This window comes from Streptomyces sp. NPDC052114 (genome assembly GCF_040680155.1).
Classification (GTDB): domain Bacteria; phylum Actinomycetota; class Actinomycetes; order Streptomycetales; family Streptomycetaceae; genus Streptomyces.
In genome coordinates this window covers 629,342-744,171 of the sequence record NZ_JBFAWC010000002.1, presented here as the reverse complement: position 1 = coordinate 744,171, position 114,830 = coordinate 629,342, and the positions used below count along the sequence as shown (strand labels likewise).

Here is a 114,830-nt window from a genome sequence, read left to right as displayed (position 1 = left end):
CGCGCACCTGCTCGCGCACGTACGCCGCCTGTTGACGGGCCAGGGTCACCGCGGTGACGTGTGCCTTGTACCGTTCGGCCGCGTACAGCGTGAGGGATCCCCAGCCGCAGCCGATGTCGAGCAGTCCGGCTCCGGGCGTCAGACCGAGCTTGCGGCAGATCAGTTCCAGCTTCGCGTGCTGCGCGTCGGCCGCGGTGAACTCAGGTTCGTCGCTCGCCCAGTAGCCGCACGAGTAGGCCATCGTCCCGTCGAGGAGCAACCGGTAGAAGTCGTTGGAGAGGTCGTAGTGGTGGCTGATGGCCGCCCGGTCGCGGGACTTGGTGTGCAGCGCTCCCCGCAACCGCGCCTGGGATGCGGGTGGCGCAGGGGGCGGGCCCACCGCTCCGAGCCGGGCCGCCGTGCCGACCGCCCGGGCCCGTTCGGCGAACGTGAGGCCGGGGGCGTGCAGCGTGCGTTCCCGGGCCGCCGACCACATGGCGCGCAGCCCCGCGGCGAGATCGCCGTCGACGTCGATCTCGCCGGTGACGTAGGCCTGGGCGAGGCCCAACTCACCGGGCTGCCACAGCAGTCGGCGCAGCGCGCGGCGGGACCGTACAACGACCACGGGGCCGTCGGCCGGGCCGGTCTCGGTGCCGTCCCAGGTGCGCAGGCGTACCGGGAGGGGCCCGCCGAGCGCGGTCTCGGCCAGTGCGGCGAGCCGGTGGGCGGCGCCGGTCCGGGCGGGACGGATGAGGGTCATGAGCGGGGATCCTCCTTGGTGAGCAGGTATTGCTGGACATCGAGGTACCCGGAGCGGAACCCGGCTTCGGAGTAGGCGAGGTAGAACGTCCACATACGGCGGAACGTCTCGTCGAAGCCCAGCGCGGCCACCTCGTCCGCGCGCCGGTCGAACCGCTCGCGCCACAGGCGCAGTGTCTCGGCGTAGTGGGCGCCGTATCCGTCGCGGCGGGTGATCGTGAGCCGGGTGTGGTCGCGTACGTTCTCGGCGACCGACTCGACGGAGGGCAGCAGTCCGCCGGGGAAGACGTACTTCTGGATCCATGTGTACGTGGAGCGGCTGGCCAGCATCCGGTCGTGGGGCATGGTGATGGCCTGCAACGCGGCGCGGCCGCCCGGGACCAGCCGGTCCTCCAGGGTGCGGAAGTACACGGGCCAGAACTCGGCGCCGACGGCCTCGATCATCTCGACGCTCACGACGGCGTCGTAGGTGCCGCGTGCTTCGCGGTAGTCGCACAGTTCCACCGTGACGAGGTGGCCGAGTCCGGCCGCCGCGATGCGCTCGCGGGCCAGGTCGCGCTGTTCGCGGGAGAGGGTGAGCGAGGTGACGTGGGCGCCGCGGGCGGCGGCGCGGATCGCCAGTTCGCCCCAGCCGGTGCCGATCTCCAGGACCCGGCTGCCCGGCCCGACCTCGGCGAGGTCGAGCAGGCGGTCGATCTTGCGGCGCTGGGCGTCGGCGAGGAGGCCCCACTCGGCGGGAAGTCCCCGGAAGAGGCCCGAGGAGTAGGTGAGGGTCTCGTCGAGGAAGAGGGCGAACAGGTCGTTGGACAGGTCGTAGTGGTGGCTGATGTTGGCCCGGGAGCCGCCCGGGGTGTTGCGTCGGGCGGCCGGCTGGCGCAACGCCCATAGTCCGCGCAGCCGTTGGAGGGGCTCGGGGACCAGTTCGGCGGCATGGGCGGCGAGGACGGTGAGGGCGGCCACCAGGTCGGGGGCGTCCCATTCCCCTGCCATGTAGGACTCGCCGAACCCGATCAGGCCGTGCTTGCCGATACGGCCGTGGAACGCGCGCGGCTGGTGGATGTCCAGGGCGGGTCCGCCCTTGCCCAGTACGGTCCCGTCCGAGAAGCGTGCGCGCAGCGGAAGGCGCCGCAGGGCCTGGCGGACGACGGCGGCGGCGACCGCGGTGCGGGGGCCGGACGCGGCCTCGGGCGTGGCGACGTCCGGCCAGCGGCCGGGGTCCACGGGGGTGTGGGGCGCGGTTGCCGGGGGCGCGGTGACGGAGCTGGGCTCGTCTGTTCTCATGAGGCCTTCTCCGAGGTCCTGTGGGCGGTCTGGGTGGGGCAGGGACGGACGGGGCGGGGCTGGACGGGCAGGCCCCGCAGGTAGAGGCGGATGCCGTGCAGCCGGATGGCCGCGGACACGGCGAGCGTGGACAACGGATGCCGCAGGGCCAGTCCCAGCAGGGTTCGTGCGCGGACCTCGCGCCTGGTGCCGCGTACGGTCGCGGTGAAGGGCCTGCCGCCGTCGCGCTCCAGGTGCACGGTGAGGTCGACCCGGTCCCCGGGCGCGGGCAGACGCATGCGGTAGCGGCCGTCGACGGGGAAGAACGGCGAGACGTAGAACGCCTTGTCGGTCACCGCCCGTCCCAAGTCGTCGGGGCACATCAGGTAGCAGTGGCGTCCGCCGTAGGTGTTGTGGACCTCGGCGACGACACAGCGCGGGGTGCCGTCGGGGTCGTGGCACCAGTAGAGGGTGAGCGGGTTGAACACGTGTCCCAGGACGCGTGCATGGGTGAGCATCAGGACCGGGCCGCCCTTGAGGTCCACTCCGTGGCCGGCGAGGAAGGCGTCGAGGCCCGCGCGCAGGGACGGCGGATCGCCGGTGAAGTGGTCGCGCGGATCGAACCGCGCCAGCGGCCTTAGCGGCAAGGGAAGTTCGGGAGGGTGATCGGGGTCGATGAGCCACATGTAGGTGCGGTGTCGCAGGGCGTATCGCCACGGCGCGGTGCGTACGTGGGCTATCGCGACGCGGTAGAGGGCGGGGGCGGCGTTCACCAGTGCACTCCGAGTGCCGCGGCGGCCGCGACGCCGGAACGGCAGCCGTCCTCGTGGAATCCCCAGCCGTGGTAGGCACCCGCGAACGCCACGACGTTCGTGCCGAGTTCGGGCAGTCGCCGCTGGGCCGCCACCGACTCCGGCGTGTAGACGGGGTGTTCGTAGACCATGCGGGCAAGGATCCGGGCCGGGTCGACACGGCCCTCGCCCCCGAGCGTGACCACGTAGGTGTCGGGGGCGTCCAGGCGCTGGAGACGGTTCATGTCGTAGCTGACCCGCACGCGGTCGGCACCGGCGGAGCAGGACGGCATCAGATAGTTCCACGAGGCCCTGGCGCCGCGGGCGCGCGGCAGCACACTCGTGTCGGTGTGCAGCAGCGTGCTGTTGCGGGAGTACCGGAACGCGCCGAGCACCTCCTTCTCCAGCGGTGTGGCGTCGGTCAGCAGCTTCAGCGCCTGGTCCGGGTGGGTGGCGACGACCACCGAGTCGTACGACCGCGTGGTGCCGTCGCCCTCGGTCAGGCTGACGCCGTCCGGGTGCCGCTGGACGGCCCGGACCGGAGCCGCGAGGCGGACCGCGTGCAGGTTTCGGGCCACCTGATCGACATAGGTGCGGGAGCCGCCGGTGACGGTGCGCCAGGTCGGCGATCCACCGACCGAGAGCATCCCGTGGTGCGCCAGGAACCGGAACAGGTACGCGGCCGGGTAGCGCTGCGCGGTCACGGCGTCGCAGGACCACACGGCCGACACGAGCGGCGTCATGAAGTGCGTACGGAAGTAGGCGGAGAAGCCCTCCCGGTCCAGGAACCCACCCAGCGTGAGGTCCTGCCCGGCGTCCTCCGCGAGCAAGCGCCGGGCGGCCCGGTGGAAGGCGGGAACCTGCTTGAGCAGGCGCAGATACTCCGGGCGCACGGCGTTGCGGGGGCGGGCGAACAGTCCGGCGGGGCCACGTGCCCCGGCGTACTCCAGGCCGCATCCCTCGCACCGCACCGACATGCTCATCTCCGACTCCTGCGTGGCGACGCCCAGCTCGGCGAACAGCCGCAGGAGGTTCGGATAGGTGTGACGGTTGTGCACGATGAAACCGGAGTCGACGCGATGTCTCGCTCCGTCCGAGGCGGTCAGGTCGTGGGTGTGGGCATGCCCGCCGAGCCGTTCGTCGGCCTCGTACAACGTGACGTGATGCGCGCGGGCGAGCACGTGCGCGGCGGTGAGGCCCGCCACCCCGCTCCCGATCACAGCGGTGCGCCGCCGCCCCCGCCCCCCGGAGGCCGTGTCCTCCTCGGCCTCCCGCGGCATGCCCCCTTGCGCCATCGACATCGGCTCTCCTCCCACCCGGTCGCGAACGCTGTCTCTCCGGTAATCCGGAGCCGACCAGACGGCGGATTGGAGGCAGGTGATCCGTTTCCGGACGGGGGCGGGGCCGCTGCGTCCCGTGGGGGCGCCGCCGCGTCAAGAAAGCGACCCGGTGGGCCTCATCAGGATGGAATGTATCCCCCCTGTCAGGGGTTCTTGCTGCTCACATGGGGTGATAGTGCCGTGTGGCGCGTGTCCCGCGACAGCCCGGGAGGCGTTGATGGGGATGTGAGTACTTCGACGACCACCCCGATACTGCCCGCCTCTCTGGCCTCCGCCGCCGCACACGACTCGGGCGCGGACAACGCGCCCTGCGACATAGTCGTCCGCTCCTGCACCACCCTCGGCAGGACGCTGATCCTCCATCTCGCCGGAGAGATCGACCACGCAAGCGCCGCCCCTCTCCGCGCGCTGCTGGCCTCGGCGGCGGCCGACGGCTACACCGGGCTCGTCCTGGACACCGAGCACGTCACCTTCTGCGACTCCGGCCTCCTGGCCGCGCTGCGCTGGTGGCCCCGTCAGGGACGCTGCCTCAGGCTCGTCAGCCGCTCACGAGCCGTTCAGCGGCTCCTCCGTGCGGCACGGGTCCGGCAGCCCGACGTGCTCGGCCGGCTGCGGACGGCGTCCGCGTCATGACGTTCATAGTCCTGACCTGCGGCCCCCTTCTCGCGGCCGTCCTCCTGCTGCGCTGGCAGCCGCGTGAACCACGCCGCCGCCGACTCGCCCCCACGCCGAAGCCGCGGGCGACGGCTCGTCCACCCGTCGAGCACCGCTCCCCCGCGCAGCTGATGCTGCGGGCCAGGGCGTAGACCGAGACAGGTGGTGGAGCCCGTGCGCGTCACGGGCTCCACCCCGCTCGGTCCGGCGTTACGGCTTGGATCGACTGCAACGGCCAGGCAGCCCAAGCTGGTTGGGGTCTGCGGTCCGGTCCGGGTGGGTGCGTGAGACGATCGGGAATCGGGCCACGAGGAGAGGGATTCCATGGGGGACAAGGGCCGGCTGCATGTCAGTGCGGAACTGGCGGGGGTGCTGGAGCGGATCGACGCGCTCGGCGGGATGCTCGATGAACGGGCCGATGCCGCCGAGGAGTTGGGGAGGCTGCCGGAGGAGACGGCGCGGGCACTGCTGGACACGGGGATCGTGCGGGCCGAGCTCCCGCTGAGCCTCGGCGGATACGAGTTCGCGCCACGGCAGCTGATCCGGACGGCGGAGCGGGCGAGCTACCACGACGCCGCGGCCGGGTGGACCATGTTCGCGCTGCAGATGATGACCGGGACCACCGCGGCGTACCTCTCCGAGGGCGCGGCGGCCGAGCTGTTCCCCGACGTGCCGAACGGGAAGTACGCGCTGCTCTCCGGACACGGCACGCGCCCCGGCCGGGCCGTCCCCGTGGAGGGCGGCTACCGGGTCAGCGGCCAGTGGCAGTTCGCCTCCGGGATGGCGCACGCCACCCACGTCCACAGCGCGATCCAGGTCGAGGGCACCGGCGAGCTGCGGGTCCTCGCGATGCCGAAGTCGCAGGTGACCCTGGACGGCAACTGGGACGTGCTCGGGCTGCGCGCGACACACAGCATCGACTACCACTGCACCGATGTGTACGTACCGCACGGGTACACCTACATCGCGACCACGGACGCCCCGGTCAACGGCGGCGCCGTCTACCGCCTCGGCCTGGTCAACATGTCGGCGATCGGGCACACGGGCTGGGCCCTCGGCGTCGGCCGGCGGCTCCTGGACGAGCTGAAGCGGGTCGCCGCGGCGCGGACCGGGTCGCGGGGCGCCGCGGTCGACACCTCGCAGTTCCACGCCGAGTACGCGACGGCGGAGGCCCGGTTCCGGGCCGCCCGCGCCTGGGTGGACGACGTCTGGCAGGACATCGAACAGACCCTGGACCAGGGCGAGTTGCCCACGACCGAGCAGGACACCCTGATCCGCCTCGTCCTGAACCACACGACCTCGACCGTGTACGAGGTGGGCCGCACCGTGCACCGCTGGGCGGGCTCGGCGGCGATCCGCCGCGGACCGGTCGACCGCTTCCTGCGCGACCTCGGGACGGGCACCCAGCACATCACGTCGAGCCCCGTCGTGCTCCAGAACTGCGGCAAGTGGCTGAGCGGCGCCCAGCCGGACGCCCGGTGGAGCTTCCTCGACCTGACCTGACCTGACCGTACGGGGCGGTGAGCGGAGGCGCTGTCCTCCGCCCTCCGTCAGAGGCTCCGTCCCCCGCCCTCCATCAGCGCGAGCCCCAGGTCACTGGCCCGGTAGTACACCTCACGACGGTAGCGGTGCCCGATCACCAACCCCGCCCCACGAAGCACCGCCAGATGCTGGGAGACCGCGCCGGGCGTCAGCCCCGTGAGCAGGGCGAGCCCGGTGGTCGTCGAAGGCGTACTCGTACCGCTCAACAGACGCGCCCGGCTCCGCCCGAGGAGCCGCGCGAGTCCGTCGCCCGACCCGTCACGGCACTCCCACAGGGTGCCGACGGCCCGCGAGGGATAGACCAGGCACGGCGGTACGCCGTCCCGCCCCGGCAGCAGCACGCACCGCGCCGCGAACGCGCTCGGCGCGAGCGTGATCCCGCCCCCGTCCAACGCGAACTCCCCGCCGGGCAGATGGGGCGAGACCAGCCGCCCGTCGCCCCAGCGCAGGCTCGGATGCAGACCCGCGAGCACCTCCTGGATCCCGTCCTCGGCGAGCTGCCGGGTGCGATGGGCGAGGTCGGCCTCCAGGACGGCCCGGATGCGGGGCCAGTACGGCAGCACGCCGACCCGCCACCAGTCGAGCAGGCCCTCCGCCCGCGCGAGGCCCGCCCCCGGCGCCCCCGCCTCCTCCTCGATCTCCGCGAGCGGACACCGCGGCGCGGGGACGAGCGCCTCCAGCTCTGCCACGTACGGAAGAAGGTTCGTACGCTCCGAACCCACCCTCAACGCCCCCTTGATCCACGGCAGATGAAGGGCGTAGCGCCCCGGGTCGGTCGTGGCGCGCAGCGCGGCGACCGTCTCCCAGAGCGGCGAGATCGCGAACCTGAGCTGCGCCAGATCATCGACGCCGAACCGTATCTCCCCCATGCGAGTCCTCCCCCGAGACGTTTTAGCCCAGCCTAAAACAATGGCTGCGACCAGCGGCGGGTGATGGTGTACGGCCCCATGAAGACCGCGCATGATCCCGCATCCGAATCCGCTTCCGCGCCCGCATCCATGTCCCCGTCCGTGCCCGCATCCGTGTCCTCGCCCGTGCCCGCATCCGTGTCCTCGTCCTCGTCCGCATCCGCCTCGGCGCCGCCCCCGCTCCGTCTCCTCCGCTTGCCCGACTTCCGCCGCTTCTGGATGGCCGACACCGTCAGTCAGGCGGGCACCGCCATCACGGTCCTCGCCCTCCCCCTCGTGGCGATCGGCCCCCTCCATGCGTCGCCGCTCGAGGCGGGCCTCCTGGTGATGTGCGAGTACCTGGGATTCCTGCTGGTCGGCCTGCCGGCCGGGGCCTGGGTGGACCGGATGCGGCGGCGCAGGGTGCTGATCGCGGGCGACCTGGGCAGGGCCGCGCTGCTGGCGACGCTCCCGATCGCCGCCTGCCTGGACGCGCTCACCCTCGGCCAGTTGTACGCGGTCGGCTTCGGCCTGTCCGTCTGCACCGTGTTCTTCGACGTCGCGCACCAGTCCCACCTCCCCCGCCTCGTCGACGAGGACCGCCTCGTCGGGGCGAACGTGGCCCTGGAGTCCTCGCGTACGATCACCGCCGCGGCGGGCCCCGGCGCGGCCGGCGCCCTGATCGCGGCGGTCACCGCGCCGGTCGCACTCGCCGTGGACGCCGTCAGCTACCTCGTGTCGGCGCTGTTCCTGACCCGGATACGCCGGTCCGAGCCCCGCCCCGAGGAACGGCCGCCGGGGGCACGGCTGCGCGACGAGATCGCGGAGGGCCTGCGCTTCGTCTTCCACGACCGGCTCCTGCGGGGCCTCACCCTCACCGCCGCGATCTCCAACCTCTGCGGCACGGTGGGCACGTCGATGATGCTCGTGCTGCTGGCGGGTGACCTGGGGCTCTCGCCGCTCCTGTGCGGCCTGGTCTTCACGGCGGAGGCGGCGGGCGGCTTCCTGGGCAGCCTGCTCACGACCCGGATCGCGGCGCGCCTGGGCGAGAAGCGTGCGATGTGCGCGTCGGTGCTGGTCAGCGGGGTGCTGTGGCTGGCGGCCCTGCCGTTCTTCCACGCGGACTTGCGGTACGCCGTGGCCTGCGTGCTCCAGGGGCTCGGCTGGACCGCGTTCATGACGTTCAAGATCGAGTCGGTGGCGCTGCGGCAGCGGATGACGCCGGGCCCGCTGCTCGGCCGGGTGACGGCGAGCGTCCGCTTCGTGGTGTGGGGTTGCATGCCGGTGGGCGCGCTGGCAGGGGGCGTACTGGGCCAGTACGCGGGGGCACGGACGGCTCTGTGGGTGGGAGCGTGCGTGGAGCTCCTGGCCGTGCTCCCCTTGCTCCTCGCGTCCCGCCGCCGTGCGGCCTCCCCCGAGGGCTCCGCGCCGCCGCACTCTTCTTGCGGGACGCGGACGCCACGATCGGTTGCATGAGGGCGGGCGGGAGGCCGACCCCGTACGAGGAACCAGCGCGAGGAACCAGCGCGAGGAGCCGGTGCGAGAAGCCGGTACGAGGAGCCAGGAGTAGGCGCGGGTACCGGTGGTGGACCAGCCCGGACGATGCCAGCGGTCGCCCTCAGCCGAGCGTCTCCCTGCCGCAACTGCCGTGCGCGGTGCCGAGGATCCGCGATGCCTGCTTGCCCGTGAGTGCGAGTTCCTTCTTGGTCTTCTTGGCCTGGTCGACGAGGGCCTGCCCCTGAGCCACGCAGAGGGCGTCACCATGGGCGACGAGTTCGTCATCGCTGATGTCGTCCAGGTCCGGGTAGTGCTCCCGGATCGTCCTGAGGTAGAGCTTCGCCGACAGTCCTGTCAGGCGGCGCGCTTCGGCAGGGGTCTCCGACGGGCGCACCGACGGGGCCGCCGAGGCGGACGCCTTGGGCGGTGTCGCCGCGGTGCTCTCTCCGCCGTCACCGGAGGAGCCGCACGCCGACACGCCGAAAGCGGCGAGCGCAAGACAGACGGTCAGCAGGGGCAGACGCTTGTACATGAATCTCCTGGTACATGAGTGAACTGAGGGATTCTCCCCCATACCCGGCGTGCCTCATGACCGCGGCCCCCACAAACGTGCAGCTCAACGCCGTCGCGCCCTGATCCACGTTTCCCGGGCACACATACGTGTGCCCGCCCACCTGAAGGTGGGCGGGCACCATGATCCGCCTGCCGGCCCTACGCCTGATCCGTGCAGATCCTCAGGATCCAGTCGATCACCCCACGGACCGCACCGGCGATGACGCCGCCGACGGCCGCGCTCCCCACACTGCCCGGGGTCGACTTCCGCTTTCCTCTCTTACGCTTGGGCATGAGCTTCCCTCCTTGGAAGCCGGGGCCCGCCGGATGTGCATGCGACGCCAGTCGGCGGGCCCAACTGAACCAACCCGTCACCGTGTTGGCCTGCCAACTGTCTCCCTCGGCCGCCTGGCCGGGCATCTCGCTCGAAGGTTGTTCGGTACAACCCCGCGCCAACGCACGGTAGTTTCAGCACAAACGGGGAGGGAGCCGGTGACCGGATCGGCAGACGACGAACGGCGACGGGCAGGCCGGCCCTGGGCGGAGGTCCGGGGAGCCTCCCAAGAGATCAACAACTTGGCGTTGCTCTTGCGCAAGTGGATCGACAAGGCGGAGCTGGCCGTCGTCGATCTGATCGCGAAGCTGACGCCGGACCACTTCTCGTCGGGCAAGATCCCCGGCCGGGCCAAGGTGTACGCGCTCCTCAAGGGAATCGACCTGGAGACCGAGCTCGGCCTCGAGTTCGCCGAGGCCGTGGTGGATCTCTGCGAGGCGCCGAGCGATCAGCGCGCCGAGCGACTGATCGAGGCACGCGATCACTGGAACATCGCGCAACACCCGGGCCCTGCAGGGACGGAGAGCGGCCTGCGCGAACTCGTGGTGACGCAGCGGAAACTGATCGAGAAGCAGGAACAACTCGACCGGCTCCGCCAAGCCTTCCACGACTCGCAGAACGTCCGCCGGCAGGCCCAGGCGGTCATCATGCTGCTGATGGTCATGGTCGACCGGTCCCAGCAGGCCGTCGACGCATGGCAGAGGGAATGCGACCAACTCGGCAACCTCCTGACGTCGGGCACCGCTGAACAGCTGAGGGCCGCGCAGAGTCGGCTGGTCGCGGCGAAGAGGCATGAGAGCCAGGCCCAGACCCTCCTCCCCCGCGCGCAGCAGGACAGCAGGATCGCCCGGCAGGTCGCGGACCGCGCGCTGCGGCTGATCCGTCAGATGAGCGACACGATCAACGAGTTGCAACAGCCGGCCCCCGATCCTTCCGAGTCCGGCACCACGCAGGAAGCCGTTCTCTCCACCGCGTTGGCCGTGAGCGGACCGACGGCCGGGCCCGGCGGCTTCATGGTCGACGCGGACGCCACCTTGCGCAGCATGCGCAACCTGCTCGACCGCGGCGAGGCGGTCCTGGAGGAGGCCGCCGAACAGGTCGCGCGGGCCGCCTTCCACGGTGATGTCAAGACAGCATCGGATTTGTCTCGGACAATCGAGAACAACCGACGTCACCTCCTCGCCTGGTTGTCCGCGTTCCTGCACAGGGAGGGCACCGGCACCGGGCTCGTCTCGGAGTTCGTGCTCCTGTCGGGCATCACTCCCGAGGCGCATCGCGAGCGGCTTCTGGCGACAACGGCGGCGGGCGACACGTCGCCGGCCCTGCAGTTCGCCCGGCTTCTGGAGGCCGACGGACACCAAGGAGAGGCCGAGGAGCTCTACCGTCACCTCCGGTCGGTCGGCGATACGCAGGCCTCCCTTCATCTGGCCCACCTTCTCCAGGACACCGACCGGTCCGAGGAAGTCGAGCCTCTCCACCGGGAGGCTCTGGACGACGGCCATGTGGAAGCGGCCCTGGACCTGGCCCACCTCGCCGCGCAGGAGGGCAGGTTCGACGAGGTCGAGTCGCTCGCGCGCCGGGCCTGCTTCGACGACGCACCGGACATCGCCACCGCCATCGGCGTCCTGCTCGAAGAAGCCTCAAGAATGACCGGCGCGGAGGCGATCTACCGCGGCGCCTACCACTTGGGCAGTGTGCGGGCCGGTCGTCAACTGGCCCAGTTGCTGATGAAGACGGGACGCCCCCATGAGGCCTGGCTCCTCCCCGGCGAGACCAGGGGCCAGAGCGACGCGGACGACATCGACGGCAGTCTGACCGAGATCCGCGATCTGGTGACGTCGCTCATGGCCGACGAGGACCATGCGTCCGGGTGTCTCGCGGCCTTCGAACGGCACGCCGGCATTTCCCACCAGACGCACACGTCCATCCTTCTGACGACACTTGCCCAGGGCAGTACGACGCCGGCCCTGCAACTCGCTCGGCTCCTGGAGGCCGACGCCCGCCTCGACGAGGCCGAGCGGCTCTACCGGCTCCTCTGGAAAGCCGGTGACCTCCAGGCCAGGATGTTCCTCTCCCACGCCCTTCTCGACAGCGGCCGTCATGCCGAGGCGATGGCCCTGCACCGCGATGCCCTCAAGGACGGCGACAGCACCGCGGCCCTCCACCTCGCGCTCATCACCGAGGACTACGAGGGCCACGAGGACTACGAGGAGACGGAGTAGTCGTCGCCCCTACTTCGGGTCGCGGTTGAACTGCGCCGTCGACCAGCGGTAGCCGAGCGCGGCCAGACCGACGCACCAGGCGATCGCGATCCAGCCGTTGTGGCCGATCCCGGTGCCGAGGAGCAGGCCGCGGAGGGTCTCGATCGCGGGGGTGAAGGGCTGGTACTCGGCGATCGGCCGGAACCAGCCGGGCATGGTGTCGGCCGGGATGAAGGCGCTGGAGATGAGCGGGAGCAGGATCAGCGGCATCGCCATGTTGCTGGCCGCCTCGGGGTTCGGACTGGCCAGGCCCATGCCGACCGCGATCCAGGTCAGCGCCAGGGCGAAGAGCACGATGAGCCCGAATGCCGCCAGCCACTCCAGGACGGTCGCGTCCGTGGAGCGGAATCCGATGGCCGCGCCGACGGCGCCGACGAGGACCACGCTCATGACGCACTGCAGCACGCTGCCGACGACGTGCCCGATCAGTACCGAAGGACGGTAGACCGCCATGGTGCGGAAGCGGGCGATGAGCCCCTCGGACATGTCCATGGAGGTGTACACCGCGGCCCCGATCACGGTGCTGCCGATGGTCATCAGGAGCAGGCCGGGGACGATGTACGCGATGTAGTCGGAGCGGTCGGCGTCGCCGCCGCCGATGCCCGCGCTCATCACGTCACCGAAGATGTAGACGAAGAGCAGCAGCATCATGATCGGCGTGAGCAGCAGGTTCAGGGTCGCCGACGGGTAGCGCCACGCGTGCAGCAGGTTGCGGCGCAGCATCGTGTTCGAGTCGCGTACAGCGAGGGCGAGGGAGCTCATCGGGCGTTCTCCTCGGGCTGGTCGGGGAGGCCGGCGGGACCGGTCAGGGCGAAGAACACGTCGTCGAGGTCGGGGGTGTGGACGGTCAGCTCGTCCGCCTCCACGCCGACGGAGTCGAGCCGGTCGAGGAGGGAACGCAGTTCGCGCTGGCTGCCGTCACTGGGGACGGACAGCGAGAGCGCCTCGTCGTCCCGGGCGACCTCGCGCAGGGCGTCAGCCGCGGACTGGTAGGCGGCCGGGTCGGTGAAGCGGAGCCGGACGTGTCCGCCGGGGACGAGGCGCTTGAGTTCCTCGGCGGTGCCCTCGGCGGCGATCCTGCCGTCGTTCAACACCGCGATCCGGTCGGCGAGTTCGTCGGCCTCCTCCAGGTACTGGGTGGTGAGGAAGACGGTCACGCCGTCGGATACGAGGCCGCGGATGATGCCCCACATGTTGTGGCGGGAGCGCGGGTCGAGGCCTGTCGTGGGCTCGTCGAGGAAGATGATCCGCGGGTCGCCGACCAGTGTCATCGCGAGGTCGAGGCGGCGCTTCATGCCGCCGGAGTAGGTGGAGGCGGGCTTGTGCGCGGCGTCCGTGAGGTCGAACCGCTCCAGGAGCTCGGCGGTGACCCGCCGCCCTTCCCGCTTGGACAGGTGGTGCAGGTCGGCCATCAGGAACATGTTCTCCTCGCCGGTGATCAAACCGTCGACGGCGGAGAACTGCCCGGTGACGCCGATCGCGGCCCGTACCGCCTGCGGGTCGGCGGCGACGTCGTGGCCGCCGACGTGCAACTCACCGGCGTCGGCGGTGACGAGCGTGGAGAGGATCTTGACCGCGGTGGTCTTGCCGGCGCCGTTCGGGCCGAGCAGCGCGAACACGGACCCGGCCGGGATGCGCAGATCGATGCCGTCGAGGACGAGCTTCTCGCCGTACGACTTGCGCAGCCCGACGGCGGAGACCGCGGTCGGCGCCGGGCGACGCTCACCGCTTTTGGGCATGGGCATGACAGATAAGGGCATGACGACTTCCTTCCGAAGACTGAAGGCTGAAGGCTGGAAACTGGAGAATGAAGACACAGAGAGTGCGGGAGCCGACAGGGCTGGGGCAGATGCCCTGTTCGGCTCGACCACCTCAATGGACCGCGCCGGCGGCGACGGGCGTTACTTCTCGGCGGCGCCGGATTCCCCGCCGAGGGATTCCTGGTAGACGTCCGCGTAGGTGCGCGAGTCCTTGACCAGGTCGTCGCAGAACGCGGCGACGTCCGTACCGATGAGTTCCAGGACCCCCTTGCCCGCGGCGGCGCCCTCCTCGAAGAAATCGACGATCCCGGGGAGCAGGGGCCCGTCGGGCAGGTCGATCGGTCCGACCTTGAACAGGTACTTCTGCATCTCCTTGTAGACGATCTGGTAGTCCGGCGGGAGCGCCTTGACCCGAGCCATGTGGGCCCGCCACTGCTTCTTGCCCTCGATGATGTCCTGGATGCCCACGTCAGCCTCCCAGCCGGCTCAATTTCCTGGCGACGTTCCTGTTCAACTGCTCGCGCCACCGGTCGCGATACGTCCGGGCCCCTTCCCCGCCGGCCAGCGCCGCGCAGAAGCCCTGGATGTCGTCGCCGAGCACCTCGTGGACGCTCTGTCCGTCCGCCGCCGTCTCTTCGAGCAGCGCAAGGGCGGCGTCGAGGATCGGCATCAGGTTGCGGCCGGTGAAATCCCCGTGGGGAAAGAGATGGCCCTTGATCTGTTCCCACGCCGCCCGGTATTCGTCCGGCAGGGCCGCGGCCCGGACCTCGAACGCCTTCCATTCCCGGGTGAGATCACTGCCCGTGATGGTCTCCCAGAAGTTCATCTCCCGCCCTCCTTGAGGCTGTCGATGCGTGATGAGACGTACTGCCATTTCGTCCAGAACTTCGCGAGTTCCTCGCGTCCGGCGTCGTTGAGCGCGTAGAACTTGCGCGGCGGGCCGACCCCGGACGGTCGCTTCGTCACCTGGACGAGTCCGTTCCGCTCCAGCCGCAGCAGGATGGTGTACACCGTCCCCTCGACGACGTCGGCGAAGCCGAGTTCGTTCAGCCGACGGGTGATGGCGTACCCGTAGGTCTCCTCGCTGCCGATGATTTCGAGCACGCACCCTTCGAGCGTGCCCTTCAGCATCTCCGTCAGGTCGTCCATCGCGAGTCCTCCTCGGCACGATCGGTACTGCGTAGTACCGAGTACCACTATACGGTATCACCGAGTAGTGGGAGCCGCCAGAACCTCCAACGGTCGGGAGGGAGTCGATGAATGCCAGGCAAAGACGGCCTGTTGGCCGTCAGATGCGCATCGACCACGCCGTTACCCTTGCACATGCCGCAAGGGTCACCCTTGTGCGCGTCGTCGGCTGTCAAGGGGAGAGGGGCTCGGCGTGACCAACCGTTCGGCGGGGGCAGAGGCGGAGGAGGCCCGGCGGATCGCGGGTCTGGTGGCGGCGCAGGAGAAGGCGATCGCGCTCTTCGCCGAGGTGGAGGCGCGCGGCCTGGTCGCACCCGGCTGTGGAGAGCGGGAGGTGAGCGACCGCATCCGGGACCTGGCGAACGAGATGTTCGGCACGACCAAGCACTGGCACAAGCGGATCATCCGATCCGGCCCCAACACGCTGGTCCCTTACCGGGACAACCCGCCGGACCGGATCATCGGCGAGGACGACATCGCCTTCGCCGACTTCGGCCCGATCTTCGAGGAGTACGAGGCGGACTTCGGCCGCACGTACGTCTTCGGGGACGACCCGGACAAGCACCGACTCCTCGCGGATCTGCCGCGCGTCTTCGACGCGGGACGGGCGGCGTTCGCCGCCGATCCGCACATCACGGGCAAGCAGTTGCACGCCGAGGTCGAGCGGCTCGCCGCCGAGGCGGGCTGGCGGATCGGCATCTGGCATGCCGGCCACCTCGTGGGAGAGTTCCCGCACGAGACCAACGACGGGGCGAAGTCCGAGTCCTACATCACCCCGGACAACGACAACCCTCTGCGCCGCACCGACCGCGCGGGCCGGGCCTGCCACTGGATCCTGGAACTGCACTTCGTCGACGAGCGCCGCGGATTCGGCGGCTTCTACGAGCAGTTGCTGGATCTGGCGTAGCCGCTGCCGTACGCGGGATGCCGCGCCGTCGAAGCCCTTCCCGGAGCCGCCCCGACCACCCTTCGCCCTGACCCACATCGCCCACCCGGCAGCGAACTCCGGGCACCTTGCCGCATCCTGTAGGTGTCAGCCCACCCGGCAGCCGACCGAAGACGACTGCCGCTCCACTCAAGGGAGTTGGTGCACGGTGAGCAATACATCCCAGGAGCGTCCCACCGCACGCAACGTCGTCCTCGTCCACGGCGGGTTCGTCGACGGGTCGGGGTGGAAGGGGGTGTACGACCTGCTGCGTGCCGACGGATACGAGGTGCGGATCGTGCAGAACCCCACGCTCTCCCTCGACGGCGATGTCGCCGCCACCCACCTGGTCCTGGACACGCTCGACGGGCCCACGGTGCTGGTCGGGCATTCGTATGGAGGCGCCGTCGTCACCGAGGCGGGACTGCACGACAACGTGACGGCCCTCGTCTACATCGCCGCGTTCGTGCCCGACAAGGGCGAGTCCGTGAAATCACTGCTCGCCGACCCGCCGCCGGGCGCCCCCGTCCCGCCCATCCTGCCTCCCCAGGGCGGACTCCTCCACCTCGACCGGGACAAGTTCGCCGCGTCCTTCGCCGCCGACCTGCCGCCCGAACAGGCCCGGTTCCTCGCCGACTCCCAAGTCCCCTGGGGCATTGGGGCGTTGGAGGGAGCGGTGAGTCGGCCCGCCTGGCAGAACAGGCCGAGCCACTACATGGTCACCACCGGCGACCGCATGATCCCGCCGCCCGCCCAGCGCATCATGGCCGGACGGGCCGGTGCGACCGTCGTCGAGACCGACGCCAGCCACGCCGTCTACGTGTCCAAACCCGCCGAAGTCGCGGCGCTGATCAGGCAGGCGGCAGGCTGACGCCGCGACGCGGTCAATGACTCCGGGAGGCGGTCAGCGCTTCGACCACTTGGCGGGCGCGTGTCTCCTCCGCCAGGAGAGCCTCGACCAGGGGGCCGGTGCCCGGATCGGCTGACGGTTCACCGTCGGTGCGGGAGTCCGAGCCGGACTCCCGCGTACCCGGCGGGTTTTGGCCCTTCGTCCCGTCGACGTACTGCTCGACGGGACGGGCGTCGGACGTGAGGTGTAGACGGTCACCGGTGGTCAGGGCGCCGTGGACCGAGGCGTAGTCGAGGCCCAGGCGGGCCAGGCGCTCGCCGCCCGCGTACCGGGAGCCGAGGCCGGGGGCGCTCTCCTGCGCCAGGTGCGGATACCGGAGCGCGACCTCGTGGGTGGCCAGGACCGCGAGCAGCACGTGCTCGGTGCCCACCGCGTCGCTGCCGAGGCGGCGCGCCTGCTCGTAGGTCTCCATCCTCACCCACCAGGCGGGCCTGGCCGCCCAGTTGACGCCGCTGAGCTTGAGCAGCCACCGCATCCAGAAGGGCGCCCGGCGGTAGTGGCTGGGGCCGAGGAGGACGTCACGGGTGGCGTGCAGCAGGGGGTCGAGGCTGTCGTCCTGGCTTCCGGTGCCGCCGTCGAGGCGGGCGAGTACGGCCTGCGGCGAGATGCCGCACGTACCCAGCACCTCCACAGCGCGGTTGTCCTCCGCCAGCAGTCCCCGCAGCAGATGCTCGGCGCCGAACTTTCCGGTGTCTTCTCGCCGCGCCTGTTCCATCGCGGTGTTCAACGCCCGTGCCGCGGCGCCGGTGTAGCGGGTGCGCTCTTCGCCTTCCTCTCCCAGGACATCCTTCTCGGTGACGGTCGCCCCTGCGCCGTCGTCGGTGCTCCACGCGTCGTCCCGGTCCATCCGGTCCCGCAGCACCGCCAGCAGTGCGACCTTGGTCGCCCCCTCCGCCGCGAGTGCCTCGCGGGCCGCCCCCTTGGCCGTGGTGATGCCGGCCAGCAGGTGCTCGCTGCCGAGGGGACCCCCGGCGCCCGACCGCGCGCCGCGCGCGGCCCCCAGGATTCCCACGACGTTCCAGTCGGGCGTCTTGGTCGCTTCCATGCGGCCCTTCCTCTTCTCACTGGTCCTGCGCAGCAGCCTTCCCGACCGGAGCGGAGACCGCATCGCCCCGCAGAAGGACCCCTTCCTGCACCCTGAGATAGACGGGACGCCCGGCGCATTCCATCGTCCGGGCCCACCCCTGTCCCCTTACTCCGTACGCAGAGCCGTGGCCGTCCGTGTCCGTGCCGTCCTGGCGGCGGGCAGGAGCGCGCCGAGGACGGCGATGAGCAGGCCGCCGAGGACGAACAGCGAAAGACCGGCCGGGGTGTAGACGTTCATGACCGAGGCGGGCAGGCCGATCCCCGCGCTGTCGCCCATGGCCGGCACGATCACGTGGTGCAGGGCCATGCCGAGCGGCACTCCCAGGGCGCCGCCTGCAAGACCGACGAGCACGACCGAGGTGACGATCGCGACGACCGCCTGGCGTGGGGTCATGCCGAGGGCCTTGTGGATGCCCGTTTCGCGGGCGCGTTCGCGCGTGTCGAGCAGCACTCCGTTGAGGACGCCCAGGGCGGCGACGGCGACGAGCAGCACGGTGAGCAGCGCGGTCAGGGAGTTGAGGGCGACGACCTGGTCGCCGCCGTTCCCGGGACGCGGCACATCGGCGGTGAGGTGCAGCGGTTGGAGAGCGGCGTTCAGCGCGTCGAGGTAGCCGGCCCGGTCGGTGCCGGGCCGCAGGGCGATGGAGTGGCTGGTGGGCGTCAGTTCGATGCCGGCCGCGGTGAACGTGGCGAGGTCGGTGAAGACCTCCATGCCGTCGTTGCGGGTGTCCAGGACGGTGCCGACGATGCGGACGGTGACCTGCCGCCCCTGGTGATCGAGGGTCACGGCGTCCCCGACGTCGGCGCCGGTGGTGGTCAGGAACGCGGTCGGCACCACGGCCTCGCCGGGCGCCCCGATCCAGCGGCCGGTGACCACCGCGTAGCCGCCCCAGGAGGCGTCGCCGTCGAAGGCGATGACGTCGGTGGAGCCGCTGACTCCGGTGAGGGTCACCTGGCCGGTCGACCGACCGTAGTGCGCTCGGGTGCCCGCCTGTTTCTCGATCGCCGTGCCGAGGGCCGCCGGGTCGGCCTTCGCGAGGGCGTCCGCCGCCGCGCGGGCCGCGGCCTCCGCCTCGGGATCGGGCCCCGCGGGGAGACCGGCGGGCGGGGCGTGCGGGTCGATGGTCACGTCCGCGACATCGTGTGCGCGGGCCTTGGTCACCTCGCCGAGCGACGCCCCCAGACCGACCGCGAAGGTGACAGCGGCCGTGCCGAACACGACGGCGGCCGCCATCGCGGCCGCGCGGGCGGGCCGGGCGAAGGGCCGGGCAAGCCCCAGGCCGACCGGCCTGGGCAGGCGGGCCCGCGCGGCGAGGCGAGCCGCCCACCGACCGCGCGCCGAGGCGGGTCCGCGCCCAAGGGCCAGGGCGTCGACGGTGCGCAGCCGCCCGGCCCGCCAGGCACCGGCCCACGCGGTCGCGGTGACCGTGGCGAGCGTCCCGGCGATCACCGTCACGTCCACCCGAGGCGCGATGCCCGTGGGAGTCGTGCCGTACGCCTCGGCGGCCTCCGACAGGACCGGAACCACCAGCAAGTGACCGGCCACGACGCCGAGTACGGTGCCGATCGCCGCCGGGATCAGCGCCTGCCCGACGTAGGCCCGCACGACCTGCCCGGGAGTGAAGCCGACCGCCTTGAGGATGCCGATGCGCCGCCGGCCGACCCCGACCGCGCCGGTCACCACATGACCGACGATCAGCACCGACATCACCAGGCCGAGCACCCCGAACGCGACGAGGAACGGCACGAACAGCGCGATGTCACGCTCGGCGTTCTTCCGTACGGTCAGCCAGGACTGTGCACCGGTCACCGCGCCGTCGGGCAGCCGCGCGGCCACCGCGTCGCGGCCCGCGGCCACCTGCGCGGCGGTGTCCGCGGCGGTGAAGCGGTACAGCATCTGGAAGCCGGCCTTCGCGTCCTGGGCCGTCAGCGCGGTCACCTGGGCGGGCAGCACCCAGGCGTCGGCGGTGCGGGTCGCCGACCGGGCCGCGCCGACGACCTCGAAGGCCGGGCTGCCGGGCGGACCGGCGAAGGTGAGCTTCCGGCCGAGCTCGGGGAAGAGACCGCCGTCCGAGGCCAGCACGATCTCACCGGGCCGCTCGGCCCAGCGTCCCGCGGTCAGGGTGAGTTCGTCGACCTTCCCGTCGGGGTCGCCCCGGCCGACGACCGCCAGCGGCGACAGCTCCTGGCCCTCGTCGGTCCTCGGGGTGGCGGACACCGTACGGAACGGGCCGGACGACGCCTCGACACCGGCGGCATGCGTGGTCCGCGCGAGCGACGTCCTCGTGGTGACGTCCGCGTCGAACTGTGCGGACAGATGGGCGCCGTGCTGCCGGGCGAACGCATCGGTGAAGGGGGCTCCTGAGGCCACCAGGAGGGATCCGCCCAGGATGGCCGCGGCCACCGCCATCATGGTGGCCAGCGCGATCACCAGCGTCTGCGCACGACGACGGCCCGCGCCCGACCTCACCACACGGCCGAGCGCGCCGCCCGGACGCGAGTTCCGCCGCGTGCCTGCCCGATTCTCCGTGCCTGCCTGCCTCTCCGTACCCGCCTGCCTCTCCGTGCCTCCCTGCTTCTCCGTGCCCGCCTGCTGCGCGGGCTTCGGACGCGTCCTCATCGGACCGGCTCCGGCCGGCTCCGCTCGGCGGTCCGGCCGTCCGTGATCCGTACGGTCCGGGTGGCACACGCCTGTGCCAGCGCGAGGTCGTGCGTCACCAGGACCACCGTCTGACCGTCCTTGTTGAGCTCGGTGAGCAGCCGGCCCACGTCCTCACCCGACGCGCTGTCCAGTGCCCCCGTCGGTTCGTCGGCGAGCAGCAGGGGCGGCCGGTTCATCAGGGCGCGGGCCACCGCGACGCGCTGCCGCTCGCCGCCGGAGAGCCGGCCCGGGTAGGCGTGGGAGTGCCGGTCGATCCCGAGCCGCTCCAGGAGTCCGGCGGCGCGCCGCCGGGCCTCGGCGCGCGGCAGCGCACCGGCCAACTGCGCCGGGAGCAGCACGTTGTCGAGGACCGTCAGATCGTCGAGGAGGTGGAAGAACTGGAAGACCATCCCGACCTTGGCACGCCGGTAGCGCGCCGCGGCGGCCTCGCCGAGCCGGTCCACCCGCGTTCCGTCCACCGTGACCGTGCCGCCGTCCGGCCGGTCGAGGCCCGCGAGCAGGTTCAGGAGCGTGGACTTGCCGCTTCCCGACGCACCGAGGAGCGCGACGCTCTCACCCGCCGCCACGGTCAGCGACGCGTCGTGCAGCGCCGGGGGCCCCTCGTCGTATCGGCGGCTCACACCGCGCACCTCGATCAACGGCGTCGTCATGTACGTACTCCCTGAAGTCGATCGGCTCCGGCGCGGGTGCTCTCGCTGGCGAGGCCCCAGGCCTTGGCCCAGAACCTCCGCGACCGGCCTGCCCGACGCTAGGCGCGCCCCCGCCCCGGGCACCTCGGCCGCCGGAACCCATTCCCGTACTGCTCCAGGGCCATGGCGCGCCGTGTCATCCCTGAGAAGTAGTCGAGGGGCGTACGTCGGGTGAGCGGAGGGGAGGACGCGAGGCCGATTCCCCTTCGATGACAATGGGCCGGGTGACGCACATACCGGTGTCGAGCCGCTCACGCCTACGAGTCCTGCTGTCCGGCCAGTTGGAGCGCCTGGCCGGTCCGTCGGGGGTGCCCACCGGCCCGTCGGATCTGTGGCGGCGTCTGTCGGCGACGCTCAGGCGTCCCACGGGCCCGCTCCCCCGCCCCGGCCGTCAGAGCCTGCTCTTCGACGCCGTGCTCGCGACCGGTGTCGCCGTGACCATGGCCGTGTACGCGGCGGAGGCCTCGGGCGGCACCCGCGTCGTCGAGGTCGTCGACGGCGTGGGCCGGGTGGTCGCTCCCACCGGCTCCCCTCGCTGGCTCGGCTGGGTCGCCATCGCGCTCGTCACATCCGCCGCGCTCGTACTGCGCCGCCGCTACCCCCTGGCCGTGCTCTGGACGGTGACCGCCACCGCCGGCCTCTTCGCCCAGGACGCGCCGTCCCGGCTCGCCATCTACCAGGGGATCATCGCCGCGTACAGCGCCGCCGCGTACAGCCCCTACCGGGCCGCCACCCTGACGAGCCTGGCGGTGGCCATCACGGTGTTCAGCAACACGGGGAACACCGAACTGCCCGTCATCCCGGACAAGTACGTGGCGCTGTGGGTCCTCATCCCGCTGGTGTTCGCGGCCAACGGGCTGCGCTCCTGGCGGCTGCGCGCCGACACCAGCCGCGACCGGCTCACCGCCCTCGAACGCGAACGGGCCGCCGAGCTGCGCCGCGCGGCCGAACGCGAACGCGCCCGCATCGCCGCGGAACTCCACGACGTGGTCACCCACAACGTCAGCATGATGACCATCCAGGCCGGTGCCGCCCGCAAGGTCATGGACGTCTCCCCCGACCAGGCCCGCGAGGCGCTGCTCGCCGTCGAGGCCGGCGGCCGGGCCGCCATGGCCGAACTGCGGCACGCCATGGGCCTGCTGACCATGAACGCCGAAGGCCCCGACCCGGCCACCACCGCGGACCTCGCGCCGCAGCCCGGCCTGGACCGCATCCCCCAACTGGTCGGGGGCGTACGGGACACCGGGCTCGACGTCACCCTCACCACCAGCGGACGCGCCGCCGCCGTCCCGTCCGGGATGGGCCTCACCGCCTACCGGATCGTTCAGGAAGCGCTCACCAACACCGTCAAGCACGCCTCGGGCGCCACCGCGACCGTGACCGTCGACCACACACCCGACACCCTGCGGATCGAGATCACCGACACCGGCGGCGCCCCCGACCCCACCGCGTCGGCCGGGAACGGCCACGGCCTGATCGGCCTGCGCGAACGCCTCTCCGTCTACGGTGGCACCCTGCACACCGGCCCGCGCCCCGACGGCGGCTACCGCGTCGAAGCCCTCATCCCCCTGGACCGTACGGAGAGTTCATGACCACCCCGCTCCGCGTCGTCGTCGCCGACGACCAGGCCCTGGTCCGCACCGGCTTCCGCATGATCCTCACCGCCGACGGCATCGACGTGGTCGCCGAGGCCGCCGACGGCAACCAGGCCGTCGAGGCCGTCCGCCGCACCCGCCCCGACGTCGTCCTCATGGACATCCGGATGCCGGACCTCGACGGTCTGGAGGCCACCCGCCGCATCCTCACGGGTGCTCCCGGCGAACCCCGGGTGATCATCCTGACCACCTTCGACCTCGACCACCTCGTGTACGGGGCCCTGTCCGCAGGAGCCAGCGGCTTCCTCCTCAAGGACGTCACCCCGGAACACCTCACCGCCGCCGTCCGTCTGGTCCGCACCGGCGACGCCCTGCTCGCCCCGGCCATCACCCGCCGCCTCGTCGAGCGCCACGCCCGCCGCGACCCGGAAGCCGCGACCGTCCACCGCGACCTGGCGACCCTGACCCCACGCGAACTCGACGTACTGCGCCTCCTCGCGCAGGGCCTGAGCAACGCCGAGCTCGCCGCCCGCCTCCACCTCGCCGAGACCACCGTCAAGACCCACGTCACCCGTGTCCTCGCCAAGCTCCAACTCCGCGACCGCGTCCAGGCCGTGGTCACCGCCTACGAGACCGGCCTGGTCAGCGCGGGCGACCAGCGGTGACGTCGCCTGCTCGGTCCTCTCGTCTCCGGAGCACGGCGTACCGGGCCGGCCAGTCCGTCACACCTGCCCGTCGGCCGAAGTCGGCGATCCGGTGGTCGAGCACGGTGAACCACGCGGCCACCGCGTCGAGAAACGTCTCCTCGGTGGTCCAGGACGGTCCGCTGGTCTGGTCCAGGGCGTCCTCTTCGCTGAGCGCGGCGGCCCCGACATGGACCCACAGTCCGCCGGGCCGGCACATGCGGGCCATCGCCGCGGCGAACGTCCGGCGCTCACGCCGCGTGGGGCAGGTGTGCAGGACACCGCGGTCGAGGACCACCGGGTACGGGTCCGGGGGCGCGTGTCCGGTGACGTCGAGCACCTCGTACCGCACGGTCGAACCGTCCGGTGTGCGGCGCCGGGCCTCTTTGATCGCCTGGGCCGAGAAGTCGCAGGCCGTCACGGTGTAGGAGCGGTCGGCGAGCCAGCGCGCGGTGGTGCCGAGGCCGCATCCGACGTCCAGGACGCGGGCCGGGGGCGGCGCGTGCTCGGCGAGGAGTTCGCCGAGCACCGGTGGCGGCTCCTCGTCCCATCCGGGGTTCGTGGACACGTACGTGCGGTCCCATTCGGCCGCGTTGAGGGAACGCAGCGGCGAGGCGGCTTCGCCGTCGGGCATGGACGTCGGTTCCTTTCCGTGCGGAGTTCCGGCCGTACAGAGTTCCGGTGCGCGGCCGTTGTTCTCTTCCCTCACCCCACCACCGGCCAGCGGGAGATCCGGGAGGGCAACCACCACAGCAGGGAGCCGACCCGGTGCACGAGGCCGGACTTGACGAACGCTTCTATTTCTTGTTGCCGGAAATCCGCGACCGGGGCACCGTCCAGGAGTGCCGCCAGCTTCCCCTTGTGCACTTTGCGCATGAGGACGCGCCGTTGTGTGCCGTGGCGCAGATCGGTGACTTCGACGAAGCCCTGGCCACGCCGGTAGCCGCACTTGTTCATGTGGAACGTGGTGCGCCACTGGTCGAGGACGGCGTCGCCGTCGGGTCCTGCCACCGAACGCGGGGGATACAGGTGGCTGAACAGCCGCCATCGTCCGATCTCGGCGCCGAGGTCCAGGTCCCAGTCGACGGAGAGCCCGTGTCCGGTCGCCTCCCTCACGTGGGTCAGCCCACGGACCGCCCGGCGGTCGCTTTCGGCGTCGCCGTGGCCGAGGACCACCGGCTCGGGGAGGGCGACATGCCGGGTGCCGCGCGCGACCAGGTCCGCGACGGTCCGCACGGCGGCGTCCTCGTACGGGGTCTCCCCCAGGTATATGCCCTTCCTTTCCCGCGTCTCTTCGTCGCGTTCGCGCCAGCACCGGAGCGCCGTGGCCGTGCTCATCTCCGGGATGCGGTCCGCCGGGCCGCGGAGCAGTGCGGGCACCAGGGCGGGGCTGCCGTCGCCGGTCACCCAGCGCATGAGGTCCTGGTTGGCGGCGTGCGGTACGACGTGCACGGTCTGGCCGCCGTCCTCGAAGAGCAGCCCCAGCGTGCGCCAGCGGTCGAGCAGGGCCGACACGTCCTCGGCGGCGATGTCGTGACGGCCCGCCCGGAGCTTCTTCACCAGTACGTCGCTCGTGCACGGCTGGTCCAGCAGCCGGAAGGCGGCCACTTCCCAGGGTTCGTCGATGCTCAGGGTCCGCCAGGCGAAGCCGGGCCGGGTGTTGGTGAGGACGATGGAGTCGGTCAGGTCGCACTGGGTCAGCCGCCCTTGGGGGAACTCGTGACGCCAGGTCTCGATGGCCTTCTCAAGGCGCTCCGCGTGCACGGCGGAGATGCCTTGGTGCGCGGCGTCGAAGACGTAGGCCATGTCCCGCAGTTCGGATTCCGGGAGGTCGTAGATCACCGCGTAGTGGGCGGCGGGCCGCAGGTCGCCGAATCCGAGTTCCGGGCGGTTGAAGTAGGGGCTGAAGCGCTCGATGGCGATGCGGGTGACGCCGTTCGGCGGAGCGAGATGGTGGATGGCCGGGAACTGGTCGATCACCGTGTCGTAGTCCTCTTCGGTCTCGCCCGGAAAGCCGAAGAGGTAGTTCCACACGACGCCGAGGCTCACCGACTCCGCGTCCCGCATCATGCGGACGTTCTGACAGCCCGTCACGCCTTTGTCCATCAGCTTCAGGACCCGCCCGTTGAGGCTTTCGATGCCGGGCTGAACGTAGTGGATGCCGGCGGCCACGAGGGAGGCGAGCTGTTCGCGGCGCATGTTGGACTTGATCTCATAACTGATGCGCAGGTCGCATTCGGCCTCCGCGAGCCTCGGCACCACCGAGCGCAGATACGTCATGTCGAGGATGTTGTCGGCCACGGCGACGTTGAGGACCTGGTAGCGCTCCGTCATGGCGAGCAGTTCGTCGACGAAACGGTCCGGGCTCTTGCTGCGGAATTCCATGAACGAACCGTTGAGTCCGCAGAAGGTGCAGTGATGCTTCTGTCCCCACCAGCAGCCGCGTGAGCTCTCCACCACCAGATGCGGCTCGGCCATGGCCCCGGCCCGGGAGGCCGCGTGCTGCTCGAAGTAGTCCGTGTAGTCCGGGGTGACCAGGGCGGACGCCGGCAGCGGGGCCGCGCTCATCGCGTTGGCGTGCGACGTGCCGTCCGCGTCGCGCCAGCAGAGTCCCGGGATGTCCGCGGGGTTCGACCCGTCGCGGAGACAGGTGAGGAGCCGCGTGAACGCCACCTCGCCCTCACCGCGGTTGACGTAGTCGATGAACGGGAAGCCGCGGTGGAGCGCGGCGCCCTGGGGGCCGTCACAGTTCCCGCCGCCCAGCACCACGCGCACTTCGGGCGCGAGCTTCTTGATGAGCCTGGCCGCGGCGAGCACGGCGCTGTTCTGCGCGAAGGTCGTCGACAGACCGACGACGTCGGGGCGGTCGGCGAGAATGCGGCCGACCAGCGAGGCGATGTACTCGGGGGCGAGCGCGTGCAGCTGGCGCCCCTTGTTGAGCATGTCCCCCGGCACCGCGTCCGCCACGAGGTCCGCGAACTCCTCGTTGCGCCAGTGCGGATCGTCGTACAGGGCGGAGGAGAAGATCCACTCGCTGTAGCCGGTGAAGTAGGAGTCCCAGCAGAAGTTGTACTCCTCGCGCGTGAGCCCTGCCCGCTCGGTGATCCAGTCGAGGTAGTCCAGATTGGCGTTCACGACGTCGACGCGGCTGTCCGGGAATGCGTCCGCGACGCGTTGCTTGAGGATTCCCAGGGCCAGGGAAGGGAAGTCAATCGAGGCCCAGGGCATATTGACCAGGGTGATGTGCACCGTGTGACTCCTTCAGCGTGACGGACGGTGTGCCGGTGGCGGTGCGGCGCACAGGGCGCCGACATCCGCGGCGGCGAGCTTGCCGAGCAGGGACCGGCCCCGCGCACTGGTCGCGATCAAGGGCCCACCGGACGCGGCGCTTCGGGTCACATGGTTCTTCGGCAGTGAGTACACCTGCTCCTGTACCGGATCGGCCAACAGGAAGGACCCGCCGCCGGGGCCGTTGCGGGCCAGCCGTGCCGGAGCGCACCGGATCCACGGATGCGGGCGCAGCGCACCCTGCTGCACCGAGGGCCGCGCCGCGGTGTCGGCGGGTCCGGCGGCGGCCGCGGAGACGCGGCGCATGCCGTGCTTCAGCCGCCGCAGCATGTCGGGGCGATCGGGTGCGCCGACGGTGGTGTGCCGCCTGCCCACCCTGCCGCCCAAGTAGTTTAGTTCGCGGTTGTCGGCGAACGCGTCGGAGCTGTCGAGGACCACGCCGAAGGACCGCGGGTCGGCCACGAGGCGGGTCTCCGGCTCGACCACCATGAGTTCGAACGCGTCGATGGCGAACTTCTCGCGGTTGCGTTCGAGGAAGCGGAGTGACTGCTCGGACTCCTCTTCGGTCTCGTCCAGCAGGCCGCCCATGACCGAGAGGTTGACCCGGATGTCCGCAGCGGCGAGGTTGTCGAGGATGGCCTGGAAGTCCGCGGCCCGGACACCCTTGTCCAGTCTGTCGAGCAGTCGCTGGGTGACGCCCTCGTAGCCGACGGCCATTCCCTCGCAGCCGAGTTCGGCCAGCTCCTGGCAGAAGGCCGGATCGAGCAGGATCGGCTCCAGCCGGTTGCGCGTGTTGAAACGGACCCGAAGACCGCTCTCGCGCACCAGTCGCATGGTCCGGGCAAGCAGTCGCAGGTTGGTGTTCTCGTCGACGACGGTGACGAAGTCGATTCCGGTGCTCTCCACGATCCGCCGCACCGTGTCCGCGAGTTGCCTCGGGGAGCCCTGCTGGTAGGCCCCTCGTCCGAGGGACCGGTTGCCGTAGGAACAGAAGACGCAGCGTCCCCAGTAGCAGCCCACGCAGGACACCATGGACAGGACGACGGTGTCGTTGAGATAGGAGTGCACCTTCAAGCCGTCGTAGTCGGGCGCGCCCGTGTCCTTGAAGTGGAGCGTGGGCGGACGGCCGGGGCCTGTCGCGCCTTCGGGGGTCAGCCATCGCATCCCCGGCACGTCGGAGCACGGCGCCTTTCCGGCGAGATGGGCCAGCCAGCGCTCCAAGGGCTCTTCGCCCGCCGTGACGCAGAGCGCGTCCACCGCTCCGCGCACCGAGGCCATCGCGGCCAGGTCGTCGTGGCGCAGCATGACCTGCTGTCCGCCGAGGCAGATGGGCGTGCCCGGGTGGCGCAGCCGGATCCACCGCGCGATCAACAGCGCCGGCGCCAACTGGCTGAAGAAGGCGATGGATATGCCGACCGCGCGCGGCGCGGACTCGTCGAGGGCCTCCGTCAGCAGACCGTGGAGACTCCGGGTCGCGAAGTCGAGGCTTTCGACCTGTGCCGCCGACAGCCGAAGGACGCCCTGGTCGAGTTCGTCGAAGCCGTCCCACACCTGCGACAACGCCGATTCGCGCAGCGTCAGTTGGGTGGCGTGCCGGGCCAGTCGCACCGCGCGCACGGGACCGAGGCGGGGCGCCGGGGTCTTCGTCAGGACGAAGTCGCGCATCTCGTCGAGATGGTGCAGGGAGGCGTCGGCCACCGCCGCGCGGTACCAGGTGGGCAGGTCCCGCGCCTCGTCCAGGGCCTGGGCCTGCCGCGTGAGCGCCGGGCCGTCCAGAAGTCGATGGACCAATTCGATGCCCAGGTCGACCTGGTGGGCGCTGTAGCCGGACCGGCGGACGTGACCGGCGAGATAGGGAAGACTCAGATACGGAAAGAGCGTCGCCTCCGTGAGCGGCGGAAAGAGCAGCAAGAGATCCATGCCATCCGTCCTGATCCGGACGGTGGAGCCGACCGGGTGCGCGAGGTGCTGGAAGTCGGTATCGGTCGACGCCGCGGAATCCGGGGCCGGGGGCAGGGCCGAAGGAGCTCACAAGGTCCGGCGGGCCGGCAGCACGCGGGACGCCGGAGCGCGCGGGAGATCTTGTGAGCTCCTCATGGAGCGACTCGGCAGGGCCGGTCAGCCCGCCGTGATGTCCGAGGAACGGTCCGCGTTCTTGGCGATGTAGTTGTAGGCCGTGGAAGAACCGCTGACCTGCAGTTCGTCCATTTCGAGTACCTCAAGTTCGCCGAGGTCGGCGTCCATCTCGGTGTTCATCTCGATGTCCATGGAACCTCCATACGCGAGTGGAACATGAAACTGGAGTACGTTTCTGAGCCTTTGGCCCTCGAATAGACTCGCTGTCACGTTTCACCGTGGTCAAGGATGCTATCGAGCCATGGTCATGCGACCGGTCGTCGTGATGGCCGGTGGATCAGGGACCGGAATTCGGGTTGATTTTTCGGCCACCCGAGAGGCCGCTGGTTCGGTGACTTCGGGTGACCGGGCAACGCGCGGCGCCGGTCGATCTGATGAGGTCTGCCTGACCGACGCCGCGAACTCCCGGCGACCCGCTGTGACGACGGTGGGGACATCCCGCCCCTCCGAGCGTTCCGGCTGGGCCGGAACGAGTAGTCCGTTCGTACTGATTCAACTCTTTGTCGCCCTGAAGGCGCAGGGCGAGCTCGCCACTGACCCGTCGGCCGCATGTCCGGATGCCACCGCTCGTCCCGCTCCGGGACAAGGGCGGCGTGCCGACGGGCATGTCGCCGTGATAAATGGCGCGGGCCTTCACGCTGCCCCCTCTACGCGGTGGTCGAGTCGGCCCGGTGCGGGCCGGTGAGGCGACCGCCCGCCTCCCGCTCCGCACGCTCACGCCGCTCCGGGCCCGACGGCCTCGCGCACGGCAGCGGCGACCGCGGCGAAGTCCTCCTTGAGGATCGCGCCGTGGTTGCTGGGGACCTTCGCGCTGATCTCGATGTGCGGGTTGCGGGCGGCCACCGCGGCGAGGCCCGCGCGGATCCGCTCCTGCTCGTCACCGCGGCTCCCCAGGGAGGTCCCCGAGGCGACCACGTACCGCGTCGGGACGGTGATCCCGTCGAGGACGGGGGCCAGTTCGCGCACCCGGGCGAGTCTGCCGAGCTCGATGTTGCTCTCCGCCGTCTGTGCGGCGTTCATCCGCGGGGTCAGGCCCGTGGGACGCAGCAGCGGCATGAACCAGCTCATCCGGCGGAACTGCTTGCGGATCCGCTCCTCCATGGCCTCGTCCAGCCAGTCGTACGGCTGCGCGCCGTCGACCAGGACCGCGCCCACGGCCCGCTCCGGATTCCGGGCGGCCCAGTGCGCCCCGACGAACGCTCCGTAGGACCAGCCCACCACCAGCGCCCGGTCCACGCCCCTGGCCGCGAGGACGGCTTCGACGTCACGCACGGCGGCCTCGAAGGAGTAGTCCACCGAGCGCGGCCTGACGCTCGCCGCGCTGGCCGGCGAGGGCATGTCCGCGGGCCATCTGTCCCGCCTGGAGTCCGGCGCACGCCAGCCCACCGAGCGGGTGGCCGCGCACCTGGCCGCGCAGTTGGGCATCAGCCCGGCCGAGCTCACGCAGTCCACGGCACCTCGCTCGCGCGAAGCCTGACGCCGGCCACGGGCCTCGGGCAGGACGAGGCGGGCGAAACGCTCAGCGAGGCCCTGAAGGGCTCGGAGGGCGAGGACCCGCTGGTGCGCCGGCAGGCGCTCTGGCAGGTCTCCGAGTGGCGCAAGCGGCGCCAGAAGTATGCCGAACAGCGGCCGTGCCTCGACGAACTCGTCGCCCTCGGCACGGCGACCGGACTGCCCGAGCTTCAGGCCAGGGCCCTCGCGGAACTCTCCCGCTGCGTAAGGAACATGGGCGACATCGCCCAGGCGGTCGACACCGCGACGCGGGCCCACGAACTGGCGAAGGACGGACAACTCCCCGCCCACGTAAGGGTCCAGGCCCTGATCCCCCTGGTAACGGCGCTCCTGGAGGCCGAGCGCGTCACCGACGCCGCGACCTGCACCGACGAGCTGCCGGCCGCGGAGATCTGGCGGCTCATCGCCGAATCCCTGGCGAGGCCCTGGGTGACGCCGCTGCCGCCGGGCGGCCGCTCGGCGTTCACCCCGCGTCCGGCCGGGGGCGCAGCCCGAGCAGGACGTCCGGGACGAGCTCGGCGCTGCGCCTGACCTCGTCGACGCCGAAGCCCAGGAAGTACCGGTAGTGGATCGGCGCGTAGAAGAGATCGACCATCACGTCGGTGGGCACGTCCGAGCGGAGTTGCCCGGCGGCGACGGCGGAGTCCAGGCGGGCCCGGCACTCCGCGATGCTGGGATCGAGGACCGCTTCGCGGAACGCCTTCATCAGCGTGGGGTCGTTCTGGGCCTCGCTGAGGACCCCCTTGTAGACCTCGCCGATCCTGCCGGTGATCAGATCGGTCACCGCAGTGATCTGGGTCGTGAGGTCGGCGGCGATGTCGCCGGTGTCCGGGAAGCCGACGTCGTCGCCGATCACTTCGTTCATCGCCTCCAGCACCACCGCACCCTTGGAGCGCCACCAGCGGTAGATCGTGGGCTTCCCCACGCCGGCCTGGGCGGCGATGGCCTCGATGGTCACCTTCGCGAAGCCCTTGCGGCTCACCAGGTCGAATGCCGCGTCGAGAATCGCTCGGCGGGCGCGCTCGCTGCGGCGCTCGCTGTTCGGGTCGGGGGTCATGCGATCACCCTACCTCTGGCGTGACGTTACGTTTCGTTTTGACAAGGCGTCCGGGACTGCTCTAGCTTCCGAGGCGTTACGGAACGTTTCGTAACGCAGTCGTGCGGGACCGGTCCTCCGGACCCCGCCGAGTCAGGGGAGACACATGTCCAGCAACGAGAACACCGTCGCCGAGCGGTCCGTCGAGAAGATCGCCACCACGCCGGACTGGTACGCGCCGTACCGGATATCGCAGGCCGTGCGGGCCGGTGGCTTCGTGTACGTGTCGGGCCAGGCGGGCTTCGAGGAGGACGGCACGACCGTCGAGGGCGGGTTCCTGGAGCAGGGGCGGCAGGCGTTCCGCAACGTCGCCCGGGTCCTTGAGGCGGCCGGGCTGACCTTCGCGGACGTGGTGAAGGTCGGGATCTTCGTGCGGGACATGGCGGCGAACCTGCCGCACGTGATCACGCTGCGCGGCGAGTTCCTCGCCGAGCCCTACCCCGCCGACACCCTCGTCGAGGTCGTCTCGCTGGCGCAGCCGGACTGGCAGATCGAGGTCGAGGTCATCGCACTGGACCGCGGCGCCGCATGAGTGCCGACGCCGTGACGGGACGGGTGGGGAACACGGGAATGCCGGAAGAAGAGGGCGTGGAGATGCGGGAGTTGCTGGAGCCCTATCGGGCAGGACGGCTCCAGCTGGCGAACCGGGTGGCGATGGCCCCCATGACACGGGGCCGCGCCGACGACGCCACGGGGGTGCCGGGCCCGCACACGGCCACGTACTACCGGCAGCGCGCCGGAGCCGGGCTGCTGATCACGGAGGGGGTGTACGTCAACGCGCTCGCCAAGGGCGGCCCCGGCATCCCGGGCCTGGTGACCGACGCGCAGGTGCGCGGGTGGCGCGAGGTGACGGAAGCGGTGCACGCCGAGGGCGGCACGGTCTTCGCGCAGCTGTGGCACGTGGGCCGGATGACGCACCCGGTGTCGCTGCCGGACGGCGAGCTGCCGGTGGCCCCGTCGGCCGTCGCCATCGAGGGCAAGCAGATCTTCACGCGGGACGGGCTGCTCGACCACGTCACGCCGCGCGCACTCACCACCGCCGAAGTGGCCCGGACGGTGCGGGACTTCGCGGCCGCCGCTCGCCGTGCCATCGAGGCGGGCTTCGACGGGGTGGAGATCCACGGGGCGAACGGCTACCTCATCCAGCAGTTCATCGCGGAGAACACCAACCTGCGCACCGACGAGTACGGCGGCTCCCTCACGGGCCGCCTGCGGTTCGCCGTGGAGGTGGTCGAGGCGGTCGTGTCGGAGGTCGGCGCGGACCGCGTGGGGCTGCGCGTCTCGCCGGACAACGCCGAGAACCAGCTCGCCGAGGCCGACGCGCGCACCACGTACCGCGCCCTGGTCGACGCGCTCGACCCGCTGGGCCTGGCCTACCTCCACGTCCTCGAGAACGGGGCGTACGACGCCATCGCGGACCTGCGGACGCGCTGGTCGGGCACGCTCGTCGCCAACACGAACGGCCCGGCGCCGAGCAGCCCGGAGGCGGGGGCACGGCTGGTGCGGGACGGACACGCGGACGTGGTCGCCCTCGGCCGTCTGTTCATCACGAACCCGGACCTGCCCGCCCGGCTGGCCGACGGCACGCCGCTCGCCGGGCCGCCCACGGAGCACCTGTACGGAGGCGGCGTGGAGGGCTACACCGACTACCCGGCCGCGACGGGCCCGAAGGTCGTGGCGGCCGCGGAGGTTTCGGCGGCGGCGTAGTGGTCCAGCGGGACAGGACAACGGCCAGGGGCGGTCTCGTGGAGACCGCCCCTCGGGCGTGAGGACCCCCCAGCGCTACAGATCCCGGCAGATCCCGCGGGCCTCGTCCAGGTCCTTCTTCGCCGCGGCGTCGAACTCGAAGACCCGGGCGTGGCGGTCCTGCGAGCGGCGTATCGCCTGGGCGAGCGGCTTGTACCGCGCGTCGCCCGCCGCGGCCGACGCGGCGAACGCCCCGGCCGCCGCGTACCGGTTCACGGCGATGTCGCCGGCCGACCCCTTCGCCGTGTACCGCGCCTCGTCGAACCCGTCGAGCGCCTGGCAGGCGGCACGCGCGTCGCCGGCCGCGGTCGACCCCTCCCCCGTCGTGCCGTCACCGTTCAGCGCCCACGCCGCCCCGACCGCCCCGGCCCCGACGACGAGGCCCACGACCAGCCACACGGCCGCGGCTGTCGTACGGCTGCGCTCACGCGTGGGCGCGGCGGCTGGTCGAGGAGAGGCGGTGGGGCCCTGTTGTGGCTGCATCCGACCAACATAGTGCGGCGGGTCACCGGGGTCGGCGGCGGGCTGCCCCGCTCCGCGGGAGCCGCCCGGTGGCGGCAACCCGGCCATCCGCCGGCCGGGGCGCGACAGGCGTGTCCGTTCGGTCAACTCGTCCGGGGGTGGCAGCGTCCCTATCGCTGCCGCGCACCGCCGCGCGGTCCGCGTCGAGCGAGGGGATCGGTCATGGTTTCAGCCACGAACGGACACGGTGGGACGGGGCTCAGTCGTCGCAGACTCCTCGGCGCGGCGACCGCGGGCGCCGTCGGGTCCGCGGTACTCGGCACGGCCCAGGAGGCGCAGGCACACGGAGTCGCACCGGATCCCGCGACGACGGCCGGACCGCGCGAGAAGGGCGCCCCCGGCGCCGGGCCCGTCCCGTCCTGGTTCGACGAGGTCAAGCTGGGCGTCTTCATCCACTGGAACGCCGCCGCCATCCCCGCCTTCGCCCCCGTGCACCTGCTCGGCGACGCGCGCCCCGGCCAAGGCGGCGCCGAGCCGCCCAAGTGGCAGCAGGAGCAGGTCTGGCGGACGCTGCCCTACGCGGAGATGTACCAGAACACGATGGCCGTGCCGGGCAGCGAGACCGCCCGCTTCCACAAGGAGCACTACGGCGAGCGGCCCTACGACGACTTCGTCGAGCGGTTCCGCACGGCCTCGATCCGTCGCTGGGACCCGCGGCCGTGGGCCGAGCTGTTCGAGCGGGCGGGAGCCGGATACGTCGTCCTCACCACCAAGACCGAGGACGGCTTCCTGCTGTGGCCGAGCGCACACCCCAATCCGCGCAAGAAGCGCTGGCAGGCGCCGCGCGACGTCGTCGGCGAGCTGGCCGACGCGGTCCGGGAGCGCGGGATCCGCTTCGGCACGTACTACTGCGAGGGCATGGACTGGACGTTCGGCGGCATCCCGATCACGGACGGCGAGAGCCTCGTCGCGGCCATGCCCCAGGGCAAGGAGTACGCCGCCTACACCGACGCCCACTGGCGGGAACTGATCACCCGCTACCGGCCCAGCGTCCTGTGGAACGACTACGGGTTCCTGCCCAACCCCGACGCGGACGCCCTGTTCCGCACGTACGAGGAACTGGTCCCGGACGGCGTCGTCAACGACCGGTTCGACACGGCGCGCCAGGAGGCCGGGGCCCTGCGCGCCGACTTCGTCACCCTCGAGTACGCCCGAACGAACGGGCCCGCCGACCGCAAGTGGGAGGCCTGCCGGGGCATCGGCACCTCCTTCGGTTACAACCGGCTGGAGGACGACGACAGTTACCTCGGCGCCACGGAGTTGATTCATCTCTTCATCGACATCGTCGCCTCCGGCGGCAACCTGCTGATCAACGTCGGTCCCACCGGGGCGGGCGAGATCCCGGCCGCGCAGGAACAGCGCCTCCTCGCACTCGGCAGGTGGCTGGACGCCAACCACGCGGCGATCCGCGGGACCCGCCCCTGGCACCGGTCCGCCGGGCTGACGTCGGAGGGAATGCCGATCCGCTTCACCCGGACCGCGGAAGCCGTCCACGCGATCGTGCTCGGCACGCCCCGCAATGACGCCGTCGAGATCGACGTACGCCTCGACAAGGGGGCGGACATCTCCCTGCTCGGGACGGAGGGGGCGGGCAGGCCGCCCTGGACGGCCACCCCGCACGGCACCCGGATCGAGCTGCCGGGACGGCGCACCGGCCAGGCGGCGCTGAGCCTGCGGATCACCCCCGCTGACGCGGTCCACGATCCGGCGTGACCCGGGCCGGTGCGCCACCCTCATCGGCCGGGCGGGACCCCTGTCGCCGATAGACCGCTTTGCGCCATATCGGAGATCATTCTGCTACGACAACATTGCGTTTCCTGCGGCAACATTGCGGCCTCGTGGCAGAACCGGCCAAACCCTGGTGTGGCCGCCTAGGTACGGACCAAGCTGACATTCGCCCCTTCCGTGGCGCCGTTCCGTACCCACACGCCCGTAGAAAGCTCCACCACACATGTACTCGACCTGTCTCTCCGGCGCCGTTCCGGCGCGTCCCACGTGTGTGGTGAGGGGGCGGTCCGCGCCGTGCGCTATGTGATGCGTAAAGCGGCCGGCTGGCTCCTGATGATCGTGGTCGCGACCAACGCCACGTATTTCCTGGCCAGTTGGTTTCTGGACCCGCGGTCGAACTTCAAGGAGCTGCGGCCCGTCCGTACCGATGAGCAGATCGGCCGGGCCCTCGCGCCCTACAACCTCGACCCCGGCGTGCCGGTGGTGCAGCGGTGGTGGAACTGGCTCACCTCGGTGACCCTCGACTTCGACTGGGGCAAGTCGCCCACCGGTGTCTCCGTCAACGGCGAAGTGGGCTACCGCGCCCTCGTCAGCGCCGAGTTGGTCGTCATCGCGACCGTCCTGTCCGTCGTGATCGGTGTCGCGCTCGCCGTCTACACCGCCGCGCGCCAGTACGGCCTGGCCGACCGCGTCTCGCAGGCCGTCTCCATCGCGGTGTTCAACGTCCCGACGTCCGTGGCGGCGCTCGCCGTGGTCTTCGTCGCCATCTGGCTCAACCAGCACGCCGGGATGGACTTCCTCTACGTCGCCGGGGAGAACTCCCCCAACGTCGAGGGGCTGCTCCCGACGATCGGCGACCGCCTCCTCCATCTGATCCTGCCGACGCTCACCCTGACGCTGATGGGCTACGTGGGCTACCACCTGACACAGCGTTCACTGCTGCTCGACACGATCAACGCCGACTTCGTGCGCACGGCCCAGGCCACCGGACTCACCCGCAGCCAGGCCGTCCGCAGGCACGCCCTGCGGGCCGCGCTGATCCCGACGGCGGCCTCCGTGGCGTTCAGCGTGCCCGCCATCTTCACCGGAGCCGTCATCACCGAGACGATCTTCGGCTGGAACGGCATGGGCCGCTACTTCATCCAGACCATCAGCAAGAACGACGTGCACGGAGCGGTCGCGACGGCCGCGTTCGCCGCGGTGCTCACCGCGATCGGCGCGATCCTCGCGGACATCGCCACGGTCTTCCTCGACCCGAGAGTGCGGGTGAACTGACATGGCGACAGCGACCGAACCCGTCCGGCCCCGCAGTGACCTCGGCCGCGGCCGGCTCTATCTGCGACGCTTCCTGCGCAACCGCCTCGCCGTCGCCGGCGTCGTGATCTTCGCGCTGCTCGTGCTGTTCAGCCTCTTCGGCGGCCTGTTCACGCCCTACACCCACACCGACGCCGACTTCGCCGCCCTCACCCAGCCGCCGAGCGAGGCGCACTGGTTCGGCACCAACCAGGGCGGCAACGACATCTACGCCAGTGCGGTGCACGGACTCCAGCGCTCGCTGGTGATCGCCGTGAGCGTGTCCGTCCTGACGATCGTCGTCGCCGCGGTCATCGGGTCGAGCGCCGCGTACTTCGGCGGCCGGGTGGAGCGGCTGACGCTCGCCGTCATCCACTTCCTGCTGATCGTGCCCTCCTTCCTCATCCTCGCCCTGGTCTCCAACCGGCTGGCCGGTGACTGGCGCGTCCTCATCGTCGTGCTGACCGTGTTCGGCTGGATGTCCACCGCCCGGGTCATCTGGTCCGTCTCGACCTCGCTGCGCGAGCGGGACTACGTGAAGGCGGCGGAGTTCATGGGCGTCCGCCCGCTGCGCATCATCCTGCGCCACATCATCCCCAACCTCGGCTCCCTGCTCATCGTCAACCTGACGCTCGGCGTCGTGGCGACCGTGCTCAGCGAGACCGCCCTGTCGTTCCTCGGGTTCGGCGTGCAGACCCCGGACGTCTCCCTCGGCACGATGCTCGCCGACGGGGCGACCACGGTCACCAGTGCCCCCTGGCTCTTCGCCTTTCCCGCGGGCCTCGTCGTCCTGCTCACCGTGTCGATGACCTTCATCGGCGACGGACTGCGCGACGCCCTCGACCCCACCTCTGTGACCGGCGCGGCGGGAGGCCGACGATGACACTCACCACCCCCCTGCGCGACGCGGTCTCCCCCGCCGGCGCGACCCCCGTGCTCTCCGTACGGGACCTGCGGATCTCCTTCCCCTCCGAGACCGGGCCCGTCGAGGCGGTGCGCGGCGTCAGCTTCGACCTGCTGCCGGGCCGCACCCTCGGCATCGTCGGCGAGTCGGGATCGGGCAAGTCCGCCACCGCGATGGGCATCATGGGCCTGCTGCCGCCCACGGCCGACCTGCGCGGCCAGGTCCGGCTCGGCGACCAGGACCTGGTCGGACTCGACGACCGGGCGCTGTCGCGGGTACGGGGCAAGTCCATCGGCATGGTCTTCCAGGACCCCCTGTCCGCGCTCACCCCCATCTTCTCCGTGGGCAGACTGCTGTCCGACGCGCTGCGGGTCCACCAGGACCTGAGCAAGAAGGCGGCCTGGGAGCAGGCCGTCGAACTGCTCGACCTCGTCGGCATCCCCGACCCCCGCAACCGGGCCTCGGCCTTCCCCCACGAGTTCTCCGGCGGCATGCGCCAGCGCGTGGTCATCGCCATGGCGATCGCCAACCGGCCGAGCGTGCTGGTGGCCGACGAGCCCACCACCGCGCTCGACGTCACCGTGCAGGCGCAGGTCCTCGATGTCCTGCGGCTCGCGCAGCGGGAGACGGGCGCCGGGCTCGTCCTGATCACCCATGACCTCGGTGTCGTGGCCGGCCACGCGGACGACGTCGCCGTCATGTACGCGGGCCGCTTCGTGGAGAAGACGGACGTGCACGCGCTGTTCCGCCGGCCGACGATGCCGTACACCGCGCGGCTGCTTGCGGCGGTGCCGACCGTGGACGGCGGGGTCCGTCGGCCTCTCGTCCCGATCGGCGGGGAGCCGCCCGCCCTGTCGGGCCTCCCCGACGGCTGCCCCTTCGCGAGCCGGTGCGCCGTCGCGCTCGACGCCTGCGGCTCCGAGGAACCGGAGCTGCGCGAGGTCACGGGGCACGGGGACGTGGCCTGCCTGCGCGCCGCGGAGATCGCCGCCGGGACCCTGGACCCGACCGGAGGTGCCGCGCCGGTCGACCGGGAGGCGGCCGCCGATCGCCCCGAGCGGGGCGACGTGGTGCTGCGCGTCGAGGACCTCGTCAAGACCTTCCCGGTCACCAAGGGCGCGTTCATCAAGCGCCGGGTCGGCACGCTGCACGCGGTCAACGGGGTCAGCTTCGAGCTGCGTGCCGGAGAGACCCTGGGCCTGGTGGGCGAGTCGGGCAGCGGCAAGACGACGACGCTGATGGAGATCCTGCGGCTGCGGCAGCCGGAGGGCGGCAGGATCGAGATCGCGGGGACGGAGATCGGCGCGGCGGCGGGAGGGAAGGCCGGGGCGTCACCGGCATCCGGGCCGACCGCCGCCCACGGCACCCCGGCCGGTTCCGGCGAGCGTGCGCGCACCCTGCGGCACGACGTACAGATCGTGATGCAGGACCCGCTGGGCGCCCTGGACCCGCGGCTGCCCGTGTACCAGCTGCTCGCCGAACCCCTGCGGGCCGTGGGCCGGGACCGTGACGCGATCCGGTCCCGCGTCCACGAACTGCTGGAGCTCGTCGGTCTCGACTCCTCGGTGAGCACCCGCTTCCCGGCCGCGCTCTCGGGAGGCCAGCGCCAGCGCATCGGCATCGCCCGCGCCCTGGCCACGGACCCGAAACTGCTCGCCCTCGACGAGCCGCTCTCCGCCCTGGACGTATCGGTGCAGGCCGGGGTGATCAACCTGCTGGTCCGGCTCAAGCATGAGCTGGGGCTCGCCTATCTCATGGTCGCGCACGACCTCGCCGTGGTCCGCTACGTCTGCGACCGCATCGCGGTGATGTACCTGGGGCACATCGTCGAGACCGGCGACACGGAGACGCTCTTCGCCGACCCGAAGCACCCCTACACCCGGGCACTCCTGTCGGCGATTCCCCTCCCCGACCCGGAGCGTGAACGCACCCGCGAACGGATCGTCCTGAAGGGCGAACAGCCGGGCGCCACGGCCCTGCCGAGCGGCTGCGTGTTCATCGACCGCTGCCCGTTGTACCGCCTCGCCGACGAGGACGTACGCGAGCGCTGCCGCACGGAGCGCCCCGCGCCGAGGTCGGCGCCGGGGCAGCCGGGCCACGCGTACGCCTGCCACGCGGCGTGACCGGCGCCCCGCCGTTAGGGCCTCCCACGGCCCCCCATGGACCACCCACTCCCACTCCACGTCACACCTTCGACTCAAGGACCCACTCCCATGCGCGCAAGACTGGCCCTGCCCGTCGCCCTCATAGCAGCCATCTCCGTCACCGCCACCGCGTGCCAGTCCTCGTCCGGTGACGGCGGCGCGGGCTCGGACGCGAAGAACACGCCGTCCGCCGCTTCGGGAGCCGCCGACTACAACCCGACGCCGTACGACAAGCTCAAGGACGGCGGCACGTACACGACGGTGGGTACGTTCGACGATCAGGGCAACCCGTTCAACGTCAACGCCACGCTGACGGCGTCCCGGGTGTGGGGCTGGTACAACGCGGACGCGATCACCTTCTCGCCGACCGGTGAGGTGCAGTACAACCCGGACTACTTCAGCGACGTGAAGGTGTCCGTCGAGGGCGGCGACCAGAAGGTCGTCCTGACGATCAACAAGAAGGCCGCCTTCAACGACGGAACGCCGATCGACTGGACCGCGATCAAGGCCACCTGGAAGGCCAACAACGGCTCGGACAAGGACTACGCGGCCTCCACCACGGACGGCTACGACCAGATCACCGAGGTCGCGCGGGGCAAGGACGACAAGCAGGCCGTCATCACCTTCAGGGGCGTCAACGCCTCGTGGCCGAGCCTGTTCACCACGTTCCTGCACCCGAAGGCGGCGAAGGTCGACAACTTCAACAAGGCGTACGTGAAGAAGGCGCACCCCGAATGGGGCGCGGGGCCGTACACGGTCGGCAAGTGGGACACCCACTCCGGCAACATCACCTTCGTCCGGAACCCGAAGTGGTGGGGCAAGAAGGGCAAGCTCGACAAGCGCGTCTACGTGAACCTGGAGTCGACCGCGGCGATCAACGCCTTCAAGAACGGTCAGCTCGACTACGTCTCCGCGGTCGACGCCGAGAGCCTCAAGCAGGTGAAGGGGCTCAAGGGCACCGAGATCCGCAGCGGCGGCAGCCCGTTCGGGTACGCCCTCAACTTCAACACCAAGTCGTCGCTCCTCGGGGACAAGGCGGTGCGCAAGGCGATCCAGGAGAGCATCGACCGCACCCAGATCGCGCGGATCCAGTTCCAGGGCCTGGACTACAAGGAGCCGCTGCCCGGCTCCGGTCTGCTCTACAGCTTCCAGAAGGACTACGAGGACAACGTCGCCGCCGTCCTGAAGTACGACCCCGACGAGGCGAAGAAGGGACTCGACGCGGCGGGCTGGAAGCCCGGGAGCGACGGGATCCGGGAGAAGGGCGGCAAGAAGCTCGAGATCGGCTACACGATCCTGGGCGACGACCCGCTGGACAAGGCCACGGCGGGAGCCTTCGCCGCGATGCTCAAGCCGGTCGGTATCCGCCTGAACATCAAGAAGGCCGACGAGGCGGACTTCTCCAGCATCCTCAGCGAGCGGAAGTTCGACCTGTTCCTCTCGGGCAACCGCTCCATGGATCCCTACGGGGCCCGCTACCTGTGCGAGATGTACTGCTCGGACCGTGACTCCAACCTGACGGGTGCCGGGTCCCCGGAGCTCGACAAGGAGATCCGCGCCACGGCGGACATCGCCGACCTGGACAAGCAGGCCGCGGCGGCGAACAAGGTCGAGCAGAAGGCCCTCCAGGACTACGCCCGGCTGCCGCTGTTCAGCGGCCCGTCGACGTACAGCGTGAAGAAGGGCCTGGCCAACGTGGGCGCGACCATCTTCCACAACCCCCTGCCGGAGACGGTGGGCTGGGAGAAGTAACCCCGCTGCCGCCGGGGCGGCCTCGTGCGGTCGTGGTCGCGCGAGGCCGCCCCGGCATGTCAGCGGAAGGCGGCGATGTTGCGGGCCACCCAGTCGCCGAAGGAACGCGGAGCGCGGCCGAGAACGCGTGCCACGTCCGGGCTGATCCGCAGTTCGGCCGAGTTCGGGGCGGCGATGATGTCCAGGGTGTCGTCGGCGAGTTCCGCCGGCACGAACCGGGTCATCGTGGCCCTGGCCTCGTCGCGGGTGAGTCCGTGGAACCGTACGGGCGAGCCGAGCGCGGCGGCGATCGCCTCCGCCTGCTGACGCGGCGTGATCACCTCCGGGCCGGTCAGCTCGTACACCCCGCCGGCGTGGCGGTCGTCCAGCAGGCAGGCCGCCGCTACCTCGGCGATGTCCGCCGGGTCGACGACCGGCACCCCCACGTCGCCGAAGGGCGCGGCGACCGTCCCTCGCCTACGGACGGACTCCGCCCAGGCCAAGGCGTTGGAGGCGAAGCCGCCCGGCCGCAGGACGGCCCAGTCCGGGCCGGACGCCCGGAGCGCGTCCTCCACCGCGCGCATCGCGACCCGCGACGGGCCGTGCGGCCTGGTCGCCACGCCCTGCGAGGACAGCAGGACGATCCGGCTGACCCCACGGGCCGCGGCCAGTCCGATGAGGTCGGACGGCCTGGCTCCGGGGGCGTGCAGGTCGCCGGAGAGCAGGAGGAACAGCGCCTTCGCCCCGTCCAACACGGGTGCGAGGCGCGTCGGTTCGGCCAGGTCGGCCGTCACGTGACGTACTCCGTCCGGCAGCGCCGCCGCGTGCCGCGACACCGCCGTGACCTGTTCGCCCGCCTCGGCCAGGGCCTGTGTCAAGGGTCGGCCGATGTTTCCGGTGGCCCCGGTCACCACGATCATTTCTGACTCCTAGTCCGTTGTGCGTTACGGCAGTTGACGCTAGGAGGCGGGCTTACTTTCCGTAAGGACATACCCAGAGGTAAGCTCCGGACATGGAGGAAGGTGCGCAGCTGAAGCAGGCCGAGGCGGGCCGCCGGTATGAGGTGTTTCACACCGACTGCCCCGCGCGTGACGTGGTCGACCACGTGACCAGCAGGTGGGGCATCTGGGTGCTGATCTCCTTGCGGGGCAACGACCTTCGGTTCTACGAGCTGCGCGACGGCATCCGGGGCATCAGCGAGAAGATGCTCGCGCAGACCCTGCGCGCCCTGGTCGAGGACGGCCTGGTCTGGCGGGCCGTGGAGCCGACGACGCCACCCCAGGTCACCTACGGGCTGAGCGAGTTCGGCCGGGACATCAGCGAGCCGCTGACGGACTTGTTCGACCGGATCACGCGCCAACTGCCGCCGCGCGAGCCGCAGTAGAGCGGCCCGACCGACCGGGCAGGCAGGCGGACAGGCAGCGAAGGGCGCCCTCTGGGGCAGCGGGCGCCGTCCTCGCGTACCGCGCCCCAGACGGTGAAGCGCACCGCTTCCAGCTGAAGGTTCTGCTCCATGGGACTGCCCCCGTCACCGGTGTTGCGCACCCGTAGCCGCACCGTGGCGGTGTCACCGGGGTCGACGGTCGTAGAGGCGGGTTCCAGGGAGGTCCAAAGGCTCACCCGACGACGCCAGGAGAGGGACGCGGGCCCCGTCAGGAGCCTCCCGGGCGGGCCCGCCTGTCCGAACAGGCAGCCACCGTGCCCGCCTTGAGCATGCTCCCGGGCGGTGGGGCGGGCCCGTGGCCGTGGCCGTTCACCCTGCTTCGTTTCCCTCGGCGTTCACCGGGCTTCGTTTGCCGTGGTGGTCTCCGCCGGAGTGAACGCGGCGGCGTGGTCGTGGGCGAAGTCCGTGACGTCGCGCGCCGGTCGTCCGGTCAGGTCGGGGACGGAGGTGTGCACCTCGGCGGCCTCGCCCCGGGCGTAGTGGGCGTAGTCCTCGACGAGGCCGTCGAGCTGCCACGGCGGGAGCACTCCGCTCAGCGCGGCGGCGAACCGGTCGGCGGGCACGTCGCGGAAGGCGATGTCCCGCCCGGTGGCGGCCGACAGCGCCCGGGCGATCTGGTCGTGGGTCACGGCGCGCGGTCCGGTGAGCGTGTAGGTCCGGCCGGTGTGGCCCGTGCCGGTCAGTACGGCCGCGGCGGCGTCCGCGATGTCCCTGGTGTCGATGGCGCTGACGGCGGCGTCGCCGATGGGCGCGGGGAGGAAGCCCTGCGCGATGGTGCCCGCGAGGCCCAGCAGCGCCTGGAGGTAGAGGTTGGGGCGCAGCACGGTGTGGTCGAGCCCGAGCTTCGCCAGGTGTGCCTCGACCTCGGCGTGCCAGCGCAGGAACCGCACGGGTGAGTCGGCGCGGGCGGCGTACTGCGAGAGCAGCACGAGCCGGCGCACCCCCGCGTCGCGGGCGAGGTCGGCGAACCGCGTCTGGAGCTCGGCGGCGTCGGGCGCCGACGGGCTGTTGAGGAAGGCCGCGTCGACGCCGTCCAGCGCGGCGGTGACCGAGGCGGGATCCCGCAGGTCGGCGACGACGTTCTCGACGCCGGGGACGGGGCGGCCGGCGTCCCGGATCATGGCACGGACGGTGACCCCGCGGGTCCGCAGGGCGGAGACGAGGTCAGAACCGACGGTTCCGGTCGCACCGGTCACCAGCACGGTGGGTGTGTTCATCGTTGTGTCCCTTTCTGAAGTGCGGCGTACGCCCTTTGCTGTCGGCGGCCGCCGTGGGGAGTCGGCGTACGTCCGGTGGAACCGGCGTGTGCCTTCTCGGCACCGCGTCGCCGATGCCCCGACGATCCCCCTGGACCGGCCCCGCTCGCGTCGGTGACCATCACCTAATCGCGCCGGTGCCCTGCGGTGCCGGCCGCGCCGCTAGGGTTTTGACCATGCCCATGACGTTCCCCCGCCCGCTCGTGGGCCGGCACGACGAGATCGCCCGCCTGCGCGCCCTCCTGGACGCGGCGGAACGGAGCGAGGGCGGTGTGCTCGTCCTCCGTGGCGAGCCGGGCATCGGCAAGAGCGCGCTGCTGGACCACGTCCGGCGTACGGCCGCCCCGTCGTTCCAGGTCATCCGCGCGTCCGGGGCGGAGTTCGAGGGTGAACTGCCGTTCGCGGCACTGCACCAGCTGTGCCTGCCGGTCCTTGCGCACCTCGATGCGCTCGCGGCTCCCTACCGCGACTCCCTCCTGGTCGCGTTCGGGCTGGCCGACGGCACGCCCGACACGTTCCGCGTCGGCCTCGCCGTGCTCGACCTGCTGGCGATCGCCGCGGCGGAACGCCCGCTGCTGTGCGTCGTCGACGACGCACACTGGATGGACGCCGCCTCGGCGGGAGCGCTCACGTTCCTCGCGAGGCGCGTCGCGGCCGAGCCGATCGCGATGGTGTTCGCGGCCCGCGACAGTGGCACCGCTCCCGGCCTCGACGAGCTGCCCGCGCTGGCGGTCGACGGCCTGAGCGACACCTACGCACGCGCGTTGCTGGCCGAGGAGAGGACCGTGACGCTCGACGAACGGGTACGCGACCGCCTGCTGGCCGAGGCCCGGGGAAACCCACTGGCCCTGATCGAGCTGCCGAAGGCGGGTGGCTTCGCGCTGCCGACGCCGTCGCCGGTGGCGAGCCGGATCGAGCGGAGCTTCCGCGCCAGGACGGCGCAACTGCCCCTGGACGCACGGCTTCTGCTGACTCTCGCGAGCGCCGACCCCACCGGCGACCCGGGGCTGCTGTGGTCGGCCGCGCGACTGCTGGACATCGACGTGCCGGCCGCGAGCGCCGCCGCCGAGGCGTCCGGGCTGATGCTGTTCGGCACGCGCGCCCGGTTCTGTCACCCGCTGGCCCGTTCGGCCGCCTACCATGCGGCCGAACCGGCGCGGCGCCAGGCGGCGCATCGGGCGCTGGCCGACGCCACCGACCCCGTCGCCGCCCCGGACCGGCGCGCCTGGCACCGCGCGCAGGCCACCACCGGACCGGACGAACAGGTCGCGGCGGAGCTGGAGTCGTCGGCGTCGCGCGCCCAGGCTCGTGGGGGCGTGGCGGCCACCGCCGCGTTCCTGGAACGCGCGGCGGAGCTGTCGCTCGACCCCGCCAGGCAGACCGAGCGCACGCTCGCGGCCGCGCGGGCCACCCTCGCGGCGGGCCGGGCGGACGCGGCGGCCGACCTGCTGACGTCCATAGACGTCGCGTCACTCGACGATCTCCGGCAGGCGCCCGTCGACCTGCTGCGCGGGCAGATCGCCTTCGTCCAGGGCGCGGACGGCGCCGTCCGGGGGCCGGAACTCATCCTGCGGGCGGCGCGACGGCTCGCCGCCGACGACCCCGCACGCTCGCGTGAGTGCTTCGTGGCGGCACTGGAGATGGGGCTGGTCGTGGGACGGGCCGCGGGGGTGATGGACCGGGTGCTCGACGCGGCCCGCTCGGCGCCCGCTTCGGCGGGACCGCCGGATCTCCTCGACGCGCTGGTGCTGCTGAGCACCGAGGGGCACGACGCCGGGGTACCGGCGCTGCGGCGCGCTCTCACCGACGAAAGCGCCGACGGGACGGCCGGATGGACGCGGGCGCCGGCGTTGGCCACGGTGCTCGCGGGCGAACTGTGGGACATCGACCTGCACGCGACGGTCGTCGACTGGCTGGTGGGGACCGGGCGGGACACGGGATCACCCCTGACCATCCGTCTCGGCCTGGCGCAGGTGGCCCTGTCCGCGGTGCTCACCGGCGACTTCGGGCGGGCGATGGCCGCGATCGCCGAGGAGGAGGCGATCGCCGACGCGGTCGGCGATCCGCCGCAGCTCTACCCGAGAGTGCACCTGGCGGCGATGCGCGGCCGCCGCCAAGAGGTCCTCGACGTGTTCGCCGAGGTGACGAGCAGGCCCACCGGACAGCTGACCGCGAACGCCCACTGGGCGACCGCCGTGCTGTACAACGGCCTGGCCGACTACCCGGCCGCGCTCGACGCGGCCACGCGCGCCGTGGCGGGCGGCGACCTCTTCCTCACCGGTTTCGCGCTGCCCGAACTGGTGGAGGCCGCGGTCCGGTGCGGCGAGCACACCGTCGCGCGGTCGGCGCTGGACTCCCTGGTCGAGCGCACGGAGCCCGCGGGGACCCGGTTCGCCCTGGGCGTGGCGGCGGGCGCGCGGGCTCTGGTCAGCGATCTGGAGGACGACCACCGGGAGGCGCTCGACCACCTGACGGGCAGCCGGCTGGTCCTGCACATCGCGCGGGCCCACCTGCGGTACGGGGAGTGGCTGCGCCGTGCGGGACGCCGTCGGGACGCCCGCGAACAGCTGCGTACCGCGCACGACCAGTTGTCGGGGATCGGTCTTGAGGCCTTCGCCCGGCGGGCCGCGGACGAGCTGCGCGCGACCGGGGAGGTGGCCCGCAGCCGCTCCGGACACACCCACGACCGCCTGACCATGCAGGAGATGCACATCGCGCGCCAGGTCGCGGCGGGCGCGACGACGAAAGAGGTGGCAGGGCGCCTGTTCCTCAGCCCGCGCACGGTCGACGCCCACCTGCGCAACATCTTCCGCAAGCTCTCCATCACCTCGCGCAGGCAGCTCAGGGACATCCCCGACCTCGGACAACGGCAGCAGTCGCCGGACAGCGCCTAGGTGATTCCCGCCGACGCGAACCGCGTCGAGGCCGCGCGACCGTGTCCGGTGACACACGAAACCCGCTGTTCCTGACCCGGGAGAAGGTACGCGCATGATCACCGGAATCGACGGCACGGCACCGGTCGTGGTGCGCCGTGACCTCGTCGTCGGCGCACCCCCGCGACGCGTGTGGCAGCTGCTCACCGAGGTGTCCTCGTGGCCGCACTGGCAACCCGACATCAGCGCCGCGGCGGCCGAACTGCCTCTCGGGGCGGACAGTACGTTCCGCTGGAGCACGGGCGGGCTGGACATCGAGTCCACCGTGTACGCGCTCCGGCCGCCGCGCCGGATCCTCTGGGGCGGTACGGCCCACGGGATCACCGGCATCCACCTGTGGACCCTCGACGCGGTCGGTCCCTCGACGCACGTGCGCACCGAGGAGTCGTGGGACGGGGACCCGGTGCGCGCCGACGTCGACGGCATGCGCGAGGCCCTCGGCGCGTCCCTTGAGGCGTGGCTGGGCCACCTCGGAAGGGCCGCGGAGAGCTCCTGAACGCCGGCCGTCTCAGCAGATGCGCGGGAGTTGTTCGCCGAGCGGCAGGTCGACGATCCGGCGTGCGCCGATCAGCGTGCGCAGTTCGACGCGGGCCGGAGGTGCCGCGGTGCAGTGTCCGATGCGGACGGCGCCGGCCCCCTCCGGCCGGGCGCGGAGCGCGGCGAGCGCCGTGTCGGCCACGTCCGCCGACACGAAGGCGACCAGGCAGCCTTCGTTGGCGACGACCAGGGGGTCCAGGCCCAGCAGGTCGCACGCCGCGGCGACGGCCGGGGGAATCGGCAGGGCGCCCTCGTCGATCTCGACGCCGACCCCGGCCGCGTGCGCGATCTCGTTGAGCGCGGCCGCCAGCCCGCCCCGCGTGGGGTCGCGGAGCGCGTGGACGGCGCCGCCGCAGGGCGCGAGGGCCCGCACGAGGCGGTGGAGCGGGCGGCTGTCCGAGGCGATGTCCGTCTCGAAGCCGAGCCCTTCGCGGGTGGACAGGACGGCGGTGCCGTGCAGCCCGATCGGGCCGGACAGCAGGACGGCGTCGCCGGGTCGGGCCCCGGCGGCGGAGGGCGACAAACCGGGGACGCGGCGGCCGATGCCGGTCGTGTTGAGGAAGAGCCGGTCGACGGCGCCCCTTCCCACGACCTTGGTGTCGCCGGTGACGACCGGGACGCCGGCTTCGCGTGCCGCTGTGCCCGCCGAGTCCAGCACGGAGCGCAGCTCCGCCAGCGGCAGTCCTTCTTCCGCGATCACCGCGAGGGTCAGGGCAAGGGGCAGCGCACCGCGCATGGCCAGGTCGTTGACCGTGCCGTACACGGCCAGGGAGCCGATGTCCCCGCCAGGGAAGGCCAGCGGGCTGACCACGAACGAGTCGGTGGAGACGACGAGTTCGCCGTCCCCGGGCAGCAGGGCCGCGTCTTCGAGCGGGCCCTGGTCCTGACCGCCCAGAGCGGGCAGGACGAGCGTGTCGAGGAGCTCGGAGGTGAGCCGGCCGCCCGCGCCGTGGCCCAGCTGGACCAGGTCGTGCTCACCGCGCGGGAGGGGGCAGTCGGGGTTCATGCCTGGGGGCTCCCGGTTCGGCCGGCGGCGTGGAAGGCGGCGCAGGTTCCCTCGCTGGAGACCATCGGGGCGCCGAGCGGGGTGCGGGGCGTGCACCGGGTGCCGTAGGCGCGGCAGTCGGTGGGCAGCCGGGCGCCGGTGAGGATGGCGCCCGCGATGCATTCGGGGTCCTCGGCGGGAGGTGTGGCGTCCGTCCCGAAGCGGCGGTTCGCGTCGAAGGCCGCGTACTGGGGGGCGAGTTCGAGGCCGCTGGCGTGGAGCGTGCCGATGCCGCGCCAGGCGCGGTCCGTGACCCGGAAGACGCGGGCGAGGACCTTCTGGGCCTCGGTGTTGCCCGTGCGCCGCACGGCGCGCGCGTACTGGTTCTCCACCTCGTGGCGGCCCTCTTCGAGCTGGACGACCGCCATGAGGATGCCTTCGAGCAGGTCGAGGGGTTCGAAGCCGGTGACGACGACCGGCACCCGGTGGCGCGCGGCGATGGGCTCGTACTGCGTCCAGCCCATGACGGCGCACACGTGCCCGGCGGCCAGGAACGCCTCGACCTCGCACTCCGGGTCGTCCAGGAGGGCCGTCATCGCGGGCGGTACGAGGACGTGGCTGACCAGGAGCGAGAAGTTGGGCAGTCCGTGCCGGGCGGCGTAGAGGACCGCCATGGCGTTGGCGGGCGCGGTGGTCTCGAACCCGACGGCGAGGAAGACCACTTCGCGGTCGGGGTTCGCCTCGGCGGTGCGCACGGCGTCCATCGGGGAGTACACCACGCGCACGTCCGCGCCACGCGCGCGCAGGGCGAGCAGGTCGGTGCCGGTGCCGGGGACGCGCAGCATGTCGCCGAAGCTGGTGAGGAGCACGCCGGGGCGGGACGCGATGGCCATGGCGCGGTCGAGGGTCTCCAGCGGCGTGACGCAGACCGGGCAGCCGGGGCCGTGGATCATGCGGATGCCCGCGGGGAGCAGTTCGTCGATGCCCTGGCGGACGAGGGTGTGCGTCTGTCCGCCGCACACCTCCATGATCCGCCAGGGGCGCGTCGCCGTGCGCCGCAGTCTCGCCAGCAGCTCCCGGGCCAAGGCGGGATCCCGGTACTCGTCGAGGTACTTCATCGGGGCGGGGTCCTGACGGGTTCGGCGAGGTCCATGCGGACGTCCACGACTCCTTCGACGGTCCGGGCGAGCCGCGCGGCGACCGGGACGAGGCCCCTGTCGTGGATGACCCCGCCGATCGTGACCACGCCTCCTTCGACGGCGACCGTGACGGTGCCCTCCGGGAAGAGGAAGGCCACCACGGTACGGCGGACCTCGTCGGCGAGTTCCTCGTCGGTGCGCAGGAACACCTTGAGCAGGTCGCTGCGGCTGACCACGCCCTGGAGCAGTCCATGGGCGTCGACCACCGGGAGCCTCTTGACGTGGCGCAGGGCCATGATGCGCGCGGCCTGCGGAAGCGTCGTGTCCGGGTGGACGGTGACGGCGGGGCTGCTCATCACCTCGCCCGCGGCCACGCCGCCGGCCTTCGCGAGGTCGGAGAGGCGCCGCAGCTGGTCGAAGCGGGTGGGGTCGCTGTCGCGGAACTCCTCCTTGGGCAGCAGGTCCGCCTCGGAGACGACGCCGATCACCCGGCCCTCGCCCTCCAGGACGGGCAGCGCGCTGACCTTCCACTGTTCCATCAGGGCGACGATCTCCTTGAAGGGGGCCTCGCGGCCCACGGCGACGACGGTGTGGGTCATCACGTCGCTCACGGTGCGCGGAGAGTGGAGCACGGCGTCCTCCCGGCTGGTCAGGTGCGGTCGATGGTCAGGTCGAGGAAGTGCGTGGAGCACGAGATGCACGGGTCGTGGTTGCGGATGGCCCGCTCGCACAGCCGCGTCAGTTCCTCGTCGCTCACGTCGCCTCGCGCGATCGCCGCCTGGGCGGTGCGGCGCAGGTCGTCCTCCATGGCGCCCTGGTTCTGCGCCGTGGGCGGCACCATGCGGGCGTCGGTGACGGTGCCCTCGGAGTCCAGCAGATAGCGGTGGTAGAGCAGGCCGCGCGGGGCTTCCGTCGCCCCGTGGCCGGTGCCCGCGGCGGGCGGGACGTCGGTGTAGGGGCGGCTCGGCGGCTCGTAGGTGTCGATGATCCGCAGCGCTTCGTCGACCGCGTGGACGACCTCGACGGCGCGGACCTGGATCGACCGGTAGGGGTTGCGGCAGACCACGCCCTCGTACGGATCACCGAGTCCGGCCGCGCGGGCCGCCTCGGCCGCCGGCCGCGACAGCCACCGTCCGCTGATCGCGAACCGGGCGAGCGAGCCGGTGAGATGGCGGCGCCCGTCGAGGGTGGAGTGCAGGGCGGTGGAGTGCGGCAGATGCTCCTCGTGGACCCGGTGGAGGAAGGTGTGCAGCGGAAACATGGCCAGTGTGCCGTCGGGGCGCAGCACGGCCGGGGTGCCCGTCTCGATGGCGTACGTTCCCGGGGCGGCCAGCGCGAGCAGGTCGGCGTCGGTCTCGGCGTCCGGGAAGTCGAAGCCGGACACCCAGGCGACGGTGTCCAGGGCGTCTTCCATGGCCCGCCGCAACAGCTGTGCCAGAGGCGCCAGTTCACCTGGGGCCGGGGTGCGGTGGAAGCCGCCGACGCGCACGTTGACGGGGTGGATGGCGCGACCGCCCAGGAGTTCGAGGATCGCGTTGCCCGCCTGCTTCAGGCGCAGCCCCCGTTCGACGTGCGCACGGGCCGTGCGGGCCAGTTCGATCGCTCCGTCGCAGCCGAGGAAGTCGGGGGCGTGCAGCAGGTAGATGTGCAGGGTCTGGCTCTCGATCCACTCGCCGCAGTACAGCAGCCGCCGCAGCGCGCGCACCGCAGGATCGACGACGACCCCGCAGGCGTCCTCGATCGCGGCGCAGGCGCTCATCTGGTAGGCGACCGGGCAGATCCCGCACACACGGGCGGTGATGTCCGGCGGCTCGGTGTGCGCCCGTCCGCGCAGGAAGGCCTCGAAGAACCGCGGCGGTTCGTAGATCCGCAGGCGGGCGTCGGTGACGGTCCCGTCGCGCACGCCGAGGTACAGCGCCCCCTCGCCCTCGACCCGGGAGAGCGAGCCGACGTGCAGGACCCGGCTGCCGCGGTGGGTCATCGGCCCGCCTCCTCCTCGAACGAAGCGGCGTTGAAGGTGCGCAGGAAGCGGCCGGTGTCCCGGTCGTCCATGCCGTCGCGGTGCAGCACCGGGATCAGCGCGGGCAGGTTCACCGACCCCGAGGGCCCGAAGCAGCCGTAGCAGCCGCGTCCGTACGCCGGGCAGATCGCCCCGCACCCCGCGTGGGTGACCGGGCCGAGGCAGGGGGTGCCGTGGGCGACGGTGACGCAGACGGTGCCGCGGCGCTTGCACTCGAAGCAGACGCTGTGGTCCGGCACGTCGGGCTTGCGGCCCGCCAGGAACGCGGTGATGACCTCCAGGAGCTGTCGGCGGTCGACGGGGCAGCCGCGCAGTTCGAAGTCGACGTCCACGTGGGCGGAGACGGGCGTGGAGGTGGCGAGCGTGTCGATGTAGTCGGGGCGCGCGTAGACCGTGCGGGTGAACTCCTCGACATCGGCGAAGTTCCGCAGCGCCTGGATGCCGCCGGCCGTCGCGCAGGCGCCGATGGTGACCAGGCGGCGGGCCGCCTCCCGGATCTCCCGTACGCGGCGCGCGTCGGCGGGCGTGGTGACGGATCCCTCGACGAGAACCAGGTCGTAGGGTCCGGGTGCCACCGCGCTGGACGCCTCAAGGAAGTGGGCGATCTCCATCTGTCCGGCAAGGGCGAGGAGTTCGTTCTCGCAGTCGAGCAGGGTGAGCTGGCACCCGTCGCAGGAGGCGAGCTTGAACACGGCCAGCGTCGGCGGTCCTGCCATGTCGCGCCCCTTTCCTTCCGTTTTCCTTCCGCTTTCCTTCCGTTTTGCTTCCGTGTCACAACTCTCTTATGTGGAGCAGGGGGTGGGCCCGGTCCCAGGTGACGACGGGGCCGTCCCTGCACAGCAGCAGCGGTCCGAGCTGGCAGTGCCCGCAGTGTCCGGTCGCGCAGCGCATGTTGCGCTCCAGGGAGACCCGGATGCGGTCGGCGGGCACGCCCCGGTGCGCCAGGTCGCGGGCGGTCGCCCGGATCATCGGCTCGGGACCGCAGACGAACGCCGTGGTGTCCCCCGGCGTGAAACGGGCCTCGTTCAGCAGCCCGGTGACGACGCCGACGTGGCCCGTCCAGCCGTCCTCGGGCCGGTCGACGGTCACGCCGGTGTACGCCGTCCCCCAGCGCCGCGTCTCGAACTTCGCCATCAGGTCGGCCGGGGTCCGCGCGCCGACGAGGACGTTCAGCCGCCCGTACGGCTTCGGGTCGGCCTCCGCGTGCCGGATCAGCGGGCGCAGCGGCGCGAGACCGATGCCGCCCGCGACGACCACCAGATCGCGCCCGGTGGCCTTCTCCAGCTCCCAGCCGGTACCGAAGGGGCCGCGCAGGCCGAGGACGTCGCCGACCTCCGCCGCGTACAGCCCCTCGGAGACCGCCCCCACGGCGCGGATCGTGTGCGCGAGACCACCGGTGGTGGGTATCGCGCTGGCCGAGAGCGGGATCTCGCCCCGGCCGAACGCCCACACCATCGCGAACTGTCCGGGCGCGAAGACCGGCAGGGGTTCTCCGACCGGCTCCAGGCGCAGCGTGACGGTGTCCGGGGTCTCCGCCCAGCGGGCGACGACCCGGTACGGGACGGGCATGGTGGTCATCCCCGCACACCGCCGCCACAGCCGTGGGGCGCGTGCGGAGCGGGCACGGCCGGTCCGGTACGGACGGTCCGGAACCGGCCGGCGGGCGGGGCGCCGGCCGGCGTCGAGGTACCGATCATCGTTCCGTCTCCTTCCTGCGCGCCTCGGCCTCCTCGTGCAGCGCCTGGGCCTCTTCGGTGATGTCGATGCCGACCGGGCACCAGACGACGCAGCGGCCGCAGCCCACACAGCCGGAGCTGCCGAACTGGTCGTGCCAGGTGCCGAGTTTGTGGGTGAGCCACTGCCGGTAGCGGCTGCGGCCCGAGGAGCGCACCGGTCCGCCGTGCACATGGGAGAAGTCCAGGTCGAAGCAGGAGTCCCAGCGCTGCCAGCGTTCCGCGTGGTCGCCGGTGAGGTCGGTGACCTCCTCGGTGGTGGTGCAGAAGCAGGTGGGGCAGACCATCGTGCAGTTCCCACAGGTCAGGCAGCGCGAGGCGACGTCGTCCCAGCGTTCGGCGTCCAGGCTCTCGCCCATCAGCCGCCGCAGGCTCACCGGCGGCATGGCCCGGCCCATCTTGTCCGCGGCCGCCGAGACGGCGGCGACGGCCGCGTCCCGTGTGCCGGTGTCGGCCTGGCGGTGCGGCACGTCGGCGAGCACCTCGGCGCCCTCCGCACTGCCGACGCGCACGACGAAGCGGTGGCCCGCCCCGTCGATGACCTCGGTCAACGCGAGGTCGAATCCGGCGTCGGCGCCGGGACCGCCGCCCATGGAGACGCAGAAGCACGTGGCACCCGGCTCGGTGCATTCAGCGGCTATCAGGAACGCTCCCCTCCGCCTTTCCTGATAGCCGCCGTCACGGAAGGCACCGCCGGTCAGCACCCGGTCCTGGATCGCGATGGCCCGCAGGTCACAGGGCCTGACACCGAGGAACGCGTACGAGGGCTGCCCGGCGGACCCGCTCCTGATGACCGGCGGCCCGTCACCGGCACGGTCCGCGCTCCAGAGCTTCTCGCGCTGCGGGTGCAGGAAGTTCTTCCAGGACTGGGGCCCGGCGGAGTGGGCGAAGGCCGCCCCGTCCTCGCGGCGCCGCAGCCGGTAGTGCCCGGCCTCCAGCTCCACGCCCCAGCCGTACGGGAGCCGGTCGCCCGAGTCGAGCTCGGCGAGCACGATGGCGCCGTCGCGGACGGTGGGTCCGACGACGGTACGGCCGCGGGCGGTCAGGGCGTGCACGAGGGCGTCGAGACCCCTCCGGTCGAGCACCGCCGAGGCGTCGGTCGCCGTCATGTCGGTCCTCCAGCGTCGGGACGTCTCCCCCACTCACCAGGTTCGAACAGGGGAAGGGCCGGAAGCAGGGGCCGACCGGCCCCTGTCCGGGCCGTCCGGCCCCTGTCCGGGCCGTCCGGCCCCTGTCCGGGCCGTCCGGGCCACCGCTCCCACGGTGGCCCGGACGTCAGAGCTTGCGCAGCCAGTCGTCGGCGATGCCGCGCATGCCCTGGTCGTCGGGGTGCAGATGGGAGTCGTCCACGTGGTAGGTGAGCTTGTCCACGACCGCGACGACCCCGTCGATCTCGCGCGTCATGTGCAGGGCGACGGGTATCTCGCTGCGCCGCTCCAGTCGCCCTTCGAGGGTCACCACCCCCTCCCGCACGTCGACCGCGATCGTCCGGGGCGTGAGCCACAGGGCCCGTACCAGGACCTCTTCCCGCACCTCGTGCCGGATCGCTTCGTCGGTGCGCAGGAACACCTGGAGCAGGTCGCGGCGGGTGACGATGCCGACCAGGCGGTCCTCGTCGTCGATGACGGGCAGGCGCTCCACCTTCTCCTGCGCCATGCGGCGGGCGCCCTCGGCGATGGTGTTGTCCGCGCGTACGCAGACGGGCGGCGCGGACATCAACTGCCCCGCGGTCCGCGCCATCGCCTTGGGCCGGGCCTTCCGTGCGCCGCCGGTGGTCCAGGGCAGGCCGAAGCGGCGTGGCGGCCGGGGCGCGTCGGGTCCCTCCGCCTCGCGCACGAGGAGATCCGTCTCGGAGATGACCCCGACGACCTTGTCGTCGGCGTCGATCACCGGCAGGCCGCTGATCCGGTGGTCGGCGAGGAGCCGGGCCACTTCTTTGAACGATGTGCCGTACCGGGCACTGACGACCTCGTCGGTCATCACGGAACCGATCTTGCTGTGTTTCATCTCTGTCTCCTTCCGCCGCCTCGGGCGCACGGGAGCTCCTCAGCGCAGCCGGCGCAGGTAGGGGTCGTGTGCCGTCCTGGGCAGCAACCGGACGCGGACGTCGAGCGCGGTGACACCGTCCGGCCGGGCGAGGACGGGGTTGAGGTCCGCCTCGGCGAGCTGCGGCAGATCGCAGGCCAACCGCGAGAGCCGGTGCAGCAGTTGTTCGAGCCCTGCGAGGTCGACCGGGCCGTCGCCGCCGTGCCCGAACAGCAGCGGGGCGCAGCGCGGCGCGGTGATCAGGTCATGGACGTCCAGGTCCGTGAGCGGGGCGAGGCGGGCGGCCCGGTCCGCGAGCACGTCGGTCGCCGTGCCGCCGAGGCCGAACAGGACGAGCGGCCCGAACACCTCGTCCTGGACGACGCCCGCGAACAGCTCCGTGCCGCGTCCGGCGAGCGGCTGGACCACGGCGCCGGTCATCAGGCCCTCGAACCGGGTCGCGAAGTCCCGGTAGGCGGCGTGCACTTGGGAGTCGTCCCGCAGGTCGAGCCGGACGGCGTGCTGCTCGCTCTTGTGCGCCACGCCCGGCCAGTGGGCCTTCAGGACGACGCGGCCGTCGGGCCCGCGCAGGCGTCCGGCGGCGCGGACGGCGTCGTCCTCGGTCCCGGCCCAGGCCCAGGGCAGTTGGGGAATGCCGTAGCAGGACAGCAGGTCGGCGCAGGCGGCCGGGTCGAGCGGCCCGCCCTCGGGATGCCCGGCCAGGTAGGCCTCGGCCACGGCGTGCGCGCGGGGCGTGTCGACGCCCGGCGGCTCGGGGACGGTGCCGGGCGGCCTGGCGAGCCACTCGGAGCGCCGGGCGGCGTGGGCGAGCGCACGGGCGGCCGCCTGCGGGTCGGCGTAGGAGGGAAGGGACCCCGCGCCCTCCGCCGGCAACAGCCGTACAGGCAGGTCCTGTTCGAGCCGGACGGCGGCGACGGTTCGGGCACGACGGCCGGGCGCGCGCGTGAGGGCCCGCACGAGGTCGTCGCCGGTGGCCGCGGCGACCGCGGTGGGCACGAGCACCACCAGGACGGCGTCGATGCCGGTGTGCCGCACGAGCCGGTCCACACAACTCCCCAGCTGCTGCTCGGTGACGGCCGCGGTGGCGTCGACCGGATTCACGCACGTACTGCCCTCCGGCAGGACGGCGAGCAGATCGTCGATGGCCTCGGCGCCGAGCGGCGGCAGGGCGAGACCGGCCTCGGTGCAGGCATCGGCGGCGAGCACACCCGCACCACCCGCGTTGGTCACGACGACCACCCGCTTGCCCGCGGGCAGGGGCTGGGACCGCAGGAGCGCCGCGGCGTCGAGGAGTTCGCCGATCGTGCGGGTGGCGGTGACGCCGGACTGGGTGAACAGGGCCTGCCGGGTCATCGTGCGGGTCGCGGCGGCGGCGGAGTGCGAGGAAGCGGCGCGCCTGCCCGCCTCGGTCCGCCCCGCGTCGACGGTGAGGACCGGGATGCGCCGGCTCACCCGGCGGGCGGTGCGCGAGAAGGCCCGTGGGTTCCCGAAGGACTCCAGGTGCAGCAGCGCCAGGTCCGTGACTCCGTCCGTCTCCCACCACTGGAGCAGGTCGTTGCCGCTCACGTCGTACTTGTCGCCGAGCGAGACGAAGCTGGAGATGCCGAGGCCCAGCCGGCAGAGGCCGTGGAGCAGCGCGATGCCCACTCCCCCGGACTGCACGGCCACTCCCGTCGCGCCGGGGCGGGGGTGGCGGGCGGCGAACGTCGCGTCGAGGGACAGGTCGGGGGCCGTGTGGGCGATGCCGAGGCAGTTGGGGCCCACCAGTCGCATGCCGTGGGACCGGCAGGTGGCGCGCAGGGCGGCCGCCTGTGCGGCGTCGAGTCCGGAGGTGACGACGACCAGGGCCCGTACTCCGCACTTGCCGCACTCCTCGGCGGCGGCCGCCAGGGCCGGCGCGGGCACGGCAAGGACCACCAGGTCGGGTACGTGGGGCAGCGCCGCGACCGAGGGGTGTGCGGGCACGCCCGCCACGCAGGCGGCCTTCGGGTTCACGGCGTAGAGGTGGCCGGTGTAGCCGCCGGTGCGCAGGTTGCGCAGGACCGCCCGGCCGACGGAGCCCGCCTTGCGGCCCGCCCCGACCACGGCGACCGCCGCCGGGCACAGCAGGGGCCGCAGACTGGCCACGGCGGCCGTCCGGCCCCGCGCTTCCACCGCCGTCAGATACGGCTCGTCCTGCGCCAGCCGGATGCTGCAGCGCACCTCGGGCCCCACGAAGCGGCGCGCCGTGCGCAGCCCGAGGTCGGCGAAGACCTTCAGGACCTCGTGGTTCTCCGCGAGCGCGTCGGCGGTGAACGTGCTGATGCCGTCCGCGCGGGCGGCCGAGACGAGGTGTTCGAGGAGCAGGGTGCCGATGCCCCGGTGGTGCAGGCCCTCCGCGACGGCGAGCGAGATCTCGGCGGTGGCGGGCGCGTCGGTCCGCTCGTACTCGGCCAGGCCGATGACCCGGCCCGCGGTCTCGGCCAGCAGGGCCCGGTAGCCGGGGCGGGGCGGGGCACAGGCCCGCTCGGCGGCCTGGGCGGCGGAGCGACGGCTCGCGGCGAAGAACCTCAGGCGCAGGTTGTCGGGGGACATCTCCTCGTAGAGATCGCGGAGTCGGGCGTGGTCGGCGGGCCCGGCCGCACGGATGCGGACGGTCGTCCCGTCGGCGAGCAGGCCGTGCACGGGTGGCCGGTTCCGCTCGTCGTCGGTCATCTGGGGCCTCCTGACTGCCGGTCGCCCTTCCAGGTTCGGCCGCGGCCCGGGCGCGGCCCAGGGGCCGAGCGGGGGCGCGCCGGGGCCGAGCGGGGGCGCGCCGGGGCCGAACGGCCCTCGTCGCGCGGCGGCGGTGCGGCGGCCCGGCGTTCACGGGCCGGGCAGCGGCTCGCCGAGTTCGGCCTCCACCTGGTCCGCCATCGCCCGCAGGACGCGCAGGGTGCGTTCCGCCTCCGCCTCGTCGACCTCGGTGATGGCGAATCCGACGTGCACGACGACGTATGTCCCGACGGCGGCCGTCGGCGTGTAGGCGAGGCACGCCTCGCGGCGGACCCCGCCGAAGTCGACGGTGGCCATGCGGAGGCCGTCGTCGTCCCTGATCTCCAGCACCCTGCCGGGTATGCCGAGACACATGGCGCTCCCTCCTCCACGAACTCTTCTGCCGCGGAATCTCCTTCTACGCGGCCCTCTTGGGCTCCTGCGCGAGGCGGGCGGCGGCCACCGCGGCCTGCCCGTAGCTGATGCCGCCGTCGCCCGCCGGTACGGCGCCGGGGACCAGCACCCGCACTCCTTGCGCGCGCAGGCGGCACTCGACCTCCGCGAGGAGGCGGCGGTTGAGGAAGCAGCCGCCGCCGAGGCAGACGGTGCGCGGGGCGCCGTCGTCGACGGCCCTGGCGACCAGTTCGGAGGTCACGACCGCCACCGTGACGTGGAAGGCGGCGGCGAGCGAGTCGACGCCCTCCCCGCTGTTGCGCCGGTCCAGGAGGTCGATCAGGGTGACCGCCGGGTCGTAGACCCACAGCCCCTTCACCCGCACGACGCGGTGCGCCAGCGGCGGGGCGCCGTGGTCACCGGCCCTGTCCTCCAGCGCCGCCGCGGCCTGGCCCTCGTGGCTGACGGAGTCGACGAGGCCCAGCAGGCTCGCCACCGCGTCGAAGAGGCGTCCGGCGCTCGACGCGCGCGGCGCGTTGATCCCGCGTGCCACCATGGCGCGCACGACGGCCGCTTCGGCCGGATCGAGCCGCTCGGTGAAGGGCTTGGCGAGCCAGGGGTACGGGCGGGGGCTGCCGAGGAGTTCGGTGCCGTGCAGATAGCCCAGGGCCATCCGGTAGGGGTGGCGGACCGCCGCGTCGCCGCCCGGCAGCGGCGCGGTCGCGAACCGGGCGACGCGGCGGTATCCGGTGAGGTCGGCGACGAGGATCTCGCCTCCCCACAGGGTCCCGTCGTCGCCCAGGCCCAGTCCGTCGTAGGCGACCCCGACGAAGGCGGTACGCAGCCCGTGCTCGGCCGCGCACGCGGCCACGTGGGCGTGGTGGTGCTGGACGGGTACGCGGGGCAGCCGGCGGGTCCGTGCCCACTGGGTGGAGAGGTACCCGGGGTGCAGGTCGTGGGCGACGGCCCGCGGGGTGATGCCGGTGAGGCGTACGAGGTCCTCGTACGCGCCGGTGAAGGCGTCCAGCGCGCCCGCGTCGGCCAAGTCCCCGCCGTGCGCGGAGAGATGGGCGCTGTGTCCGTCGGCCAGGGTGAAGGTGTGCTTGAGCTGTGCACCGGCCGCCACCAGCGGCTCGGGCGCGGCGACGGTCAGCGGCAGCGGACCCGGGGCCAGACCGCGGGCCCTGCGGACGGTGCGCACGCGAGGGCCGCTGAGCTGGACCACCGAGTCGTCGTAGCGCGCGCGGATCGGCCGGTCGTGGGCGAGGAGTCCGTCGGCGACGGTGGCCAGGGTGCGGCGCGCCTGCGCGTCGTCGGTGACGATCGGCTCGTCCGCGCGGTTCCCGCTGGTGACGACGAGCGGCCGGTCGAGTTCGCCGAGAAGAAGGTGGTGCAGCCCGGTGGTGGGCAGGAACAAGCCGATGCGTCGCGTGCCGGGCGCGACCGCGGGTGCGAGGCCCGTTCCCCGGGCGGTGAGCAGGACCACGGGGCGGGCCGCCGATTGCAGGACGGACCGCTCGGCCGCTGACGTGCGGGCCAACTCCCCCACGGTGCGCAGGTCCTGGACCATGACGGCGAAGGGCTTGGCCGGGCGGTTCTTGCGCCCGCGCAGTGCCCGCACCGCCGAGTCGTCGGTGGCGTCGCACACCAGCTGGTAGCCGCCGAGTCCCTTCACCGCGACGATCCCGCCGCCCTCCACGGTCTTGACCGCGGCGTCCAACGCGCTTTCCCCGCCCAGGGCTTCCCAGGAGAGGCAGGGTCCGCAGGCGGGGCACGCGAGGGGTTCCGCGTGGAAGCGGCGGTCGGTGGGGTCGCCGTACTCCGCCGCGCAGTCCGCGCAGAGCGGGAAGGTCCGCATGGTGGTGCGGACGCGGTCGTAGGGCAGGTCCTCGATGACCGTGGCACGTGGGCCGCATGCGGTGCAGTTGATGAACGGGTACCGGAACCGGCGGTCCGCGGGGTCCCTGAACTCGACCAGGCAGGCCGCGCAGATCGCGGCGTCGGGCGGGATCTCCCGAGGACCGGCCGGTGCGGCGGACCCCACGTCGCTGGGCCGGACGGTGAAACCGGAACCGGCCCGTGGGGGCTGCCCGCGCACCGCGGTCAGCCGCACGTGCCGCACCCGCGCCAGGGCGGGCGCCCCGCTGCGCAGCCGTGCCGTGAACGCGTCCACCGCGCACGGCGCCCCGGCCACCTCGCCCTCCACGTGCCCGTCGGTGTTGGCGGCCCAGCCGTCCAGGCCGAGTGCGGTGGCGAGCCGGTGCACGAAGGGCCGGAAGCCCACGCCCTGGACCGTCCCGAAGGCCTCGAAGTGGAGTGCGCCGCGCTCCGGAGTGACCACCGGATCACCCCCCGCGCGCGGCCGCGTCACGGTGGCGCGTGATCTCGCTCTCCACGTCCTCGGCCAGGGGCGCCACCACCTGGGCGACGGCCGGCGACAGGTCCGTCCCCAGCGCGTCGTCGGCGCCCTCGACCGCGTAGACGATCAGCCGTCCGGGCAGCCGGCCGAGCACCCGCGCGAGCTCCAGCGCCTCACCGAGCCCGAGACCGTGCGAACTGGTCGTCGGCGGCGGGAGGGGCCGGTCGGCGTCGAGCGACAGCCGGTGCACGTGACCGGGACGGGCGGGGTGCGCGTGGGCGGCGTCCACGACCACCGCGAGGTCCGCGCCCTCCCACAGCCCGATCAGGCGGGCGGGATCGCCGTCGCAGGTGGCGAGGACCGTACCCGGCGGCAGCGGGCGACCCGCGGCCCGGGCCCGGAGCCGCGCGATCACCGCCCGGCCCACGCCGTCGTCGCGCCGGAACTCGTTGCCGACGCCGATCACCGCGATACGTGTCCGCGCGGGCATCGCCCCTCCTTCCGCAGCACCGTGCTGTCACTGTGCGGACGCCGCGGCGCCCTCCGGTAGGGGCCGAATGTCCCTTACCGGGGCCGGTTCGCCCCTCCCCGGCGGGACCTCGCGGTGCGACCGTCCGCAGTACGGCCCCTGCCGGGGGCACGACGGAGGGCGGTGGCACCGTGGACAAACCCCTGATCGTCGGAGTCGACGGCTCCGACCCGAGCCTGCGCGCCTTGGACTGGGCGGTGGACGAGGCCGCCGCACACGGAGTCGCGCTGCACGTCGTCCATGCGCCGCGGTGGTCCCGGTACGAGGGGCACGAGCCGTCCTTCGGCGTCGAGCGGCCGTCCACGCGGGTGCTCGCGGACCACATCGCCGCGTCGGCGGTCGAGCGCGCGCTGCGCCGCACCGCGTCGGTGAAGGTGACGAGCGACGTGCTGTCCGAGGATCCGGCCGCCGCGCTGGTGCGCCTCGGTGCGGAGGCCGGTGCGGTCGTGGTCGGCAGCCGGGGACGCGGCGGGCCCGCGGGGGTACTGCTCGGCTCGGTCGGTCTGTACGTCGCCGCGCACGCCACGTCACCGGTGGTCGTCGTGCGCGGCCGCGAGGAGAGCCCCAGGGGCGGGTCCCGGGCGCTCTGCGTCGGTGTCGGCGACCCCCGTGAAGCCGCCGACGCGCTGGAGTTCGCCTTTCGCGAGGCGCTGACCCACCAGGCCGCCCTGACCGTCGTCCACGCCTGGCGCTGCCCCGCCCGCGAGGTGTCGGACGTGCCCGCCCCGACCGACGACGAGCACCGGCGGCGGGCCGAGGAACACGTCGCACAGGCGCTGAGCGAGGTGACCGAGGCCCACCCCGGCGTCGTGCCACGCCGCGAGATCGTCGAGGGCCACGCGCGCACCGCGCTCCTCGACGCCGCACGCACGGCCGACCTCCTGGTGGTCGGCGCCCGGCGCCGCAAGGGGCACGTCGGCATGCAGCTCGGCCCGGTCAACCACGCCGCACTGCACCACGCGGCCTGCCCGGTGGCCGTGGTCCCGCACCACTGAGGCTCCCGCGCCACCCCGTATGCACATCACTCCCATCACCACGGAGGTGGGCCCGTGCCCGGCCGACAGCCCGTCACCGCGGGCCTGGACGGCTCGCCCGAGAGTCTGGCCGCCGTCGACTGGGCGGCCCGCGAAGCGCTGCGCCGTGACCTGCCGCTCCACCTCGTCCACGTCTTCGACCAGCCGTCGGAGCCGAGCCGGCTGCCGGAACTCGACGCGCCGACCCTGCGGGAGAGCGGCGCCCTCGACCGGGCCGTCCTGCGGATCTCCGCCGCCCATCCCGACCTGGGGATCCTCGACGAACAGGTCGCAGGGGCCCCGGTGGAGGAGCTGCTGGCGGCGGCCGAGTTCTCCACGCTGTGCGTCCTCGGCTCACGCGGTCTCGGCGCTCTCGCGGGCGCGCTGATCGGGTCGGTGGCATCGGCCGTGGCGGCGCGGGCCGCCTGTCCGGTCGTCCTGGTCCGCGCGGGCGGACACTCCCGGCGGGCGGAGCCCGAGGACCCCGCGCCCGGCCGGGTCGTCCTGGGCCTGGACGTGGACCACCCCAGCGATGAACTGCTGGAGTTCGCCTTCGGCGCCGCGGCGCTCCGTGGCGTACCCCTGCATGCCCTGCACACCTGGACGGTTCCCCTGGTGCCCAGCGCCGACGCAGTCGACCCCGCCCTGGCGAAGTCGCGCCTGCTCTCCGCCGCGCTCGCCCCGTGGCGGCACAAGTTCCCCGACACACGGGTCACCGAGCGGCTCGTGCACGGCCTGGCCGGCCACCATCTCGTCGACGCGACCCCGGCCGCGGGGCTGCTCGTCCTCGGCCGGCGCATCGCCGCGGGCGCGCGCATCGGCGCGACCGCGCACTCGGTGATCCACCATGCCAGGAGCCCGGTCGCGATCGTCCCGCACCGCTGACGGGCACTCCTCAGCGCTCCTTGGCACTCCGCGGCACTTCTCCGGCGTACGAGACACCGGTGTCAGCCGGGCAGTGCCAGCTCACAGGACTGCCCGGGCTCCACCGAGACCGTCCGCCCCGGGAGTTCGACCTCGATCGGGGAGCGGTCGGACGCGGGAACGCTGATGTGCAGCGTCCCGGGACACATCCGCAGCCGGATGCCCCAGTGCCCCCGGTAGCGCAGCGCGAAGCCGTACTCGGAGAGTTCCGGCAGCGGTACCGGGTCGAACCACAGGGCACCGCCGCGTGTCTCCAGACCCGTCAGTCCGCGCTGCACGAGGTCGAGCGTGCCCGCCATGGCGCCGAGGTGGATGCCCTCGCCCGTGGTGCCGCCCTGGAGGTCGGCGATGTCGCCCTCCAGGGCCTCCTGGACGAACTTCCAGGCCCCCGCGCGCCGCACCCTGGCGAGCACCCAGCCGTGGACGAGACCGCTGAGCGTGGAGCCGTGGCTGGTGCGGCACAGATAGTGGTCGACGGTGCGCCGCCAGGTGTCCGCGTCCAGCGCGTACCCCAACCGGCCGAAGAGGCGGTGCAGTTCGGCGGGCGAGAAGAGGTAGCCGAGCATCAGCACATCGGCCTGCTTGGACGCCTGGTAGCGGTTGACCGTGTCGCCCTCGGCCTCCAGGATCCGGTCCAGGCGCCGGATGTCGCCGTACCGCGCCCGGTAGGCGTCCCAGTCCAGCTCCGCCAGTTCCCCGTATCCCTCGAACTGGCTGATCACGCCCGAGTGGAACGGCACGTGCAGGGTCCGCGACACGGTCTCCCACGCCTCGGTCTCCCCGCCGTCGAGGCCGATCCGTTCCACGAGTTCGCGTCGGCGCGGCTCGGGCAGCGCCCGCAGGACGTCCAGTGCGCGGGCGAGCACCCAGGCCGCCGTGACGTTCGTGTACGCGTTGTCGTCGAGGCCGGGCGCCGGGGCTCCCGGGTAGGCGTCGTGGTACTCGTCGGGCCCGACGACACCCCGGATGCGGTGCCGTCCGAGGCCTTCGTCGTACGTGGCGGAGTCCGCCCAGAAGCGGGCGATCTGCAGCAGCATCTCCGCGCCCTTGGTGTGCAGGAACTCGGCGTCGCCGCTGGCCTCGCAGTACTGCCACACGTTGTACGCCACGGCCGAGCCGACGTGGTGCTGGAGCCGCGAGTGGTCGGGGAGCCAGCGGCCCGAGCGCGGATTGAGGTGCAGCCGCTGGGTCTCCTCCCGGCCGTCGCTGCCGCTCTGCCACGGGTACATCGCGCCCGCGCGGCCGGCCTCGCGGGCCGCCGTGCACGCCTGTTCCAGGCGCCGGTGGCGGTAGGTGAGCAGCGCCCGGGAGACCTCGGGGAAGTGCAGGTCGAGATAGGGCAGCACGAAGAGCTCGTCCCAGAACACATGGCCTCGATAGGCCTCGCCGTGCAGTCCCCGGGCGGGCACTCCGACGTCGAGGTCGGCCGTGTGCGGCGAGAGCGTCTGGAGGGCGTGGAAGTGGTGCAGCCGCAGGATCCGGCCGGCCTCACCGGGCACGTCGAGTTCGGCCCGGCGCCACAGCTGCTCCCACGCCCTCAGATGCGCGTCGCGGAGGGCGTCGAAGCCGGGGGCGCGCGCGACCCGTGCGACCGCCGCTCTCAGGGGATCGCCGATCGCCGGGTCCCGGGACGTGTGCAGGGCGACCGTCTTGTCGACGGTGACGGTGCGCCCGGCCGCCAGGGCGAGCCGGAAGCGCTGGACGGCACGGGCGGACCGGCCCGTCTCCTGCCCCGGCAGGGCCTGCGCGGGACCCGCCGTGGTCCGGGCGGCCAGCGCCACACGTATGTCGGAGGTGGTGGTGCGGCAGCGCAGCCACACGGTGTCGGCCGCCCCCGCCCCGGTGTGCACATGTGTGAGGTGGCCGGAGTTCAGCTGCCGGTAGCGCGGCACACCGGCGTTGGTGACGGTGCCGTCCAGCGCGGCCTCGACCTCCAGACCCGCCGACGGTCCCTCGATGCCGAACTCGGTGCGCAGCAGGGCGAGATGGGGGTCCGCCATGTGCACGATGCGCAGCTGGCGCACGGCCAGCGCACGGCCGCCCGCACACGCGTAGCGCAGGTTCCGCTCCAGGACGCCGGACCGCAGATCCAGGGTCTGCCGGTACGCGACGCGTGCGGCGGAGTCCGGGGTGAGCCACTCCCCTGCTTCTTCCCGGCCCGTCAGCCGGTAGCGCAGGGGCAGCCAGTCGGGCAGGTTGACCATGTCCTCGTTCTCGACCGTCCGGCCCGCGACCAGCGAGGTGAGCCGGTTGTAGCAGCCCGCCGCGTACGTCCCCGGGTAGTGCACGTCGTCGGCCGGGCACTCGGGGGCAGCGCCCCGGGTGGCGAAGTAGCCGTTGCCGAGCGTGCAGAGCGACTCGCGGAGCCGCTCCTCGGCCCGGTCGTAGCCCTCGTACGACCAGATCCAGTCCCCGGTCCGGCCCGTCATGACCGCCCTCCGCCGTCGCCGAGCAGCTCTTCCAGGTCGTCCACCACGATGTCCGCCCCGCGCCGCAGCAGAGCCGACCTCATGCCCGCCGTCGCGCTCCTGTCCACACCGATGACCATGCCGAATCCCCCGCGCCGCCCGGCCTCGACCCCGGCGAGCGCGTCCTCGACGACGGCGGCGTCCACCGGGGACACGCCGAGGCGGCGCGCCGCCTCCAGGAAGAGCGCCGGGTCCGGCTTCCCCGCGAGGCCGAGCCGCGCCGCCTCGCCGCCGTCGACCACCGCGTCGAGGAGCGGCAACACCTCGGCGTGCAGCAGGAGTTCACGGGCGTGCCGGGAGGCGGAGGCGGCGGCGCACGCGATCCCCTCGTCGCGCAGGACGTGCAGCAGGCGGACCGTGCCCGGGTAGGCGTCGATCCACCCGCCGGCCAGCCGCTCGGTGAAGAGCCGCTCCTTGTCCGCGGCCACCGCCGCCACCGTCCCGGCGGGCGGACGCAGCCCGCGCGAGGCGAAGAACGCGGCGGCGCCGTCGAGGCGCGACTTCCCGTCGACGTACCGCGGATAGTCCACACGCACGTCGAACTCCCTGCACTGTTCGGGACGTTCGGCCGGGTGATCCGCCAGATAGGCGTCGAAGGCCTGCTTCCAGGCCGCGGCGTGCGCCCGCGCCGAGTCGGTGATGACGCCGTCGGTGTCGAGGACCACACCCCGCACGCCCCGCAGGGCCGCGGGGATCACAGCCGTGCGGCGATGTAGGAGGTGAGGTCCAACAGCCGCTGGCAGTAGGCCCATTCGTTGTCGTACCAGCCGAAGACCTTGACCAGGTCCCCGTGCGTCAGGGTGAGGGCGGGGTCGAAGACGCAGGAGGCCGGGTCGCCGATGACGTCGCGGGAGACGATCGGGGCGTGCGACACCCGCAGGATGCCGCGCAGGCGGCCGTCCGCCGCCGCCTCGAAGGCGGCGTTGATCTCCTCGGTGCCGGCGTCGCGCCGCAGCACCACCGTGAGATCGGTGAGCGATCCGTCCTCGACCGGCACGCGGACCGCCGACCCGTCGAGCGCGCCGTCGAGTTCGGGGACGACGAGGCCGACGGCGCGGGCGGCTCCGGTACTCGTCGGGATGATGCTGAGGGCCGCCGAACGGGCCCTGCGCGGATCGTGGTGCGGGCCGTCGAGCAGCGCCTGGTCGTTGGTGTAGCCGTGGACGGTGGTCATCAGCCCCTTGGCGATGCCGAAGCCCTCGTGCAGGACACTGACCATCGGCACGACGCAGTTGGTGGTGCAGGAGGCGGCCGAGACCACCTGGTGCCGGTCGGGTTCGTACGCCTCGTGGTTGACGCCCATCACGAGCGTCACGTCGGCCGGCCTGCCGGGCGCGGAGAGCAGCACCTTCCGCGCGCCCGCCTTGAGGTGCAGCGCGGCGGCGTCCCGGTCGCGGAAGCGCCCGGTCGACTCGATCACGATGTCGGCGCCGTGCCCGCTCCAGTCGAGCGCGGCGGGATCGCGTTCCGCGGAGACGGCGATACGGCGCCCGTCCACGGTGATCGACTTCTCGTCGTACGCGACGTCGCGGCGCAGCCTGCCGTACGTCGAGTCGAACTCCAGCAGGTGCGCCAGGGTCCCCGGCGGAGCGATGTCGTTGACGGCCACCACCTCGATGACGTCACCGCTTCCGCTCTCGCCCCTTTCCAGGGCGCCCCGCAGAAGGTTCCTGCCGATGCGGCCGAATCCATTGACGCCGACTCGGATGGCCATGAGTGACTCCTCCGCGATGTCCGCGATGCCTGCCGGTTCGCTTCTCCTCACCGCTCCTCCACCACCCCCGCTCCCGCCACGGTCCCGCCGCCTCGCCGTCCCGGGCAGATGCCGACAGGCCCCAGCCGGGGACCATTGGCCCCTTGCCCGGAAAGTCGGGGTGCGACAAGGGTGTCCGTCCGACGGAAGGCCGGTGCGTGACCGTGAAGAAGCGACCGTACGAGCGCGAGCTGTTCCGCCTGCAGACCGAGCTGGTGAAGGTGCAGGAATGGGTGAGAGCGGAAGGCACGCGGCTCGTCGTGGTGTTCGAGGGGCGGGACGCGGCGGGCAAGGGAAGCACCATCAAGCGGGTGACGGAGCGCCTCAACCCCCGCATCGCCCGGATCGTCGCGCTGCCCGCGCCCACCGAACGGGAACGCACCCAGTGGTACTTCCAGCGGTACGCGGAGCATCTCCCCGCAGCGGGAGAGATCGTCCTCTTCGACCGGAGCTGGTACAACCGGGCCGGTGTCGAGCACGTCATGGGCTTCTGCACCCAGGCGGAGTACGAGCGCTTCCTCCACCAGTGCCCCGTCTTCGAGCGTCTCTTGGTGGAGGACGGCCTGGTGCTGCGCAAGTACTGGTTCTCGGTGAGCGACGCGGTGCAGGAACAGCGCTTCCGACGGCGCCTCGACGACCCGACGCGCCGCTGGAAGCTGTCCCGCATGGACCTGGAGTCGATCACGCGCTGGGAGGCGTATTCACGGGCGAAGGACGAGATGTTCGCCCAGACGGACATCCCCGAGGCGCCGTGGCATGTCGTCGAGAGCGACGACAAGCGCAGCGCACGGCTGAACATGATCGCCCATCTGCTCTCGACGCTCCCCTACCACGCGGTCCCGCCCCCGCGCATCGACCTCCCGCCCCGCCCACCGAGCACGGGCTACCGGCGGCCGCCACGCGACCTCAAGGCCTATGTCCCGGACCACGCCGCGGGGTTGGGAAACGAGGGGCCACAAGGCGAGGAGCCGCAAGACCAGGAGCCACAGGGCGAGAAGCCCCGACCGGCTCGCCCACGTCCGTGACCGTAGAGGCGCCCCGGCCGCTCACCTCGCGGTCAGGGCGGTGACCAGTTCGTCCAGTCCGTCGTACTCCCCGTCGAAGGTGTCGGAACGCGTCGGCGGATCCCCGATCGGCCGCCGGACGTAGGCGGTCCGCATGCTCCTCGCCCTGGCTCCGCGCAGGTCCCAGGCGTGGGCGGCCACCATGAGCACGCGTTCCGGTGGACATCCGACCGTGTCGACGGCGAGTTGATAGACCTCCGGCGCCGGCTTGTAGGCGCGGACCGTCTCGCCGGACAGGACCTGATGCCAGCGCAGCCCGGCATACGTGTTGAGGCGCAGCAGGGCGGTGTGGCCGGCGTTGGAGAGGCCCAGCACGGGGAACCGCCGCGCGAGCCGTTCGAGTCCGGCGACGGAGTCGCTCCAGGGCCGCAGGCGCTGTCCCGCCGTGGCCAGCCGGGCGACGGCCGCCGGATCGGTGAGTCCGGCACGGTCGGCCACCCGCCGGGCGGCTTCCGCGTCGATGACCTCGGAGCCTGCGTACGGCCGGTCCCCTCGCGCGATGCGTCGCTGTTCGTGCTCGACATGCCGCTGCCACACGGCGAGCAGCTCGTCGCCGAACGCGCCGTCGGCCGCGGGCACGGCCTCGCGAAGGGCCACGCGAAGCCCGCCGGGTTCGTCGACCATGGTTCCGAGGACATCGAAGACGACGCCGTCGATGTCGCAGATGTCAGCCATGCGTCCGCTCTCCTGCCGACTCGGATGTCACCCTCTCAACAGGTGACGACCTTGCCCCAAGTCCCGTCACCCGTCAAGCTGGTGACGCCCGCTTCCCGCGCGCCACCGGAACTCGATCCGACACCTCGACGCCCGGCGCCCGGCACCCCTGCGCCCCGACCGTGCCGCCTAGTCGTGGAAGGCCGTCGTCGCCTCCAGCGCCGCGCGCCCGGTCGCGACCCGGTTCACCGGCGCGCTCGCATCGGCGTATCCGAAGGAGATGCCGACGAGCAGCTTTCCGCCGGTGACGTCCAGCTCGCCCCGGACGGTGTCGGCGTAGAAGCTGAGCAGCCCCTGCGGGCAACTGTCCACTCCGTACGCGGTCATCGCCAGGAGCAGGGTCTGCATGTAGGCGCCGACGTCGGCGGCCAGCCTGGCCCCGCCGTCACCGTCGACGAACAGGAACGCCACGTGCGGCGCGCCGTAGAAACGCAGGCTCTCCGCGTCATAGGCCGCACGGGCCGCATGGTCGTCGAGGCCGATGCCGAGGGCTCCGTACAGCTCGGCCCCGAAGGCGGACCGGCGCTCCTGGTGCGCCTGCGTGTACATGGTCTCGGCGTACGGGAAGTCCACCGAGGTGCGCTTTTCGGCGTGGGCCTCCCGCAGGGCGTCAGCGAGGCGCTCACGCGTCGCACCGCTCGCCACCTCCACCCGCCACGGCTGCGCATTGGAGTTCGACGGCGCGGCACCGGCCAGCGAGAAGATCGCGCGCACGGTGTCCGCGGGCACGGCGTCCGGGCGGAACGCACGCGTCGCGTGACGGCCGCGTATCAGCTTCTCCGCGCAGCCACTCAGCTCCGCGGGATGGGCGGGATGGGCGGGAGTGACGAGATCAGTGGGGTTCGCGGGGGCCGGGCTGTTCATGGAACGCTCCTCAGCTACATCTCAAGTAAACGGTTCCGTTTACTTGCGAGCCACCATAGCGGCCCGCCCTCGCCGAAGTAAACGCGTACGTATACTTGCCGCATGGCCACGACGACCACCGCACCCCAGTCACGCGGACGCGGGGGCCGGGAGCGCATCCTGGCCGCCGCCGCCCGGCTCTTCGCGGTCCAGGGGATCAACGCGACCGGCATGGAACAGGTCGCCGAGCAGGCGCCGGTGTCCAAGCGCACGCTCTACGCGCACTTCCGGACCAAGGGTGATCTGGTCATCGCCCACCTCCAGGGCCTCGCGGCATCGGGCGCCACTCTGGAGGGCGTACTGACCCGCGAGGACATCCCCCCGCGGGAGCGGATCCTCGGGCTGTTCGATCCGCCCGCGGCGGACGCGGACCCGGTGCGCGGGTGCCCGTTCATCGACGCCGCCGCGGAGTTCCCCGACCCGCAGAGCGCGGTCCACTCCTACGCACGCGAACAGAAGCTCCGCATGGTCGAGCTGGTCACCGCGCTGGTCGGGGAGCTGGGCTGCCGGGAACCCGACGCACTCGCCGAACAACTGGTCACCCTCGCGGACGGCGCGGCCAGCCGCGCCATGGTGCTGGACGAGGCGGACTACGGTCGGCACGCGCGAGCGGCGGCGGAGGTCCTCCTCGAACGCGCACTGCCGGACACCGACTGAACGAGGAGGGCGGCCGTGCCGCGACGCCCGCTCCGCCGAGGCACGGCCGCCCTCGTTCACGCCCCGCTCACGCCCGGCGCAGCACCGAGCCGCCCGCGAAGCGGGCCGTGTCGCCCAACTCCTCCTCGATCCGGATCAGTTGGTTGTACTTCGCCGTACGGTCGGAGCGGGAGAGCGAGCCCGTCTTGATCTGGCCGCAGCCCGTCGCCACCGCCAGATCCGCGATGGTCGTGTCCTCCGTCTCGCCCGAGCGATGCGACATGACGGCCGTCCAGCCCGCCTGGTGGGCCGTGGCGACCGCGGCCAGCGCCTCGGTCAGGGTCCCGATCTGGTTGACCTTGACCAGGATCGAGTTGCCGACGCCGGTGCGGATGCCCTCGCGCAGCAGCGTCTCATTGGTGCAGAACACGTCGTCGCCGGTGAGCTGGCAGCGGTCGCCGACGCGGGCGGTCAGCTCGCGCCAGCCGTCCAGGTCGTTCTCCGCCATCGGGTCCTCGATGGAGACGATGGGGTACGCGTCGATGAGCCCGGTCAGGTAGTCGGCGTTCTCGGAGGGGGTGCGGCGGACCCCCTCACCCGCGTAGTCGTACACCCCGTCGCGGAAGAACTCCGACGACGCCGGGTCCATGATCAGGCCGATGTCCGCGCCGGGGCGGTATCCGGTGCGCTCGATGGCGGACATCACGAAGTCGAGCGCCTCCTCGGCGGTGCGCAGCGCGGGCGCGAACCCGCCCTCGTCGCCGACGCCCGTGGAGTGCCCGGCCGCCAGCAGATCGCGGCGCAGGGTGTGGAAGACCTCGCTGCCCATGCGGACGGCTTCGGCGAAGGTGTCTGCACCCACGGGCGCGATCATGAACTCCTGGAAGTCCAGCGGATTGTCGGCGTGGGCACCGCCGTTGACGATGTTCATCATCGGCAGCGGCAGGAGGTGGGCGTCGGCCCCGCCGAGGTAGCGGTAGAGGGGCCGGCGGTGGGCCGCCGCGGCGGCCTTGGCGGCGGCGAGGGAGACGCCGAGGATCGCGTTGGCGCCGAGCCGGGACTTCGTGGGGGTGCCGTCCAGGGCGGCCAGCGCGGCGTCGAGCCCCGCCTGGTTCGCCGCGTCCCGGCCGCGCACGGACGCCGCGATCTCTCCGTTCACGTGTTCCACCGCGCGGTCGACGCCCTTGCCGTGCCAGCGCGCGGAGTCCCCGTCGCGCAGTTCCACGGCCTCCCGGGCGCCGGTGGAGGCACCGGAGGGGACAGCGGCGCGCCCCAGGGATCCGTCCGACAGGACGACGTCGACCTCGACCGTGGGGTTGCCGCGGCTGTCGATGATCCGGCGGGCGGTGACGGTCCGGACGGTGGCGTCGACGCTTCCGATGGGGGTGTCGACACCAGCGACTGCCGTTGCGGACATGGGAGTTCCTTCCCGTTGTCGTATGCCGTGCCCCCGGCTGCGACGACGCTGGCGCTGGGCCCGACAACGCAGAACCCTACAGCAATGCTGTTCAGTTTGGCTGTGCAGTATTGCTGCACAGCATTGCTGCACACATCAGGTGCACGGCTCTGTCGGCCGACGCACGGCCCTGCTGGTCAGCGGGGTAAAGTGCCCTATGCCCACCTCGGAAGCCGCCGCCATCGCCACCGAACTGCGCACCGCGATGGGCAAGCTCACCCGGCGCGTCAAGCACGAGGACCGCATCCCGCTGGGCCAGGCCGCCGTACTCGGCGCGCTCGACCGCAACGGCGCCATGACCACCAGCGATCTCGCCGCCGATCAGCGCGTACGCCCCCAGTCGATGGCCAGGGCGGTGGGGCTGCTCATGGAGCAGGACCTGATCACGCGCCGCGCGCACCCCACGGACGGCCGCAAGTCGCTGGTCGAGCTCTCGGACGCGGGCCGGGCCGCCCTGGAGGCGGAGCGCGGCCGCAGGGCCGGCTGGCTCGCGCAGGCCATCGACGCGGAACTCACGGACGAGGAGCAGGCGTTGCTGGCGCGGAGCGCCGCCCTGCTGGAGCGGCTCGCCACGCGGTAGTACCTCGTCCGGCGGGCGGGACGCGCCTGCGGCGCGGGTGTCGGCTGCCCCCTGAGTGATCCACCAACGGACCGGACCCGCCGCCCCGCGCCTTTCGGATCCTGACCCGGTGGAGCATGCCGCCCACCTGGTGATGCACTGACCTTCGCGCCGACGGGCCGCACGGCTCTCGCGGACCGGTAGGCGCGTTCCGAGGAGGGGCTGCGTGGCGCTCGCGGAGTGCGCCACGCACCCCCGCCCCGCGCCCCCGCAACCTCCAAATGCACCAACGCACGTGCCACACCTTTTGGCAGATGAGCCAAGCATCCAAGAACCCTCTATGAGAAACAGCCTGGCAGATGCAAGATGGGAGGCGTTGTTCGGGAAGCGGACGCCACCGCCCCGGCCCAGGTCCAGGCCCACGAGGCGAGGTCCCCATGGTCATGCGCACCCACGACGGCCCCACCGGCGGCGTCGGCCACGGCGCCATCGGCTCCACCGGCGGCGCCCACCGCCGCCCCGACGACCGCATCGCACGCGTCATCGCCCAGGCTCTCGGCGACGCCCGCAGCGTCCTCAACGTCGGCGCGGGCACCGGCTCCTACGAGACCGCCGCCCACGCGATCACCGCGGTCGAGCCCTCGCTGGCCCTGCGTGCCCAGCGCCCCGCCCGGCTCGCCACCGCCATCGACGCCGTCGCCGAGGACCTGCCCTTCCCCGACGGCCTGTTCGACGCGTCGATGACCCTCTTCAGCGTCCACCAGTGGTCCGACCCGGCCGCCGGTCTGCGCGAGATGCGCCGGGTCACACGGGGCCCCGTCGCGGTCCTGACCCACGACCCCGCGCGCGTCCGGGACTTCTGGCTCTACGAGTACGCCCCCGACGTACTGGAGGCCGAGGCCCGCCGCCACCCGCCCCTGGACCGGCTCACCGCCGCGCTCGGCGGCACCGTCACCCGTCGGCCCGTCCCCATCCCGCTGGACTGCACCGACGGGTTCAACGAGGCCTACTACGGCCGCCCCGAGATGCTCCTCGACCCCGCCGTCCGGCAGGCCTGCTCGGCCTGGAGCTTCATCGACGACACCGCCCGCCAGGACTTCGACACCTCCCTGCGCCGCGCCCTGGGCTCCGGCGCCTGGGACGAGGCCTTCGGCCACCTGCGCCACCGCCCGACCCACACCGGGTCCCTCGTCCTCCTGCGCGCCCTGCCCTGAGCCGCGGCCACGGCACATCCCTCAGAAGGAGGCCCGTGATGGATCCGCTCGCCCGCCGCAAGATGATCGCGCACGTACAGGTCGAGCGGCAGCGGCTGCTGCCGGAGCACGAGGAGGCGACACGGACCACCATCGAGATGCTCCGCACCAGCACCACCACCGCGACCGACGGGGACCCCGCGCAGGTCCCGTACCTGAACCTCGCCTATCTGCTGGGCGTCAGGAACACCCACGGCGACGACACGTTGATGGCTCTGGCCCTCTCCGTCGCGAACTGGGCCACCACCGCCATCAACGACCTCGCCCACCACACCGGCCGCACCCCGCAGCAGATCATCGACCACTACGAGACCGACATCATCGCCGACCGCGAGAACCCCGCCTGACGCCGTCCCGCGTGCCGACGGTCAGCCTCCGCGTCTCGCCCGCCACTCCATCAGAAGGCCGCCACCCCACTCGTGGAATATTCAACTACGTGGCGTCGTTCCAGGCCACGAAGGAGGCACACAGTGGAGATGACGTACTACGACCACGGAACGGCGGCGGAGCGCTGGGAGCGCGCGCGGCAGTTCTTCGACGCCAAGGAGTACGCGACGGCGGCGCGCATCCTCGACGCCCTGGCCGACGAGGTGCCCGAGCAGGTCGCCCCGCGTCTCCTGCTCGCCCGCGCCTACTACCACTCGGCCCAGCTGCTGCGCGCCGAGACCGAGTTGCGCAAGGTGATCGAGCTCGACCCGGTCGAGAGCTACGCCCGGCTCATGCTGGGCCGCACGCTGGAGCGGCAGGGCCGGTCCGACGACGCCGCGCCGCACCTGCGGATGGCCGCCGCGCTCAGCGGCGACTTCGCGGAGGCGTGAGCGCTCCCACCACGGCGTGGGCCCTGCCGGGAAGGCGGGGCCCACGCCGTTTCGTCGCGCGGGGCATGTCCTCGTAAGGGCGCGGGGCCCGTACCGACGTGGCTCACTCGCCGCCGGGCCGTTCCCCCTCCCCCACCGTGAACCCGATGACCGCTCCCCCGCCGGGCCGCCCCTGGACGAACACCGTGCCCGCATGCGCGGTCGCCACGTCCCGCACGATGGACAGGCCGAGCCCCGAGCCCGGCAGGCTGCGCGCGCCCGCGGCGCGGTAGAAACGGTCGAAGATGCGGTCCGCGTCCGTCTCGGCCACCCCGGGCCCCCGGTCGAGGACCGCGACGCGGCGGCCCGTGACGCTGATCTCGATGGAGCCGGTGCCGTCCCGGTCGAACTTCGCCGCGTTCTCGATGAGGTTGGTGACGGCGCGCTGCAGGGCGGCGGGCCTGCCGTGGAAGACGTCCGGGTCCGTCGTGCGGACCGTGACGGCCCGGCCGGTGCGGCGCCGCGCCGCAGCGGCCGCCTCCAGGGCGACCTCGGCGAGGGTGAGTTCCTCCGTACGCCCGTCGTCCGTGCCGCCCGCCGCGAGGTCGACCAACTCGTTGACCAGATCAGTCAGTTCACGCGACTCCTCGGCCAGGTCGTCGACGAGTTCCGCGCGCTGGTCGGGCGGCAGCTCGTCGATGCGGCGCAGCAGCGAGATGTTCGTGCGCAAGGACGTGAGCGGGGTGCGCAGTTCGTGCCCCGCGTCCTGGACGAGGCGGCGCTGGTCCTCCTCGGACTGGGCGAGACGGCCCAGCATGTGGTCGAAGGAGCGGCCGAGTCTGCCCACCTCGTCGCGCCCGGCGACCGGCACCTGGATGTCGACGCGCCCGGTCGCGGCGACGCCCTCCGCCGCGTACGCGAGACGCACGAGACGGCGGGTGATGCGCCGGGCCAGCCACCAGCCGACCAGACCGGCGGCGAGGACGACCAGGCACGCCAGCAGGACGGTGCGGTCCTGCAACTCCTCGAGCAGGTCCTCGGTGTCGCTGAACTGCTGCGCCACCTGCACGGCGCCCCGGCCGCCGCCGAGCGCGACGGTGGCGAGGCGGTAGTCCTCGCCGGCGATCTCGATGTCCCGCCGCGCCACCTTCCCCGCCTGCGCGTCGGCGGCGATCCCCTGCTCGGCCGGGCTCACCGGGAGCGTGCGGCTGCCCTGGTCGACGATCCGGCCGTCCCCGGCGAGGACCTGCACGTCGGCGCGGGTGGGCCGGGTCAGGCCGTCGCGCAGGCCGTCGTGGTCGAGGTCACCGGCCGCGTAGTCCTCGGCGTCGAGCTCCCGGGAGCGCACCTGGGTACGGAGGTCGCCGACGACCTCCGTGAAGACGGACTGCTGGTCCCTGCGGACGAGGTGGGCCGCGGCGTCGTAGCCGATCAGGCCGACCAGCAGCGTCACCCCGGCGGCGACCGCCGCGAACGAGACGGCGAACGTCGTGCGCAGGCTGGTGCGGGAGCGGCGTGCCCGGAACAGGAGCCGGCAGCGGGAGGGCAGGCGCATGCCGGGCTCAGGACTCCCGGAGGACGTACCCCACGCCCCGCACCGTGTGGATGAGCGGGGCGGCGCCCGCCACGTCGAGCTTGCGGCGCAGGTATCCGACGTACACCGCGAGGTTCTTGGAGCTCGGGCCGAAGTCGTATCCCCAGATCCGGTCGTAGATGGTCGGATGGTCGAGGACGATGCCGCTGTTGCGGGCGAGGAGTTCGAGCAGGTCGAACTCCGTGCGGGTCAGGTCGATCTCGGTGCTGCCCCGCCAGACGCGACGGTCCAGCGGGTCGATGCGCAGATCGGCCGCCGTGATCAGATCCCCTTCCGCCGCGCCGAGGGGGCCGTCGCCCTCCGCCGTGCCGAGGGGGCCGTCGCTCGCCCGTTCGTCCGGGGTGTCCTCCCCCGTGCCGTCGGCCGCCCGGCCGGACGCCGTGACAGCCGCGCCGCCGGAAGAGGCCGCCGCCCGCCCGAGCGTCGCCCCGTCGGCCCGGCGCAGCAGCGCCCGCAGCCGGGCGAAGACCTCCTCGATCTCGAAGGGCTTGGCCACGTAGTCGTCGGCGCCCGCGTCCAGGCCCGCGATCCGGTCGGCGGTCTCCACGCGGGCGGTCAGCATCAGGATCGGGGTGCGGTCGCCCTCGGCGCGCAGCACCTGGCAGACCTGGAGGCCGTCGATGCCGGGCATCATCACGTCCAGGACGAGGATGTCCGGCGGCTGCCGGTGCGCGGTGGCGAGCGCCTGGATGCCGTCCGCGACCGCCGTGACCTCGTACCCCTCCAGGGTCAGCGCGCGGGCGACGGCATGCCGGATGGCGCGGTCGTCCTCGGCGAGCAGCACGGTGTGGGGCATCCGTCCAGTCTGCCAAGGCGCCGGGGCGGTCCCGGCCGCCGGGTGCCGGGCGGGCCGTCTTCTTACCCTGCTCTCACCTTGGCCCGCACCGGGACCCGCCGCTTCTCACCCGGCCCTCACCCACCGCGGCCCTCCGGCTTACCCCGGGACGGGAGGGTTGCCCTCCGCCCGTCGCGCGGCCCGCGGGACGGCGCGGGCCCGCCGCGCACCACCGAGGGAATCCACCGCATGAAGCCTGAGGGAAAGCACCGCATGAAGGTCGTGTTCCTGCTGCACAACGCCTACGGCGTCGGCGGTACCATCCGCACCACCTTCAACCTCGCGGCGGCGCTGGCCGACCGGCACGACGTGCGGGTCGTGTCGCTGACGCGGCACCGCGAGGCGCCGCGCTTCGCGGTGGATCCGCGGATCGCGCTGGTGCCGCTGGTGGACACCCGGGTGGGCAGCGCGGACACGGGCGATCCGCTGCTCGCCGAGCCCGCGCGGGACTTCCCCGCGGCCGACCGGCGCCATCATCAGTACACGCGCCTGCACGACGTGCGCGCCGAGGGGTTCCTGCGCGGCTGCGACGCGGACGTCGTCATCGGCACCCGGCCCGGCCTCAACGTCTACCTCGCCCGGTTCGCTCCGCGCGGCGCCCTGCGCATCGCACAGGAGCATCTGCGGCACGACGCGCACAGCAAGCGCCTGCGCGCCGAACTGGCCCGCCACTACCGCGAGCTGGACGCCGTGGTCACGACCACGGAGGCGGACGCGGCCGTCTACCGGCGCCGGATGCCGCTGCCGGGCGTCCGGGTCCTCGCGGTGCCCAACATCGTGCCCGCCCCCGAGGGGCCGCCGTCCGACGGTTCGGCCAAGGTGGTCGCCGCCGCGGGGCGCCTGGTGCCGGGCAAGCGCTTCGACCTGCTCGTGGAGGCCTTCTCCGCCGTGGCGGCGCGGCATCCGGACTGGCGGCTGCGGATCTACGGCGGCGGTCCCGGCAGGGCGGGGCTCCAGGACATGATCGACGGGCTCGGGCTCGGCGGGCACGTGCGGCTGATGGGGGTGCGCTCGCCGATCGAGGCGGAGTTCGCGAAGGCGTCGCTGGTCGCGTCCGCCTCCGACGCCGAGTCGTTCGGCATGACGCTCGTCGAGGCGATGCGGTGCGGGGTCCCGGTGGTGAGCACCGACTGTCCGCTGGGGCCCGCGGAGATCGTCCGGGACGGCCACGACGGGCGGCTCGTGCCGCGCGGCGACGGGCACGCGCTCGCGCAGGCGCTCCTGGGACTGATCGAGGACGCCCCGCTGCGCCGCAAGATGGGCGACGCGGCACGGGAGAGCGCCCGCCGGTACGACCCGGACCCGATCGTGCGCCGCCACGAGGACCTCTTCGCCGAGCTGGCGGCGACGCGGCGCGGCCGGGCCTGGCGGCGCGCGGCCGGCCGGGCCTGGCGGTGGTGCAGGGCCCGTGCGGGTGCCGTACGGCGGCGCGGGCGGGCCGCGCTGGTGCGGCTGAGGCCGACGCGGGCCGCCGGGCAGCGGGCGCGCGTATCGTCGCGACCGTGACCCTCGGGGCGGCTACGACGATGGCGAGGACGGCACCATGCAGAAGATCATCTGGGCGATGTCCGCGTCGGTGGACGGCTTCATGGCGGGACCGGACGGCTCGCTCGACTGGCACATGGTCGACGACGAGCTGCACCGCCACTTCAACGAACAGTGCGCGGCGATGGGCGCGTTCCTGGACGGCCGCGTGTCCTGGGAGCTGATGGCCGCGTCCTGGCCGACCGCCGACGAGGACCCGGCGAACAGCGAGCCGATGCGGGAGTTCGCCGTCATCTGGCGGAACATGCCCAAGTATGTGTTCTCACGGACCCTGGAGCGGGCGGGCTGGAACACCACGATCCTGCGTGACGTGGTGCCCGAGGAGATCGAGGCGCTCAAGAAGTCGGCGGACGGGGACCTCGCCGTCGGCGGCGCCGACCTCGCCGCGTCCTTCCTGCGGCTCGGGCTGATCGACGAGATCCACATGTACGTCCATCCGGTCGTGATCGGCCGCGGAGCGCGCATGTTCCAGGCGGCGGACGTACGGACGGAGGTGCGCCTCGCCGGGACCCGGACCTTCGGCAACGGCGTCGTACTGCTCCGCTACGCGCTCGGCGGCTGACGCGCGTCGGCGCGGCGGCGTCACCCCCACAGCGCCTCGGCGCCGGCCACCCCCGCGAAGGCCGCGCCCAGTCCCAGGGCGACGCTGCCCAGGGCGTTGCCCACGGCGGAGAGCGGGGCGCCGCGCTCGGCGAGCCGCAGGGTCTCGTACGAGAAGGTCGAGTACGTGGTCAGCGCGCCGCACAGCCCGGTCCCCAGGAACAGCTGGGTGTGGGCGGACGCGGCGCCCGCCGTGACCGCGCCGGTGAGCGTGCCGAGGATCAGGCAGCCGACGACGTTGACGGTGAGGGTCCCCCACGGGAAGCCCGTGGAGTGCCGGGCCTGCACGGCGCGGTCGGTCAGATAGCGCAGCGGGGCGCCGATCATCCCTCCGGCGACGACGAACAGCCAGTTCATGAGGCCCTCCTGGCGACCACGCGGCGCGTCGTCCACGCGGCGGCCCACACGGCCGCGAGCGCGGCGAGCAGCGTCAGGAACAGATAGGCGAGGCCGGTGCGGACGTGGCCGCCGCTCACCAGGCGCTGGATGTCCACCGCGTACGTGGAGAAGGTCGTGAAGCCGCCGAGGACGCCGGCGCCGAGGAAGGGCCGTACCAGCGGGTGGGCCGTGCCCAGTTCGCTGACCAGGACCATCAGCACGCCGATCAGCGCGCACCCGACGGCGTTCACCACGAGTGTCGGCCAGGGGAAGCCGTCGGCGGCGACCGGCCAGATCAGGGAGGCCCCATAGCGGGCGCAGGCGCCGATGGCGCCGCCCACGGCGACCGCCGCCACGATCGGGCCCTGTCCGCCCGCGCACGCGAGCCGCCCGGTGGCGGGCTCGGGCGGATCGATGTCGGGGTCCGTGGGTTCTCCGACCGCTTCGGGCCGCTGGGCTCCCATGGGCACGCTCCTCCTACTCGCCCGCGCCCGTCGAGGGGCGCGCTCGTTCGCAAGTAGGGACCGTTGGCGGCATTCCCGCGCCGCGGTTCGGGTACGGCGGGCCCCACCGCCGCGCGGCGCCCCCGGGGCCGGACCCCGGCGATCGCCGCCGACACCAGGCTAACCGGCGCCGTCGGTCGGCGCGTCAGCAGGGGCGGGAGGAGCCGGGCCCCGCGGCGCGCCGCATGCGGCGCGGAGTCCGTCCCACCGGACTTCCGCGCGTGGCCTCAACACGACATCACGTGGCCTCGTTGCGGATTGTAGCCAGCATGCGCGCTGCGTAGCGTCGATGACATGACCTCAGCAACAGCCGCTTCCCCCAGCACCGATCGCCGCCGACCAGCGCTCATCATGCTGTGCCTCGTGCAGTTCATGCTCGTCCTCGACGACACCGTGGTCAACGTCGCCCTCTCCAGCGTGCGGGACGAACTGGGCTTCACCACGGCGGGCCTGGCCTGGGTCGTCAACGCGTACTTCCTCGCCTTCGGCGGCCTGTTGCTGCTGTCCGGCCGCGCGGCCGACCTGCTGGGACGGCGCCGGGTGTTCCTCGGCGGTGTGGCGGTGTTCGGCCTCGCGAGCCTCGCCTGCGGACTCGCGCAGGAACCCTGGCAGCTCGTCCTGGGACGGTTCGTCCAGGGCGGCGGCGCCGCCATGGCGAGCCCGGCCGCGCTGTCCCTGATCACGCTCATGTACACGGGCGCCGAGGAGCGTGCCAAGGCGTTCGGGATCTGGGGTGCCATCGCCGGTCTCGGCGGCACGATGGGCCTGGTGATCTCCGGTGCGCTGACCGGCTTCACGTCCTGGCGCTGGATCTTCCTGATCAACCTGCCCGTGGCCGCGGTCGCCCTCGTGCTGGTGCCGCGTCTGGTCGCCGAGAGCCGGTCCCCGCAGCGGGCCCGCCTCGACGTCCCGGGTGCGGTGCTGGGCACCGCCGCCGTCCTGTCCCTGGTCTTCGGGCTGCTCCAGGCCGGGGAGACGGGCTGGGGCGACGTGACCGTCGTCGTCCCGCTGATCCTGGCCGTCGTCCTGGCCGCCGCGTTCCTCACGGTCGAGGCGCGCACGGCCGACCCGCTGGTGCCGCTGCCGTTCATGGCCTCCCGCACCCGCGCCGTCGCCCAGGTCACGAGCCTGCTGTTCTCCGCCGCCTTCTACGCCATGGCCTTCCTGCTGATGCTGCACATGCAGTCCGTGCTCGGCTACGGCCCGCTCAAGGCCGGCTTCGCCTATCTGCCCTACGGCGCCGGCATCCTCACCGGCATGTGGCTCGCCTCGCGCGCCTCGGCCAGGTTCGGCATGCGGTGGACCCTCGTCGTGGGCTTCCTGCTCAGCGCGGCCGGTCTGCTCCTGCTGTCCGGGGCGTCGCCGGAGGACAGCTACGTGACCGGGGTGCTTCCGGGCGTGCTCGTGGCGAGCCTCGGCGGCGGTCTGAGCCTGCCCACCCTGACCGTCGCCGCGGTCACCGGGACCACCGAGGAGAACGCCGGTCTGGGTTCGGCGATCCTCACCTCCGTGCAGCAGGTCGGCGGCGCGGTGGGCCTGTCGGTCCTGGTCGCCCTGGCCGCGCTCCGCACCGACGCGGTGGCCGACTCGACCGACCCGCTGCACGCCGCGACGGAGGGCTTCTCGCTCGCGCTCGTCGTCGCCGCGGCCTTCCTCGCGGTGGGCGCGGCCGTCATCGCCGCGCTGCTCGACGGCCGGAAGGAGAAGTCCTCGGCCTGAGCGGGGCCGCGCGGGTACCGCGTGCCAAGCCACGCGCGCCACGAGGCGTACGAACCGTGTGTACGACGTCTGCCCCGGCCGGGTCCGGCCGGGGCAGACGTCGTACACGCCGCCGCACCGCATGTGCCGCGCGCGCCCCGAGTGCCGCACATGCCTCAGGCGCCCGCCGCGCCCCGTGCCCTCCCCCGGCGCCCCGCGGTGAACGCCGCGTACAGGATGCGCGGTGTCAGCACGGACGCCGGGCCCTTGGCGAGGGTGAAGACGTCCACGAAGGCCCGTGCGACCTGCGGATCGGACACCGCGGCACGCAGCACCCGGTCGGCGTACGCGTTCCCCAGCCGTGCCGCCGCCGGCAGGGGCGGGCCCACGACCGCCGGATGCCGCAAGTCGTCGTTGACCGACTGTGTCCAGGCCCCGTCGGCCGCCCGCGAGACGGCGCGCTGCACGCGCCGCGCGGCCTTCGGTCCCCCGCCCTCCCGGGCGAGCCGGTCCCGCAGGGCGACGATGCCCAGGGCGGCCACGGTCATGCCGTGCGCGTGGGCGGGGTTGAGGGTGCAGGCCGCGTCGCCCACGACCACGAGGCCCTCCGGCCACGTCGGCAGCCGGTCCAGGCGCGGGCGGCGGTTGACCATGCCGCGGAAGCCGCGGACGGGTCCCAGCGGGGTGGCCTCCGACATCAGCTCGTGCAGTGCCGGATGGGCGAGGGCCTTGGCGTACGCCATGAACTCGCCCTCCTCCACGGGGGGTTCGGTGCCGCGCATGCCCATGAGGGTGAGGCTCCAGCGGTCGCCCTCCAGCGGCAGCACCACACCGCCCATCGCGCTGCCGGTGGGGTCCCCCGCGACGCTGACGACGGGGGCGAGGGGGGCGGTCGTCTGGTCCGCCCGGAAGATGCGGGTGGCGTAGGCTGTGCCCACGTCCACCAGTTCCTCGGGTACGGGCGGCAGGCCGAGCCGTCCGAGGAGTTCGCCGGTGCGCGTCGAGCGGCCGGTGGCCACGACGACGTGATCGGCCTCGACGGTCTCCTGTTCCCCGGTGCCCCGGTCCTGGATCACCGCGCCGGTCACCCGTGAGGTGTCTCCGGTGAGGTCCACCAGCTCCGCTCCCTGGCGCACGGTGACGCGCTCGTCGCGCAGGACCTGCTCGCGTACCGCCCAGTCGACCAGGTCCCTGCTGCAGCACAGGATGAACTCGTCGTGCGCGGTGCGGGGCACCCAGCCGAACTTGGTGAACACCCCCACCTCGGACGGCATCGCCACCCGCCGGGCATCGGCGGCCAGCAGCTCGGCGAGCGTGCCGGGGATCAGGGACTCCATGGCGCGCACGCCCGTACCCAGGAAGAGGTGGGTGTGGCGCGCGTGCGGGACGCCCTTGCGCGGCCGCGGGCCCTCGGGGTAGGTGTCGCGCTCCACCACCGTGACCCGGTCCAGGCGGTCGGCGAGGACGCGCGCCGCGAGCAGTCCGGCGAGTCCGCCGCCGAGCACCAGCCCGTGCCGTCCGCTAGAGGTGGGCATACCTGGCTCCTCTCACGGCGCGCCGCACGGGGCCGCGCGCCCAGGTGATCTCTACAGTTCCGTCGTCCGCCACGCGGCCGTACCGCCCCGAGCGCCGCAGCGCGGACCCGTCGACCGGGCCGGGACCGTACGGCGTCTCGTGGATGACGCCGCACGGCAGCGCGTCGCCCGTGGCGCACAGCTCGCCGGTGCCGCCGCGCGACACGTCGAACCCCTCGGGGGTCAGGACCCGCACCTGGACGCCGGGGGCGGGGCGCCCGACGTCCAGCCACGCCCCCGGGTGCGGGCCGGGCGCCGCGGCGAACGCCTGACCGGGCGTCACCCGTCGCGTCGTCCAGGGCAGCACGCCCCCCGCGGGGGTGAACTCGCACCGCAGGCGGGTGGTCGGCAGCAGCATGAAGTGCCGCTCCACCAGCTCGGGCGGGCACGGGCCGCCCATGAGCACGACGACGCGCGGAGCCCGGACCGCCCCCGCCGCGCCGTCGAGGAACCCGGCGTACTCGGCGACACCGAACACCCCTGCGGCATCGGCCCGCCCGCCGGGAGCCGGGCACGCCTCCTCGGGGCGGAATCCCACGTGAAAGGTGCCACCGGTGGTCAGGGCCCACCACAGCGCGGACAGGCTCCGCGCCCCCATCGGCGGTTCGTGCGCCACGACCGTCGTGCCACCGGACCCGCGCGGCCGGGCGGCCAGGGCGCGCAACCACGCCCGGTGGTCGACGAGTTGGGCGTCGGGCCCGGTACCGTCCTCTCCGGTGCCGAACAGATGGGCGCCCTCCAGGGGGCCCGACCGCGGCAGCGAGTGGTCCACCCGCATCGCGCCGACCCGCTGCCACGTCTCCTCGCCGAGGACGATGACCCGGCCCAGCTCCGTCCACCCGGCGACGGCGGGCGAGCCGCACAGCGCCATCCGGGCGCCGACCAGCCGCGCCAGGCGCCGGAACTCCTCACGGGAGGCCTGCGCGGGAACCGGCACGCACACCCCGCCCGCCTTGAGGACGGCCAGCTGGGCCACGGTGGCCCTGCGGTGGTCCGGGCAGTGGACGAGCACGGGATCGCCCAACTGCACGCCGTTGCCGATGAGGACCGAGGCGAGCTGCCCCGCTCTCGTCTCGGCGTGGCCGTAGGTGAGTTCGTGGCGCCCGTCCTTGACCGCGACGGCCCGCGGCCGGTGGCGGGCCGTCGCGGCGAAGACGGCGTCGAGCGTGTCGGCCGGTGCCTGCGTGCGCCGCGGACGCGCCGGAAGGGGGCGGCGCGCCCGCGCCCCGGGCCCGGCCGCTCTCGCGTCGGTGATCACGGAGTGCCGCCCTCGGCCTGCTCCGGCCAGGTGGAGAAGCGGCGCAGCCCGTACAGGAGCGGCTTCGGCGGACACAGCGAGGTCACCGCGGAGACCTTGCCCATGATCACGGCATGGTCGCCGACGGTCTGGTCGCTGATCACCGAGCAGTCGGCGACGGAGTGCGCCGCCCCGTACAGGTGCGGCCCCGCCGTCCCCTCGCCGCCCCGCCACGCCACGCGGTCGAAGCGGTCGGGGGCGCCCGAGGCGAACAGTTCGGCGGTGGACCTCCCGTGCACGTGGAGGAGGTTGACCGCGAACGTGCCGCTGGCGCGGACCGCTTCGAGGGTGAGGCTGGCGTTGTTCAGGCAGACGAGGAGCACGGGCGGCTCCAGGGAGACACTGCACAGGGAGCTGCAGGTCATGCCCCACGGCCTGCCCTCGCCCGTCGTGGAGGTCACGATGGAGACGCCCGTGGGGAACCCCGCCATGAGGGGCCGGATGTCGGCCGCGGAGTCCCGGACGGCGGTGCTCGGATGGCGGGTTTCCCGGCGGGTCGGGGCAGGCGGCTCGACGTCACTGAGCTGTACCGACGTGGACTTTGACATCACAGCAGGTGTCTCCTGACGGTTGAGGGGCGTGTGCCGCGCGTGATCCGCCTTCACACCACGGCGCGGGGCCGCGAGGCGCGGGTGGGGGAGGTGGAGCCGACCACGTGCCGGATCTCCTCCACGAGCACGTCGCCCAGGCGGGCGAAGGCGTCGTCGAGGAAGTGGAAGTGGCCGCCGGGGAAGACGCGCCGGCGCAGTTCACCGGTCGTCTCCCTTGCCCAGGCGCCCAGTTCGGCCAGCGGCGCGAGGGGGTCGGAGGTGGCGCTCATGGCGGTCATCGGGGCGGCCAGGCGACGGCGGCCCGGTGCGGGCCGGTAGGAGACGAGGGCCCGCAGGTCGGCCCGGACGAGCCGCAGGAACCGGTCCCGGAATCCGGGCACCTCGTCGATCCGCGCGGGGATCCCGCCCATCGCCCTCAGCCCGCTCATTAGGCGGTCGTCCGGCATGGCGGGGTGCAGTTCCGCGCCGCCGCCGCGCGTGCCCGGCGCCGGCCGTCCCGAGACGCCGACCCAGACGGGCGCGGGGCCCCGCTCCTCCAGGCGACGCGCGGCCTCGGCGGCGACCAGCGCTCCCAGGCTGTGCCCGAAGAGCGCGAGCGGCGGGCCCGTCGCCCACGGCGCGACGGCGTCCGCGGTGCTCGCGGCCAGCGCCGCCATGTCCTCCAGCGGTGCCTCGGTGTGCCGTTTGCCCCGGCCCGGCAGGTCGAGCAGGAGCAGTTCCCAGTCCTTCGGCAGGTGGCGGGTCAGCGGGTGGTAGGCGGCCGCCGAGCCGCCCGCGTGGTGGACGACGACCAGGCGGACTACGGGGTCGGTGACGCGGCGGGGCCGCACGAAGACGCTCATGCGGGCCGCTCCGCTCCGGTTCCGGTGTCGCGGGGGGTGACGTTCGCGGCGAGCTTGCTGATCATCTCCGCCAGGGGCAGGTCGAGGGGCAGTTCCTCGGAGGTGAGGCCGACGTCGAAGCGTTCCTCCACCTTGGTGATGAAGAGGGTGGAGGTGAACGAGTCACCGCCCGCGTCGAGGAACGACCGTTCGACGTCGAGCTCTTCGGTCTCCTGGAGGACCTCGCGCAGCTCGGCCAGGAGGTGGGCCTCCAGCTCCTGGGGAGAGAGCGGGCCGAGAGCGGCGGTGTGGCCGCCGGCGGACACACCGGGTCGGGCCGTGCCCGTGCCGGGCGCCGAGGCGTCCGCTCCGGAGGGCGGCTCCTCGATCCAGTGGCGCTTGCGGCGGAACGGGTACGTCGGCAGATCGCTCAGCAGCCTCGCGCCCGGAGCGCGCAGCCGGTCCCAGCGCGGCTGCGCGCCCGCGGTGAACAGCGCGGCCACGGCGTCGAGCAGGAGCGCGGCGGGGTCGCGCGCGCCGTCCCCTGCCAAGGGGGCGGACGCGGTCGCGCCGTCAGGGGTCCGCCACTCCAGGGTCGCCGCGGCACGCGAGGAGTCCGCGTCCCGGCGCACGTCGACGGCGAGTCCGAGGCCGCGGACCAGGTGTGCCAGCGCCTCGGCGGAACCGCGGGACGTGTCCGGCGCGGGACCGGTGCCCTCCCCGATGAGGTCGGGGAAGGCGTCGGTCAGCGTGCTGACGGCGGCGTCGAGCAGCGCGTCGTCGGCGCCCGCGCGCAGGACGACCGTGCGCAGGGGCGGCACCGGCGCGGGCGGCGCGGCCAGCGCGGCGTCCAGCTCCCGTGTCAGCTCGGCGGCGTCCGCGCCGGTGACCGCGACGCGGTGGTCGAAGGCGGCCCGCCCGGCCCGCAGCGTGTGGCAGAGGGAGCCGATGGACGCGGCGTCCGCCGACGTCAGGCACGTCCGTGCGGCGGCGGCGAGGTCGGCGAGCGCGGCGGGGTCCTTCGCCGAGAGCACCAGCAGCTCGCCCGCCGCGCGGCTCTCCTGGCGCGGCTCGGGCGGTGCGGCCGGCTCGTAGGCCTCCAGGACGGCATGCACGTTGGTGCCGCTCATGCCGAAGGAGTTGACGCCCGCCACCCTGCGGGGCAGCTGTGCGGGCCAGGGGCCGTGCCGTCGGGGGACCGTGAAGTGCATGCGGTCCCAGGCGATGTGGGTGTTCAGTGGCCCGTCGTCGGGCGAGGCGGCGGCCGGTATCTCCCCGTGCCGCAGCATCAGCACCGTCTTGATCAGGCTCGCCACCCCGGAGGCGGCTTCGAGGTGGCCGATGCGGGACTTGACGCTGCCCAGCGCGAGCGGGACGCCCCGCTCGCGCACCGCGGGGCCGACGACCGCGTCCAGGGCGCCGATCTCGATGGGGTCGCCCAGTACGGTCCCGGTGCCGTGCGCCTCGATCCAGCCGAGGTCGGCCGGCTCGACGCCCGCGTCGGCGAGCGCGGCCGTGATGACCTCCTGCTGGGCGGGTCCGTTGGGCGCGGTCAGGCCGGACGCGGCGCCGTCGTGTCCCATGGCCGTGCCGCGCACGACGGCGAGCACGGGGCGGCCCTCGCGTTCGGCGTCGGCGAGGCGCATCAGGGCGAGCACCCCGACGCCCTCGCCCCGGCCGTAGCCGTCGGCCGAGGCGAGGAACGACTTGGAACGCCCCTCGGGCGACAGGGCGCGCGCCTGGCTCAGCGACACCATCAGGTCGGCGGAGAGCAGCAGGTTGGAGCCGCACACCAGCGCGTAGCGGCACTCGTTGCCGCGCAGGCCGCGCACGGCCAGGTGCAGGGCGGCGAGGGAGGAGGAGCACGCGGTGTCGACGCTGACGACGGGGCCGGAGAAGCCCATCACGTAGCTGATCCGTCCGGCGCCGAAGCAGAGGCCTCCGCCGGTGGTGAAGTACGGGTCGATCCGGCTCGTGTCCCTCCGGTCCTGCAGCCGTTCGTTGTACTCCGAGGCCATCATCCCCAGGTAGACGCCGACGTCGAGGCGGTCGGCGCGGTTCACGGCGATCCCGGCCCGCTCCAGGGCCTCCCAGGACGCCTCAAGGAGCAGGCGCTGCTGTGGGTCGAGCAGCTTGGCCTCGCGCTGCGAGATCCCGAAGAACTCCGCGTCGAAGTGGGCGACGTCGTCGAGGAATCCGGCGCGGTCGACGTAGGAGCGGCCCGGCCTGCCGGGCGTGGGGTCGTACACGGTCCGCAGGCCCGGCCGGTCCGCGGGCAGCCCCGAGAGGGCGTCGGCGTCGCCGCGCAGGAAGTCCCAGTACTGCTGCGGCGACGTCAGATCGGAGGGCAGGCGCAGCCCCATGCCGACCACGGCCAGCGGCGCGTGCTTCTCCTCCTCCAGCTCGCGGACGCGCTCGCGCAGGCGCCGGGACAGGCTGAGCTGGTCCTCCATCAGCTTGCGCAGGGCCGCGGGGTCCATCGTGTCGGTCATGACTTCTCCGTCTTCTCTGCTCGCACGTCGGCCTGCACGGCTCGGACGAGTTCCTCGAACGACAGACACGCCAGGTCCTCGGGCCCGGCCGGTTCCGCCGGCGCGCCGTCGGGGCGTTCGGCGTGGACCGGTCCCCTCTCGCGCCCGCGGGGTGCGGGGGCCGCCTCGGCGGGGAACACGAGGTCCGCCACGTGGCGGGCGAGGCGGGTGACGGTCGGGTGGTCGAGGGCGACCGTGGCGGCCAGGTCGACGCCCAGCGCCTGCGCGAGCCGGGAGCGCAGATCGATGACCATGATCGAGTCGAGGCCCATGTCGCCGAACCCGGACTCGTCGTCGACCGCCGAGCCGTCGCCGAGGACCGCGCCCGTCATCTCGCGCACGGTCTCCGCGAGCCGCCGTTCCCGCGCGCCGGGGTCCAGGTCGTCCAGCAACTCGCGCAGCCAGCCACGGGGTTGGGCGGGCGGTGCGGCGGCGGGCGCGGACGGCGCCGGGGCGGTGCCCCGGAACACGGCGGCCCCCGGATGGCCGGCGAGCCGCTCCTGGTAGCGCTGCCGGTCGACCGAGACGGCCACCAGGCGCGCCGTGTGTCCCGCCGTCGCCAGCGTCAGCAGCTCCGCGGCCTCGTCGTCGGTGAGGGGCCGGATGCCGACCTGTGCGACGGCCCGTGCGACGGCCTCCGAGGCCGCGAGTCCGCCCGCGCGCTCCGGGAGCCAGGGGCCCCAGTCGACGCTCGTGGCCGGTACTCCGGCGGCGCGCAGCGACGCCGCGAGACCGTCGAGGTAGCCGTTGGCCGCCGCGTAGTTGGCCTGTCCGGCCGAGCCGAGGACGCTCGACGCGGAGGAGAACAGGACGAAGGCGTCCAGGTCGTGGCCGCGCAGCGCGTCGGCGAGCTGCTCGGCGCCGTACGCCTTGGCGGCGAAGACCTCCTCGAAGTCGTCCTCCGTCAGCTGCTCGAAGGCGCGGTCGGCGGTGGTGCCCGCGAGGTGCAGGACGGTGCGCAGCGGGGCGTGTGCGCCGGCCGCGGCGACGGCGGCGCGGCAGGATTCCGGGTCGGTGACGTCGCCCTTGACCACCGTGACCCGCGTGCCGTTCCCGGTGAGTTCGGCGATCACCTCACGGGCCGCGGGGCCGGGTGCCGAGCGCCCCATGAGGGTGAGGGCCGTGGCGCCCCGGCGGGCCAGGATGCGGGCCGTGCTCAGGCCGAGCGCGCCGAGGCCACCGGTGATCAGGACCCCGTCCCGCGGGGCGGGCCCGGTGTGGTCCGCCTGCTCGCGGTGGGGGGTGAGCCGGGCCACCCGCACCGTCCCGGGGCCGATCTCCAGCCGGGTCTCGGTGATTCCGTCGGCGAGCAGGCGGACCAGCTCGCCGGCGAGGGTGCCCGCGTCGGCGTCGGCGGTGAGGTCCACCGCCAGGAGGCGCCGGTCGCGCTGTTCGGCCGACAGGGAGGCCAACAGGCCGCACAGTGCTTCGTGGAGCGGTGCCGGTGCGGATTTGTCGGCCTGGTCCCTGACGCCGAGGACCGCGTACGGCACGTGCGGCGGGGCGGCCCGCAGCGACCTGGCCAGTTCGACCACGGCGGCCAGCGCAGCCCGGGGGGCGACGGGCGCCGGGCCGTCGCAGAACCGGGCGTCGACGACGAGACCGGTGGCGCTGTCGGGCTGTTCCTGGCCGCCGGACACCGACACCTGGTGGCCGAGCGCCGCGAACGCCTCGTGCACGGCGCGCGCGGTGTCCCCCGTGCCGAGGACCGTGACGCGCCGGGGTCGTCCCGCCCCCGTGGGGGCCGCGGGCGCCGGTCGTTCGGTCCACTCCCACGCGTAGGCGTGCCGGACGCTCTCGCGCAGCGACCTCTGCAGGAGCGCGCGGGGCGCGCGGCGGAAGCGGAAGCCGGCCACGGCGAGGACGGTCGTGCCGTCGTCGTCGCACAGCCGCAGGTCGGCCGAGCGGACCTGCGAGAAGTCGGCCGGTCCCGCGGGCTCGCGGTCGGCGCGGACGTGCGCCCACAGCTCGCCGCCGGGCACGGGCCGTCCGGGGAACGACAGCCGGGCCGCGGCGAACGGGATGGCGAGCGAGGTCTCCTCCCCCACCCGGTCCGGGTCCTGGAGTCCGACCGCGAAGCCGACCGTGCTCTGCAGGCACGAGTCGAGCAGGCCGGGGTGGATCTCGTACCGGGCCGCGGGCTCGTTCATCTCCGCGGGCTCGGTGAAGCGGACCAGCGCCTCGTCGCCACGGACCCACATCTCGCGGATCCAGCGGAAGGACGGGCCGAGGTGGTATCCGAGCGAGCGCAGGTGGCGGTAGAAGTCGTCGCCCGTCAGGTGCCGTTCCGCCGCGGAGGCGAAGGCGTCGCGGGCCGCGCGGCTCCGCACGGCGTCGAGGCCGTCGTGCTCCGGCCCCGCGTCGACCGCCCTGGCCGCCAGGTGTTCCTGCCAGCGGCCCTGTTCGTCGTCGACGAGGCTGGCGACGCCCACCGTGCGGGTGCCGTGCTCCTGCTCGATGTCGGTGATCTGGAGTTCGTAGCGCTCGCCCTCGCGCAGCACCAGGGCCCGGGGGAAGTGCAGGTCCTCCAGGGTCACCGGCGCTCCGCCGGTGCCGAGCGCGGACAGGACGGTCGCGGTCTGGGAGGCACCCGGCACCGAGACCGTGCCGAACAGCCGGTGGTCGGTGAGGTGCGGCGGGAAGACCGTGCTGCGCTCCGTGCGGAAGATCCGTCCGCGCAGTGCCGGTGAGCGCAGTTCGGTGCCCCAGGCGGGGGCGGTCGCCTCGGCGGCGGCTCCCGGCACGGCGGTGCCGGTGGCTTCTCGTGGCCAGTACCGCTGCCCGCCGAAGGGGTAGCGGGGCGCGTCGGCGGCCGGGCCGTGTGCGGCGGTCCGCGCGTCCTGGGCGTGGACGCGCCGCCAGTCGAGGTCCTGGCCCCGCTCGTAGAGCGTCCGGGCGGCGGTGAGCAGGCCGGTCCGGTCGGGCCTGCCGCGCCGCAGCGAGGACGCCAAGTTCTCGGCGGGCTGTGTGCCGCCCGCCCTCAGCAGGTTGATCAGGGTCCGGTCGGGGCCGATCTCCAGGCAGACGTCGACGTCGAGCCCGGCCAGGCGCCGTGCCCCGCTGTGGAACCGGACGGGGTTGCGGGCGTGCTCGCACCAGTAGCGGGCGTCGTACGTGTCGGGTCCCGCGAGGTCCCCGGTGAGGTTGGCGACGACCGGGAGGGCCGCGGGGCGGAACTCCAACGGCTCCAGGCAGCGGGCGAAGTCGTCGGCCATCGGGTCGAGGAGACGCGAGTGGAAGGCGTGGGACACGCTCAGGGCGCGGGCCCTGACCCCCTGCTCCTTGAGCCGTTCGGCCAGGGCGCCGACGGCCTCGGGCGCCCCCGACACCACGGTGGCGTCCGGGGTGTTGACGGCGGCGATGTCCAGGCCGGTGCCGTCGATCCACTCCAGGACGCGCTCCTCGGGAGCCGTGACCGCGAGCATCGCGCCGCGCCGGGTGCCCTGCATCAGCCGGGAGCGGTCGGTGATCAGACGCATCCCCGTGGGCAGGTCCATCACCCCGGCGTGCAGGGCGGCGGCGATCTCCCCGACGCTGTGCCCCATGACGAGGGCCGGGGTGACGCCCCACGACTCCCAGAGGGCGGCGAGGGCGATCTCCAGGGCGACCAGGGCCGGTTGGGTCACCCGGGTCTCGTTGACGGCGCTCGTGTCCGTGCCGTACAGGACGAGGTCGGTGAGCGAGGCGCCGAGCGAGCCGGCCACGGCGCGGTCGCAGGCGTCGAAGACGTCACGGAACACCGGTTCGGTCTCGTACAGCTCCCGGCCCATGCCGAAGTGCTGGCTGCCCTGGCCGGAGAAGAGGAAGGCGACGCGCGGCGCCCGGGCGGCGGGGGCGGCGGGCGGGGCGCCGTCCAGCGCGCCCAGGAGCTGCTCCCCGCTGCTTCCCCACAGGGTCCTGCGGTACGGGAAGTGGGCCCGGCCCGCGCCCGCCGTGGCGGTCAGTGCGGCCAGTTCGCCGGGCTCCGCCCGGGTCAGCCGCTCCGCCCATGCCGCCGTGAGCCGCTCCAGGCCCGCCGGATCGGGGGCGGACAGGGGCAGCAGCCGCACGGATTCGGGGCGCTCGTCCGCCGGTGCGCCGGGAGCCGGGGCGGTGGCGTCGGCTGTGACGTCGTCGGAGAGCAGGACGTGGGCGTTCGTGCCGGTGAAGCCGAAGCCGGAGACTCCCGCGACGCGGGGCGTGCCGCCGGGGCGCCACGGCGTGGGGGCGTCCACCACGCGTACGTTCATGTCGGCCCAGGGCACCAGCGGGTTGGGCTCGTCGAAGTGGAGGTTGGCCGGGATCCTGCCGTGTCGCAGGGCCAGCACGGTCTTGATGACCCCTGCCATGCCGGCCGCCGACTCGCAGTGCCCGATGTTGCTCTTCACCGACCCCACGTGCAGCGGCTCGCCGGGCCGCCGGCCGGGGCCGAGGACCCGCCAGCCCGCGCCGAGTTCGATGGGGTCGCCGACGGCGGTTCCGGTGCCGTGCGCCTCCAGGTAGGAGACCTGGGAGCCCTCGACGCCCGCGTCCGCGAGCGCGTCGCGCAGCATCACCTCCTGGGCGCTGCCGCTCGGCGCGGTGAGCCCGGACGAGGCGCCGTCCTGGTTCACGGCGCTGCCGCGGATCACGGCGTGGACCCGGTCGCCGTCCCTGCGGGCGTCGGTGAGGCGCTTGAGCACGAGGACGCCGCAGCCCTCGGACCGCACGAATCCGTTCGCGCCGGCCGAGAAGGTCCGGCAGCGGCCGTCGGGAGAGAGCATGTGGGCCCGGCTGACGGCGACCCAGGACAGCGGATCGAGCAGGACGTTGACCCCGCCGGCCAGGGCCGCGTCGCTCTCGCCCGAGCGCAGGGAGCGCACCGCGAGGTGCAGCGCGACCAGCGAGGAGGAGCAGGCGGTGTCGACCGCGAGGGCGGGACCGTGCAGGCCCAGGGTGAAGGCGAGGCGGCCCGCGACGGCGTTGAGCGCGGTCCCGGTGCCGTAGTAGGCGTCGATCCCCTCGGCGCCCGCCCGTGCGAGCAGGCGCGCGTAGTCGCTGGAACTGACGCCGACGAACACGCCCGTACGCGAGTTCCTGAGCCCGCGGGGGTCGACACCGCCGTCCTCCAGGGCGTGCCAGGCCGACTCCAGCAGGAGCCGCTGCTGCGGGTCGAGGTTCTCCGCCTCGCGGGCGGGGATCCCGAAGAACGAGGCGTCGAAGCGGGCCAGGTCGCGCAGGAAGCCGCCCTGGTCGGTGGTGAGCGTGCCGCCCTCGCCTGCGTCCTCGGCGACACGGAACACGTCGGTGTCCCAGCGGCCTTCCGGCACCGGCCCGACACCGTCCCGGCCCTCGCTGAGCAGCTGCCACAGCTCGTCGACGGAGTCGGCGCCGGGGAAACGTCCTGCCATGCCGACGATGGCGATCGGCTCGGCGGACCGCCCCGTGGTGGCCTCATCTCCCGCAGTCAGTACGCCAGTTGTGAGCGAGGCCGGGCGGGGGAGCCGCTCGGGCGGCGGCGCGGCCGGGCCCTTGGGCCGCTCGGACCGCTCCGGCGGGCGCGCCGTCGTGGGCGGGCGCCGCAGCAGGTGGTCGGCCAGTTCGTCGACGGTGGGGTGGTCGAAGACGTCGGCGACGACGACATCGGTGCCGAACGCCTGCGTGAGCCGCTCGGCCAGGTCGACCGCCATGATCGAGTCCAGCCCGAGGTCCAGGAACCCGACGTCCTCGCGGAGCCGGGTGGTCTCCTGGTGGCCGAGCTGCGCGGCGAGCATGCGGGCCACATGGGCACGGGCGGCGGCCGCACGGGCCCGCTCCGGCAGCGCCGCCAACTCCTCGACGACGGAGGCCTCCGGCTCGGCCTGCTCCGCGCCGGGCGCGTCGGCCACGGTTTCGGCTGCCGCCGTGCCCCGGGCGACGCCCTGTCCGGCGTAGAGCCCGCGCGGGCGCAGCCCCGACATGATCCGGGTGAAGCGGTCCGTGTCGATCCCGCAGGACACGACGTGGCCGTCCGCGCCCGGCACCTGGGCGGTCAGCGCGGCGCAGGCCGCCGCGGAGCCCTGGGCGACGACGCCGACCCGCTCGAAGGACTCGCGCGACGCGTCGTCGGCCATGCCGGCGCCGTCCAGGTCCCAGGGGCCGTAGGCGAGGCTCACCGCGGGCAGACCGCGGGCGCGCCGGTGGGCGGCGAGGGCGTCCAGGGCGCCGTTGGCGGCCGAGTACGCCGCGCAGTGCTCGGTGCCCCACACCGCGGAGACCGAGGAGATCAGCACGAAGAAGTCCAGCGGCCACGCGCGCGAGGCGAGGTGCAGCCACCAGGCGGGGGTGTACTTCGCGCGCAGCGCCGCCGTGAAGTCCTCGGCACCCACCCGCGACACCGGAACGCGGTCCAGGGTGCCTGCAGCGTGCACGACACCCCGCACGGGAGGCATCGTGCGCAGCCGCGCGGCGATCTCCTCCCAGGCCCGCGGAGTGTCGCAGCCTCCGGCTTGATACGTGATGTCGGCACCGGACGCCGTCAGTTCGGCGAGCAGGGCGCGGGCGCGTCCGCCGAGCTCCTCCTCGGGGCGGCGGCCGACGAGCAGCAGGTGCCGGGCGCCGCGCCGCACCAGATCCGCCGTCAGCTCCCGCCCCACGGCGCCCAGTCCGCCGGTGACCAGGTAGGTGGCGTCGTCCCGCACATCCAGCCTCGGCGTGTGCGCGGGCGCCGGTACCAGTCGGGCCACGCGCACCCGGCCGCCGCGGACGACCGCCAGGTCCTCGCACCGGTCGGGCCGTGCGGCGCCCCGCGCCGTCCGCTGTGTGCCGGTGAACGCCAGCAGGGCGCGCAGGTCCGCCGCCTCCGGGGCGGTCGGCAGGTCCACCACGCCGCCCCAGGCGGAGGGGAGTTCGAGGCCGAGGACCGGCGCGAGCCCGTGCAGCGGGCCGTGGCCGACGCCGTCGGCGCGGTCGCCGTCCTCGGTGCGGCGGGCCCCGCGCGTCAGGACGAAGGCGCGGTGCCCGGCGTCGGGGGCGGCGAGCGCGGTCACCGCGGTGGCCACCGCTTCGCACACGGCGCCCGCGTCCCCCGCGAGACCCTCGCCCGCACCCGCCGTGTCGGGCAGGACCGGGACGCGCGGCGCGAGCAGGAGGGTGTGGGACTCGGTACGTCCCTGCCAGAACCGGTCCCAGTCCTGCGGGGTGCGGGGCAGGGAGCCCCGCTCCCAGCCCTCCGGCCCCGGCTCGGCGCCGGGCGTCAGGAGCGTGCCGCGCGCGCCCTGGGCCGCGGCCTCGCGGGCGGTGCGCACGGCGAGTTCGGTGTCGTCGCCCGCGACGACGAGCGCGGCCAGGGGGGCCGTCGTCCCGAACGGCGCGCTTTCCCAGTGGAGTTGGTACGAGGCGGAGGGCTCGGCGGCGCCGGACGCGGCCTTTGGGTGGTCCGGGGCGGGGTGGGCCGGTCCGTGCTCGGGCGCGTACCTGCGGCGCTGCCACGGGTGGGCGGGCAGGGCGATGACGTCGCGCGGCAGTTCCGCGCCAGGGCCCTGGGACGGGTCCTCAGGAGTGGGCGGGGAGGGGGCGACCGCCGAGGAGGGGGTGCCCGCCGCCACGGACCGCAGGGCTTCGGTGGCCGCGGTGCTGTCGGGCGCCGCGATCCGGACCCGCACGTCGTGCCGGGACCTGGCGTGGGTGGTGGTGTAGGCGAAGGCCGCGTACCGGTCCGGCGGGAGGGTCTCCAAGTGGTCGGCGTAGCGCGCCGCCAAGGAGCGCAGCGCCTCGTCGGTCGGCGCCGAGATCGCGAAGCCGTCGACGCGGACGGGCCCCTCGGCGGGGGTCCGTGCGCCCTCGCCCGTGCCCTCGGGCGGCGGGCCGAGCACGACCTGCGCGTTGGTCCCGCTCATCCCGAACGAGCTGACCGCCGCGTACCGCCCGCTCCCCCGGTCCCACTCCGTGAGCCCGGTCGGCACGGTGATGCCCGTGCCGGTCAGGTCGATGCGCGGGTTGAGGGTGCGGAAGTGGACGACCGGGGGCACCTGGGCGTGCCGCAGGCACAGCGCCGCCTTGATCACTCCCGCCACGCCCGCGGCGCTCTCCAGGTGACCGAAGTTGGTCTTCACGGCGCCCACGGGCAGCCGGGCCCCGCCGTTGCGGCGGCCGAGGGAGGTGGCCAGTGCCTCCATCTCGATCGGGTCGCCGAGCGCCGTGCCGGTGCCGTGCGCCTCCACATAGCCGATGTCCGACGGTTCGAGGCCGGCCTGGGCCAGCACGGTCTCGGTGAGGGCGACCTGGGAGAGGACGTTCGGGGCGGTGAAGCCGCCCGACCTGCCGTCCTGGTTGACGGCGGAGCCGTGCAGGACGGCGTGTACGCGGTCCTGGTCGCGCACCGCGTGGTCCAGGCGCTTGAGGACCAGGACACCGCAGCCCTCGCCCCGGGTGAAGCCGTTGGCCCGCGCGTCGAACGTCTTGCACAGGCCGTCGGGCGCCAGGGAACGGGTCTCCTGGACCAGTCGCATGGAGCGCGGGGACATGATCAGGTTGACGCCCGCGGCGAACGCGGTCTCGCACTCGCCGCGCCGCAGCGCCTGCGCCGCGAGGTGCACGGCGACCAGCGAGGAGGAGCAGGCCGTGTCCACCGAGACGGCGGGGCCGTCGAGGCCGAGGGCGTACGCGATGCGCCCGGCGGCGAAGTTGTGGCCGTTGCCCGTGGTCGCGTACGCGTCCGGCTCGCGTTCGAGCCAGTCGCGGTAGTCCTGCCACATGATGCCGAGGTAGACCCCGGCGGAGGTGCCGGCGAGCCGGCCGGCGGGCAGTCCCGCGTCCTCCATGGCCTCCCAGGCCACTTCGAGGAGCAGCCGGTGCTGCGGGTCGAGGTGCCGGGCCTCGCGCGGGCTGATGCCGAAGTGCTCGGCGTCGAAGTCGAGCACCTCGCCGAGGAATCCGCCGCGCTGCGGCAGCCCTTCCCAGGCCTCGCCGAAGGGCCCCTTGCGGGACTCCGGCATCGCGGTGACCAGGTCGCGGCCCGCGGCCAGCGCCGCCCAGTAGCCGTCGAGGTCGCCGATGCCGCCGGGCAGCCGCAGCCCCATGCCGACCACGGCGATCGGCTGCGTGCCCTCCTGCTCGGCGAGGCGGCGGCGCAGGTCCTTGATGGTGTCCATGGCGCGGGTGAGCGGGGTCTGCTTGGCGCCCTTGGCCTCGGCGCCGCCGCGTTCGGGGTTCTCGGTCATCAGTGCGCCTCCTCGGTGAGCGCCAACTGGTCGCACAGCGCGCCGGCCAGTGCCTTGGTGGTGCCGTACGCCCACAGGAGGGTCGGCGAGAGCTTCATGCCGAACGCCGCCTCCAGACGGTTCCTCAGTTCGAGACTCATCAGGGAGTCCAGGCCCAGTGCCTTGAACGGGCTGTCGGGCTCGACGCCCTGCGGATCGAGCCGCAGGACCCGTCCGGCCAGCTCCCGCACCTTGTCCCCGGCCAGCTCGACCCGCTCCTGCGGGGAGGCGTCCAGCAGGCGGGCGCGGAACGCGCCGTCGCCTCCCGGCAGCCCCTGCGAGGCGTCCTTCGCCACGGCGTGCAGGCGGCTCCAGCTCGCCAGTGCCGCGGTGTCCGGGTTCGCGTCGAACCACCGGCGCGGGTCGATCGGCACATGGCCGACGACGGGTTCGTCGCCGTCGAGGAGGCGGGCCAGCGCGGGCCAGGCCTCAGTCGTCGGGAAGCCGCCCATGCCGCGCTCGGCGAGGCGGGCGCCGCGCCGTTCGTCGTGCGCGGCGAGGCCCACGTCGGTGAACGGGCCCCACTGGACGCTCAGCGCGGGCAGGCCGCGGCGGCGCCGCAGTTCCGCGAGCGCGTCCAGGGAGGCGTTGCCCGCCGCGTAAGCCGCCTGGCCCGCGTTGCCGACGAGCGCGGCGGCGGAGGAGAACAGTACGAACAGGTCGAGCGGATCGTCGGCCGTCACCCGGTCGAGGCAGCGGGCACCCGCCGCCTTGGGCGCGAGCACATCGGCGAGCTGACGCTCGGTCAGGGTGCCGATCGTGGCGTCGTCGAGCAGACCCGCCGCGTGCACCACCCCGCGCATTGGCGGCAGTTCGGCGCGTACGCCGTCCAGCGCCGCCCGTACGCCCTGCTCGTCGGCGACGTCGCAGCGCAGGGTCTCGACGCGGACGCCGGTCGCGCGCAGCTTCGCCACGCGCTCCGCCGCGTCGGGGCGTGGCACGGAGCGGCCCAGCAGGACCAGGGCTCCGGCGCCCCGTTCGGCGAGGAACTCGGCGAGCGAGAGACCGAGCGCGCCGAGGCCGCCGCTGATCAGGTACGTCCCGTCCGCGCGGAAGCGGCCCCGCGGCAGCGGCTCCGCGGTGACGCGGCCTGCCGTGGCGGGCTCGACGAGCGCCTCGCGTCCGATGCGTTCCCTTGCGGCCGTGGCCTCCAGCGCGGCGTCGGCCTCGGCGAAGGGGCGGGTGTGCACGGGCAGCGGTTCGAGCTTCCCGGCCGCCAGCATCTCCCAGGTGAGCGCGAGGAGACGGGCGAACCTGCCGGGCCGGCGCGCGGCGAGTCCGGCCACGTCCACGGCGGACAGGCTGATGCCCCGGTGGAGGTCGGCGAGACCGATCGTGCGTCCGGCGAGGGCGTCCCGCTGCCCGGTCTCCAGGAAGCGGCCGTCCTCGGCGAGCACCCCGAGTCCGGCGCGCAGGGCCGTGCCGCCGAGCGAGTCGAGGACGACGTCCACGCCTCGCCCGCCGGTGGCGGCCCGCGCCGCGTCCGCCCAGGCCGGGCCCGTGCTGTCGTACACCTCGGTGATGCCGGTCCCGCGCAGGTGGGCGCGTTGCTGGGGTGTCGCCGCCGTGGCCAGGATCCGGGCGCCGAGCGCGCGGGCGACCTGGATCGCGGCGAGTCCCGCGGGGTCCGCGGCGTCGTGGATCAGGACGGTCTCGGACGCGTCGAGGCGCCCGACCTCCGCCAGCGCGTACCAGGCGGCCGTCATCGCCAGGGCCTGGCCGCACGCCTGGGCGTCCGTCATGCCCCCGGGGATCCGCACCGCGTGGTCGGCGCGGACGGTGACGTGGGAGGCGAGCGCGCCGTGGGCGCAGGCCGCCACACGGTCGCCCACGGCGAGGCCGGTCACCTCCTCGCCCACGGCGAGGACCCGGCCCGCGCACTCGCCGCCCGGCACGTCGCCGCCGTCGGGCGCCGCCGGGTGCCGGCCGCTCGTCTTCGGTCCGTGGCCCGGGTCGAGGGCGGCCGCGGTGACCTCGATCTCGATCTCGTGGGGTGCGGGCGTGCGCCGGGCCAGGGGCAGGAAGGTGGTGCCGGGCCCGTGTCCGGCGGGACGCGGGCCGACCCGGAAGGGCTGGTGAGGGGTGGTCGGCGCGGGCAGGGAGGGGGCCTGCGTCGCGCGGGCGCTACCCCGGGTGAGCCGTGCGGCCGACAGGCGTCCGCCGCGCAGCGCCGTCTGGTCCTCGGCGCGGTCGCCGCCGAGCAGCGCGGCGGCGCAGTCCGTCTGCCAGCCGGGCTCGGTGACGTCGACGTCCACGATCCGCGGGGTCAGTTCGTCGTGCTCGCGGCGCAGCACGCGGGCGTAGCCCCAGTAGAGGGCGGCGCCGGGGTCGGGCAGGTCGGCGCCCCTGGGTGCCTGGGCGCGGTCGGTCACGACGGTCAGCGCGGGCGGCGCGGGCGAAGCGGCGCAGGAGCGGACGAGTTCGGTGAGGCGGTAGAGGCCGCGCCGCTGGGTGCCGAGGTCCTCGCCGGCCCCGGGCGCGACGAACACCACGGCGTCGGCGGGCCGTGCGGCATCGACGGCGTCGGCGCGCGCCGCGTGGGCCCCGGCGGCCGTCAGGGCGCCGGTGAGCTCCTCGGCGGACGGCCCGTCCCCGCAGACGATCCAGCGCTCCGCGGGTGCGGCCGTGTCCGCGGCAGCGGTGATGTCGGTCCACTCGACGCGGTGCAGGCGCTCGTCGAACGGGTCCCGCTCGTCGGCGCCGGGCAGCGGCGTCAGCTCCAGACCGCGCATCACGAGGAGCGGGGTGCGCCGCTCGTCGTAGAGGTGCACGTCGCAGCGGCCGTCGGCGCGGCGCACGGCGTGCGACCACACGGACGTGACGGGTTCGGCGGGTCCCGTGTGCAGGTCGATCCGGTCGACGGCCGTCGGCACCAGGGCCACCGGGTCGTCGTACAGGCTCAGGGCGACGTGGAGGGCGCCGTCCCACAGGGCCGGGTGGAGCACGTGCGGGCGCCGGCCGACGCGCAGCCGCTCGTCGAGGACGACCTCGCCCGCGGCCTCCCGTCCCAAGGGGTGGAGGCGCAGACTCCGTACGCCCCGGAAGGCGGGCCCGTAGCCGAGGCCCCGGTCGGCGCAGTCCTGGTAGAAGGCGTCCACCGACGACGGCTCGGTGGTGTCCGGCCAGGCGGGGAACGCCGTCGTGGCGGCGTCCGCGACGGTCCGGTGGATCAGCGCGGTGGCGTTGGTCTCCCAGGCCTCGGCGCCTTCGTCGAGCGAGGAGAGGGCGAACGTTCCGGTGCCGGGGCTCTCGTCCTGCCAGCGCGCGCAGAGCCGTGCGGGGCGCTCGCCGAGCGTGACCTCCTTGAGGAAGGCCATGCGCTCGATCCGGGCGGGGGCGGCGCCGGTCGCGGCCCGTGCCGTGTGCGCGGCGAGCGCCAGCATGGCGGTGCCCGGCAGCACCGGGGTTCCGTAGACCTGGTGGTCGGCGAGCCAGGGCAGCTCCGTGACGGACGGTTCGAGGAGGCCCTGCCGGATGCCGGGCTGTCCGGGCGCGGGCTCCAGCGGGGGCTCCAGGCCGCGCGCCGCACCGGTGGCCGCGCCGCGGTCCGGCGTCCAGTGGCTCTCCTGGCGCAGGGGGTGACCGGGCAGCGGGACGAGGGTGTCGCGGGGCAGTCCGGCGAAGGGTGCGAGACCGGACGTGTAGGCGCGGCCCACGGCCCGGCCGAGTTCGCCGGGTCCGCCCCGGTCGCGGCGCAGGGTGGTCAGGACGGCCACGGACTCGGGGCGGTCCGCCGCGAGCTGTTCGAGCGCGGGGGCGAGCACGGGGTGCGGGCTGATCTCCACGACGTGTGTGACGCCCTCGTCGAACAGGGCGGTCATGGAGTCCGCGAACAGCACGGGGCTGCGGAGGTTCTCCGCCCAGTACGCGGCGTCCATCTCGGGTCCGGCGAGGCGGCCGACGCGCACCGTCGACATCAGGTCGATGCGGCCCTCGCGGGGCGTGGCCGGGGCCAGCGCGGTGAGCAGGTCCTCGCGCAGGGGGTCCATCTGGGGACTGTGCGAGGCGTAGTCGACGTTGACCAGCCGGCAGTAGGTGCCGTCCGCCTCCAGCAGTTCCTTCAGCATGAGCACCGCGTCCTCGTCGCCGGAGAGCACGGAGGCGTTGGGGCCGTTGTGCACGGCGAGGGAGACGACGTCCTCGAAGCCTTCGAGCGCGGCGAGCGCCGCGTCCCTGTCCAGGTCGACGGCGAGCATCCGGCCGTGTCCGGAGGCGCGGCGCGCGATGGCGCTGCGGCGCGCCATCACCAGGGCCGCGTCCTCGTAGGACAGGACGCCGGCGAGGGTGGCCGCGGTGATCTCGCCCTGGCTGTGGCCGAGGACGACGTCGGGCTCGACCCCATGGGCCCGCCACAGTTCGGCCAGGCCCAACGACATGGCCCACAGGGCGGGTTGCAGCATGTCGATGCGGGACATCCACGCGTCGCCGGTCCCGGCCCGGAAGACGTCGAGCGGGTCCCAGGTGACGTGCGGGCGCAGCGCGGCGGCGCAGCGCCCGACGACCTCGGCGAACAGCGGGCTGTGTGCGTACAGTTCGTGGCCCATGGCGCTCCACTGGGAGCCCTGGCCGGGGAAGACGAACGCGGTGCGGCCCACGGGCACGGCCCTGCCGGTGACGAGTGCGGGCGCGTCGGTCCCGGCGTCGCCCGCCGCCAGGTCCGCGAGCGCGGCGCGCAGTTCGGCGGGTTCGCTCACGAGCGCGGCGGCCCGGTGCGGGAAGTGGTCGCGGCGCCGGGCGAGTGTGCCGGCCAGTGCGGGCAGACCCGCTCCGGTGGCCTCGGCGGCGGGCAGGGCGGCCAGGAGGTCGGCGGCCCGCACGGGCAGGTCGGACGCCTGGCGGGCGGAGAGCGGCACGAGTGCGGGCAGTCCGGTGTCGGGGAGCTCGGCGGGCTCGGCGGGGCCGGGCTCCGGCGGGCTCATGAGGACCACGTGGGCGTTGGTGCCGCCCCAGCCGAAGGAGTTGAGGCCGAGGGTCACGGGGCCCTCGGGCAGCGGGCGCGGCTCGTGGACCACTTCGAGGTGGAGACCGGCGAAGTCGATGGCCGGGTTGGTCCGCTCGCTGTGCAGGCTCGGGGGCAGCACGCGGTGGCGCAGGGCGAGCAGCAGCTTGAAGAGCCCGGCCATGCCCGCGCTGGCCTCCAGGTGCCCGATGTTGGTCTTGACGGAGCCGATCAGCAGGGGGTCGCCGGAGCGGCCCGCGCCGAGCACGCGGCCGATGGCGGTGGCCTCGACGGGGTCGCCGCGGCCCGTCCCGGTGCCGTGCGCCTCGATGTACGTGGGCCGGGGAACGGTCTCCCAGCCCTCCACGTAGGCACGGCGCAGCAGGTCCTCCTGGCCTTCCTGACTGGGCGTCACCAGGCTGTCGCCGCCCCCGTCGTTGTTGACGACGGTGCGGACCACCACGCCGTGGATCCGGTCGCCGTCGGCCAGCGCGCGGCGCAGCGTCTTGACGTAGAGCGCGGCCACGCCCTCCCCGCGTACGAAGCCGTTGGCGTCGGCGGCGAACGCCTTGCAGCGGCCGTCGGGGGACAGCCCGCCGAAGTGGGTGAGTCCGACGGTCACATGGGGGTCGACCATCAGGTTGGTGCCGCCCACGATCGCCGCGTCGATCTCGCCCTGGCGCAGCGCCTGGGCGGCCAGGTGCAGGGCGACCAGCGAGGAGGAACAGCCGGTCTCCACCGTCATGCTGGGGCCGCGCAGCTTGAGGAAGTAGGAGAGTCTGGCGGCGATCACGTCGAGCGCGTTGCCGACCAGGCTGTGCGGGGTGGGGCGGGCCCCGCGCGCCTCGCGCAGGATCTCGTAGTCGTGCCAGGAGGCGCCGACGTAGACGCCGGTGCGGGTGCCGGCCAGGTCGGCCGCGGGCTGTCCGGCGTCCTCCAGGGCGCGCCAGCCCACTTCGAGCATCAGGCGCTGCTGGGGGTCGATGGCGGCGGCCTCCCGGGGCGATATCCCGAAGAAGGCGGCGTCGAACCGGTCGACGCCGTCGAGGAATCCGCCGACGGCCTGGATGTCGCGTTCGGGGTCCAGGGGGGCGGAGGTGTCCCAGCGGTCGGCCGGGACCGGGCCGATCGCGTCGCCCCGGTCCATCAACAGCGCCCACAGACTGTCCGCGTCCGGCGCCTGGGGGAACTTTCCCGCCATCCCGACGACGGCGATCAGGTCTGCGGGATCGTGCGCGGTGTTCGCGTCCATACCCTGCCTTCTCGTCCTGGTGCGATCCGCGGGAAATGTTTTTCCCGACGTCAACCGGTCACTTGATCGCAGCCTATTTCGCCGTCGTCGGCCGACAACACCCCTGACTATTCAGGGCGGTTGTCGGCATCCCCCTAGCGTCCGGGTAGGGGGATTCAGCGGCCCCCTCGTATCCGCATGCTCACCAAGCCCTTCGATGCGCTGATCATGCGCTTTCCCATTTCCGGCGGAGCGTCCCTGCGGCACCAGACGGCGTTTTTCATCATCTTCATCGGTGACATGTTGAAGCAGCGCATGTCACGTTCCCCGAAGCCGAACACGGGGGGAATGAAGTCCGCGTTCTTGATGTGCCCGAGAATGCGTGCCGCGGCGTCCCCCGGGTCTGTTCCGCCGGCCTCGACCGAGCGGCACAGATCGCGGGTGAGAAGGCCCATCTCGTTGAACGACGCGCTGACCGGGAGCGGCGACCCGGGGCGTTCGCTCTTCTCCAGGTCCCGGAATATCGAGTCGTCGCCGGTCTTCGAGAAGCGGAAGTGCGCGTCCTCCAGCATGACGTTCCCGAGCATGGTGCCAAGCATCCAGGTGCGGTTGACGGCGTTCCACAGCTCGTAGTCCCCGAAGCCCACGAAGGAGCTGTGGACGAGGTCGTCGTGGAAGTCGAAAAGCCCCTGCTGGAGCGGTTCGAGGTAGCCGAAGCGCTCCAGCGACCAGTCGCCGTCCCGGGAGGCGGCGATGAGCCGCCAGCCCAGCGCGTTGACCAGTTCCAGGGTGTTGGTCAGGCCGCGCGAGTACAGCGCGTCGATGAACCCGGCGGCGTGCGAGGTGAGGCAGAACCGCTCCCCGACGACCTGCTTGGCGGAGTACTGGAGCCGGCCGGTGGACACCCAGGGGCGCACCGCCGCCGCGCCGCGGAACTGCCAGGCGATCTCGGGGAAGCGGGCCAGGAAGTCGTCGAACTCCTGCTGGGGCGTGCCCTCTCCCTTCGGGTACATCCGGGGGTCGAGCGTGAGGCCGACGCTGCACAGGGGGTTGACCGCTCCGGCGTGGTTGTCGAAGGGGATCACCCACAGCCAGCCGCCGTCGAAGACGTGGTGCAGCGTGCCGTGGTGCCAGGGGTTGGGCTGGTCGTGCCCGCGCGCGGCCGGCGCGTCGTCGAAGGGCCGTACGCCGACCATGTGCGTGAACAGGGTGCGCGTGTGGGTGTGCGCCCGGGTGGGCGTCTCGCGCAGGTCCAGCTTGTCGGCCAGCGGCGAGCGGAATCCGCTGCCGTCCACGACGTAGCTCGCCCGGAACTCCTGGCCGGACTCGGTGCGCAGCACCGCCCCCTCGTCGGGGTCGATCTCGATGTCCGCTATCCGGGTGGCCAGCTGCGGATGGGCGCCGTACTTCACGGCGAGGTGGAACAGATAGGCGTCGATGTCCTGCCGGAAGAGGTGGGTCTCGGTGCGCAGCGCGGAGGGCACCACCATCTGGTTGATCTGTCCGGGGTCCTGCGAACGCCCTTCCACGTGGTAGACGAATCCGAAGTTCTGCTTCTGGCCGCAGTTCCTCGAAACTTTCCGCATGATGCCCTTGAAACTGGAAAGCGGCTTGATCTCCGGCACGTTGTAGCGGTCGGCGATGATGCGCGTGAGCCCCGAGGTGTAGGGAATCGTGGACTCGCCGACGGCGAACCGCGGATGGGTCCCCGCGTCCAGCAGGAGCACTTTGACACCGTTGCGCGCGAGGACCGCCCCCAGCATTCCTCCTGCCATTCCGCTGCCGAGAATCGCGACGTCGTAGTGCGGACCCCGACTCCGTCCGCCGGTGTTCTTCTGCATTCCCTGGCCTTCCCTTCCCTGCTTCGGATGTGGCGCGGTTCGTCAGCCGCCGAGGACCGTCTCGGCGGGCAGTTCCTGGCGTGATCGGACACCCAGCTTCCGGAATATCCGGGTGAGGTGCTGCTCCACCGTGCTCGCGGTGATCGTCAGGCGTTCGGAGATCTCCCGGTTGGTGCAGCCGCGCGCGGCCAGGACCGCGACCCTGCGCTCCGACCCGCTCAGCGTGGCGACGGCCGCCTCCGGCCTCCTCGATTCGGTGCGCAGGGCGGCGATCCGCCGGGCCTGCTCGCCGAGGTCCCCGAGGGTGGCCGCGACACCGGCCTCGTCGGCCAGCCGCACCGCCATCTCCAGGGCGGGCAGCGCCCGTTCGGCGCGGCCCGCGTCCACATGGGCCCGCGCCAGGTCGGCGAGGGCGCCCGCGAGCCTGACCCGGTCCCCCGCCTTCTGGAGGTTCTCCACCGCCTCGGTCAGCCGCCCCACGCGTGCCGCGGCCGGGCCGACCTCGGCCAGCGCGCACAGCGCGACACCCCGGGCGCGCGAGAGTCCGGGGCCGGTCATCTCCAGCTCCTCGCGGGCGAGGAACTGGGCGCGCCGCTGCTCACCGACGGCGAGGTGCGCCCGTGCCGCCTCGGAGCGCCAGGGCACCACCGTCGGATGGTCGAACGCCCAGCGGCGCATCTTCTCGCCGCACGTCGTGAAGTCGTCGAGCGCCGCGTACGGGTGCCCGGCCGCGAGGTGGTAGCGCCCCCGCGCGTGCAGCAGGTAGAGACCGAACCGGGTGTTGAACACCCCTTCGGTGAGGGGGATCTCCAGGTGTTCGGCGGCCGATGCGAGGTCCCCGGTGTCGACCGCCGCCTGTACGAGGTTGGCCACCGGGCCGCCCAGGCACACCCCCCAGCTCTCGGCGGGCACCCGCTCCAGCGCGGTCCCGGCGAACCTGCGCGCCAGCAGCGGGTCGCCCTGCCGCAGCGCGATGCCCGCCCGCAGCGAGGAGAACTCGGCCTCCCACAGCGGGACATGACGGGCCCGTGCCTCGCCCAGCCAGTGGTCGCACCAGATCGCCGCGGACTCGTGCCGGTCGGCGAAGGACAGCGCCGCCACCGCGCACATCAGCCACTCCTGGGTGTCACCGCTCAGCCGCAGCGTCCGCAGGGCCGCCTCCGCGTCGGCCACCGCACGGTCGTCGGGACCGTTCGCGAGCACCCGGGAGAGCGAGGCCGCGCCCCGGATCCGCGGATCGGCCGCGTCACCGGGGCCCGGGCGCAGCGCCGCCACGAGACCGGGGTACGTCGCCGACAGGAGCTCCCGGGTGGCGCGCAGCTCTCCTCCGGCGGCCGGGTCGGCGTCGTGGCCGCGCGCCTCCATCCGTTCGATCGCGTGGGAGGCCTCCTCGAACCTGCCGTGCCACAGCAGGTACTTGGCGAGCTTGAGGGCGTGCTGGTCGGGCAGCCGGCCCGCGCGCAGGGCGACGGTCAGCTCGCCCAGGTGGCGGGCGCTCATGGACGGGTTGAGCACCCAGGCCGTACTCGCGACGAGGGCACGCAGCACCACCCGCTCGGCGTCGTCGTCGCAGGAGCGCAGCGCCGCGTCCAGGCAGGCGTGCGCCTCCACGGTCCGGTTCGCCAGGAGGTAGCGCTCGGCGGCCTCGCGCAGCACGGGCACGGTCCAGGCGCACGCGGTGACGTCGCCGCCGATAACGTGCTCGGCGATCTGGGTGGCCGCGGCTCCCTCCTCGTACAGCACGGCCGCCAGGCGGGCGTGCAGCGCGCGGCGCTCGCCGACGGCGAGGCTCTCCACGACCGCCTTCCGGGCCAGCGGGTGGCGCAGCCGGCCGCCGTCGAAGAGCCCCGCCGTCTCCAGCGCGTGGATGCCGCGGGCCACCACGGTGACGTCCTCGTCGAGCACCCGGGCGAGCCGGGCCGGGTCGGTGGGCCGCTCGTCGAGCAGGGCCAGCGTCTGTGCCACGCGCAGGAGCACGGGTCGCCCGCGGTGCAGACAGCTGAGGACCGTGTCGCCGAAGGACTCCCCCACCACGAGCCGGTCCGGCGCCCGGTCGAGCACGGCGACCGCCCTGCGGTGGTCCTCCGCCAGGGCCCGTACGAGCAGGGGGTTGCCGCCGCTGACGGCGTGGCACTGATCGCCCAGTTCCCGTGCCAGGGGGGCGCCGAGCGCGGCACCGAGCAGTTCGGCCACACCGTCGGGGCCGAGCCGCGGGACGGTCATCCCCACGTAGTTGGGCTGGCGCAGGAGCTCGGAGTGGAGCTGCGGGTGGGCCTGGCGGGAGAGGGTGCAGTCGGTGAGGACGAGCACGATGCGCGCCGAGCGCAGGACGCGCAGCAGGTGGAGTATCCAGTGCATGGAGAGCGGGTCGGCGAACTGCACGTCGTCGACGCACAGCAGGACGGGTACGCGGGCGGCGGCCCGGGTGACCTCGGCGCACAGGCCGTGCAGGGCCGCGGCCGTGGCGGAGTCCAGGGGCTGCTCCCCGAAGGGCGCGCCGCCCTCGGGGGCCGCGACCGCGCCCCTGACGACCTCGCCGACGACCGGCCTGCACGCCGCCAGCTCCGGCGCGTCGCACAGGAGTTGACTGAGCACGGCACCCGGTGAGCGCCGTTCGGGCCAGGACCCGACCGCGCTGAGGAGCAGGAAACCGGCGTCGGCCGCGCGGCTCTTGAGGACGGTCAGCAGTTCGGTCTTGCCGCAGCCGATGCCGCCCCGGATGACCACGGCCCCGCCGGTGCCCCGCGCGCTCGCCTCCAGTACCTCGGCGAGCGCGCGCAGTTCCTCGTCACGTTCGGCCAAGCGCATGGTTCTCCCCCCTGCTGTCCTGGCCTTCCGTGCCGTCAGCCGGGTCCCGGACGGCGGCCTGGGCGTCGCCGCCGGCGCGCTCGCCGGGGACCTCGACCTTCTTGCGGTAGACGAGGGTGAGCAGGGGGCCCGTCATGGCGGTGGTCACCAGGGCCATGGTCACCATCAGGCCGTACAGCGACTCGTTCAGCAGACCGGCCTCCAGGCCGACGCCGAGGATGACCAGCTCGGTCAGCCCGCGGGTGTTCATGAGGGCGGCGAGCGCCACGGAGGGCCGCGCGGGCAGGCCACGTGCCCGGGCACCGAGGTAGGTGCCGCCGAACTTCCCGGCGACCGCGACCACCATGATGGCGGCGAACTGGGCGAGTTCGGAGGCGCCGATCCCGCTCAGGTCGACCTTGAGACCCGCCACGACGAAGTAGATGGGCAGGAGCAGCACGGTGATGTGGTGCACCCTGCCGTTGATCGCGTCGCGCAGTTCGGGCGCGCCCTCCCTCGGCATCACGAGGCCGAAGAGGAAGGACCCGAAGATGTAGTGCATGCCCATGGCCTCGGTGGCGGCGCCGGAGACCAGGGCCCCGACCAGGACCACCGAGAACCACCCGGGCGTCAGCGCCGCGGCCTTGCCGCCCGGCACCATGAAGCGGCGCAGGAGCGGACGCACGACCGTCAGCATGAGGGCGATGAAGGGCAGGATCAGCGCCACCCTCCAGTGCTGCCCGCCCTGGCCGCCGACCGAGGCCTGCACGGCGGCGAGCGCCGCCCAGGCGACGATGTCGACGACCGCGGCCGTGGCCAGGGAGATGGCCCCGAGCGCGGTGCGCGAGAGCCCCCGGTCGTCCAGGATCCTGGCGAGGACGGGGAAGGCCGTCACCGACACGGCGAGCGCGATGAAGACCGTGAACGCGACCGGCTTGTCGGTGTCGTGGACCCGCATCAGGTAGTACGCCAGCGCGAGGCCGACGCCGAAGGGCACCAGGGTGGACCCGATGGCCGCTCCGGCGGTCATCCGCCCCCTGCCCCGCAGGGTGCCGTGGTCGATCTCCAGACCGACGGCGAACATGAAGAGCGCCACCCCGATGTTGGCGAGCGCGGTGAGCAGGGGGCGCACGTCCGGCGGGAACAGTGTCTCGGCCATGACGCCGTCGAAGAGCGTCGGGCCGAGCAGGATGCCCGCGAGGATCTCGCCGACCACGGGCGGCTGGCGCAGCTTCGCCGCCAGGGCACCCAGCGCTCGGGCCAGGAACAGGATCAACGCGACATCGGCGAGCAGAAGCTGCACCTGGTGACTGGTCATGTGAGAGCCGCCTCACCCCTCCTCGTCGGGTTCCGTGGGTTACTTCGACAGCGGATCGGACACGTCGCCCACGAGGTCGTCGAGGCTGATGTTGAGCATCGGGTGCTTGCCGCTGAGGCCGGATATCAGCGTCACGAAGTCGACGCTGGGCTCGTTCTTCTTGTCCGGGTCGACCATTTCCTGCGCCAGGCTGTAGTAGAACTCCTTGTATTTGGTGCGGTCGTAGAACCGCTCGACGAAGAGGCGGATCTCGTCGAAGAAGGAGCGGTAGGCCGTCGCGTACCGGTCGAGCGCCTTCTCCTCGATGTCGGGGTGCTTGAGGATCTGGTCGACGATCTTCGAGAGGGTGCTGCCCGCGAGCGTGGCGAGCGCGACACCGGTCGAGAACAGCGGGTCGACGAAGGCCGCGGAGTCCCCCACGAGCACCCAGCCGTCACCGTGGAAGCGCGAGCTGGTGTAGGACCAGTCGCGCGCGGTGCGGAAGCCCGCGGACTGCCGGGCGTTGCCCAGCATCTTCTTGAGCTTGGTGGACTTCTCCCGCTCCTCGTGGAAGAGGTCCTCCAGGGAGCCCTCGCTCGCGCCGGCCGTCGCGGAGCGGGTCACGTAACCGACGCTGATGGTGCCCTTGTCGATCGGGATGGCCCAGAACCAGCCCTCGTCGAGGCCCTCGATGAGGATGTTGGTGTACTCGTCGCCGGGCAGCCGCTCGCAGTTGTCGAAGTACGTCCATACGGCGACGTTCTGCAGCTGGTCGTGCCAGGAGATGTCGGCGAGCTTCCTGCTGAGCACGCGGGACTGGCCGGAGGCGTCGATCACCAGGGAGGCGCGGGCCTCCTGGACGCCGTCGAGGCCGCGGAGCGTGAAGCGGACGCCGGTGACGCGGCCGTCCTCCTGGATCGCCTCCTTCACGGTGGCGTCCTCGATGATGTACGCGCCCAGCTCGCGCGCCCGGTCCAGGATCAGGGCGTCCATGTCGGCGCGGCGGGTGTGGTAGGCGTAGGCGTGCGGGCCGCCCTTGATGAAGGAGAAGTTCCAGGGGATCTGCTCGTTCCCCCACACCAGGGTGCCGCCGTACTTGCGCTCGAAGCCGCGCTGGTCCATGCGCTCGGTGAGGCCCAATTCCTGCATGGGGCGCATGAACGCGGGAATCAGGGACTCCCCCACGTGGTATCGGGGAAAGCGTTCCCTGTCGAGGACGAGGACGCTGTGCCCTTGTTTGGCGAGGAGTCCCGCGGTCGTCGCGCCGGCCGGTCCACCGCCAATGACGATGACATCGAATCGGTCAGGAACTCCATAGAGCGTGGACGCCATTTCTGACCCTCTCTCGCTGCGATCCGGAAGCGCCTGCGGGAAGGGGCGGAACGCCGGGCGACGCGGAAGCGCGCATATCCTCGGCAGGCCGGGTCAGCTTGCGGCAGGCCCGCTGAATGGGATCTACAGGCCCTCTGGACGATGTCTTACAGGCCCCTGCCGAACCTCCGGGACCTGCCAGGACGCCCGCACGGGCACTCTGCGCGCCGGGATTCTGAGCAATTTGGAAGGTGCGGTCCCGCGCACCATGGCCACATCATCGGCAGCCATAGGGCATTCGGGAATCAAGAAATAAGGAGCGGCTCCGGTGCGACAGGAACAGCCCCTCGATGAGAGGGAATTGACCGTCGACGTCGTCGTCGTGGGCTCGGGGGCGAGTGGTCTGTCCGCCGCCGTCCGTGCGCGCGCCCTCGGCCTGGACCCCCTGGTCATCGACATCGCCGACCGGTTCGGCGGCACCGTCCCGCTGTCCAGCGGGGCGCTGTGGATACCGGACAACCCCGTGATGCGGGCGGCCGGTGTCGACGACTCGACCGAGGCGGGACTGCGGTATCTGGAGGAGTGCGTCGGGGACGAGGGCCCCGTCACCTCGTCCGCGCGGAAGGCCGCCTTCATCCGCGAAGGACCTCGGCTCGTCGAGTTCCTGCTCGAGCACGGCGTCGAGTTCCAGTACTCCGACCCTTACCCGGACTACTTCCCCGAGCTGCCCGGCGGCCACGAGCGGGGGCGCATCATCCTGCCCCGGCCGTTCGACCTGCGCCGGCTCGGCTCTTGGCGCGGGCAGGTCGCGACCGTCCCCGGCTTCAAGATGAAGCTGCTGGTCAACAGCGTGCGCGAGGTGATGGACCTGCCGTTCGCGGGGGTCGCGCCCCAGGGCCGCCGCGCCCTGGCCTCCGTGCTCTCCCGCACGCTGTGGGGCAAGGCCCTCGGCCGTGACGAGGTCAGCCTCGGACAGGCGCTGGTCGCCCATGTGCTGCTCGTCGCGCAGCGCCTCGGCGTGCGCTTCGCACCCCGCACCGCGCTGCGCGAACTCCTCGTCGAGAACGGCGAGGTGGTCGGCGTCACCGTGCGCGCCGACGGCCGCACCAGGACCGTACGTACCCGCCGCGGCGTGGTCCTGGCCGCGGGCGGATTCGCCCGCAACGACGAGATGCGCAAGCGGTACCACCCGCAGCCGTCGTCCGCGCGGTGGACCACGGTCGGCCCCCATGACGCCGGCGACGGGATCCGCGCCGCCCTGGACGTCGGCGCCGCCACCGCGCTGATGGACGAGGCGATCTGGTCGCCCGTCTCCGTGCTGCCCGACGGGAGCGTCGCCGGGACGGTGTGGGAGCGCGAGACCCCGTACTGCCTGATGGTCAACGGCGACGGCGACCGCTTCTGCAACGAGTCCGCCAACTACATGGAGATCGGGCAGAAGATGTACGAGCAGGACGGCGCGGACTGGTGGCTGATCATGGACAGCAGGCACCGGCGGCGCTACCCGTACGGCGACGCGCTGCCCGGCCGCACCCCCAAGGAGTGGCTGCGCAGCGGCTATCTGCGCAGGGCGGACACCCTGGAGGAGCTGGCGGGGCTGTGCGGCCTGCCCCCCGAGCGGCTGCGCGCGACGGTGGAACGGTTCAACAAGCTGGCCGACGCGGGCGTCGACGAGGACTTCGGACGCGCGCGCAGCGCCTACGACCGCGCGGGCGGCGACCAGGGGCACCGCCCGGACCCCAACCTGGGCGCGGTGCGCGAGGGGCCGTTCTACGCGGTCCAGCAGTTCCCCGGCGACACCGGCACCGCGGGCGGGCTCCTGACCGACGAGCACGCACGGGTCGTCGGCGAGGACGGCACGGCGATCGGCGGCCTGTACGCGGCGGGTTCGACGGCCGCGCGGATGACGGGGCGCGTCTATCCCGGTGGCGGTGCCTCGCTGGCCACGGCCATGGTCTTCGGGTTCATCGCGGCGGGCCACGCGGCGGACCGGGTGCCGGCCGAACGGTGAACGACGAACGCCGCGTTCCCCCGCCCGGTTCGTACGGGGCGGGGGAACGCGGCGCTTCGTCGTGGGACGTGGCCTGATCACCCGTCGGGGCGGCTCCGGCGGGCGGCGCGCAGGGTGCGGAGCACCGTCCCGGGGCGCATGATGGCCGTCGGCGGCGCAAGCAGGTGCTGCATGTCGAGCAGGACGCGGTGCACCGCGACCGAGGTCTGGCTGGCCCGCATCGCCTTCTTCACGTACCAGTTGACCGCCTTGTTGCCGAACGGCTTGGGCCCTTGGGTCTCCGGGTAGACGAAGTCGCCGCCGGTCGCCATCTGCCACGGGGTGTCGATCACCTTGCCCGCCGCCCGGTAGTAGCGGCGGGCCATCTCGGCCGAGGGCATGCCGAACTCGTCCAGGCAGCGGCCGAGTTGCAGCGCCTCCAGCGTCGCCACGGTCATCCCCTGGCCGTAGAGCGGGTTGAAGCTGCAGATCGCGTCGCCCAGCGCGACGAAGCCGGCGGGCAGCTCCCGCAGCCGCTCGAAGTAGCGCCGCCGGGCCGCGGGGAAGGTGAACTTGCGGGCGTCGCTGTCGTCCACCGGCTCGGCGCGGCCGAGCAGTTCGGCGACGTGCGGGGCGGGGAGTCCGGCGGCGAACTTCTCGAAGCCCGCCGGGTCCACCGGCGCGTGGGCCTTGTGCCAGCCGCCCAGGGTGACCATCCAGCGGTTGCCCTCGACGGCGAAGGCGGCCGCGGCCCGCTTGTCGTGCGGCGGTGTCGCGCTCATGAGGTAGAGCAGCCCGCCCTCGTGCAGGTCGCCGGGCTTGCGGTGGAAGAGGCGGGTCGTGTACCCCACGTCGATCTTCACCGTGTCGACCTCGGGCGCCGGGCAGCCGAGGCCCTCCAGCCAGCCGTCCGGCCCCCCGCCGCCGCGGCCCGTCGCGTTGACGACGAGGTCGGCGTCGAGCACCTCGCCGCCGGCCAGTTCGACGCCCGTGATCCGTGCCGCGCCGCCCTTGAGGCCGACGGCGCCCGTCCGGTCCCGCAGCGTCACGTTCGGCAGGGCGACGACCCGGCGGCGCACCGTGTGTTCGAGCAGCGCGCGGCTGAGGCTGATGCCGAGCTCCCCGCTGTTGAACCGGGCGCGCAGGCCGCCCATCTGGTGGAAGAGCAGGTCCTGGCCGGGGTCGAAGCGCACGGCTCCCGCCTCCACC

At 73.1% G+C, this 114,830-nt stretch carries 91 protein-coding genes (2 of these 91 running past the window's edge); 33 read left to right on the top strand and 58 right to left on the bottom strand.

What is annotated here, in order from left to right; translation table 11 throughout:
• The 4 genes in view from AB0L89_RS06880 to AB0L89_RS06865 are tightly spaced (each overlapping or abutting the next) and all read right to left on the bottom strand, a layout consistent with a single transcriptional unit that may run on beyond the window.
• Positions 1-739: the 5' portion of a cyclopropane-fatty-acyl-phospholipid synthase family protein gene (locus AB0L89_RS06880; protein ID WP_365135459.1), read on the bottom strand. 572 nt of this gene lie to the left of the window's left edge; 739 of the gene's 1,311 nt are visible here — the first part of the coding sequence; it begins with the start codon at positions 737-739; its stop codon lies off the left edge, out of view.
• Positions 736-2,019: a cyclopropane-fatty-acyl-phospholipid synthase family protein gene (locus tag AB0L89_RS06875; protein WP_365135456.1), complete on the bottom strand. Its 1,284-nt coding sequence runs from the start codon at positions 2,017-2,019 to the stop codon at positions 736-738. Before AB0L89_RS06875 ends, AB0L89_RS06880 begins: the two co-directional genes overlap by 4 nt.
• On the bottom strand, positions 2,016-2,771 hold the full coding sequence (locus AB0L89_RS06870) for a DUF1365 domain-containing protein (protein ID WP_365135453.1): 756 nt from the start codon (positions 2,769-2,771) through the stop codon (positions 2,016-2,018). The genes AB0L89_RS06875 and AB0L89_RS06870 overlap by 4 nt, the downstream gene beginning before the upstream one ends.
• Entirely contained in the window at positions 2,768-4,069 is a 1,302-nt protein-coding gene (locus tag AB0L89_RS06865) for an FAD-dependent oxidoreductase (RefSeq protein ID WP_365135626.1), read from the bottom strand. Before AB0L89_RS06865 ends, AB0L89_RS06870 begins: the two co-directional genes overlap by 4 nt.
• Positions 4,070-4,354: 285 nt before the next feature.
• On the opposite strand from AB0L89_RS06865, the gene AB0L89_RS06860 reads away from it, so the two are divergent.
• From AB0L89_RS06860 to AB0L89_RS06850, 3 genes are all read left to right on the top strand, one after another.
• Positions 4,355-4,762, top strand: coding sequence for an STAS domain-containing protein (locus AB0L89_RS06860; protein WP_365135450.1), 408 nt, complete (start codon positions 4,355-4,357; stop codon positions 4,760-4,762).
• Positions 4,759-4,935, top strand: a complete 177-nt coding sequence (locus AB0L89_RS06855) for a hypothetical protein (RefSeq protein ID WP_365135447.1) — start codon at positions 4,759-4,761, stop codon at positions 4,933-4,935. The genes AB0L89_RS06860 and AB0L89_RS06855 overlap by 4 nt, the downstream gene beginning before the upstream one ends.
• A gap of 172 nt (positions 4,936-5,107) precedes the next feature.
• Positions 5,108-6,286 (top strand): acyl-CoA dehydrogenase family protein, encoded by a 1,179-nt coding sequence (locus AB0L89_RS06850; RefSeq protein ID WP_365135444.1) that lies wholly within the window; start codon positions 5,108-5,110, stop codon positions 6,284-6,286.
• A gap of 47 nt (positions 6,287-6,333) precedes the next feature.
• Here AB0L89_RS06850 and AB0L89_RS06845 read toward each other — a convergent pair whose 3' ends face one another.
• Positions 6,334-7,194: an ArsR family transcriptional regulator gene (locus AB0L89_RS06845; RefSeq protein WP_365135441.1), complete on the bottom strand. Its 861-nt coding sequence runs from the start codon at positions 7,192-7,194 to the stop codon at positions 6,334-6,336.
• 234 nt (positions 7,195-7,428) lie between these two features.
• Between AB0L89_RS06845 and AB0L89_RS06840 the strand changes: the two genes are divergently transcribed.
• Entirely contained in the window at positions 7,429-8,688 is a 1,260-nt protein-coding gene (locus AB0L89_RS06840; RefSeq protein ID WP_365135438.1) for an MFS transporter, read from the top strand.
• 142 nt (positions 8,689-8,830) lie between these two features.
• On the opposite strand, the gene AB0L89_RS06835 is transcribed toward AB0L89_RS06840, so the two are convergent.
• Together AB0L89_RS06835 and AB0L89_RS06830 are read right to left on the bottom strand one after the other, a co-directional pair.
• A complete protein-coding gene (locus tag AB0L89_RS06835) occupies positions 8,831-9,241 on the bottom strand; it encodes a hypothetical protein (protein WP_365135435.1) in 411 nt (136 codons plus the stop codon).
• 179 nt (positions 9,242-9,420) lie between these two features.
• Positions 9,421-9,555 (bottom strand): hypothetical protein, encoded by a 135-nt coding sequence (locus AB0L89_RS06830; protein ID WP_365135432.1) that lies wholly within the window; start codon positions 9,553-9,555, stop codon positions 9,421-9,423.
• Between the two features lie 138 nt (positions 9,556-9,693).
• Here AB0L89_RS06830 and AB0L89_RS06825 point away from each other — a divergent pair, with 138 nt between their 5' ends.
• Positions 9,694-11,817, top strand: coding sequence for a hypothetical protein (locus AB0L89_RS06825; protein WP_365135429.1), 2,124 nt, complete (start codon positions 9,694-9,696; stop codon positions 11,815-11,817).
• Between the two features lie 9 nt (positions 11,818-11,826).
• Here AB0L89_RS06825 and AB0L89_RS06820 read toward each other — a convergent pair whose 3' ends face one another.
• The 5 genes from AB0L89_RS06820 to AB0L89_RS06800 form a co-directional block, all read right to left on the bottom strand.
• Positions 11,827-12,618 carry an ABC transporter permease gene (locus tag AB0L89_RS06820; protein ID WP_365135426.1) on the bottom strand — a complete coding sequence of 264 codons (792 nt, stop codon included), beginning with the start codon at positions 12,616-12,618 and terminating at the stop codon, positions 11,827-11,829.
• Positions 12,615-13,616, bottom strand: coding sequence for an ATP-binding cassette domain-containing protein (locus AB0L89_RS06815; protein ID WP_365135423.1), 1,002 nt, complete (start codon positions 13,614-13,616; stop codon positions 12,615-12,617). Before AB0L89_RS06815 ends, AB0L89_RS06820 begins: the two co-directional genes overlap by 4 nt.
• Before the next feature lie 141 nt (positions 13,617-13,757).
• Entirely contained in the window at positions 13,758-14,084 is a 327-nt protein-coding gene (locus tag AB0L89_RS06810) for a DUF1048 domain-containing protein (protein WP_365135420.1), read from the bottom strand.
• A gap of 1 nt (position 14,085) precedes the next feature.
• Complete coding sequence (locus AB0L89_RS06805; RefSeq protein ID WP_365135417.1) at positions 14,086-14,442, bottom strand: DUF1048 domain-containing protein; 357 nt, start codon at positions 14,440-14,442, stop codon at positions 14,086-14,088.
• On the bottom strand, positions 14,439-14,765 hold the full coding sequence (locus AB0L89_RS06800) for a PadR family transcriptional regulator (RefSeq protein ID WP_365135414.1): 327 nt from the start codon (positions 14,763-14,765) through the stop codon (positions 14,439-14,441). Before AB0L89_RS06800 ends, AB0L89_RS06805 begins: the two co-directional genes overlap by 4 nt.
• A 232-nt stretch (positions 14,766-14,997) precedes the next feature.
• On the opposite strand from AB0L89_RS06800, the gene AB0L89_RS06795 reads away from it, so the two are divergent.
• Both AB0L89_RS06795 and AB0L89_RS06790 read left to right on the top strand, forming a co-directional pair.
• Positions 14,998-15,711: a M24 family metallopeptidase gene (locus tag AB0L89_RS06795; protein ID WP_365135411.1), complete on the top strand. Its 714-nt coding sequence runs from the start codon at positions 14,998-15,000 to the stop codon at positions 15,709-15,711.
• Positions 15,712-15,898: 187 nt separating this feature from the next.
• On the top strand, positions 15,899-16,600 hold the full coding sequence (locus AB0L89_RS06790; protein WP_365135408.1) for an alpha/beta hydrolase: 702 nt from the start codon (positions 15,899-15,901) through the stop codon (positions 16,598-16,600).
• A 13-nt stretch (positions 16,601-16,613) separates the two neighbouring features.
• Here AB0L89_RS06790 and AB0L89_RS06785 read toward each other — a convergent pair whose 3' ends face one another.
• The 3 genes from AB0L89_RS06785 to AB0L89_RS06775 all read right to left on the bottom strand — a co-directional run bounded on the left by AB0L89_RS06785 (position 16,614) and on the right by AB0L89_RS06775 (position 21,037).
• Positions 16,614-17,684: a Clp protease N-terminal domain-containing protein gene (locus AB0L89_RS06785; protein WP_365135406.1), complete on the bottom strand. Its 1,071-nt coding sequence runs from the start codon at positions 17,682-17,684 to the stop codon at positions 16,614-16,616.
• Positions 17,685-17,831: 147 nt separating this feature from the next.
• Positions 17,832-20,138: an FtsX-like permease family protein gene (locus AB0L89_RS06780; RefSeq protein WP_365135623.1), complete on the bottom strand. Its 2,307-nt coding sequence runs from the start codon at positions 20,136-20,138 to the stop codon at positions 17,832-17,834.
• Between the two features lie 203 nt (positions 20,139-20,341).
• Complete coding sequence (locus AB0L89_RS06775) at positions 20,342-21,037, bottom strand: ABC transporter ATP-binding protein (RefSeq protein ID WP_365135403.1); 696 nt, start codon at positions 21,035-21,037, stop codon at positions 20,342-20,344.
• Positions 21,038-21,300: 263 nt separating this feature from the next.
• Between AB0L89_RS06775 and AB0L89_RS06770 the strand changes: the two genes are divergently transcribed.
• Complete coding sequence (locus tag AB0L89_RS06770; protein WP_365135400.1) at positions 21,301-22,668, top strand: histidine kinase; 1,368 nt, start codon at positions 21,301-21,303, stop codon at positions 22,666-22,668.
• A complete protein-coding gene (locus AB0L89_RS06765) occupies positions 22,665-23,336 on the top strand; it encodes a response regulator transcription factor (protein ID WP_365135397.1) in 672 nt (223 codons plus the stop codon). Before AB0L89_RS06770 ends, AB0L89_RS06765 begins: the two co-directional genes overlap by 4 nt.
• Here AB0L89_RS06765 and AB0L89_RS06760 read toward each other — a convergent pair.
• From AB0L89_RS06760 to AB0L89_RS06740, 5 genes are all read right to left on the bottom strand, one after another.
• Positions 23,314-23,988, bottom strand: coding sequence for a class I SAM-dependent methyltransferase (locus AB0L89_RS06760; RefSeq protein ID WP_365135394.1), 675 nt, complete (start codon positions 23,986-23,988; stop codon positions 23,314-23,316). The two genes, AB0L89_RS06765 and AB0L89_RS06760, sit on opposite strands and share 23 nt — an antisense overlap.
• A gap of 71 nt (positions 23,989-24,059) precedes the next feature.
• Positions 24,060-26,603, bottom strand: coding sequence for a RiPP maturation radical SAM C-methyltransferase (locus tag AB0L89_RS06755; RefSeq protein WP_365135391.1), 2,544 nt, complete (start codon positions 26,601-26,603; stop codon positions 24,060-24,062).
• 12 nt (positions 26,604-26,615) lie between these two features.
• Complete coding sequence (locus tag AB0L89_RS06750) at positions 26,616-28,562, bottom strand: radical SAM protein (protein WP_365135388.1); 1,947 nt, start codon at positions 28,560-28,562, stop codon at positions 26,616-26,618.
• 198 nt (positions 28,563-28,760) lie between these two features.
• Positions 28,761-28,910, bottom strand: coding sequence for a hypothetical protein (locus AB0L89_RS06745; RefSeq protein WP_365135385.1), 150 nt, complete (start codon positions 28,908-28,910; stop codon positions 28,761-28,763).
• Positions 28,911-29,492: 582 nt separating this feature from the next.
• Positions 29,493-30,116, bottom strand: coding sequence for an alpha/beta fold hydrolase (locus AB0L89_RS06740; protein ID WP_365135382.1), 624 nt, complete (start codon positions 30,114-30,116; stop codon positions 29,493-29,495).
• On the opposite strand from AB0L89_RS06740, the gene AB0L89_RS06735 reads away from it, so the two are divergent.
• Positions 30,115-30,255, top strand: a complete 141-nt coding sequence (locus tag AB0L89_RS06735; RefSeq protein WP_365135379.1) for a helix-turn-helix transcriptional regulator — start codon at positions 30,115-30,117, stop codon at positions 30,253-30,255. The genes AB0L89_RS06740 and AB0L89_RS06735 overlap by 2 nt on opposite strands.
• Positions 30,256-30,338: 83 nt before the next feature.
• The gene (locus tag AB0L89_RS06730) at positions 30,339-30,821 is read left to right on the top strand and encodes a hypothetical protein (RefSeq protein ID WP_365135376.1); all 483 of its coding nucleotides are present in this window, start codon (positions 30,339-30,341) and stop codon (positions 30,819-30,821) included.
• Here AB0L89_RS06730 and AB0L89_RS06725 read toward each other — a convergent pair.
• Positions 30,754-31,347 (bottom strand): TetR/AcrR family transcriptional regulator, encoded by a 594-nt coding sequence (locus AB0L89_RS06725; protein ID WP_365135373.1) that lies wholly within the window; start codon positions 31,345-31,347, stop codon positions 30,754-30,756. The two genes, AB0L89_RS06730 and AB0L89_RS06725, sit on opposite strands and share 68 nt — an antisense overlap.
• A gap of 145 nt (positions 31,348-31,492) precedes the next feature.
• Between AB0L89_RS06725 and AB0L89_RS06720 the strand changes: the two genes are divergently transcribed.
• Positions 31,493-31,918, top strand: a complete 426-nt coding sequence (locus AB0L89_RS06720; RefSeq protein WP_365135370.1) for a RidA family protein — start codon at positions 31,493-31,495, stop codon at positions 31,916-31,918.
• A 38-nt stretch (positions 31,919-31,956) separates the two neighbouring features.
• Positions 31,957-33,093: an alkene reductase gene (locus AB0L89_RS06715; RefSeq protein ID WP_365135367.1), complete on the top strand. Its 1,137-nt coding sequence runs from the start codon at positions 31,957-31,959 to the stop codon at positions 33,091-33,093.
• Between the two features lie 75 nt (positions 33,094-33,168).
• Here AB0L89_RS06715 and AB0L89_RS06710 read toward each other — a convergent pair whose 3' ends face one another.
• Positions 33,169-33,615: a hypothetical protein gene (locus AB0L89_RS06710; protein WP_365135364.1), complete on the bottom strand. Its 447-nt coding sequence runs from the start codon at positions 33,613-33,615 to the stop codon at positions 33,169-33,171.
• 201 nt (positions 33,616-33,816) lie between these two features.
• Between AB0L89_RS06710 and AB0L89_RS06705 the strand changes: the two genes are divergently transcribed.
• From AB0L89_RS06705 to AB0L89_RS06685, 5 genes are all read left to right on the top strand, one after another.
• Complete coding sequence (locus tag AB0L89_RS06705; protein WP_365135361.1) at positions 33,817-35,367, top strand: alpha-L-fucosidase; 1,551 nt, start codon at positions 33,817-33,819, stop codon at positions 35,365-35,367.
• Positions 35,368-35,688: 321 nt separating this feature from the next.
• A complete protein-coding gene (locus tag AB0L89_RS06700) occupies positions 35,689-36,657 on the top strand; it encodes an ABC transporter permease (RefSeq protein WP_365135358.1) in 969 nt (322 codons plus the stop codon).
• A 1-nt stretch (position 36,658) separates the two neighbouring features.
• Positions 36,659-37,558 (top strand): ABC transporter permease, encoded by a 900-nt coding sequence (locus AB0L89_RS06695; protein ID WP_365135355.1) that lies wholly within the window; start codon positions 36,659-36,661, stop codon positions 37,556-37,558.
• Entirely contained in the window at positions 37,555-39,702 is a 2,148-nt protein-coding gene (locus AB0L89_RS06690; protein WP_365135352.1) for an ABC transporter ATP-binding protein, read from the top strand. Before AB0L89_RS06695 ends, AB0L89_RS06690 begins: the two co-directional genes overlap by 4 nt.
• 90 nt (positions 39,703-39,792) lie before the next feature.
• Complete coding sequence (locus tag AB0L89_RS06685) at positions 39,793-41,475, top strand: ABC transporter family substrate-binding protein (protein WP_365135349.1); 1,683 nt, start codon at positions 39,793-39,795, stop codon at positions 41,473-41,475.
• Positions 41,476-41,534: 59 nt separating this feature from the next.
• Here AB0L89_RS06685 and AB0L89_RS06680 read toward each other — a convergent pair whose 3' ends face one another.
• Positions 41,535-42,374, bottom strand: a complete 840-nt coding sequence (locus AB0L89_RS06680) for an NAD(P)H-binding protein (protein WP_365135347.1) — start codon at positions 42,372-42,374, stop codon at positions 41,535-41,537.
• Positions 42,375-42,466: 92 nt separating this feature from the next.
• Here AB0L89_RS06680 and AB0L89_RS06675 point away from each other — a divergent pair, with 92 nt between their 5' ends.
• The gene (locus AB0L89_RS06675) at positions 42,467-42,838 is read left to right on the top strand and encodes a helix-turn-helix domain-containing protein (RefSeq protein WP_365135344.1); all 372 of its coding nucleotides are present in this window, start codon (positions 42,467-42,469) and stop codon (positions 42,836-42,838) included.
• Positions 42,839-43,233: 395 nt separating this feature from the next.
• Here AB0L89_RS06675 and AB0L89_RS06670 read toward each other — a convergent pair whose 3' ends face one another.
• A complete protein-coding gene (locus AB0L89_RS06670) occupies positions 43,234-44,115 on the bottom strand; it encodes an SDR family oxidoreductase (RefSeq protein ID WP_365135341.1) in 882 nt (293 codons plus the stop codon).
• A 215-nt stretch (positions 44,116-44,330) separates the two neighbouring features.
• On the opposite strand from AB0L89_RS06670, the gene AB0L89_RS06665 reads away from it, so the two are divergent.
• Together AB0L89_RS06665 and AB0L89_RS06660 are read left to right on the top strand one after the other, a co-directional pair.
• On the top strand, positions 44,331-47,048 hold the full coding sequence (locus tag AB0L89_RS06665; protein WP_365135338.1) for an AAA family ATPase: 2,718 nt from the start codon (positions 44,331-44,333) through the stop codon (positions 47,046-47,048).
• Between the two features lie 94 nt (positions 47,049-47,142).
• Positions 47,143-47,583 carry an SRPBCC family protein gene (locus AB0L89_RS06660; RefSeq protein ID WP_365135335.1) on the top strand — a complete coding sequence of 147 codons (441 nt, stop codon included), beginning with the start codon at positions 47,143-47,145 and terminating at the stop codon, positions 47,581-47,583.
• Between the two features lie 12 nt (positions 47,584-47,595).
• On the opposite strand, the gene hypE is transcribed toward AB0L89_RS06660, so the two are convergent.
• The 12 genes from hypE to AB0L89_RS06600 all read right to left on the bottom strand — a co-directional run bounded on the left by hypE (position 47,596) and on the right by AB0L89_RS06600 (position 61,522).
• Positions 47,596-48,630 (bottom strand): hydrogenase expression/formation protein HypE, encoded by a 1,035-nt coding sequence (gene hypE, locus AB0L89_RS06655; protein ID WP_365135332.1) that lies wholly within the window; start codon positions 48,628-48,630, stop codon positions 47,596-47,598.
• Complete coding sequence (hypD, locus tag AB0L89_RS06650; RefSeq protein ID WP_365135331.1) at positions 48,627-49,727, bottom strand: hydrogenase formation protein HypD; 1,101 nt, start codon at positions 49,725-49,727, stop codon at positions 48,627-48,629. The genes hypE and hypD overlap by 4 nt, the downstream gene beginning before the upstream one ends.
• Positions 49,724-50,380, bottom strand: a complete 657-nt coding sequence (locus AB0L89_RS06645; RefSeq protein ID WP_365135330.1) for a CBS domain-containing protein — start codon at positions 50,378-50,380, stop codon at positions 49,724-49,726. The genes hypD and AB0L89_RS06645 overlap by 4 nt, the downstream gene beginning before the upstream one ends.
• Before the next feature lie 17 nt (positions 50,381-50,397).
• Entirely contained in the window at positions 50,398-51,729 is a 1,332-nt protein-coding gene (locus AB0L89_RS06640) for a nickel-dependent hydrogenase large subunit (protein WP_365135327.1), read from the bottom strand.
• Positions 51,726-52,484 (bottom strand): oxidoreductase, encoded by a 759-nt coding sequence (locus tag AB0L89_RS06635; protein WP_365135324.1) that lies wholly within the window; start codon positions 52,482-52,484, stop codon positions 51,726-51,728. The genes AB0L89_RS06640 and AB0L89_RS06635 overlap by 4 nt, the downstream gene beginning before the upstream one ends.
• Positions 52,485-52,539: 55 nt before the next feature.
• Complete coding sequence (locus tag AB0L89_RS06630) at positions 52,540-53,346, bottom strand: FAD/NAD(P)-binding protein (RefSeq protein WP_365135321.1); 807 nt, start codon at positions 53,344-53,346, stop codon at positions 52,540-52,542.
• Positions 53,347-53,461: 115 nt separating this feature from the next.
• Positions 53,462-54,610 (bottom strand): 4Fe-4S dicluster domain-containing protein, encoded by a 1,149-nt coding sequence (locus AB0L89_RS06625; protein ID WP_365135318.1) that lies wholly within the window; start codon positions 54,608-54,610, stop codon positions 53,462-53,464.
• A gap of 166 nt (positions 54,611-54,776) precedes the next feature.
• Entirely contained in the window at positions 54,777-55,508 is a 732-nt protein-coding gene (locus AB0L89_RS06620) for a CBS domain-containing protein (protein ID WP_365135315.1), read from the bottom strand.
• Between the two features lie 39 nt (positions 55,509-55,547).
• Positions 55,548-58,241, bottom strand: a complete 2,694-nt coding sequence (locus tag AB0L89_RS06615; protein ID WP_365135312.1) for a GNAT family N-acetyltransferase — start codon at positions 58,239-58,241, stop codon at positions 55,548-55,550.
• Between the two features lie 150 nt (positions 58,242-58,391).
• The gene (locus tag AB0L89_RS06610) at positions 58,392-58,655 is read right to left on the bottom strand and encodes a HypC/HybG/HupF family hydrogenase formation chaperone (protein WP_365135309.1); all 264 of its coding nucleotides are present in this window, start codon (positions 58,653-58,655) and stop codon (positions 58,392-58,394) included.
• A 43-nt stretch (positions 58,656-58,698) separates the two neighbouring features.
• Positions 58,699-61,014 (bottom strand): carbamoyltransferase HypF, encoded by a 2,316-nt coding sequence (hypF, locus tag AB0L89_RS06605; RefSeq protein WP_365135306.1) that lies wholly within the window; start codon positions 61,012-61,014, stop codon positions 58,699-58,701.
• A 4-nt stretch (positions 61,015-61,018) separates the two neighbouring features.
• Positions 61,019-61,522, bottom strand: a complete 504-nt coding sequence (locus AB0L89_RS06600) for a hydrogenase maturation protease (protein WP_365135303.1) — start codon at positions 61,520-61,522, stop codon at positions 61,019-61,021.
• A gap of 170 nt (positions 61,523-61,692) precedes the next feature.
• Between AB0L89_RS06600 and AB0L89_RS06595 the strand changes: the two genes are divergently transcribed.
• The gene (locus AB0L89_RS06595; protein WP_365135300.1) at positions 61,693-62,556 is read left to right on the top strand and encodes a universal stress protein; all 864 of its coding nucleotides are present in this window, start codon (positions 61,693-61,695) and stop codon (positions 62,554-62,556) included.
• A gap of 54 nt (positions 62,557-62,610) precedes the next feature.
• Positions 62,611-63,459 (top strand): universal stress protein, encoded by an 849-nt coding sequence (locus AB0L89_RS06590; protein WP_365135297.1) that lies wholly within the window; start codon positions 62,611-62,613, stop codon positions 63,457-63,459.
• A 62-nt stretch (positions 63,460-63,521) separates the two neighbouring features.
• Here the strand turns inward: AB0L89_RS06590 and AB0L89_RS06585 are convergent, their stop codons facing one another.
• The 3 genes from AB0L89_RS06585 to gap are packed head-to-tail and all read right to left on the bottom strand — an operon-like array spanning position 63,522 to position 67,680.
• Positions 63,522-65,927, bottom strand: coding sequence for a glycosyl hydrolase family 65 protein (locus tag AB0L89_RS06585; RefSeq protein ID WP_365135294.1), 2,406 nt, complete (start codon positions 65,925-65,927; stop codon positions 63,522-63,524).
• Complete coding sequence (locus tag AB0L89_RS06580) at positions 65,924-66,718, bottom strand: HAD-IA family hydrolase (protein WP_365135291.1); 795 nt, start codon at positions 66,716-66,718, stop codon at positions 65,924-65,926. The genes AB0L89_RS06585 and AB0L89_RS06580 overlap by 4 nt, the downstream gene beginning before the upstream one ends.
• Positions 66,661-67,680 carry a type I glyceraldehyde-3-phosphate dehydrogenase gene (gap, locus tag AB0L89_RS06575; protein ID WP_365135288.1) on the bottom strand — a complete coding sequence of 340 codons (1,020 nt, stop codon included), beginning with the start codon at positions 67,678-67,680 and terminating at the stop codon, positions 66,661-66,663. The genes AB0L89_RS06580 and gap overlap by 58 nt, the downstream gene beginning before the upstream one ends.
• A 197-nt stretch (positions 67,681-67,877) precedes the next feature.
• On the opposite strand from gap, the gene ppk2 reads away from it, so the two are divergent.
• Positions 67,878-68,744 carry a polyphosphate kinase 2 gene (gene ppk2, locus AB0L89_RS06570; RefSeq protein ID WP_365135285.1) on the top strand — a complete coding sequence of 289 codons (867 nt, stop codon included), beginning with the start codon at positions 67,878-67,880 and terminating at the stop codon, positions 68,742-68,744.
• A 21-nt stretch (positions 68,745-68,765) separates the two neighbouring features.
• Here ppk2 and AB0L89_RS06565 read toward each other — a convergent pair whose 3' ends face one another.
• Both AB0L89_RS06565 and AB0L89_RS06560 read right to left on the bottom strand, forming a co-directional pair.
• Positions 68,766-69,458 carry a haloacid dehalogenase type II gene (locus AB0L89_RS06565; protein ID WP_365135282.1) on the bottom strand — a complete coding sequence of 231 codons (693 nt, stop codon included), beginning with the start codon at positions 69,456-69,458 and terminating at the stop codon, positions 68,766-68,768.
• Positions 69,459-69,626: 168 nt separating this feature from the next.
• A complete protein-coding gene (locus AB0L89_RS06560) occupies positions 69,627-70,361 on the bottom strand; it encodes a nitroreductase (protein ID WP_365135279.1) in 735 nt (244 codons plus the stop codon).
• 102 nt (positions 70,362-70,463) lie between these two features.
• On the opposite strand from AB0L89_RS06560, the gene AB0L89_RS06555 reads away from it, so the two are divergent.
• Positions 70,464-71,057 carry a helix-turn-helix domain-containing protein gene (locus AB0L89_RS06555; RefSeq protein WP_365135276.1) on the top strand — a complete coding sequence of 198 codons (594 nt, stop codon included), beginning with the start codon at positions 70,464-70,466 and terminating at the stop codon, positions 71,055-71,057.
• 67 nt (positions 71,058-71,124) lie between these two features.
• Here AB0L89_RS06555 and eno read toward each other — a convergent pair whose 3' ends face one another.
• The gene (eno, locus tag AB0L89_RS06550; RefSeq protein ID WP_365135273.1) at positions 71,125-72,453 is read right to left on the bottom strand and encodes a phosphopyruvate hydratase; all 1,329 of its coding nucleotides are present in this window, start codon (positions 72,451-72,453) and stop codon (positions 71,125-71,127) included.
• 196 nt (positions 72,454-72,649) lie between these two features.
• Between eno and AB0L89_RS06545 the strand changes: the two genes are divergently transcribed.
• From AB0L89_RS06545 to AB0L89_RS06530, 4 genes are all read left to right on the top strand, one after another.
• On the top strand, positions 72,650-73,072 hold the full coding sequence (locus AB0L89_RS06545) for a MarR family transcriptional regulator (protein WP_365135270.1): 423 nt from the start codon (positions 72,650-72,652) through the stop codon (positions 73,070-73,072).
• 422 nt (positions 73,073-73,494) lie between these two features.
• Entirely contained in the window at positions 73,495-74,265 is a 771-nt protein-coding gene (locus tag AB0L89_RS06540) for a class I SAM-dependent methyltransferase (RefSeq protein ID WP_365135267.1), read from the top strand.
• Between the two features lie 38 nt (positions 74,266-74,303).
• Positions 74,304-74,651 (top strand): hypothetical protein, encoded by a 348-nt coding sequence (locus AB0L89_RS06535; protein WP_365135264.1) that lies wholly within the window; start codon positions 74,304-74,306, stop codon positions 74,649-74,651.
• Positions 74,652-74,774: 123 nt separating this feature from the next.
• Positions 74,775-75,122, top strand: coding sequence for a tetratricopeptide repeat protein (locus tag AB0L89_RS06530; RefSeq protein WP_365135261.1), 348 nt, complete (start codon positions 74,775-74,777; stop codon positions 75,120-75,122).
• Between the two features lie 103 nt (positions 75,123-75,225).
• Here AB0L89_RS06530 and AB0L89_RS06525 read toward each other — a convergent pair whose 3' ends face one another.
• Positions 75,226-76,656, bottom strand: coding sequence for a HAMP domain-containing sensor histidine kinase (locus tag AB0L89_RS06525; RefSeq protein WP_365135258.1), 1,431 nt, complete (start codon positions 76,654-76,656; stop codon positions 75,226-75,228).
• Between the two features lie 7 nt (positions 76,657-76,663).
• Positions 76,664-77,491, bottom strand: coding sequence for a response regulator transcription factor (locus tag AB0L89_RS06520; RefSeq protein ID WP_365135255.1), 828 nt, complete (start codon positions 77,489-77,491; stop codon positions 76,664-76,666).
• 252 nt (positions 77,492-77,743) lie between these two features.
• Between AB0L89_RS06520 and AB0L89_RS06515 the strand changes: the two genes are divergently transcribed.
• Complete coding sequence (locus AB0L89_RS06515) at positions 77,744-79,036, top strand: glycosyltransferase family 4 protein (RefSeq protein ID WP_365135620.1); 1,293 nt, start codon at positions 77,744-77,746, stop codon at positions 79,034-79,036.
• A gap of 37 nt (positions 79,037-79,073) precedes the next feature.
• Positions 79,074-79,637 (top strand): dihydrofolate reductase family protein, encoded by a 564-nt coding sequence (locus AB0L89_RS06510; RefSeq protein WP_365135252.1) that lies wholly within the window; start codon positions 79,074-79,076, stop codon positions 79,635-79,637.
• 20 nt (positions 79,638-79,657) lie between these two features.
• On the opposite strand, the gene crcB (AB0L89_RS06505) is transcribed toward AB0L89_RS06510, so the two are convergent.
• Together crcB (AB0L89_RS06505) and crcB (AB0L89_RS06500) are read right to left on the bottom strand one after the other, a co-directional pair.
• On the bottom strand, positions 79,658-80,032 hold the full coding sequence (crcB, locus tag AB0L89_RS06505) for a fluoride efflux transporter CrcB (protein ID WP_365135249.1): 375 nt from the start codon (positions 80,030-80,032) through the stop codon (positions 79,658-79,660).
• Complete coding sequence (crcB, locus tag AB0L89_RS06500; protein ID WP_365135246.1) at positions 80,029-80,517, bottom strand: fluoride efflux transporter CrcB; 489 nt, start codon at positions 80,515-80,517, stop codon at positions 80,029-80,031. Before crcB (AB0L89_RS06500) ends, crcB (AB0L89_RS06505) begins: the two co-directional genes overlap by 4 nt.
• Positions 80,518-80,850: 333 nt before the next feature.
• Between crcB (AB0L89_RS06500) and AB0L89_RS06495 the strand changes: the two genes are divergently transcribed.
• Entirely contained in the window at positions 80,851-82,275 is a 1,425-nt protein-coding gene (locus AB0L89_RS06495) for an MFS transporter (protein WP_365135243.1), read from the top strand.
• A gap of 155 nt (positions 82,276-82,430) precedes the next feature.
• On the opposite strand, the gene AB0L89_RS06490 is transcribed toward AB0L89_RS06495, so the two are convergent.
• From AB0L89_RS06490 to AB0L89_RS06440, 11 genes are all read right to left on the bottom strand, one after another.
• On the bottom strand, positions 82,431-83,789 hold the full coding sequence (locus AB0L89_RS06490; protein ID WP_365135240.1) for an FAD-dependent monooxygenase: 1,359 nt from the start codon (positions 83,787-83,789) through the stop codon (positions 82,431-82,433).
• Positions 83,776-85,086, bottom strand: coding sequence for an AMP-binding protein (locus tag AB0L89_RS06485; protein WP_365135237.1), 1,311 nt, complete (start codon positions 85,084-85,086; stop codon positions 83,776-83,778). The genes AB0L89_RS06490 and AB0L89_RS06485 overlap by 14 nt, the downstream gene beginning before the upstream one ends.
• Positions 85,083-85,673: a flavin reductase family protein gene (locus tag AB0L89_RS06480; protein WP_365135234.1), complete on the bottom strand. Its 591-nt coding sequence runs from the start codon at positions 85,671-85,673 to the stop codon at positions 85,083-85,085. The genes AB0L89_RS06485 and AB0L89_RS06480 overlap by 4 nt, the downstream gene beginning before the upstream one ends.
• A 53-nt stretch (positions 85,674-85,726) precedes the next feature.
• Positions 85,727-86,518 carry an alpha/beta fold hydrolase gene (locus AB0L89_RS06475; RefSeq protein ID WP_365135231.1) on the bottom strand — a complete coding sequence of 264 codons (792 nt, stop codon included), beginning with the start codon at positions 86,516-86,518 and terminating at the stop codon, positions 85,727-85,729.
• On the bottom strand, positions 86,515-88,989 hold the full coding sequence (locus AB0L89_RS06470) for a beta-ketoacyl synthase N-terminal-like domain-containing protein (protein ID WP_365135228.1): 2,475 nt from the start codon (positions 88,987-88,989) through the stop codon (positions 86,515-86,517). Before AB0L89_RS06470 ends, AB0L89_RS06475 begins: the two co-directional genes overlap by 4 nt.
• Complete coding sequence (locus tag AB0L89_RS06465; RefSeq protein ID WP_365135225.1) at positions 88,986-98,186, bottom strand: SDR family NAD(P)-dependent oxidoreductase; 9,201 nt, start codon at positions 98,184-98,186, stop codon at positions 88,986-88,988. The genes AB0L89_RS06470 and AB0L89_RS06465 overlap by 4 nt, the downstream gene beginning before the upstream one ends.
• Entirely contained in the window at positions 98,186-104,416 is a 6,231-nt protein-coding gene (locus tag AB0L89_RS06460; protein ID WP_365135222.1) for a type I polyketide synthase, read from the bottom strand. Before AB0L89_RS06460 ends, AB0L89_RS06465 begins: the two co-directional genes overlap by 1 nt.
• A 155-nt stretch (positions 104,417-104,571) precedes the next feature.
• The gene (locus AB0L89_RS06455; RefSeq protein WP_365135219.1) at positions 104,572-106,236 is read right to left on the bottom strand and encodes a tryptophan 7-halogenase; all 1,665 of its coding nucleotides are present in this window, start codon (positions 106,234-106,236) and stop codon (positions 104,572-104,574) included.
• A gap of 42 nt (positions 106,237-106,278) precedes the next feature.
• Complete coding sequence (locus AB0L89_RS06450; protein WP_365135216.1) at positions 106,279-109,038, bottom strand: AAA family ATPase; 2,760 nt, start codon at positions 109,036-109,038, stop codon at positions 106,279-106,281.
• Entirely contained in the window at positions 109,025-110,341 is a 1,317-nt protein-coding gene (locus tag AB0L89_RS06445) for a cation:proton antiporter (RefSeq protein ID WP_365135213.1), read from the bottom strand. Before AB0L89_RS06445 ends, AB0L89_RS06450 begins: the two co-directional genes overlap by 14 nt.
• 39 nt (positions 110,342-110,380) lie before the next feature.
• On the bottom strand, positions 110,381-111,652 hold the full coding sequence (locus AB0L89_RS06440; protein ID WP_365135210.1) for an NAD(P)/FAD-dependent oxidoreductase: 1,272 nt from the start codon (positions 111,650-111,652) through the stop codon (positions 110,381-110,383).
• 307 nt (positions 111,653-111,959) lie between these two features.
• Between AB0L89_RS06440 and AB0L89_RS06435 the strand changes: the two genes are divergently transcribed.
• Entirely contained in the window at positions 111,960-113,642 is a 1,683-nt protein-coding gene (locus AB0L89_RS06435; protein WP_365135207.1) for an FAD-binding protein, read from the top strand.
• Positions 113,643-113,719: 77 nt separating this feature from the next.
• Here AB0L89_RS06435 and AB0L89_RS06430 read toward each other — a convergent pair whose 3' ends face one another.
• Positions 113,720-114,830: the 3' portion of a monooxygenase gene (locus tag AB0L89_RS06430; RefSeq protein WP_365135204.1), read on the bottom strand. The gene runs 230 nt beyond the window's last position; the window shows 1,111 of its 1,341 coding nt (coding positions 231-1,341); the start codon falls outside the window, past its right edge — the gene reads right to left on this strand; it ends in the stop codon at positions 113,720-113,722.

What these genes read in the sequence shown, in the direction of transcription:
- AB0L89_RS06875 (WP_365135456.1), bottom strand. Translation starts at nt 2,019, where the DNA reads ATGAGAACAGACGAGCCCAGCTCCGTCACCGCGCCCCCGGCAACCGCG.
- AB0L89_RS06865 (WP_365135626.1), bottom strand. Translation starts at nt 4,069, where the DNA reads ATGCCGCGGGAGGCCGAGGAGGACACGGCCTCCGGGGGGCGGGGGCGG.
- AB0L89_RS06855 (WP_365135447.1), top strand. Translation starts at nt 4,759, where the DNA reads ATGACGTTCATAGTCCTGACCTGCGGCCCCCTTCTCGCGGCCGTCCTC.
- AB0L89_RS06850 (WP_365135444.1), top strand. Translation starts at nt 5,108, where the DNA reads ATGGGGGACAAGGGCCGGCTGCATGTCAGTGCGGAACTGGCGGGGGTG.
- AB0L89_RS06845 (WP_365135441.1), bottom strand. Translation starts at nt 7,194, where the DNA reads ATGGGGGAGATACGGTTCGGCGTCGATGATCTGGCGCAGCTCAGGTTC.
- AB0L89_RS06835 (WP_365135435.1), bottom strand. Translation starts at nt 9,241, where the DNA reads ATGTACAAGCGTCTGCCCCTGCTGACCGTCTGTCTTGCGCTCGCCGCT.
- AB0L89_RS06830 (WP_365135432.1), bottom strand. Translation starts at nt 9,555, where the DNA reads ATGCCCAAGCGTAAGAGAGGAAAGCGGAAGTCGACCCCGGGCAGTGTG.
- AB0L89_RS06820 (WP_365135426.1), bottom strand. Translation starts at nt 12,618, where the DNA reads ATGAGCTCCCTCGCCCTCGCTGTACGCGACTCGAACACGATGCTGCGC.
- AB0L89_RS06815 (WP_365135423.1), bottom strand. Translation starts at nt 13,616, where the DNA reads ATGCCCTTATCTGTCATGCCCATGCCCAAAAGCGGTGAGCGTCGCCCG.
- AB0L89_RS06805 (WP_365135417.1), bottom strand. Translation starts at nt 14,442, where the DNA reads ATGAACTTCTGGGAGACCATCACGGGCAGTGATCTCACCCGGGAATGG.
- AB0L89_RS06800 (WP_365135414.1), bottom strand. Translation starts at nt 14,765, where the DNA reads ATGGACGACCTGACGGAGATGCTGAAGGGCACGCTCGAAGGGTGCGTG.
- AB0L89_RS06785 (WP_365135406.1), bottom strand. Translation starts at nt 17,684, where the DNA reads ATGGAAGCGACCAAGACGCCCGACTGGAACGTCGTGGGAATCCTGGGG.
- AB0L89_RS06780 (WP_365135623.1), bottom strand. Translation starts at nt 20,138, where the DNA reads ATGATGGCGGTGGCCGCGGCCATCCTGGGCGGATCCCTCCTGGTGGCC.
- AB0L89_RS06775 (WP_365135403.1), bottom strand. Translation starts at nt 21,037, where the DNA reads ATGACGACGCCGTTGATCGAGGTGCGCGGTGTGAGCCGCCGATACGAC.
- AB0L89_RS06765 (WP_365135397.1), top strand. Translation starts at nt 22,665, where the DNA reads ATGACCACCCCGCTCCGCGTCGTCGTCGCCGACGACCAGGCCCTGGTC.
- AB0L89_RS06760 (WP_365135394.1), bottom strand. Translation starts at nt 23,988, where the DNA reads ATGCCCGACGGCGAAGCCGCCTCGCCGCTGCGTTCCCTCAACGCGGCC.
- AB0L89_RS06750 (WP_365135388.1), bottom strand. Translation starts at nt 28,562, where the DNA reads ATGGATCTCTTGCTGCTCTTTCCGCCGCTCACGGAGGCGACGCTCTTT.
- AB0L89_RS06745 (WP_365135385.1), bottom strand. Translation starts at nt 28,910, where the DNA reads ATGGACATCGAGATGAACACCGAGATGGACGCCGACCTCGGCGAACTT.
- AB0L89_RS06735 (WP_365135379.1), top strand. Translation starts at nt 30,115, where the DNA reads ATGTCCGCGGGCCATCTGTCCCGCCTGGAGTCCGGCGCACGCCAGCCC.
- AB0L89_RS06740 (WP_365135382.1), bottom strand. Translation starts at nt 30,116, where the DNA reads ATGCCCTCGCCGGCCAGCGCGGCGAGCGTCAGGCCGCGCTCGGTGGAC.
- AB0L89_RS06725 (WP_365135373.1), bottom strand. Translation starts at nt 31,347, where the DNA reads ATGACCCCCGACCCGAACAGCGAGCGCCGCAGCGAGCGCGCCCGCCGA.
- AB0L89_RS06720 (WP_365135370.1), top strand. Translation starts at nt 31,493, where the DNA reads ATGTCCAGCAACGAGAACACCGTCGCCGAGCGGTCCGTCGAGAAGATC.
- AB0L89_RS06715 (WP_365135367.1), top strand. Translation starts at nt 31,957, where the DNA reads ATGCCGGAAGAAGAGGGCGTGGAGATGCGGGAGTTGCTGGAGCCCTAT.
- AB0L89_RS06710 (WP_365135364.1), bottom strand. Translation starts at nt 33,615, where the DNA reads ATGCAGCCACAACAGGGCCCCACCGCCTCTCCTCGACCAGCCGCCGCG.
- AB0L89_RS06705 (WP_365135361.1), top strand. Translation starts at nt 33,817, where the DNA reads ATGGTTTCAGCCACGAACGGACACGGTGGGACGGGGCTCAGTCGTCGC.
- AB0L89_RS06700 (WP_365135358.1), top strand. Translation starts at nt 35,689, where the DNA reads ATGCGTAAAGCGGCCGGCTGGCTCCTGATGATCGTGGTCGCGACCAAC.
- AB0L89_RS06695 (WP_365135355.1), top strand. Translation starts at nt 36,659, where the DNA reads ATGGCGACAGCGACCGAACCCGTCCGGCCCCGCAGTGACCTCGGCCGC.
- AB0L89_RS06690 (WP_365135352.1), top strand. Translation starts at nt 37,555, where the DNA reads ATGACACTCACCACCCCCCTGCGCGACGCGGTCTCCCCCGCCGGCGCG.
- AB0L89_RS06685 (WP_365135349.1), top strand. Translation starts at nt 39,793, where the DNA reads ATGCGCGCAAGACTGGCCCTGCCCGTCGCCCTCATAGCAGCCATCTCC.
- AB0L89_RS06680 (WP_365135347.1), bottom strand. Translation starts at nt 42,374, where the DNA reads ATGATCGTGGTGACCGGGGCCACCGGAAACATCGGCCGACCCTTGACA.
- AB0L89_RS06675 (WP_365135344.1), top strand. Translation starts at nt 42,467, where the DNA reads ATGGAGGAAGGTGCGCAGCTGAAGCAGGCCGAGGCGGGCCGCCGGTAT.
- AB0L89_RS06670 (WP_365135341.1), bottom strand. Translation starts at nt 44,115, where the DNA reads ATGAACACACCCACCGTGCTGGTGACCGGTGCGACCGGAACCGTCGGT.
- AB0L89_RS06665 (WP_365135338.1), top strand. Translation starts at nt 44,331, where the DNA reads ATGCCCATGACGTTCCCCCGCCCGCTCGTGGGCCGGCACGACGAGATC.
- AB0L89_RS06660 (WP_365135335.1), top strand. Translation starts at nt 47,143, where the DNA reads ATGATCACCGGAATCGACGGCACGGCACCGGTCGTGGTGCGCCGTGAC.
- hypE (WP_365135332.1), bottom strand. Translation starts at nt 48,630, where the DNA reads ATGAACCCCGACTGCCCCCTCCCGCGCGGTGAGCACGACCTGGTCCAG.
- hypD (WP_365135331.1), bottom strand. Translation starts at nt 49,727, where the DNA reads ATGAAGTACCTCGACGAGTACCGGGATCCCGCCTTGGCCCGGGAGCTG.
- AB0L89_RS06640 (WP_365135327.1), bottom strand. Translation starts at nt 51,729, where the DNA reads ATGACCCACCGCGGCAGCCGGGTCCTGCACGTCGGCTCGCTCTCCCGG.
- AB0L89_RS06635 (WP_365135324.1), bottom strand. Translation starts at nt 52,484, where the DNA reads ATGGCAGGACCGCCGACGCTGGCCGTGTTCAAGCTCGCCTCCTGCGAC.
- AB0L89_RS06630 (WP_365135321.1), bottom strand. Translation starts at nt 53,346, where the DNA reads ATGACCACCATGCCCGTCCCGTACCGGGTCGTCGCCCGCTGGGCGGAG.
- AB0L89_RS06625 (WP_365135318.1), bottom strand. Translation starts at nt 54,610, where the DNA reads ATGACGGCGACCGACGCCTCGGCGGTGCTCGACCGGAGGGGTCTCGAC.
- AB0L89_RS06620 (WP_365135315.1), bottom strand. Translation starts at nt 55,508, where the DNA reads ATGAAACACAGCAAGATCGGTTCCGTGATGACCGACGAGGTCGTCAGT.
- AB0L89_RS06615 (WP_365135312.1), bottom strand. Translation starts at nt 58,241, where the DNA reads ATGACCGACGACGAGCGGAACCGGCCACCCGTGCACGGCCTGCTCGCC.
- AB0L89_RS06610 (WP_365135309.1), bottom strand. Translation starts at nt 58,655, where the DNA reads ATGTGTCTCGGCATACCCGGCAGGGTGCTGGAGATCAGGGACGACGAC.
- AB0L89_RS06600 (WP_365135303.1), bottom strand. Translation starts at nt 61,522, where the DNA reads ATGCCCGCGCGGACACGTATCGCGGTGATCGGCGTCGGCAACGAGTTC.
- AB0L89_RS06585 (WP_365135294.1), bottom strand. Translation starts at nt 65,927, where the DNA reads ATGACGGGCCGGACCGGGGACTGGATCTGGTCGTACGAGGGCTACGAC.
- AB0L89_RS06580 (WP_365135291.1), bottom strand. Translation starts at nt 66,718, where the DNA reads ATGGGCCTACTGCCAGCGGCTGTTGGACCTCACCTCCTACATCGCCGC.
- gap (WP_365135288.1), bottom strand. Translation starts at nt 67,680, where the DNA reads ATGGCCATCCGAGTCGGCGTCAATGGATTCGGCCGCATCGGCAGGAAC.
- AB0L89_RS06565 (WP_365135282.1), bottom strand. Translation starts at nt 69,458, where the DNA reads ATGGCTGACATCTGCGACATCGACGGCGTCGTCTTCGATGTCCTCGGA.
- AB0L89_RS06560 (WP_365135279.1), bottom strand. Translation starts at nt 70,361, where the DNA reads ATGAACAGCCCGGCCCCCGCGAACCCCACTGATCTCGTCACTCCCGCC.
- AB0L89_RS06555 (WP_365135276.1), top strand. Translation starts at nt 70,464, where the DNA reads ATGGCCACGACGACCACCGCACCCCAGTCACGCGGACGCGGGGGCCGG.
- eno (WP_365135273.1), bottom strand. Translation starts at nt 72,453, where the DNA reads ATGTCCGCAACGGCAGTCGCTGGTGTCGACACCCCCATCGGAAGCGTC.
- AB0L89_RS06545 (WP_365135270.1), top strand. Translation starts at nt 72,650, where the DNA reads ATGCCCACCTCGGAAGCCGCCGCCATCGCCACCGAACTGCGCACCGCG.
- AB0L89_RS06540 (WP_365135267.1), top strand. Translation starts at nt 73,495, where the DNA reads ATGCGCACCCACGACGGCCCCACCGGCGGCGTCGGCCACGGCGCCATC.
- AB0L89_RS06535 (WP_365135264.1), top strand. Translation starts at nt 74,304, where the DNA reads ATGGATCCGCTCGCCCGCCGCAAGATGATCGCGCACGTACAGGTCGAG.
- AB0L89_RS06525 (WP_365135258.1), bottom strand. Translation starts at nt 76,656, where the DNA reads ATGCGCCTGCCCTCCCGCTGCCGGCTCCTGTTCCGGGCACGCCGCTCC.
- AB0L89_RS06520 (WP_365135255.1), bottom strand. Translation starts at nt 77,491, where the DNA reads ATGCCCCACACCGTGCTGCTCGCCGAGGACGACCGCGCCATCCGGCAT.
- AB0L89_RS06515 (WP_365135620.1), top strand. Translation starts at nt 77,744, where the DNA reads ATGAAGGTCGTGTTCCTGCTGCACAACGCCTACGGCGTCGGCGGTACC.
- AB0L89_RS06510 (WP_365135252.1), top strand. Translation starts at nt 79,074, where the DNA reads ATGCAGAAGATCATCTGGGCGATGTCCGCGTCGGTGGACGGCTTCATG.
- crcB (WP_365135249.1), bottom strand. Translation starts at nt 80,032, where the DNA reads ATGAACTGGCTGTTCGTCGTCGCCGGAGGGATGATCGGCGCCCCGCTG.
- crcB (WP_365135246.1), bottom strand. Translation starts at nt 80,517, where the DNA reads ATGGGAGCCCAGCGGCCCGAAGCGGTCGGAGAACCCACGGACCCCGAC.
- AB0L89_RS06495 (WP_365135243.1), top strand. Translation starts at nt 80,851, where the DNA reads ATGACCTCAGCAACAGCCGCTTCCCCCAGCACCGATCGCCGCCGACCA.
- AB0L89_RS06490 (WP_365135240.1), bottom strand. Translation starts at nt 83,789, where the DNA reads ATGCCCACCTCTAGCGGACGGCACGGGCTGGTGCTCGGCGGCGGACTC.
- AB0L89_RS06480 (WP_365135234.1), bottom strand. Translation starts at nt 85,673, where the DNA reads ATGTCAAAGTCCACGTCGGTACAGCTCAGTGACGTCGAGCCGCCTGCC.
- AB0L89_RS06475 (WP_365135231.1), bottom strand. Translation starts at nt 86,518, where the DNA reads ATGAGCGTCTTCGTGCGGCCCCGCCGCGTCACCGACCCCGTAGTCCGC.
- AB0L89_RS06470 (WP_365135228.1), bottom strand. Translation starts at nt 88,989, where the DNA reads ATGACCGACACGATGGACCCCGCGGCCCTGCGCAAGCTGATGGAGGAC.
- AB0L89_RS06465 (WP_365135225.1), bottom strand. Translation starts at nt 98,186, where the DNA reads ATGACCGAGAACCCCGAACGCGGCGGCGCCGAGGCCAAGGGCGCCAAG.
- AB0L89_RS06460 (WP_365135222.1), bottom strand. Translation starts at nt 104,416, where the DNA reads ATGGACGCGAACACCGCGCACGATCCCGCAGACCTGATCGCCGTCGTC.
- AB0L89_RS06455 (WP_365135219.1), bottom strand. Translation starts at nt 106,236, where the DNA reads ATGCAGAAGAACACCGGCGGACGGAGTCGGGGTCCGCACTACGACGTC.
- AB0L89_RS06445 (WP_365135213.1), bottom strand. Translation starts at nt 110,341, where the DNA reads ATGACCAGTCACCAGGTGCAGCTTCTGCTCGCCGATGTCGCGTTGATC.
- AB0L89_RS06440 (WP_365135210.1), bottom strand. Translation starts at nt 111,652, where the DNA reads ATGGCGTCCACGCTCTATGGAGTTCCTGACCGATTCGATGTCATCGTC.